Origin of the sequence: Microbacterium sp. Leaf179 (assembly GCF_001423785.1) — a bacterium.
Taxonomy (GTDB): Bacteria; Actinomycetota; Actinomycetes; order Actinomycetales; family Microbacteriaceae; genus Microbacterium.
The window spans coordinates 228,179-336,326 of the sequence record NZ_LMPH01000004.1; the positions used below are offsets into that span (position 1 = coordinate 228,179).

Genomic DNA, 108,148 nt, shown 5'->3' on the forward strand with positions numbered 1-108,148 from the left:
CGTTGAACCGCTTTCGGTCGAGGGCGGCGGCTTCGCGCCGCATGCCGACGTCGTAGACGAGGTACAGCTGCTCGATGTCCACCCATGAGGGTCGCCCCTGCGGGTCCCATTCCCCCGTACCGAGTGCGAGGTACTGCCGGTCGCCCTCGTGCGATTTGCTCGTCAGACGCACGGCATACGCGCTGCGGGCATCCGCTCGGCTGATAATGAGGACCGGCCGATCCTTGCCCCGGCCGTCACGCTCTTCGAAGGGCACCCAGGTCCAGACGATTTCGCCCCCGTCGGGCGCCTTGTCGCGTTCGGGAGCATACGACAGGGTGAGGCGCCGTGGCGGGTCGATCTCGATGGTCCGAGCGCCCGCGGGAGAGGGCGTCGGCGGCACCGGGTCGGGGCGCGGTCCCCGAGGTGGTGCGGCGGTGGATGGCCGCAACATCCCGAGCAGCGCCGACATGAGACGAGACGTGGTTCCCATACCCACACCCTAGGCACGCAGAACGGGGCGCCACCGACGAATCGGTGACGCCCCGTTCGGGGTGAGCCGGTATCAGCCGCGCACGTCCGAGAGCACGTAGCCCTCTTCACCGTGCACGACGGTGTCGATGCCGGCGATCTCGTCTTCGTTCTTCACGCGGAAGCCGATCGTCTTCTCGATCGCGAAGCCGATGACAAAGGCGAGCACGAACGAGTAGATCAGCACCGCGAGGGCGGCGATGGCCTGCACGATGAGCTGGTTGAACGAGCCACTCTCGATGAGGCCCGTTCCTCGAGCGAAGATGCCCAGGTACAGCGTTCCGATCAGACCACCCACGAGGTGGATGCCGACCACGTCGAGCGAGTCGTCGAAGCCGAGCTTGAACTTCAGCTCGATTGCCAGGGCGCAGATCGCACCGGCGACGAAGCCGAGCACGATGGCCCAGATCGGGTCGAGAGCGGCACAGGCGGGGGTGATGGCGACGAGACCCGCGACGGCACCCGAGGCGGCGCCGACCGAGGTGGGCTTGCCGTCCTTGATCTTCTCGACGATCAGCCAGGCGAGAAGAGCGGCGGCGGGGGCGGCGATCGTGTTGACGAAGGCCAGAGCCGCGGTGCCGTCAGCGGCGAGCTCGGAGCCCGCGTTGAAGCCGAACCAGCCGAACCACAGCAGACCCGCGCCCAGCAGCACGAACGGCGGGTTGTGGGGAACGTGGGCGCCCTTCTGGAAGCCGACGCGCTTGCCGAGCACGATCGCCAGGGCGAGGGCTGCGGCACCGGCGTTGATGTGCACCGCGGTTCCACCGGCGAAGTCGATCGCCCCGACGCCGAACACGTCCTGAAGGCCCTTGGTGATCCAGCCGCCGTACGAGAACGAGCCGTCCTCGGCCAGGCCGAAGTTGAAGACCCAGCTGGCGACGGGGAAGTAGACGACCGTGGCCCAGATGCCGGCGAAGATCATCCACGCACCGAACTTGGCACGGTCGGCGATGGCGCCCGACACGAGCGCGACGGTGATGATCGCGAAGGTCGCCTGGAAGGCGACGAAGGCGAGCGGCGGGTAAGCGGCGCCCTCGGGGGTCTCGAGCACGCCCGTGAGGCCGAGTTCGTTGAAGTCGAGCATCCAGGGGAAGTTGGTGACCCCGGAGTCGGTTGCGGGGAACGCGATGGCGTATCCGTAGAGGACCCAGAGGACCCCCATCAGACCCATTGCGCCGAAGCTCATCATCATCATGCTGATGACGCTCTTGGCCTTGACGAGGCCGCCGTAGAAGAACGCGAGTCCTGGCGTCATCAGCAGCACGAGGGCGGCTGCTATCAGGATGAATGCGGTGTTGCCTTGATCCATCTCGGAGGGAACCTCTCTGCAGGGACGCAGGTAAAGCGTCGGGTCCCCTCAGTGTCGTCAGCCCGGGTTACCGTCGTCGTTCGCCTCGTGTTACCGGCGGGTTACAGCAGGCCCGCCCCGGTAAACATCACGTTTCGTCGGGCCGAGAGGCGGTGATGAGAGAGCCTCAGGAGTGCGTGAGCGCGACCAGGCGCGAGACGGCGCGCAGGTACTTCTTGCGGTAGCCGCCCCCGAGCATCTCTTCGCCGAACACCGTGTTCAGCGGCACGCCGGTGGCCCGGATCGGGATCTGCGCGTCGTACGCGCGGTCGATGAAGGCGACCAGTCGCAGCGCGGCCGACTGATCGTGCAGCACCTCGACGTCCCGCAGGCCGATGGTGTCGACACCGTCGATGAGGCGGATGAAGCGCGAGGGGTGCACGCGGGCGAGGTGGGCGACGAGGTCCGAGAACGCGTCGTCGGATGCCACTCCCCCGGCCGCCGCGGCATCGATCGCCGCACGGTAGTCGTCGTCCGACAGCACCTTGGCGGAGCCGTCGATGGCGCGCTGGCGGAAGTCGGTGCCGTCGATGCGGATCGTGCGGAAGCTGTCGGACATCGACTGGATCTCGCGCAAGAAGTCCTGGGCGGCGAACCGGCCCTCGCCCAGGGCGTTGGGCGGGGTGTTCGAGGTGGCGGCCAACCGGGTGCCCGATGCCACGAGCTCGCCGAGCAGTCGCGTCATCACCATCGTGTCGCCCGGGTCGTCGAGCTCGAACTCGTCGATGCACAGCAGGTCGGATCCGCGGAACAGCTCGACGGCCTTGGCGTAGCCGAGCACGCCGACCAGGGCGGTGTACTCGATGAAGGAGCCGAAGTACTTCCGGCGCGCGGGCATGGCGTGGTAGATCGATGCGAGCAGGTGGGTCTTTCCGACGCCGAAGCCGCCGTCGAGATAGACGCCGGGTTTGACGGCCGGAGCCTTCTCGGCGCGGCGGAAGAACCCGCCCTTCTTGGCCGGAGCCGACTGCTTGCCGGCGAACGCCTGCAGCAGTTCCTTCGACTCCTGCTGCGACGGGTACGCGTCGTCTGCCCGGTACGACTCGAACGTCGCGCCGTCGAACTGCGGGGGCGGCACCAGGGCGTTCACCATCTCGGCACCCGTGACCGCGGGCTCGCGGTCGCCGAGGTGGATGAGGCCGGTCGTCGCGGGCGTAGAAGTCATGGTCGTCCTGTGTCCGAGTCTTACGAGAGGGGTGCTGGCCCCGACACAGCCGATCTAGGGTCGGAGGTGCGGTGTCCACCCTATGCCGCCGCATCCGACACCCCGACCGAGGAGACACCTGTGACCGTCGAGTTCGACACCACCTCCCCCAAATTCGCCGACTACGCCGAGCCCGGTCGGCTCGTCACCGGCGATTGGCTTCAGGAACGCCTCGGTCAGCCGGGCCTGGTCGTCGTCGAATCCGATGAAGACGTGCTCCTCTACGAGGTCGGTCACATCCCGGGCGCGGTCAAGGTCGACTGGCACACCGAGCTGAACGACCCCGTCGTGCGCGACTACGTCGACGGAGAGGGCTTCGCGGAGCTGCTGAGCCGCAAGGGCATTTCGCGCGACGACACCGTCATCATCTACGGCGACAAGAACAACTGGTGGGCCGCGTACGCCCTGTGGGTGTTCTCGCTCTTCGGCCATGAAGACGTGCGCCTGCTCGACGGCGGACGCGACAAGTGGATCGGCGAGGGGCGTCCGGTGACGACCGACAAGACGGTCGTCGAGCCCACCGACTACCCCGTGGTCGAGCGCGACGACTCCCTCCTGCGCGCATACAAAGACGACGTGCTCGCGCACCTCGGCAACCCGCTCATCGATGTGCGCTCCCCCGAGGAGTACTCCGGCGAGCGCACCACCGCGCCCGCCTATCCCGAAGAGGGCGCGCTGCGCGCAGGACACATCCCGAGCGCCCAGAGCGTGCCGTGGGGCAAGGCGGTCGCCGAGGACGGCGGGTTCAAGTCGCGCGCGGAGCTGGATGCCATCTATCGCGACGGAGCCGGACTGGCCGACGGCGACAAGATCGTGGCGTACTGCCGCATCGGCGAGCGCTCGAGCCACACCTGGTTCGTGCTGAAGCACCTGCTCGGCTTCGAGGACGTGCGCAACTACGACGGGTCGTGGACCGAGTGGGGCAGCGCCGTGCGCGTGCCGATCGTCGCGGGGTCGGAGCCGGGCGAGGTGCCCGCGCGCTGACCGCGGTCGGCGCGGGCGTGGGAAGATGACGGAGATGTCCGACAACGCCCTCCCCGCCCGCCTCGCCGAGATCCGCGAGGAGTTCCTCGAGCTCGACGAGCCCGACCGGTTGCAGTTGCTGCTGGAGTTCTCGCAGGAGCTGCCGGCGGTGCCGGCCGAGTACGCCGACCACCCCGAGATGCGTGAACGCGTCGTCGAGTGCCAGTCGCCGGTGTACATCATCGTCACGGTCGACGCCGACGACCGCGTCGCGATGCACGCGACCGCGCCCGCCGAGGCGCCGACCACGCGCGGGTTCGCGAGCATCCTGTCGCAGGGGCTCACCGGGCTGAGCGCCGACGAGATGCTGGCCGTGCCCGACGACTTCCCGCAGAGCATCGGGTTGACGCGCGCGGTGAGTCCGCTGCGCATCGCGGGGATGACGGGCATGCTCATGCGCGCGAAGCGTCAGGTGCGCGCGAAGCGCGCCGGCTGAGACCCACCGAACGCGTGCGCTCGGCGAGCGCACGGGGAGGTGTTCAGTCCTCGGGATCGCCGACCGCGAGGCCCTGGGCGCGCACCCACGAGCGGATGGCATCCGTCCACCGCATCTCGTCGTAGTTCCACAGCTTCGTGTGGCGTGCCACCTCGAAGGTCTCCATGGTGACGAGGTCGGGCCGCGCGGCGGCTAGGGCGTGCGAAGCGTCGGCGGGGACGAACCCGTCGTCGTCGCTGTGCAGCAGGAGCACCGGATGCCGCAGCTCGGCCGCCCGGGCGACTCCATCGAGGCGGTCGAGCGGAATGGGTTCGCCGCTGCCGAGCAGGGCGGCGCCCCAGGTCGACCCGATGAGGTGCTGGGCGAGGCCGAACACCGGTGCGGGCAGGCGCATCAGACGCCCCTGATAGGCGAGGACGGTGCGCCAGTCGACGACGGGCGAGTCGAGCACGAGACCGGCGATGATGTCGCCGTGCGGCGAGTCGAACGCCGCCTGCAGGGCCAGGGCTCCGCCCATCGACCAGCCCATCACGATGACGCGGCGCGCGCCGTGCGCGCGGGCGTACCCGATCGCGGCATCCAGGTCGTGCCACTCGGTCGCCCCGAGCGCATACGTGCCGGTGGCGCTCGGCGCGGCCTCGCCGTCGTTGCGGTACGACACGACCAGGCTCGTGATGCCGAGGTCGTGGAAGACGGGGACGGCCCGCAGCGTCTCGGCGCGCGTCGTGCCGCGCCCGTGCACCTGGATGACCCACACGTCGGTGTCGGCGGGCGCCGGGAACTCCCAGGCGGGGCAGGCGCCGACCAGGGTGTCGATCGTCACCGAACGCACGGGGAGGTGAAGGTCTTCCGGCTGGTCGTAGTACCAGCCGCTGAACGCGGCCTCGGGCGCCAGGTCGCCGTCGGCGGGCACGTGCGTCAGCAGCTTGCGGGTGACGGTCGTCGCGTCGCTGCCGACGATGGACCCCACCCGCAGGTAGTCGACGCTCCCCACGGTGAAGAGGCCGTACCGGCCGGGCAACTCGGTGTCGGGGGTGCGGTCGAGGGTGATCGTCTGCGCCGCCGCATCGACCGAGGCGATGCGCACGTTCGGAACCCGACCGGCGGGCGTGACCACGGTGCGGGCGACGCGCAACGACACCGCGGCGAGGGCCGCGGAGGACACCCCGAGAGCGAGGGAGAGGGAGGACAGGGCGAGGCGCACACCGGCGACCGTGCGTCGCGATGCGCGCGGACCCGCGGCGCGCCTGGGAGCGTTCATCGTGGCCTCACTCTAGTCTGTGGCCGTGACTGACCAGCGCCCCGGGGACGCCGCCAGCCCCTTCGTGCGCGCGGGCGACGAGGTGCGCGCGACGATGTTCCGCGACGATCTGGTCGTGCGCGAGATCGCCTCCCCCGCGGGACTGGCGCCCTTCTCACTCGCGCTGGCCGGCGATGTGCGGCCCGAGGAGCACGCGACGGATTCACCCTTCGGCACCGGGCGTTTCATCCTGTTGCACGACCCCGAGGAGCCCGAGCCGTGGGGTGGGGCGTGGCGCATCGTCTGCTTCGCGCAGGCACCGCTCGAGCCCGAGATCGGCATCGACCCGCTGCTCGCCGACGTCGCGTGGTCGTGGCTCATCGACGCCCTCGACTCACGCGGCGCGGAGCGCCACTCGGAGTCGGGCACCGCTACCAAGACCCTCTCGACCGGCTTCGGCGCCCTCGCCGCGCAGGGCGAGGGGTCGCAGATCGAACTTCGCGCGTCATGGACGCCGCGCGGTCCCTTCCGCCCGCACCTCGAGGCGTGGGCGGAGCTTGTGTGCATGCTCGCCGGCCTCCCCCCGGGGTCGGAGGGTGTTGCCGTGTTCGGAGCCCGGAGGCCCACGCGTGGTTGAGTACATCGTCATCGAGGATGCCGCGGGGCTGAGCTCCGCGTGCGAGAGTCTTGCGGCGGGCACGGGTCCCGTGGCCGTCGACGTCGAACGGGCGTCGGGTTTTCGCTACTCGCAGCGGGCCTACCTGATCCAGGTGTTCCGCCGCGGCGCCGGAGTGTTCCTCTTCGACCCGTCCACCATCGACGACTTCGCGCCCCTGCAAGCGGCGATCGGCGATGCGGAGTGGGTGTTCCACGCGGCGAGCCAGGATCTCCCGTCGCTGCGGGAACGGGGTCTCGAACCCCCGCACATCTTCGACACCGAGTTGGGCTCGCGCCTTCTCGGTCACGAGCGCGTCGGCCTCGGGGCCGTGGTGGAGCACACGCTCGGCATCACGCTGGCCAAGGCGCACTCGGCCGCCGACTGGTCGACGCGCCCGCTTCCGGCATCCTGGCTCGAGTACGCCGCTCTCGACGTCGAGCACCTGATCGACGTGCGCGACGTGCTGGTCGCCGAGCTCGAGGAGCAGGAGAAGACCGAGTTCGCCCGCCAGGAGTTCCAGGCGGTGCTCGAGCGTCTGCCCAAGCCCGCGCGTGAAGACCCGTGGCGCCGCCTCAGCGGCCTGCACTCGGTGCGCGGTCGACGATCGCTCGCCATCGCCCGCTCGCTCTGGCAGGCGCGCGAAGACTTCGCGCGGGAGCAGGACATCGCCCCCGGGCGACTCGTACCCGATCGCGCTCTGGTCGCCGCCGTGATGGCCGACCCGGCGACCAAGCAGGCCCTCGCGGGCATCAAGGAGTTCAACGGACGAGCGAGCCGGACGCAGCTCGACCGGTGGTGGAACGCCATCGTCGCCGGGCGCGAGGCGACCGAGCTGCCCGCTGACCGGGTGCCGAGCGATACGCTTCCCCCTCCCCGCGCGTGGGTCGATCGCAACCCCGATGCCGACCGCCGGCTGAAGGCGGCGCGTCCCGCCGTCGAGGAGCGCGCCGAAGCGCTGCACATGCCGACCGAGAACCTGCTCACCCCCGAGACGTTGCGCCGCGTGGCGTGGGCTCCCCCCGCCGAGCTCACGGCCGACGCCGTCGGCGCGGCGCTGGCGGAGTGGGGTGCTCGACCCTGGCAGATTGATCAGACCGCACAGGTGATCGCCGATAGCTTTGTAGCTTCCCTCAACACGGAAGACGACGTCCCCGTCACGGATTCGTAGGTTCGGACAACCGATTCTCGGGCGCCGAACCGCCTTCCTAGGCTGGGGTCATCCCAAACAATGGAGGCAGAGTGGCCGAGATGACGGACGTCTTCTTCGTCGACGGAATGCGTACCCCCTTCGGGCGCGCCGGCGAAAAAGGCATGTACTGGAACACGCGTGCCGACGATCTGGTGGTCAAGGCGATCATCGGGCTGATGGAGCGCAACGGCGACGTGCCGAAGGACCGGATCGACGACGTGGCCATCGCCGCCACCTCGCAGACCGGTGACCAGGGGCTGACCCTGGGACGCACGGCGGCGATCCTCGCGGGTCTGCCGATGACGGTGCCCGGCTTCGCGGTCGAGCGCATGTGTGCGGGAGCCATGACGAGCGTCACCACCATGGGTGCCTCGATCGGCGTCGGCATGTACGACCTCGCCCTCGCGGGCGGCGTGGAGCACATGGGCCGCCACCCCATCGGCGGCAACGTCGACCCCAACCCCCGCTTCGTCGCCGAGAAGCTCGTCGACCCGGGCGCACTCAACATGGGCGTGACGGCCGAGCGCATCCACGACCGCTTCCCGCACCTGACCAAGGACCGCGCCGACCGCTTCGGGGTCGCCAGTCAGCACAAGGTGCAGGCCGCCTACGAGGCCGGCAAGATCCAGCCCGACCTGGTCTCGGTCGCGGTGAAGAACGCCGAGGGCGCGTGGGGACTCGCGACCGAAGACGAGGGCCGCCGACCCGAGACGACCCTCGAGGGACTCGCGACGCTCAAGACACCGTTCCGCCCGCACGGACGGGTCACCGCGGCCACGTCGTCGCCGCTGACCGACGGTGCGACCATCAGCCTGCTCGCCGGTTCCGGTGCCGTGAAAGAGCTCGGTCTCACTCCGAAGATGCGCATGGTCTCGTTCGCCTTCGCCGGCGTCGAGCCCGAGATCATGGGCATCGGACCCATCCCCTCGACCGAGAAGGCGCTCAAGAAGGCCGGGCTCACGATCGACGACATCGGTCTGTTCGAGCTCAACGAAGCCTTCGCCATCCAGGTGATCTCGCTGCTGGATCACTTCGGCATCGCCGACGACGATCCGCGCGTGAACCCGTGGGGCGGCGCCATCGCCCTGGGCCACCCGCTCGCGGCATCCGGAGTCCGTCTCATGATCCAGCTGGCCGCCCAGTTCGCCGAGCGTCCCGACGTGCGCTACGGCCTCACCGCCATGTGCGTGGGACTCGGTCAGGGCGGCTCGGTCATCTGGGAGAACCCGTTCTTCGACGGAAAGAAGAAGCGCAAGTGACCGACTACGCCGCCATCGACTTCTCGCCCCTCGACGCCCTCACCGGCGACGAGGTCGTGACCCACTCCCCCGTCCGCGACGTGCGCCTGCCCTCGGGTAACGTGCTCGCCCTGGTCACGCTCGACAACGGTCGCGACCACACCCGCCCCAACACCCTGGGGCCGGCGACGCTCGCCGAGCTCGGGCGCACGCTCGAGACTCTGAAGAGCCGGGCCGCGGCCGGCGAGATCCACGCCGTCGCCATCACGGGCAAGCAGTACATCCTCGCGGCCGGCGCCGACCTGTCCGACGTGGCGAAGCTGCCCTCGAAAGACGTCGCCCGCCTGATCGCCCAGCGCGGACATCAGGTGATCGGCTCGCTCTCCGAGCTGGGCGTGCCCTCGTTCGCCTTCGTGAACGGCCTCGCACTCGGCGGCGGTCTCGAGATCGCGCTGAACTCGACGTATCGCACGGTCGACGCCTCGGCCGCGGCGGTGGCCCTTCCCGAGGTGTTCCTCGGCATCATCCCCGGCTGGGGCGGCGCCTACCTGCTGCCGAACCTCATCGGCATCGAGAACGCGCTCGAGGTCGTCATCTCGAACCCGCTCAAGCAGAACCGCATGCTCAAGCCGCAGCAGGCTTTCGACCTCGGGATCATGGATGCCATCTTCCCGGCGGCCTCGTACCTCGAGGACTCGCTGCGGTGGGCCGACGGCGTGCTCACCGGCCGGGTGAAGGTCGAGCGCAAGAACGAGCCGGGCAAGCTCGAGCGCCTGACCAAGTGGCCCATCGCGATCAAGATGGCCCGCGGCATGCTCGAGTCCAAGATCGGCACCGTGCCCCGCTCCCCCTACGTCGCGCTCGACCTGCTCGACGAGGCCAAGAGCGGCACGAGGGCCGAGGGCTTCGCCCGCGAAGACGAAGCTCTCGCCGACCTCATCACGGGCGACCAGTTCGCGGCATCCATGTACGCCTTCGACCTCGTGCAGAAGCGCGCGAAGCGTCCGGTCGGGGCCCCCGACAAGGCGCTCGCGAAGAAGGTCACCCAGGTCGGCGTCATCGGCGCCGGTCTCATGGCGTCGCAGTTCGCGCTGCTGTTCGTGCGCAAGCTCCGGGTTCCCGTGATCATCACCGACCTCGACCAGGGGCGCGTCGACAAGGGCGTGGCATCCATCCGCGAAGAGATCGGCAAGCTCGAAGCCAAGGGCCGCCTCGACGGCGACACCGCCAACCAGCTGCGCGCCCTCGTGCACGGCACGACCGACCGCTCGGAGTTCGCCGACTGCGACTTCGTCATCGAGGCGGTGTTCGAAGAGGTCGGGGTCAAGCAGGAGGTGTTCTCGGCCATCGAGAAGATCGTCGCCGACGACGCGATCCTCGCCACGAACACCTCGTCGCTCTCGGTGGCCGAGATCGGTTCGGTGCTGCAGAACCCCGAGCGTCTCGTCGGCTTCCACTTCTTCAACCCCGTCGCGGTGATGCCGCTCATCGAAGTCGTGAAGACGGATGCCACGAGCGACGCCGCCCTGTCGACGGCGTTCGTCGTCGCGAAGGGCCTGGGCAAGAACGCGGTGCTCACGGCCGATGCGCCCGGCTTCGTCGTGAACCGTCTGCTGGCGAAGGTCATGGGCGAGGCGGCACGCGCGGTCTACGAGGGCACCCCGATCGCGACGGTCGAGAAGGCGTTCGCACCTCTCGGCCTGCCGATGGGGCCGTTCCAGCTCATCGACCTCGTGGGATGGAAGGTCGCCGCCCACGTGCAGGACACGATGGCGCACGCGTTCCCCGACCGCTTCTTCTCGTCGGAGAACTTCCACGAGCTCGCCGCGCTCCCGGAGGTCGTCGAGAAGGACAAGGGCGGTCGCGTGACCGGCTGGACGAAGGCCGCGCAGAAGGTTCTCGTCACCGGGAAGACGCCGGTCGCGCCCGAGACGATCCTCGCCCGCGTGCAGGACGGCCTCGCACAGGAGATCAAGATCATGCTCGACGAGGGCGTGGTGCCCGAGGTCGAAGACATCGACCTGTGCCTCATCCTCGGCGCCGGATGGCCCTTCATCGACGGCGGCGCCTCGCCGTACCTCGATCGAGAGGGAGCGTCGAATCGCGCCTTCGGCGACACGTTCCACCACCCGCCCATTCGCGGCATCGGAGCCTGACGCACCACAGCGGCGCCGTCCCCGAGGGGGCGGCGCCGCTGGCGTACCCGCTGATCGGGGCGCCGTGTCGGGGCGCGCAGCGTCGTGGGAACGACCCGCACAACGGGATCAGGCCGGAACCCGTGCAGTCCGGCCTGATCTTCGCGCGTCAGGGCGCGGACGTCACGGGCGCGACTTCTCCCAGTCGAACGTGGGGATCGACCCGGTGGGCGTCTGCCGGGCCATGGGGATGCGGGTGCCGAGCACCTGGGCCACCACGTCGTGGGCGATCTTCGACGCCGTGAGCCCGGCATCCTCGAGGATCTGCTCGCGCGTCGCGTGGTCGATGAAGGCGTCGGGGATGCCGAGTTCGTCGACCGCCGTGTCGACGCCGGCCTCGCGGAGCACCTGACGCACACGGGTGCCGACCCCGCCGACTCGGATGCCGTCCTCGATCGTGATCACCAGACGGTGCGTACGGGCGAGTTCGACGATCGAGGGCTGCACCGGGATGGCCCAGCGGGGATCGATCACCGTCGCGCCGATGCCCTGCGCGCGAAGCCGCTCGGCGACCTCCATCGCCAGGTGCACCATCGGGCCGATGCCGACGAGCAGCACATCTTCTGACGAGCCGCGTGCGAGCACGTCGACGCCGTCGGAGAGACGCTCGATCGCATCGAGGTCGTCGGGGATCTTGCCCTTCGGGTACCGCACGACGGTGGGGGCGTCTTCGACGGCGGTCGCCTCGCGGAACTCCTCTCGCAGACGGCTCGCGTCGCGCGGCGCGGCGATGCGGATGCCCGGGACGAGCTGCAGCATCGCGAGATCCCAGATGCCGTGGTGGCTGGGGCCGTCGGGACCCGTCACGCCGGCGCGGTCGAGAACGAACGTCACCCCCGCCTTGTGCAGGGCGACGTCCATCATGACCTGGTCGAACGCACGGTTCATGAAGGTGGCGTAGATCGCCACGACGGGGTGCAGGCCGCCGAAGGCGAGACCGGCGGCCGAGGCGACGGCGTGCTGTTCGGCGATGCCGACGTCGTAGACGCGCTCGGGGAACCGCTCGGCGAACTGCTGCAGCCCGGTCGGCCGCAGCATCGCGGCCGTCATGGCGATGACGTCGTCGCGCTCGGCACCGACGGCCACGAGTTCCTCGGCGAAGACGTCGGTCCACTGCAGGCCACCGCCCGAGCTGACGGCCTCGCCGGTGATCGGGTCGATCTTGCCCACCGCGTGGAACTGGTCGGCGGTGTCGCTGAGTGCCGGGGCGTATCCGCTGCCCTTGTCGGTGATCGCGTGGACGATGACGGGAGCGCCGTACGACTTGGCCAGCTCGAGCGTCTCGATCAGCACGTCGAAGTCGTGCCCGTCGACCGGGCCCAGGTACTTGATGTCGAGGTTGCTGTACAGCGCCTCGTTGTTCGTGAAGCGCGAGAGGAACCCGTGCGTGCCGCCGCGGACGCCGCGGTACACGGCGCGAGCCGCGGGGCCCAAGCGCCGGAACAGCGTGTCGGAGCCGCGGTGCAGCGTGCGGTAGGCGTCGTTCGTACGGACACGGTTGAGGTAGCGCGCCATGCCGCCGATGGTCGGGGCGTACGAGCGCCCGTTGTCGTTGACGACGATGACGAGGTTGCGGTCGTTGTCGTCGCTGATGTTGTTCAGCGCCTCCCACGTCATGCCGCCCGTGAGCGCGCCGTCTCCGACGACGGCGACCACGTGACGATCGGTGCGTCCGGTGCGCGAGAACGCACGCGAGACCCCGTCGGCCCAGCTCAGCGAGCTCGACGCGTGCGAGGACTCGACGACGTCGTGCTCGCTCTCGGAACGTTGCGGGTACCCGGCCAATCCCCCGCGCGAGCGGAGGTTGGCGAAGTCCTGACGCCCGGTGAGCATCTTGTGGACGTACGACTGGTGACCGGTGTCGAAGATGATGGGATCGGCGGGCGAGTCGAACACCTTGTGCAGGGCGATCGTCAGCTCGACGACGCCCAGGTTCGGACCGAGATGGCCGCCGGTGCGCGAGACGTTCTCGACGAGGAACGACCGGACCTCAGCGGCCAGCTGACGCAGTTGCGCGGGGCCCAGGTCGTCGAGGTCACGGGGACCGTGAATGCCGGGTAGGAGAGCCATGCGACTCCTCTCGTGCGGTAGACGCAGTGGTGCGAATACTTGTCGATTCTAGTCTCGGGGGGCCGGTCGGGCCCGGCAACGCCTTGCGATCACGGTCGTTTCGTGGTCTCCGCAAACGCCGCGTGCCCCGGGAGCGAGGCTCCCGGGGCACGACGGTGCGGGTGTGTCAGACCAGCGAACGCAGCACGTACTGCAGGATGCCGCCGTTGCGGTAGTAGTCCGCCTCACCGGGGGTGTCGATGCGCACGACCGCGTCGAACTCGACCGGCTGCTTGCCCTCGGGAGAGAACTCGCTCGGGGTCGCGATGACCTTGACCGTCTTGGGCGTGACACCCTCGTTGAGCTGTTCGAGGCCCTCGATCGAGACGATCTCGGTGCCGTCGAGACCCAGGGTCTTCCAGCTCTCGCCGGCGGGGAACTGCAGCGGGACGACGCCCATGCCGATGAGGTTCGAGCGGTGGATGCGCTCGAAGCTCTCGGTGATGACGGCCTTCACGCCGAGGAGGTTCGTGCCCTTGGCCGCCCAGTCACGCGACGAGCCGGAGCCGTACTCCTTGCCACCGAAGATGACGAGCGGGGTGCCCTGCTCCTGGTAGTTCATGCAGGCGTCGTAGATGAACGTCTGCGGGCCACCGGCCTGGGTGAAGTCGCGCGTGTAGCTGCCCTCGATGATCTGACCGTCGTTGACGGCGGCGACCAGTTCGTTCTTCAGGCGGATGTTCGCGAACGTGCCACGGATCATGATCTCGTGGTTGCCGCGGCGCGAGCCGTAGGAGTTGAAGTCCTTCTGCGCGACGCCGTGGTCCATCAGGTACTGCGCGGCGGGCGTGCCCGCCTTGATGTTGCCGGCCGGGCTGATGTGGTCGGTGGTGACCGAGTCGCCGAGCGTCGCCATGACGCGCGCGCCACTGATGTCGCGCACGGCGTCGGGCTCCATGGTCATGCCCTCGAAGTACGGAGCCTTGCGCACGTAGGTCGAGTCGGCGTCCCACTCGAAGGTCGGGCCGGTCGGGGTGGGCAGGTTCTTCCAGCGCTCGTCACCCTCGAAGACGGTGGCGTACTGGGTGATGAACTGCTCACGCGAGATCGACGCGTCGATGATCGACTGCACCTGGTCGGGGGCCGGCCAGATGTCCTTCAGGAAGACGTCCTCGCCGTTCTGGTCGGTGCCGAGCGCGTCGGTCTCGAAGTCGAAGTTCATCGAGCCGGCCAGCGCGTAGGCGACCACCAGCGGCGGCGAGGCCAGGTAGTTCATCTTCACGTCGGGGCTGATGCGACCCTCGAAGTTGCGGTTGCCCGAGAGCACCGCGGTGACGGCCAGGTCGTGCTCGTTGACGGCCGTGGAGACCTCTTCGATGAGCGGGCCCGAGTTGCCGATGCAGATCGTGCAGCCGTAGCCGACGGTGTAGAAGCCGAGGCCCTCGAGCGACTTGTCGAGGCCCGACTTCTCGTAGTAGTCGGTGACGACCTTCGAGCCCGGTCCGAGCGTCGTCTTGACCCACGGCTTGCGCTTCAGGCCCTTGTCGACGGCGTTCTTGGCGAGCAGGCCCGCCGCGATCATGACCGAGGGGTTCGAGGTGTTGGTGCACGACGTGATGGCGGCCAGGGTGACGGCGCCGTTGTCGAGCAGGTACGACTGCCCGTCGGGCGTCGTCACGCGCACCGGGTTCGAGGCGTTGACGGGGTGCCCCGACGAGATGAGCACCTCGCTGTCGGTGACGTCTTCCTCTTCTTCGCCGGGGACCGAACCGGGGTCGGAGGCGGGGAAGGTGCCGTCGACCTCGAGGTCGACGATCGAGTCCGAGACCGACGCGTCGGCGTAGTTCAGGATGTCCTTCTCGAACTGCGACTTCGCCTCGGACAGCAGGATGCGGTCCTGCGGGCGCTTCGGGCCCGCGATCGAGGGGACGACGGTCGAGAGGTCGAGCTCGATGAACTCGCTGAACGACAGTTCGCGCGACGGGTCGTGCCACAGCTTCTGCTCTTTGGCGTACGCCTCGACCAGGTCGACGGTCTGCTCGTCGCGGCCGGTGAGGCGCAGGTACTCAAGGGTGACGTCGTCGATGGGGAACATGGCGGCCGTCGAGCCGAACTCGGGGCTCATGTTGCCGATGGTGGCGCGGTTGGCCAGCGGCACCGAGGCGACGCCTTCGCCGTAGAACTCGACGAACTTGCCGACGACGCCGTGCTTGCGCAGCATGTCGGTGATGGTGAGCACGACGTCGGTCGCGGTGACCCCGGCGGGGATCTCACCGGTGAGCTTGAAGCCGACGACGCGCGGGATGAGCATCGAAACGGGCTGGCCGAGCATGGCCGCCTCGGCCTCGATGCCGCCGACGCCCCAGCCCAGCACGCCCAGGCCGTTGACCATCGTGGTGTGCGAGTCGGTGCCGACGCAGGTGTCGGGGTACGCACGCAGCACGCCGTCGACGGTGCGGTCGTAGACGACCTTGGCCAGGTGCTCGATGTTGACCTGGTGCACGATGCCGGTTCCCGGGGGGACGACCTTGAAGTCGTCGAAGGCCGTCTGGCCCCAACGGAGGAACTGGTACCGCTCGCCGTTGCGCTCGTACTCGATCTCGACGTTGCGCTCGAGGGCGTTCTCGCTGCCGAACAGGTCGGCGATGACCGAGTGGTCGATGACCATCTCGGCGGGCGAGAGCGGGTTGATCTTGTTGGGGTCGCCGCCCAGGGCGGTGACGGCCTCGCGCATGGTGGCGAGGTCGACGATGCAGGGCACACCGGTGAAGTCCTGCATGACCACGCGGGCCGGCGTGAACTGGATCTCGGTGTCGGGGTCGGCCGTGGGGACCCACGAACCGAGCGCCTGGATCTGCTCCTTGGTGACGTTCGCGCCATCCTCGGTGCGGAGCAGGTTCTCGAGCAGCACCTTGAGGCTGAACGGGAGCTTCTCGTAACCGGCGACCGTGTCGATGCGGAAGATCTCGTAGTCGGTGCTGCCGACCGTCAGGGTGCTCTTGGCACCGAAGCTGTCAACCGTGGACACGATCGTCTCCTTCGTCGGCGAATGCGCAGGCGTAGACCCGCAGTTTCCCATCTTCCCCGCGCGGAGACGTCGATGCCAGGAAGGTCGACCTAACCGTCTGGGGCGACGGATTTATCTTGATGTCAAGATATTATCAGGACTCGCGGCGAGGAGTGAGAGCGCGCACCACGAGCCACGTCACGGCGAGCATCGGGGCGAACAGCGGCAGGCCCATGACGATCTTCAGCGTGCCGAGCGCGGTCACGTCGCCGGCGAAGTACAGCGGAAGCTGCACGATCAGGCGCGCCGCGAACAGCGCCGCCCAGGCGATCGAGAGCCAGGTGTAGGCCCGACGCTTGCGGCGGTCCGCGCGCCAGGCCGTGCCCTCGCCCAGCAGGTAGCCCGCCGCGAGACCGATGAGCGGCCAGCCGATGAGGGCCGACACCAGGAAGGCCGTGCCGTACGCGCCGTTCGTGAAGAACCCGAGCACGAAATTGTCCTGACCGCGGCCCGTCACCAGGGCCAGGATCGCGGCGCCCGCGGTGGCGAGCAGACCCCCGATGGCGGCGCTGGGCGGAGACTTCGCGATGAGGCGTGCCAGCGTGAAGACCACGGCGAGACCCACCGACACCCCGAGGCTCACCCAGAGGTTGCCCTGGCGCGTCTCGGGATCGATCGTGACCGTGAACAGCACGACGAACGCCAGCGACGGCAGCACCGATTCCAGGATGCCGCGCCACCCGCCCATCGCCGACCACACGGCAGCGCCGGTGGAGCTGTGCTTCGCGGGGTCGAGGCCCGCGCGGCGCGCGGCATTACCCAGCGCGGCTCCGACGCTGTCTGCGGCCGAAGGCGGCTCGAGGGGGACGCGGTCGTCGTCGTGCGCCGGGCGCGGCGAGTCGTCGCTCATGCGGTGCCGGGGGTCGCCGGCATCCGGAGCGGGATCAGGTCGCGCGGCGGCATGGGCGAGGTGCCCCGCACCACGACGATCGAGCGGAAGAGGTCTTCGACGGCGGCGGCGGCCGCGACGTCGGAGGTCGCGGCTCCCCCGATCACCCCGCGCAGGAACCAGCGCGGGCCGTCGACGCCGACGAAGCGGGCCAGACGCTTGGCCGAGCCGTCGGCGCCGGCCATGACCGGCACCTCGGCGAGCAGCTCGGGACCCAGCGGGCCCTCGCGCTCCTCGACGCGGCCGCCCTGCTGCTTGACCTGCTGTCGGATCTGCTCGCGCGTCTCTTCCCACAGGCCGCTGGTGCGCGGGGCCGCGAAGGGCTGCACCTGCAGGGTGGACTCGGAGTAGTCGAGGCCCACGGCCACGATGCGCTTGGTCTGCTCCTCGACCTCGAGGCGCAGGTTGAGTCCCTCGCGCGGGAGGATCTTGATGCCGCCCAGGTCGATGTAGGGGCGTACCGGGTTCGCTTCGGACTCGTCGAAGGGGCCGGCGCTGTCGCGATCGGCCGGGGCGCTCTTGGCCGCCGTGACGACCTCGGTTCCGGGCTGGTCTGTACCGGGCTGGTCGTTGTCGGTCATCGTGTGCTCCCTTGAAGGCTCTGGTATCCGCTCGATCCGAAACCGCCGTCGCCGCGCACGCTGTCGGGAAGTTCGTCGACGGGGACGAAGCGCACGGGCGGGACGGGCATCACGATGAGCTGGGCGATGCGGTCTCCGACCGCGATGTCATAGGCCTCGTCGAGGTCGGTGTTCAGCAGGGCCACCTTGATCTCGCCGCGGTACCCGGCGTCGATCGTGCCCGGGGAATTGAGGACGGTGATGCCGTGCTTCGCAGCGAGCCCGCTGCGGGGCACAACGAAGGCCGCGTGGCCCTCGGGGAGGGCGATGCGCACGCCGGTGGACACCAGCGCGCGGCGCCCGGGTTGCAGGCGCACGGCCTCGGCGGCGATCAGGTCGGCACCGGCGTCGCCGGGGTGGGCGAAGACCGGGGGCTCGGATGCGACAATTGGGACGTCCACCGTTTCGGTCACCCCACGAGGGTAATGCAGAAGAGGGGGTGCGGCATCCGCACCGCAGCCGACTATCGAGAGCGTCTGAGCCCGTCGCTCTGGGCGCTCGTCGCCGCCGCCGTGTGCGGCCCCATGGCCGCCCTGGTGTTCTCGCCGCTCGACACCACGCTGGCCCTGTTCATCGGGCTCCTGGTGTCGGTGGCGATCGTGGTGGGTCTCGTCGCCATCTCCCCCGTCGTCGAGATCCGCGACGGCGAGTTGCGCGCGGGTCGCGGCCACATCCCGGTGGAGTTCTTGGGGACCCCCGTCGGCGTGGCCGCCGAAGAGGCGCGCACGGCCCGCGGGAGTGGTCTCGACCACCGGGCGTGGCACGTCATCCGGGGTGGTGTCGACGGTGTCGTCACGATTCCCGTGACCGATCCCGACGATCCGACCCCGTCGTGGGTGGTGTCCACCCGCACGCCGGATCGCCTGGTGGCGGCGATCCAGCGTGCTCAGGTCAGGCTGCGCACTCCAGGCAGATGAAGCCGGGGCCGCTCTCTTCTGCGATCTGGGAGCGGTGCTTCACGAGGAAGCAGTTCATGCAGGTGAACTCGTCTTCCTGAGCGGGGAGAACGACGACATCGAGCTCGATGTCGGAGAGGTCGGCGCCGGGCAGTTCGAAGCCCGAAGGGTTGTCGGCGTCCTCGTTGTCGATCGACCCCGACGCCTTGTCGGGCACGCGCTCCTTGAGGGCCTCGATCGACTCGCTGTCGTCCTCGGTCTTGCGCGGTGCGTCGTAATCCGTTGCCATGCGTGCAGGTCTCTACTTCCAGTGTTTTGTGGTGCTGTGCCCCATCGGGTGCCCGATCGGGCGGCCATAGTTTGCATGACCCGACCTCGATAAGCAAATGCTCGGGGGACGGGTTGCGTATTGGGCGAGGCGTGAAACTCGCGGCGCGCCCGCGATATTCCCGGAACCACGCGGCGAGCGTGTCAGCATGGGCCTCGACCGCAGATCGGAGGGGTGTTTCGCATGGAACAGCTCAAAGTCATCGGCACCGAGGACGACGTCCTCGTCGTCGCGACTCAGGCGGGCGAGCGCTTCGCGCTGCCGCTCGACGACGTGCTGCGCGCCGAGGCGCGCCGCGCCCGTCGTGATCGCAGCGACGACGACCGTGCCCCGCGCCCCAGCCCCCGCGAGATCCAGGCGCACATCCGCGCAGGGATGTCGGCCCGCGAGGTGGCCACCCTGCTGAACGCCCGCGTCGAAGACGTCGAGCGTTTCGAGCGCCCGGTCCTCGCCGAGCGCGAGCACGTCGTCGGTCAGGCCCTGGCCGTCCCGGTGCTGCTCGGCGGTGCCCTCGAGCACGACGCCCCCATCACCTTCGGTGCGGCCGTGCGCGCCAAGCTCGGCGAGGCCGGTGCCTCAGCCGAGCGCTGGACCAGCTGGAAAGAGGGTTCGAGCTGGCTGGTGAAGCTCGAATTCACGGCCAACGGCATCGACCACGACGCGCGGTGGGGCTTCGACCCGCGCCGCAGCAGCCTGTCGCCGCAGAACGCCGACGCCATCCAGCTCTCGCGGCAGGGGTCGCTCCCCGAGGGGCTCATCCCGCGCCTCCGCGCCCTCGACACCGTCTCGAAGGACGACTCGCGTTTCGACAGCGGGTCCTTCGGCCCCCGTCGCCTCGACATCGAGGACGAGCCGGGAGTCGAAGGCACCGGCCCCATCGCCCCCGCCGTGCAGGCTGCGGCCATCAACCGTGCTCCCGACGCCCCGGTCGCCTCGTCGGAGACGGCCGACCTGCTCGAGGCCCTGCGCCGTCGTCGTGGGCAGCGCGAACCGCTCCCCGGCATGACCGAGAGCGAGCCGTCGCCGGAGCGGCGTCCGTCGGGCCCCCCGGTGTCGCTGTTCGACGCGGTCGAGCCGACGCCGTCCACCGACGCGGACTCCCCCGCCGACCCGGATCGTTCGTCTTCGTCGTCGGCGGATTCCGCGCGGCGCACCAAGGGGCGCCCGTCGATGCCGTCGTGGGACGAGATCGTGTTCGGGGCGCGCACCGACGAGAGCTGACGCTCTCTCCCCGGTCCCGCACGCGGATGGTGCGCGGGCGGATGCCGGGACCCCGCCCGCGCGAGACGGCTCAGGCGAAGGCGCCGAGGCGCAGCAGCGGCACCGTGCGTTCCTCTTCGGTCAGCGAGCCGTGCTGGCCGATCATGCGCTGGGGTCGCTTGTCGGCCTCGCGGTCGTCGTAGTAGGCGAAGCGCCCGCGCGCCGCGACGACGACGTCGCCGATCCGCTCCCGTACCTCGTCGTCGACCCGACCGAACAGGCCCGCCGCGATCGCCTCGTCGCGGGTCAGCACCCAGGCGCGCGACGCCTCGCGGGCCTTCCAGGCCGCAGCCACGGCATCCGCTCGCCCCTCGTCGGCGTAGAGGTGCAGCATGCGGGGTTCGCCCCCGAGCAGGTCGACGCCGTCGAGCATCTCGTCGCCGTCGCGCAGCAGCACGTGCTTGTGCGCGGGGACGTCCACCATGCCGTGGTCGGCGGTCACGAGCACGCCGGTGCCCGCGTCGATCGACTCGCCGAGGCGGCGGGCGGCGGCATCCACCGTCTCGAGCGCGTCGGTCCAGCGATCCGACTCCCAGCCGTCGCGGTGGCCCGCCGTGTCGAGTTCCGGGGCGTAGAGGTACACCAGGGCTCCGGCATGCCGGGCGGCCAAGTCGGCCGCGAGGCGCACGCGTTGGTCGATGTCGTTCGACGAGACGAGCTCGGCGCCACGCAGCGTCGCCTCGGTGAAGCCGGTTCCGGCGTAGGCCGGTCGCGACACGACGAAGCACGGATGCCCCGCGTTGACGCGCTGCTCGAGCAGGGGCCGGCTGCGCTGCCACGTGTGCGGATCGAGGCCGTCGGTCTCCCAGCCGTGCAACTGGTTGGGGGCGGTGCGCGTGCCCGGGACGCGGGCGCGGTAGCCCACGATGCCGTGCACACCGGGGTCGGTGCCGGTCAGCAGACTCGTCAGGGCGGCGGCGGTCGTCGAGGGGAACACCGTGCGCGCGACGTCGCGACGCCCGCCCGCCGACGACAGGAAGCGCGCGTGTCCGCGACGCGCGGCGAGGTTGTGGCTGCCCAGGCCGTCGACGACGAACACGATCGCACTGCGCGCGGGGGCGAGCCAGTCGGACTCCCCCGACAACGCGGCGATGGTCTGCGTCACCACACCGGTGAGGCTCCGGGAGCGCGGCGGGTCCGCCGGTAGGCTGAGTGACATCGGAGCAAGTCTTCCACACGGCTCCGATCCCCGTCCGATCCGGACGCCCGCCCGACCCGAGGCCTCCTCTATGCCCGATTCCCGTTCCTCCGCCCCCGTGACCGAGCGCATCGAAGACGTCGATGTCTCCACCGAGATGCAGGGGTCCTTCCTCGAGTACGCCTACTCGGTCATCTACTCGCGCGCCCTTCCCGACGCGCGTGACGGGTTGAAGCCCGTGCAGCGGCGCATCCTGTACCAGATGGCCGAGATGGGCCTCCGGCCCGACCGCGGGCACGTGAAGAGCGCCCGTGTCGTGGGCGAGGTGATGGGAAAGCTGCACCCCCACGGCGACGCCCCGATCTACGACGCGCTCGTGCGCCTCGCGCAGGCGTTCTCGCTGCGCGTGCCGCTGGTCGACGGTCACGGCAATTTCGGTTCGCTCGACGACGGCCCCGCAGCCCCCCGGTACACCGAGGCCCGTTTGGCCGCGGCCGCCCTGGCGCTGACCGAGAACCTCGACGAGGACGTCGTCGATTTCATCCCCAACTACGACGGTCAGTTCCAGCAGCCCGAGGTGCTCCCCGCCGCCTTCCCGAACCTGCTCGTGAACGGTGCGACCGGTATCGCGGTGGGTATGGCGACCAACATGGCGCCCCACAACCTCATCGAGGTCGTGGGGGCGGCCACGCACCTGCTGCAGAATCCGGATGCCACGGTCGAGGAGCTCATGGAGTTCGTCCCGGGACCCGATCTCCCCTCGGGGGGGATCATCGTGGGCTTGGACGGCATCAAGGACGCCTACACGAACGGCCGAGGCAGCTTCCGCACCCGGGCGAAGGCGTCGATCGAGTCGCTGGGCCCCCGGCGTACGGGCATCGTCTTCACCGAGCTGCCCTACCTGGTCGGACCCGAGCGGGTCATCGAGAAGATCAAAGACGCCGTGCAGGCGAAGAAGCTCACCGGCATCGCCGATGTGACCGACCTCACCGACCGCAACCACGGTCTGCGCCTGGTCGTGGGCATCAAGACCGGTTTCGACCCGAAGGCCGTGCTCGAGCAGCTGTACCGGCTGACCCCCCTCGAGGACTCGTTCGGCATCAACAACGTCGCCCTCGTCGACGGTCAGCCGCAGACGCTGGGGCTGCGCGACATGCTGCGCGTGTACATCGAGCACCGCATCCGGGTGGTCACGCGCCGCAGCGAGTACCGCCTGGCGCGCAAGCGCGAACGCCTGCACCTGGTCGAGGGCCTGCTGATCGCGATCCTCGACATCGACGAGGTCATCCAGGTCATCCGCTCCTCGGACGACGGCGACCAGGCTCGAACCAAGCTGCGGGAGGTCTTCGACCTCTCACATCTGCAGGCCGAGTACATCCTCGAGCTGCGCCTGCGGCGCCTGACGAAGTTCTCGCGCATCGAGCTCGAGGCCGAGCGCGATCAGTTGCACGCCGAGATCGCCGCGCTGGTCGAACTGCTCGGCAGCGAGACGCTCCTGCGACAGTTGGTCGCGACCGAACTCGATGCCGCCGCCGAGGCGTACGGCACGCCCCGGCGCACGATGCTGCTCAACGGCGGGCCGGTGCAACCCCGGTCGGCCCGTGCTGCCGCAGCCGCCGCCGCTGACCTGCAGATCGCCGACGCCCCGTGCCGCGTCTACCTCTCGTCGACCGGTCGCATGGTGCGCGCCGAGCTCATCGCCGACGCGCCCGCCGGCGGGGTCGTGCCCCCGGCCCGTCGGTCCAAGCACGACGCCATCCGCTCGTCGGTCGACACGACCACGCGTGGCGACATCGGTGCCGTGACCTCGGCGGGGCGCCTGGTGCGTTTCTCTCCCGTCGACCTTCCCTCGGTCCCGGCCAACGCCGTGCAGGTGGCCGCCGGCACGAAGGTGGAGCAGTACCTCACCCTCGCCAAGGGTGAGACGGTGGTCGCACTCGTCCCCCTCGTCGGGGGCCCCATGATCGCACTGGGCACCGCGCAGGGCGTGGTCAAGCGCGTCGCCGCGAGCGAGCTGGGCACCAAGCCCGACATCGAGATCATCTCGCTGCGCGACGGTGACCGCGTCGTCGGCGCCGCACCCGCGGGAGACAACGCCGAGCTCGTCTTCGTCGCGAGCGACGCGCAGTTGCTGCGTTTCGAAGCCTCGTCAGTGCGCCCGCAGGGCCGTTCCGCGGGGGGCATGGCCGGCATCCGGCTCGCGGACGGCGCTCACGTCATCGCCTTCGCGGTCGTGGGGGCGTCGGCGTTCGACGCGGTCGTGGTCACCGTCGCGGGTTCTTCGGCCGCCCTCCCCGGCACCGATGCGGGCAGCGCGAAGGTCTCGGCGTTCACTGAGTACCCGGCGAAGGGCCGTGCCACCGGTGGCGTGCGCGCGCAGCGCCTGCTGCGCGGCGAAGACGCCCTCGTTCTGGCCTGGGTCGGTACCGATCCCCGCGCCGTCGGCGCCGATGGTGCCGTGCGGGCTCTGCCCGAGGCGGGCGCGAAGCGCGACGCGTCGGGTCAGCCGCTCGACGCCGTCATCGGTGCGATCGGCACCGCCATCCGCTGACGCGCGCCGACGGCGCCGCGCCGCACGGCGCGCGCCGTCTGGTCCACGACGGGCCGACGAAGCGTCGTCCGAGACTCAGACGTCGATGCGCTCCCGTGCCAGGCGGTCGCTCGACTCGATGATGAACTCCCGGCGCGGAGCGACGTCGCTGCCCATGAGCAGGTCGAAGACCTCGGCTGCCTGCTCGATGTGCTCGGCGTGAACACGGCGCAGCATGCGGCCCGCCCGGTCCATGGTCGTGGTCGCGAGCTGGTCGGCATCCATCTCGCCGAGGCCCTTGTACCGCTGCACGGGCTCCTGCCAGCGCTTGTTGCTGCGCTTGAGCTTCGTCAGCAGGGCGTGGAGCTCCTGCTCGCTGTAGGTGTAGATCGTCTCGTTGGGCTTGGTACCCGGATTCATGACGACGACGCGGTGCAGGGGCGGCACCGCGGCGTAGACGCGGCCCTCTTCGACGAGCGGTCGCATGTACCGGAAGAAGAGCGTCAGCAGCAGGGTGCGGATGTGCGCCCCGTCGACGTCGGCGTCGCTCATGAGGATGATCTTGCCGTAGCGCGCGGCGCTCAGGTCGAACGAGCGCCCGGAGCCCGCGCCGATCACCTGGATGATCGAGGCGCACTCGGCGTTCGACAGCATGTCGCTGATCGATGCCTTCTGCGTGTTCAGGATCTTGCCGCGGATCGGCAGCAGCGCCTGGTATTCGCTGTTGCGGGCGAGCTTCGCCGTTCCCAGGGCCGAGTCGCCCTCGACGATGAACAACTCGGAATCGTTGACGTCGTTCGATCGGCAGTCGACGAGCTTCGCGGGCAGCGACGACGATTCGAGGGCGTTCTTGCGGCGCTGGGTCTCTTTGTGCGTGCGCGCCGAGATGCGGGCCTTCATCTCGGAGACGATCTTCTCGAGCAGCTGGGCCGTCTGCGCCTTGTCGTCGCGCTTGGGCGAGGCGAAAAGCGCCGTGAGCTCCTGGGTGACGACGGATGCCACGATCTGTCGCACCGCGGGGGTGCCGAGCACCTCTTTGGTCTGGCCCTCGAACTGCGGCTCGGGCAGGCGCACCGTGAGCACGGCCGTGAGACCGGCGAGCAGGTCGTCTTTCTCGACCTTGTCGTTGCCCACCTTGAGCTTGCGCGCATTCTGTTCGACCTGCGCGCGCAGCACCTTCATCAGGCCCTGTTCGAAGCCCTGCTGGTGCGTGCCGCCCTTGGGCGTCGAGATGATGTTCACGAAGGACCGGCTGGTGGTGTCGTAACCGGTGCCCCAGCGCACGGCGATGTCGACTTCGCACGCGCGCTCGACCTCGGTGGGGACCATGGAGCCGCCGGGCTGCAGCACGGGGACGGTCTCGGTGAACGACCCGGTCCCCGTCAGCCGCCAGATGTCGGTGACCGCGGCGTCGGGGGCGAGGAACTCGGCGAACTCCGAGATGCCGCCGTCGAAGCGGTAACTGGTCTCGACGCGTTCTTCGGCACGATCGTCGAGCACCACGATCTCGAGGCCCGGCACGAGGAAGGCCGTCTGGCGCACGCGCTGCACGAGATCATCGAGGCCGAAGGCCGCGTCTTTGGTGAAGATCTGCCGATCCGCCCAGTACCGGATGCGGGTTCCGGTCACCCCGCGCGGGGCTTTGCCGATGACCCGCAGCTCGCTGCTGCGCTCGAACGGAGTGAAGGCCGAGTCGGGAGTGTCACCCGCGAACCGGCCCGGTTCGCCGCGGTGGAACGACATCGCGTAGGTCTTGCCGGCGCGGTCGACCTCGACGTCGAGTCGTTCCGACAGCGCGTTCACGACCGAGGCGCCGACGCCGTGGAGTCCCCCCGAGGCCGCGTACGAGCCGCCGCCGAACTTTCCTCCGGCGTGCAGCTTGGTGAAGACCACCTCGACGCCCGTGAGACCGGTACGCGGTTCGACGTCGACGGGGATGCCACGTGCCCGGTCGCGCACCTCGACACTGCCGTCGGCGTGCAGCACGATGTCGATGCGCGAGCCGTGGCCGGCGAGGGCTTCGTCGACGGAGTTGTCGATGATCTCCCACAGGCAGTGCATGAGGCCCCGGGAGTCGGTCGAGCCGATGTACATACCCGGGCGCTTGCGCACGGCTTCGAGGCCCTCGAGGACCTGCAGATGATGGGCGGAGTACTCGGACGTCACGATCTCCCAGCGTAATCGGGGCCGCCGACATCGCTTGCAGACACACAGCGAGGTCGGGTCGTCGTACGCGCACAGCGAAATGTGATCACGCCGCGGCATAGGGGAAACATCCGCGTGGTTGTATATGGGGACTCGCCCAACGACCACTGAGGAGGGCACCCGAGATGACCACTACGACTGCACCCGAAGCGTCAGCCGTCCTCGACCACCGCCTGACGGCGGCTGATCGCTGCGACTCGTGCGGAGCGCAGGCCTACATCGCCGCCGAGGTGAACGGCAGCGAGCTGCTGTTCTGCGCGCACCACGGCCGCAAGTACGAAGAGAAGCTCCGCAGCATCGCCACCTCGTGGCACGACGAGACCGCGCGTCTCACCGCCGCCGACTGAGCCGGTACGTCGAAACGGGCCCCGCACCACTCCTCCGGGAGTGGGACGGGGCCCGTTTCGCGTTCGCGGTCCCTGGCGTCGGTCGCGAGTTCAGCGCCCGTCGGCGTCGTAGACCCGGGGAAGGCTCGGCGAGACGCGGAGGGCGATCTCTTCGCCGATCGTGTCGATGAGCTCGGCGAGGTCGGTCGCGCTGCTGCGGGCTCCCCGACCGAAGATCACGATCTCGTCGCCGGGTGCCGCGTCATCCCACGGCGCGAGGACGGTCTCGGTCGCGCGGATCGCCTCGACCCGGCGGGGGCCCCCGGGGGTGTCGACGTCGAAGCGGGCGGCCAGGGTGCAGGGAAGGCCGTGCAGGCTGCCGACGTCGAGGTGGACGCCCGCCGTGTCGACGGTCGTCACGGTCGCCGTGAGACGGGCGATGGGCTCGATACCGAGGTCCGTCTCGCTCGGGCCGCCGGCGGGACGGATGCCGTACGAGAACGCCCCCACCCGCACGAGGTCTTCGCGGAACTCCCCGCGTGCGAATCCGGCCGCGCTGGCGGCGAGGTGCGAGAAGCGCGGGTCGAGGCCGACGGAGCGCGCCTGATCGCGCGCGGCGAGGAACAGGGCACGGGCGTCGTCGTCGTCGGCATCCGAGGCCTCGGAGATGTGCGACCAGATCCCCTCGAGCACGGCGCGTCCGGAATCGACCAGCGCGGCGGTGCGTGCGAGGGCTCCCTGCCACCGCTCGGGTCGGATGCCGTTGCGATGCAGCCCCGTGTCGATCTTGAGGTGCACGCGCGCCGGGCGGTCCGCCGCAAGACGCGCGAGGTCGTCGAGCAGGGCCTCGTCGCCGAGGCCGAGGTCGAGGTCGGCCGCGATGCCCGCGGCCAGGTCGTCGGCCCCACCGATGAGCCAGACGAAGATGCGCGCGTCCGGGCCTGCGATCGCGCGCACCGCGGCGCCGGTGACGACGTCGAACGCACCGAACCAGCGGACGCCCTCCTCGCCCGCGCGCCGCACGATCCGGTCGAGCCCGTGGGCGTAGGCATCGTCCTTCACGACGAGCATGGGGACGGCGGGGGCGACGGCCTCGCGCACGCGGCGCAGGTTGCGGGCGAAGGCGTCGAGGTCGACGCGGTAGACGGCACTCACGCGGCCACCCTGCGGTCTGCCCGGGCGCCGACGATCGCGACGATCTCCGCGGCGGTGAGGCCGGTGGCGTCCGTCCACTCCGCGAGCGACGGGTGGCCGTCGGCCGGGTCGCCGAAGAAGACCACCTCGGCCCCCCGGGCGACGGGCGCGTCTTCGACGTCGACGACGCAGACGTCCATGGCGACGCGGCCGACGATGCGGTGACGGCGCCCGTCGATGGCGACGGTCACCGCGTTGCCGAGCGAGCGCACGACGCCCTGGGCGTAGCCGCCGGTGACCAGAGCGATGACCGTGTCGTGGGGGGCGCGGTGCGTGTACCCGTACGAGACGCCCTCCCCGCGCAACAGGGGCTTGGAGCCGAGGGATCGTCCGCGCAGCGACAGCACCGGGCGCGCGTGCGAGCCGGGAAGGCCGAACAGGATCGCGGCGTCGAGGGCGGCGGCATCCATGTCGAGATCGGACAGCACGGATGCCACCCACGCCGCGCCATGCCCCCAGCCGTCGGCCGTGAGGACGTCGTCGGCGCCGGAAGCCGCACCGGCCGCGAGAGCGAGGGGCGCGTTGGCGCGCAGAGCGGACTCCGATACGAGGGCCACGGGCGCGACTCCCCCGGCCGCGGGCGTGCGGGCAGGGAGCGTGGAGGTCACACATCTAGACTAACGGGGTCCTTCTCCCCCGATCCCGGAGCGTGCATGCCTACCCAGGGCTTCTCCCCCGTCACCCGCCTCCGCTACCTCGCCGGACGCGCCCGCCGCATCGACGTCGGCTCGGTGGTCGAGCGTGCCAAAGAAGCCGCGGAGCAGCACGGCAAGTCGCTGCCGCTCGTGGTCGCCGACATGCTCTTCCAGGCCGGTGTGAAGAACGTCGGCTTCCAGGACTACATCGATTACGACTTCGCGATCCTGACGCCCGCCGAGCGCGAGACGTACATGACGCACCCCGTGTCGAATCAGATCTCGCAGAAATACGACCACCCCGACTACCGCGGGATCTTCCAGGACAAGGTCGAGTTCGACCGTCGGTTCAGCGATTTTCTGCGCCGTGAGTGGATGGTCGTGGATGCCGACAACGCCGACGCCCTGAAGTCGTTCACCGAGCGACTGGGCACCATCGTCACCAAGGAGCCGGTCGGCCAGGCCGGTACCGGCGTGCACCGCTATCACGCGGCCGAGGTCGAGGACTGGAGCGCCTTTCACCGGGGCCTGCTCGAGCGCGGGGAGATCCTCGTCGAAGAGGTCATCCGCCAGCACGACGATCTCGCCGCGGTCTGCCCCGGCACGGTGAACACCACCCGGGTCACGGCGTTCTTCGACGGCTCGACCACGCACATCCTCGCGATGGCGCAGAAGTTCGGCCGGGGGGCCGTGAGTGACCAGATGACCTTCGGCGGCTTCTACACGATGCTGGACGAGAACGGCCACGCGCTCGGTGCCGGCTACGACTCGCACGGGCACGTGCACGAACTGCACCCCGACTCGGGTGCCCGTATCGCCGACTTCCAGCTGCCGATGATCGACGAGGTGAAGGCGTTCGTCGATCAGGTCGCACGCGTCGTGCCGCAGGTGCAGTACGTGGGCTGGGACATCGTCGTCGGTCCCGACGGTCCCGTGCTCGTCGAGGGCAACTGGGGTGCCGGCGTGTACGAGAACAAGCCGAGCGTCACCGGGATCCGCACCGGGCACAAGCCGCGCTACCGCGCCGCGATCGGTTTCTGACGCAGGACGTCGAGAAGGCCCGCTCCCGTAGGGGGCGGGCCTTCGGCGTGTGATCGCGCCGGTTACGCGCGAGGTGCTGCCCGCACGGACGACGAAAAGCCCGCTCCGAGACCGGAGCGGGCTTTCGACGGGTGGTGTCAGCTGTGGCGCACGATGCCGAGCGGCGTGGACTCGTGTCCCTGACCCAGCGGATTGTCCTTGAGGATCGCGACGAGACGCTTCTCGCCGGCCTTGTCCATCGTCGAGCCGAGGATGTTGCCCCCCAGGTCGTTGATGTCGACCACGGCGACCTGCAGGTCGACGCCGAGCAGCGACTTCAGGTGAGCGGCCACCTCGCGCGGGCGCTCCGGACCGAGGACCACGGCCTGGTTGTACGGCGGAATCGTTCCCTTGGTGGGGCCGTCGATCGCGCGGGCCTTGTCGCCGGCGATGCGGTAGAAATCGCCCTTCCGACCGAACGCCTTGGTCACGGCCGAGACGGCCGCGGCGAACAGGATGCGCGGGGTGCCGCACTCGCGCAGCGCCATCTCCATGGTCTCGGGCATGCCGAGACCGATGCCGTAGGGCGTGCGAGTAACGTACTTCGACAGGAACAGCGCGAGCTTGCGCGGCGTGATCGTGTCGAGCTTGTACGACCGGCCCTGCGTGATCGCGACGATCTTCTCGGTGACGAACAGCAGGTCGCCCGGCTGCACGGCATCCTTCGCGTACTCCAGGACGAAGGCGTCGAGGTCGTCTCCCGGCATGACGACCCGCGTGCGGATCGGGATACGGGCGTACGAGGTGCCCTCGACGGTGACGGTGAGCGCCTTGCCGGCGTTGGCCTCGCCGCTCATTCGAGGTAGTCCCGCAGCGACTGCGAGCGGCTCGGGTGACGCAGCTTGGCCATCGTCTTCGACTCGATCTGGCGGATGCGCTCGCGCGTGACGCCGAACGTGTCGCCGATCTGGTCGAGCGTCTTGGGCTGACCGTCGCCGAGGCCGAAGCGCATGCGGATGACACCCGCTTCACGCTCGCTGAGCGAGTCGAGGAGGGACTCGAGCTGACGCTGCAGCATGGTGAAGCCCACGGCGTCGGCGGGGACGACGGCCTCGGTGTCCTCGATGAGGTCACCGAACTCGCTGTCGCCGTCTTCACCCAGGGGCGTGTGCAGCGAGATCGGCTCGCGGCCGTACTTCTGCACCTCGATGACCTTCTCGGGGGTCATGTCGAGCTCACGGCTGAGTTCTTCGGGCGTGGGTTCGCGACCGAGGTCCTGCAGCATCTGCCGCTGAACACGCGCGAGCTTGTTGATGACCTCGACCATGTGCACCGGGATGCGGATGGTGCGGGCCTGGTCGGCCATGGCGCGCGTGATGGCCTGACGGATCCACCAGGTGGCGTAGGTCGAGAACTTGAAGCCCTTGGTGTAGTCGAACTTCTCGACCGCACGGATCAGGCCCAGGTTGCCCTCCTGGATGAGGTCGAGGAACTGCATGCCGCGACCGGTGTAGCGCTTGGCGAGCGACACGACCAGGCGCAGGTTGGCGCCCAGCAGGTGGCTCTTGGCGCGCTGACCGTCACGAGCGACCCACTGCAGGTCGAGTCCGACCTGGTTGGTCTTCTCGGCGGCCGACATGTTCGACAGCTTCTCTTCGGCGAAGAGACCCGCCTCGATGCGCATCGCGAGCTCGACCTCTTCGGCCGCGTTCAGCAATGGGACTTTACCGATCTGCTTCAGGTAGTCCTTGACGGGGTCGGCGGTGGCGCCGGTGATCTGCGCGGAGTAGACGGGGACGTCGTCTTCGTCGCTCGACGAGATGACGATGGCGCCGGTCGGCAGCGCTTCGGCGGGAGCCTTCGGGCTCTCGTCGTCGTCGTCGGTGTCGTCGTCGGACTTCTTCGTCGCGGTCTTGGCCGCGTCGGTGTCGGTGTCGTCGCTGTCGTCGACCTCGACCTCGACATCGCCCTCGTCTTCGACCTCTTCGTCTTCTTCGAGGTCGTCGTCCTTCTTCGCCTTGGTCTTGGCCTTCGCGGGCGTCGCCTTGGCCTTGGCGGGGGCCTTCTTGGCGGGAGCCTTCTTCGCGGTCGTCGTCGTCGACGCCGTCACGGTCTCCTCGGAGTTCGCGAGCTCGGCGTCCTTCACACTCTTGGAGCGGGTCTTGGTCGTCGTGACTGCCACGTTTCGCCTTTCACCGGGAACGTACGCTGCACGGCCGCCGGTCGTTCTCGGACACTAGTAAGACCCTTGTCAAGTCCCGAACCGAGGAGCGGGGGCTCCTGGTCCGGTTGACAACGGGTCAGGTTCTTCATTGTCTCACATCCCCCGCCCGGGACTTGACGTGGGCCGGGGATCTATGCGTTGACAACGCCACGCACGCGGCGATCATTCCCCGGGTGCCCGGTCGTGGGCGCGTACGGACCGGCGACGCGGCGATCGTCAGGGAACCCAACCGCTGGCCGGAGGCTGCGGCGCCGCCTGGACGACGGCGTCGGCGGGTCAGCCCAGGCGACCCCGGCGGTCGTCGTCTCCGGGGCGGGTGGCCAAGAATCTCTCGAGCTCGGCCGCCAACTCGTCGGCGCTCGGCAGATCGCCGGTGTGGATGATCGGCGTGGCCGACGTCGATCCGGCCATGTAGGCGTCGTAGCGCTCTTCGAGGTTCTCGAGCATGCGGGTGAGCTCGTCGCTCCCCTCGACCTGTTCGGAGACCTTGCCGAGGAACTCGCGGTTCTCTTCGCGCAGCACCTCTCCCGAGAAGACGAGCCCGGTCGCGACCGTCAGGCTGTCGAGGGCCGCGAGGGCTGCCGCGGGGTACTCGGTGTCGCCGAGGTAGTGCGGAACCAGAAGGGCGAAGCCGGCGACCTTGGCGCCGGCCTCGGCGAAGCGGAATTCGAGCAGGTGACCGACGGTCGAGGGAACCTGGGTGTGCGGACGCCAGACCGAGTGCGCCTCGGCCAGGTCTGAGCGGGTGCCGCTGACCGTCGTGCCGATCGGGCGCGTGTGCGGAACCGGCATGGGGATGGCGTGCACCCAGGTGATCGACGAGACCTGGAGCCCGGCGGAGAGCTCGAGGATCGTCTCGGAGAACGACTCCCAGAGGAAGTCGGGCTCGTATCCGGCCAGCAGCAGGAACGGGTGCCCCAGCGAGTCGTGGGCCAGCGACAGCTCGAGCTTCGACGGGCGGTAGTCGGTGAGGTGGTCCTCGACGAAGGTGATGAGGGGGCGCCGCGCACGGTAATCGAGCAGCATGTCGTTGTCGAAGACGTAGAGCGGGTTGGGCTCGAGGTCGGCGCGGAAGTACTCGACGAGCCGGGTCACGGCCCCGCCGGCGTCGGTGAAGCCGGTCAGGGCGATCACCAGCGGCAGGCCCGACGGCACGGGCGGCGCGGCGGGGGCGCGGTCGTACAGCGGGGCGATGTGGGGCATGGATCCACTCTACGAGCCGTCTCGGATGCGCCGGGCGACGGAGCGTCCCGCTGCTAGCGAACACGCGCGAACCTAGGATGGAGCCCATGCCCTTTCCCTCCGTGGCGCATACCGACGCCCCCGTCCGTGACATCCCCTCCGACGCGATTCTGCTGATCGCCGCCACCGTTTCGGAGGGATCCCCCGATCCCGACGGGTGGGACGGCCTCGGTGCCGCTCTCTCGGCCGTGGGTTTCACCGGCGCCGTCGGATCGTTCCAGCGCGTGCACGTCCCCGGTGTGACGACGCCGGTCGCGGTCGTCGGCGCCGGTGCCACGCCGGATGCCGCTGCACTCCGCGACGCGGCCGGCACGGGCCTTCGTCAGCTCACGGGCTTCGAACACGTCGCGGTCGCCTCGCTGGTGCCGGCGCCCTGGCGGGCCCTCGCCGAGGGTGCGGCGCTCGGCGGTTACCGGTTCGCCGCGTACAAGAAGAAGGCGCCGAAGCCCCGCGCCTCGCGCGTGACGGTCTCGACCGCCGAGGCTCCCTCCGAGGTCGACACGGCCGCGGTGTCCGCCATCTCCGGCGCCGTGGCGCTGGTCAAAGACCTGGTCACCACGCCGGCCGAATGGCTCGGGCCCGCCGACTTCGCGGACGCCGCCGTCGAGGCCGTTGCCGGCCTCCCAGTCGAGGTCGAGGTGCTCGACGAGGTGGCCCTGCGCGAGGGCGGCTTCGGCGGCATCCTGGGCGTCGGACAGGGTTCCGACCGGCCGCCGCGCATGGTGCGCCTCGATTACTCCCCCGCCGGCGCCGAGCGTCATGTCGCGCTCGTCGGCAAGGGGATCACCTTCGACACCGGTGGACTGTCGCTGAAGCCCCCGGCCTCGATGGTCGGCATGAAGTACGACATGTGCGGAGCGGCGACCGTTCTGGCCGTCCTCAAGGCCGCGGCCGAGATGCAGCTGCCCGTCCGCGTGAGTGCGTGGCTGTGCATCGCCGACAACATGCCGTCGGGTCGCGCGATCCGCCCCGGTGACGTGCTGCGCACTCTCGACGGCACGACGGTCGAGGTGCTGAACACCGACGCCGAGGGCCGTCTGGTCCTCGCCGACGGTCTGGCTGCTGCCAGCCGCGAGAACCCCGATCTCATCGTCGACGTCGCGACCCTGACGGGGGCCATCACCGTGGCCCTCGGCAACCGGCACACCGGCGTGATGGGCGACGACGAGGCCGTGGCCACGTACCTCGCCGCCGCAGGCCGTGTCGCCGAGCTCGCGTGGCAGCTTCCGCTGCCCGACCACATGGTCGACGACCTGGACTCCCCTATCGCCGATCTGCAGAACGCGAAGATCGGCGATCCCGCCGGTGGATCGCTGTTCGCCGGCCTCTTCTTGCGGCACTTCGTCGGTCGCGTCTCGGACGCCGCCGACGCCGCCCGCATCCCGTGGGTGCACCTCGACATCGCCGGTGTGGGCATGAACAAGTCGGCGCCGTTCGGGTTCACCGACAAGGGCGTCACGGGCGCCACGGTCCGCTCGCTGGTCGAGATGCTCGCCTCGGACGCCGCACGATGACCGAGGTCACCGCCGACGTCGTCGTGCTGGGCGGAGGCAGTGGCGGTTACGCCGCGGCCCTGCGCCTCGCCGAGCTCGGCAAGGACGTCGTGCTCGTCGAGAAGGACAAGCTCGGCGGAACGTGCCTGCACCGCGGGTGCATTCCGACGAAGGCGCTCCTGCACGCCGCCGAGGTCGCCGACGCGGCACGCGGCGCGGCATCCATCGGTGTCGACGTCACCCTCGCGGGCATCGATCCGCTGCGCGTGCGCGCCTATCGCGAGGGCATCGTCGCGAAGAAGTTCAAGGGCCTCGAGGGGCTCATCTCGGCGCGCGGGATCCGGGTCGTCCACGGCGAGGGCACGCTCGTCGAGGGTCCGGCCGTTCGCGTCGGCGACGACGTTTACCACGGAACCGATGTCATTCTCGCAACGGGCTCGTACAGCCGAAGCCTGCCGGGGCTCGAGATCGGCGGACGCGTGCTCACGAGCGAGCAGGCTCTCGACCTCGACGTGATCCCCGAGCGGGTCGTCGTGCTCGGCGGGGGCGTCATCGGCGTCGAGTTCGCGAGCGTGTGGCGCTCGTTCGGCGTCGAGGTGACGATCGTCGAGGCGTTCGATCACCTGCTCCCCGCTGAAGACGTGGCCTCGAGCAAAGCCCTGGAGCGCGCGTTCCGCAAACGCGGCATCGCCTTCCAGCTCGGTCGGCGTTTCACCTCGCTCGCCTCGACCTCCGACGCGGTCACCGTCACGCTCGACGACGGTTCCGACCTCGTTGCGGACTACGTGCTCGTCGCCGTGGGGCGCGGCCCCGTCACGGCGGGCCTCGGCTACGAAGAGGCCGGCGTCGTGCTGGACCGCGGGTTCGTCACGACCGATGAGCGCCTTCGCACGGCGGCTGCGCACGTGTGGGCGGTCGGCGACATCGTCCCCGGCCTCCAGCTGGCCCATCGCGGGTTCCAGCAGGGCATCTTCGTCGCGGAGGAGATCGCGGGCCTCTCGCCGGTTCTCGTCCCCGACGTCGACGTGCCGCGGGTCGCCTATTCGCACCCCGAGGTGGCCTCGGTCGGCCTCACCGAAGCGCAGGCGCAGGATCGTTACGGATCCGAGGCCGTCCGTGCCTACGAGTACAACCTCGCGGGCAACGGGCGCAGTGAGATCATCGGCACGTCGGGCATCGTCAAGATCGTCCGACGCGTGGACGGGCCCGTCGTCGGCGCCCATCTGGTGGGCGACCGCGTCGGTGAATTGATCTCCGAAGCGCAGCTCGCCGTCGGCTGGGAAGCGCATCCCGAAGACATCGCACCGTTCATCCACGCCCACCCCACCCAGAGCGAGGCGCTCGGCGAGGCCTTCCTGGCCCTCGCCGGCAAGCCCCTGCACGCACTCTGACCACAAACCGGTCACTAAGCTAGGTACCGCATCCGGTACGAAGGAGACATATCCATGAGCACTTCCGTCGTCCTCCCCGCTCTCGGCGAGAGCGTCACCGAGGGAACGGTCACCCGCTGGCTCAAGCAGGTCGGTGACACCGTCCAGGAGGACGAGGGTCTGCTGGAGATCTCGACCGACAAGGTCGACACCGAGATCCCGTCGCCCGTCTCGGGCGTCATCGAGGAGATCCTGGTCCAGGAAGACGAGACCGTCGAGGTCGGCGCCATCCTCGCCAAGATCGGCGACGGTTCCGGCTCCGCATCGTCGGACGACGCTCCCGAGGCCGCCCCCGCCGAGCCTGAGCAGGCCCCCGTCGAAGAGGCCGCCCCGGCCGCGGCACCCGCCGCCGAGCAGCCCGCCGCAGAGGCGGCGCCCGCCGCATCCGCAGACTCCACCGAGGTGAAGCTCCCCGAACTGGGTGAGAGCGTCACCGAGGGCACCGTCACCCGTTGGCTGAAGGCGGTCGGCGATGACGTCGCCGTCGACGAGCCGCTGCTCGAGATCTCGACCGACAAGGTCGACACCGAGATCCCCTCCCCCGTCGCCGGCACGCTGCAGGAGATCCTGGTGCAGGAAGACGAGACGGTGAACGTCGGCGCGGCGCTCGCCCGCATCGGCAGCGGCGCCGCCCCGGCCGCGGAGCCCGAGGCCCCCGCGCAGCCCGCTGCCGAAGAGAAGCCCGCCGCCGAAGAGAAGCCCGCCGAGCAGCCGGCTCCCGCCGCGCCCGAGAAACCCGCTCCCGCCGCGGAGAAGCCGGCCGAGAAGCCCGCTCCGGCCGCGGAGAAGCCTGCCCCGCAGGCCTCGGCCTCGTCGAACGACGACGTCACGTACGTGACGCCGCTCGTGCGGCGCCTCGCTCAGCAGCAGGGCGTCGACCTGACCTCGGTCAAGGGCAGCGGTGTCGGTGGACGAATCCGCAAGGAAGACGTCCTCAAGGCTGCCGAGGCAGCCAAGGCCGCTCCCGCGGCAGCTCCCGCCGCCGCGCCTTCTGCCGCTCCGGCTCCCGTCGAGGCCTCGCCGCTGCGTGGAACCACCCAGAAGATGTCGCGTCTGCGCAAGGTCATCGCCGAGCGTGCCGTGGCGTCGATGCAGGCGACCGCGCAGCTCACGACCGTGGTCGAGGTGGACGTCACCAAGCTGTCGTCGCTCCGCGACCGCATGAAGGGCGAGTTCCAGCAGAAGACGGGAGACAAGCTGTCGTTCCTGCCGTTCTTCGCGATCGCTGCGGTCGAGGCGCTCAAGGCGTTCCCGATCATCAATTCCACCGTCGAGGGCGACGAGATCGTCTACCCGGCGCACGAGAACGTGTCGATCGCGGTCGACACCGAGCGCGGACTGCTCACGCCCGTCATCAAGGACGCCGGTGAGAAGAACATCGCCGAGCTCGCTCGCGAGATCGCAGACCTGGCTGCCCGCACGCGCGACAACAAGCTGAAGCCCGACGAGCTCGCCGGCGGCACGTTCACGCTGACCAACACCGGTTCGCGTGGGGCGCTGTTCGACACGCCCATCGTGTTCCTGCCGCAGTCGGCGATCCTCGGCCTCGGTGCCGTCGTGAAGAAGCCCGGCGTGGTGTCGGTCGACGGCAAGGACGCCTTCGCGGTGCGCTCCTACGTCTACCTCGCGCTGTCGTACGACCACCGCATCATCGACGGTGCCGACGCCGCCCGCTTCCTCGGCGCCGTCAAGGCGCGCCTCGAGGCTGCGCAGTTCGAGGGCGACCTCGGCATCTGACACCGCTGAACACCAGCTCATGATGGCTGGTCCGTGATCGTCTTGACGGTCCGGACCAGCCATCTGTCAGTTCTGCGCACGAGGGTGACGTACTGGGCGCTGCTGCTGTCGGAGACGCGCACGACGCTCACCCCTCCGAAGTCGTCCACCATCTGCACGGCGGTCGCGTCCGTCACGGGGATCAGCGCGTCGCCCCGCGGGCTGCCGTGCTCCCACGTCTCGCTCTCGCAGTCCGTGTCGGCCTGACACTGCGCCACTCGCTCAAGGGTGATGCGGGCGTTCTCTGCCACGTCGTCCGACAGGGGTACGCGGGGATCGACGGTGGGCGCAGCGGCCCCGGCGGGTGTCGCGGCGGCGCTGACGGCGGCGCCGGGGACGACGGAGGTCGATCCCGATCCGCCGTCTCCGGAGGGCATCAGCATGGAGACGCCGAGGACCAGCGCCGCGGCGCACACCCCCACGACCGTGAGACGCAGGGGCCGCGAGGCTCTCCAGCGTTGCGCGAGATCGCGTACGGCCGCCCACACGGCATCCGAGAGGTCGGCGTCGACGAGGGCGACAATGCCTCCGGCCTTCGTCGGGAGTGTGGTCACGGCCTCTGCGGGCCGGTCCACGGGAGCCAGAGGGCCCAGGATCAGCGGGAGCGGCGACGCGTGGCGGAATAGTCGTCGTTCCAGCGCCTCCCACTCGCGGGGCGGTCGGGTCAGCACGCTCTCGCGAGCGGACTGCACGAGCCGACGAGTCGGGGCGTCGGGGATCACCGCAGCCAGCTCGGACAGGCTCTCGGCCGTGGCGGCGATCGGGTCGGCTCCGCCGTCGTCGAAGACCGCCGAGGGCCGCCCGGTGGCGCTCAGCCACCACCGCACGAGGTGCGCGGGGGGCTCCACCCGGCGGCATCCGCGGAGAAGTCCCACGGCGGCGGTGACCGCCTCACCCGGCGAGACGTCGACGGAGCTGCGGGCGCGCCGCTGCAGGTAGGCGCCGAACGGTTCGACGAGGACGGATGCGGCGGAGCTGCTCATGCCCCGATGGTGCTCGACCAGGCGGGCGCGGGGAGCAGGAAGAACGCCGAATCGGGGACGATCCGACGAATCAGGCCCCTGGGGAGGAAGGGCGAGCCGAAGGCGAAGATAAGATCGTTCCTATGGCCGCTCGCACTTCCACGCCCGAGAAGCGTCCGGGATTCTTCTCGCAGCTCCGCACCCTGTACACCTTCACGCAGAAGGAGTACCGCTGGCTGCCGTTCCTGCTGGCCGGCATCGTTCTGGTGGGCATCGCCCTCGGCGTCGTCATCGGATTCCTCATCCCGCCGCTCGCGGTGTGGAGTGTCATCCTGTGGGGCTTCACCGGTCTGCTCGCCGGCGTCCTGGCATCCATGATCACGATGACCCGCCTGTCGACGACGGCCATGTACAAGAAGATCGACGGCATGCCCGGTGCCACCGGTCACGTGCTGTCGTCGTCGCTCGGACGCCACTGGCAGGCCTCGGACACCCCGGTCGGCGTGAACCCCCGCACCCAGGAGGCGCTCTACCGCGCCGTGGGACGCGGCGGAGTGGTTCTCATCGGTGAGGGTGCGCGCAGCCGCCTCACGCGCCTGGTCGGCGAGGAGCGCGGCCGTGTGCAGCGCGTCGCCTCCGGCGTTCCCGTGACGGTGTTCTACGTCGGACACGGTGAAGACGAGGTCGAGATCGCCAAGCTCGCCTCCGCCATCAAGGGTCTGCCCAAGAAGGTCGACCGCGCCACGATGGCGGCCGTCATCAAGCGCATCTCGTCGGTCTCGCCGGGACTGACGTCGCTTCCGATCCCGAAGGGTGTCGACCCGACGAAGATGCGCTCCCCGCGTCCGCGCTGACCCTCATGAGAAAGGCCCCCGCCACGGCGGGGGCCTTTCTCATGTCAGCTGCGGACGAGGATCGTGCCGACGGCCTTGTCGTGCAGGCCGCGCTGGTCGGAATCCCACACGACGGCCGGGATGATCAGCGCCAGCAGCACCGTGCGCACGATCGGGCGCCAGAGGCCCACCCATCCCCCGGATGCCAATTCCAGACGCATTCCCAGGAGTCGGTGCCCGGGGCTGCCGCCGATCAGCGGGATGAAGAGGATCTGCGCGACGAAGAAGATGAGGTTCGACGCGACCGGGTTCGCGAACGGGACGCCGGTGACGGCATCGGGCGTCGAGAAGAAGGCGAATCCGATCAGCCCCGCGGTGGCCACATCGATCAGCAGCGCCGCGATCCGGCGCCCCGGACGGGCGATCGAACCGCGACCCTCGCGGGGAAGGCCGAGCCGCTGGCCCGGATAGTCGTTCTCGGCAGGGACGCTCACGGACCCAGCGTAATCGGCACCGCGTAACATGCTCGAAACATGCGAGATATGACCGGGACACCGGTTCTGGGTATGGTCGAGGAGGCTGGGCGAAGCCCGCCGATCCCGAATGTTCTACCTCTGGAGTCTTCATGTTCAAAGATTCGTCCGAGGTGCTCACCTTCATCCAGGACGAGGACGTCAAGTTCCTCGACATCCGTTTCACGGATCTTCCTGGTGTGCAGCAGCACTTCAACATCCCCGCCTCGACCGTCGACGAGGAGTTCTTCACCGTCGGACAGCTGTTCGATGGCTCGTCGATCCGCGGGTTCGCGAACATCCACGAGTCCGACATGCAGCTCATCCCGGACGTGACGACGGCATACCTCGACCCGTTCCGCGAGGCGAAGACCCTCATCATGGTCTTCGACATCTACAACCCGCGTAACGGCGAGATCTACGGCAAGGACCCCCGTCAGGTCGCCAAGAAGGCCGAGAAGTACCTCGCCTCCACCGGCATCGCCGACACCGCGTTCTTCGCCCCCGAGGCCGAGTTCTACATCTTCGACGACGTCCGCTTCGAGGTGAAGCAGAACTCGAGCTTCTACTCGGTGGACTCCGAGGAAGGCGCCTGGAACACCGGTCGCGTCGAAGAGGGCGGCAACCTCGCCAACAAGACCCCGTACAAGGGCGGCTACTTCCCGGTTTCGCCGGTCGACAAGACCGCCGATCTGCGCGATGACATCACCCTCAAGCTGATCGACGCGGGCTTCGTGCTCGAGCGCTCGCACCACGAGGTCGGCACGGGCGGTCAGCAGGAGATCAACTATCGCTTCGACACGATGGTCCACTCCGCCGACGACATCCTGAAGTTCAAGTACATCGTCAAGAACACCGCCGAAGAGTGGGGCAAGGTCGCCACCTTCATGCCGAAGCCGCTGTTCGGCGACAACGGCTCGGGCATGCACACGCACCAGTCGCTCTGGCTCGACGGCAAGCCGCTGTTCTACGACGAGGCCGGCTACGGCGGCCTGTCCGACGTGGCTCGTTGGTACATCGGCGGTCTGCTGGCGCACGCCCCCGCGGTGCTCGCGTTCACCAACCCGACCCTCAACAGCTACCACCGTCTGGTGAAGGGCTTCGAGGCGCCGGTCAACCTGGTGTACTCGGCCGGTAACCGCTCCGCGGCCATCCGCATCCCGATCACGGGCACCAACCCCAAGGCCAAGCGCATCGAGTTCCGTGCGCCCGACGCCTCGGGCAACCCGTACCTCGCCTTCGCGGCGCAGCTCATGGCGGGCCTCGACGGCATCAAGAACCGCATCGAACCGCACGAGCCCGTCGACAAGGACCTGTACGAGCTTCCCGCCGAAGAGGCGAAGAACATCCCGCAGGTTCCGAACTCGCTGCTCGACTCGCTCGAGGCCCTCCGTGCCGACCACGAGTTCCTGCTCGCCGGTGGCGTCTTCACCGAGGAGCTCATCGAGACCTGGATCGAGTACAAGATCGAGAACGAGATCCAGCCGATGGCCCAGCGTCCGCACCCCTTCGAGTACGAGCTGTACTTCGGGGTTTGATCGCCCGCACCGGGATTCCGGGACAGGACGGGCCTCCGGTCCGCGTTTAGTCCGCAGAATCTGACGAAGAGCCCTCCGGGTCCGCACCCGGGGGGCTCTTTCGTGCGTTCGGAACGTCCACTACCGCGGCGCGGGAGGTGTCGTCTGTGTCCGGTCAACGGTGGGCGTAGGTCCGCAGGGTGATCACCGGGGAGGCGTGCCGCATCCGGGTTTGCACGACCTTGAAGTCGAGTCCCGCGGCGATCAGCTGGCTCACAGCACGCGAATGATCAGCCGCTCCCCTTGCTGGAATGGTGGAACGCCCCGGCGCCCTCTCTTCGGAGGTGATGCCGTGGGCGTTTCGTCTTTGTCAGCGTCTCGGTGTCCGACCGCCATGCTGGTGCGGGGCGTGAAAATCACATAGGTCGCCTCAGGGCACCGGTGCGCGCTTCACGCGCTGTTGCGTTCTGCCGGTCGGTTCGGGTAACGGATCAGCGCCCTTGCGCTACAACGTGCGGAGGCGCAGACTCTCTCCCGGGGGGCTAGGAAAGAGCGACATCGTGCCCGATCCAAAGCCCATTACATGGCAGAACATCCCCGGCCTGACGGACCGGGAACGCGAGCTCGGAGAGATGCTGTTCTTCGGCGCCGACCTCCGCACCCTCACGCTGATAGGCGCAACTGTCGGAGATGAACATGTCCCGGACATCCGCGGTGGACAGGTCCACCGCGAGGCCGGCTCACGGGCCCAGCGTCGCGCGGAATGACCCAACACAAAGTGCCCCCGGCGTCCATCACCTACAGGTGGGTGGACGCTGGGGGCATTTCGTCGTCGAGCGGGAGAGGTTTTATCGTCCATCACCTCGGTGACATAGCGGGGCCCCATGTCCGCCTGGGTAGTCCCGGCGCGCTCGTAATCCGCGCCTGATTCACTAATGCCTCCGGAATCCCCCCCACCTCGTTGGGGTGGGATGCCGGGGGCGTTTTGTTTGTTCTCTACGCCAAATCCTGAACCTGAGGACTTCCGCTCCTCTGCGGCGGGACCCCGTCAGGATCCGTGGACGGGAGAGCGGCATCCGCAGGGGAGCGGACTAAGCCCGGAGGAATCGTATTCGGCGACCTGACACTCCGCGGGTCGTGGTCGCACGCGCAGCAGCCACCGAAGCAGGGAAGGCGTGCGCGGTTCGATGACAGCGGGATGCCCGCAGACGCAACAAAGGTGGGTAGTTCGCCACTCGGCCGGAGTGCGCTGTCGAAAGCCCTCTTCCTGCATCACGCGAGCAAGGTAACAACCCACGGGACTCCGCGGATGGGCCTTGTGCGGTGCCCCGGGGCGTGCTGGTAGTGCCGGGAAGGCTGACGACTTGACCGGGACACTCGGCCCCTCGCGCCCGTCGTCGGACAACCATCCATCTCACACGGCGTCCCTCCAACTCGGAGGTGACGCCCGGGGACTTCTCTCCGTGTCAGGCGGAAGCGCGGGCGCGGGCGGGGAGCTTCCCTTCGAGCCGCTTGCGAACACGGCCCAGGGGTTTCTCCACAGCGACGTAAAGGAGTTGCGCCGCGGTGATGGTGATGACGAGGGAGATGAGGTCGACGACGATGGGCACGGGTGTGACAAGCTCGACGAGTCCGAGCGCGAGTCGGTGCAGCAGATAGATCGAGAACGACAGGACGCCGATGTGCGCGATGACCGGGTTGTTCAGGACTCGCCCGGTGATGCCTTCGGGGTGCGAGATGACGAGCCAGAACAGGGGCACGAGGCAGGCGTAGAGGATGCTGTCGCCGATAGTGAGGCCAAAGCTCTGCGGGGCAAACGCGACGACGATGAAGACAACGGCGGCGATCGGTGCGGCGATGTAGCGGAGCGCACGGTCGCGGATACCGAACGGCGCCCGGTCGCCGAGCGCCGGGTTCGCGAGGAGTGCGAGTGCAGCGCCGGCGAGGAGTCCGTCGAAGCGCGTGTCGGTAGACACGTAGAGACGATAGAAGCTCGCATCTCCGGCCATGAGGAACAGTCGCCACAATGGGGCGGCGGCGCACGCGGCGACGAGGATCCACCCGATCTTCCTGTAGCTCAGCTTCCGCCACAGCAGGACGATCAGTAGGGCGGGGAAAATCAGATAGAAATGCTCTTCGACGGCGAGGGACCACAGCATCGACGACTCGGGCGGTAGGCCGGTGTGCGCGGTGCCGGTGACGGCTTCAGCCCACACCATGTAGTAGTTCGTGACCTGCAGCAGCTCAGCCGCGACTCCCCACCCGTTGATCGTGGAGGGGAGGACACCAAGCACGCCGACGAGTCCGGTGAGGGCAATAGCGATGTACGTGGGCGGGAGGATGCGGAGCACCCGGCGGAGGTAGAACTTTCCCAGCGAGATGCGCCCGGCCTTGTCGTACTCCCGACGCAGCAGGGTGGTGATGAGGTAGCCGCTGAGGAAGAAAAAAATCGTCACGCCGACGCTGCCGGGCCATCGGGTGCTCACGGTGAGGCCGTGGCCGATGAACACGACCATCACCGCGATGAAGCGGATGCCGTCGAGCGAGGGAATGGCGAAGGCTCCGTGAATGCTCTTGACCGGGCCGGCAGGCATGTTGTGCTCCTACGAGGTGGGTGACCGATCCACAGTATCGGTGTCGCCGAGAGGTCTCACGCCTCTCCCCGCTCGGCGGCGAGACTGGCCGTGTCGAGGACTCGGGGACGGGTATCTCCTCCGGGCCGAGGCTGGCACGATTCGCTCGACCCGTCGTCAGCCGACCCTCAGGCCGTGCCCCGGCGACGCAACGTGTCGCGGCTGACCCCGGTGACCGCGCTCACCGCGCGCTGACTGAGATCCCCGAGCCGAAGGAGCGCGAGGGCGGCATCGCTCCGCCGCCGGGGCGACCACGTCGAGAACCTCTCCAGCGTCACGGCGCGCAGCGCCTCGGGGACGCTGACCTCGGTCATCGACGAGAAGCGCCGAGCGCGTTCGATTCCGCGCGCGATCGACGCCGGGGTCTCCCCCAGGCTCAGCGCCGCGAGAACGCGAGCCGTCTTCGCATCGACATCGCAGACGTCGGTTCGCAGAAGCGCTTCGATGGCGGCGATGCCGGGGAGCTCGAGCGTGACGACCTGATCGACGAGGTGGGCGGCATCCGGAGCCTCCGAAGCCACCACCGTCACACCGGGCTCGGGGGCAACGCCGACGAGGAGCGAGAGCGCGGCCGGCCCGCGGAGATGGGCGTTGTCGATGAAGAGGGTCATCCCGCCGGTGGTCCCCCGTCGGATCTCATCGGCGAGGGACGCGGCCGAACGGTCCCCCGTGGTCGCGAGGTCGAGCGTCGCGAGCGGCCGACCACGGCGGTGGGCCAGCCACCGCGCGAGCGTCGTCTTGCCCCGACCGGCCCCGCCCACGAGCAGCAGCGAGGTGGTCTGGGCGCCGAGCAGGCGGGCGCGCAGATCGTCGTCCACGACGGGGAGACGATCGATCTCGACGGTCTGCTCGATCCGGATGCCGTGCGGGCGGGCCCGCGCCGGAGCGGCGGTCCGCTCGAGCAGGACCGTGACCACCTCCGCCGCGCCCCCACCGTCGGCGTGGCGTCCGACCGTGACCCGGGCGGCGGGCCCGTGGGCGGGCGCGGCGCGCTCGACGAGGTGGGCGACATCATCGGCGACCGCTCTCACGTGGCGGCGACCCCGCGACGTCGAGCGGGCGCTGCGATGGGTGTGGGCGGCAGCTGACACGGTGAATCTCCCGATCCTGGTTTCCGACACGATCGGTCGTCGGCGGACGACCGCGACCCGCCGGCGAGCGGCGGGGTGTCGGGACTCAGGTGCGGGAGATGGTGTGGAGAAGGAGCGGATGCCGCGGCGGCGGCGGATCGAGAGACGGTTCCGCCCTCGTGTCGGCGTTCACCGTCGAGACCGTCGCGCGGGCGACGGCGTCGACGGCAGCGAGCACGACTGCCGTTGTGCCGTCCACGGCCATGACGCTCGTCGCGTCGGCCTCGACGGGAGGAACGACTCCGGCGGTCGGCGCGTCGTCGACGTTCATCAGGGACCCGACCGTGAAGGCCGTATGAGCGGTGCCCTCGTGAGAGCCGACGCCGTCGTCGACGTGCGTCGTCGCCCACGCGCTGAACACGAGGAACAGCGCGAGCATCAGCCGGATGCCGCGCCCGACGGCGCGTCGGCCGGGGGGAGGCGAGACGGCGATGGTCATCGTGCCCGAGCCTAGGCGGGCGCACCCCTCCGATCGGGGTCGGTGGACGAGTGACTACCGTCTGGACACCTGATCTTCATCTGAGCATGGTGCGGAGGTGTCCTCGCACCGGTGGGCTGAATGCGCGATCGACGACCGCACCGACACGACGAAGGATCCCCCATGCACTCACGTACCTCCCGGCGTCTCCGAACGGCCGTCGCGGCCGTTGCGGTGGCGCTGACCGCCTCGACCTCCGTGGCGCTCGTGGCCGTTCCGGCCCTCGCCTCCACCCCCGGCGACATCACCGAGCACGGCGGCGCCGCTCGGAACGACGGTGACATGACCGAGGCGCTTCGTGCGTCGCTCGTCGACGGGCCGGCCAAGAACGTCATCCTGCTCATCGGCGATGGGATGGGTGATTCCGAGATCACCGTGGCGCGCAACTACGCGGAAGGCGCGGGCGGACGCTTCGCCGGGATCGACGCCCTCCCGCTGACCGGGCAGTACACGACCTACTCGGTCAACGAGGAGGGACAGCCGAACTACGCGTCGGAGTCGGCGTCGACGGCCAGCGCCTGGGCGACCGGGACGAAGACGGTCAACGGTCGGCTGAGCGTCGATTACCAGAATACGGCGCAGTCGACCCTGCTCGAGATCGCGAAGGCGAACGGCCTGAAGACCGGCAACGTCTCGACGGCGGAGATCCAGGATGCCACCCCCGGCGCGCAGATCTCGCACATCTCGGCACGCGGATGCTACGGCCCCGACCAGACCTCGGAGAACTGTGCGACGGAAGCGTTGGAGAACGGCGGGCTCGGCTCGATCAGCGAGCAGCTGCTGAACGTGCGCCCCGATGTCACCCTCGGTGGAGGCTCGGCGAGCTTCGCGCAGACCGCGAAAGCCGGCCCGTGGGAGGGCGAGACGCTCTTCGCCCAGGCGGAGGACCGCGGGTACACGCTCGTCGACGACGCGGCGGCTCTCGACGCCGTCACCGTCGCGGACGCCGACCAGCCGCTGCTGGGCCTGTTCACCGAGGGGAACTTCCCGGTGCGCTGGTCGGGACCGGAGGCGACCGACCTCACCGCGGGTGGAGAGCTGCCCGCCCCGACGTCGTGCGCCGAGAACCCCGAGCGTCTGGCGACCGGCTTGTCGCTGGCATCCCTGACCTCCAAGGCGATCGACCTGCTCGACGGCGACGACGGCTTCTTCCTGCAGGTGGAGGGCGCGAGCATCGACAAGCAGGATCACGCCGCGAACGCGTGCGGTCAGATCGGCGAGACCGTCGACCTCGACGAGGCCGTTCAGGTCGCGCTGGACTTCGCCCGCACCCAGGGTGACACCCTGGTCGTGGTGACCGCCGACCACGCGCACACGAGCCAGATCGTCGGTTCGACGATCCCCGGCCTGAACACCCACCTGCTGACGGCCGACGGCCAGCCGATGATCGTGGCGTACGGCACGTCGGCGCTCGGCGAGTCGCAGCAGCACACCGGCGCTCAGGTGCGCATCGCGGGCTACGGCCCCGGGGCGGCGAACGTCGTGGGCCTGACCGACCAGACCGACCTGTTCTTCACCGCGGCGAACGGTCTCGCCCTCTCGTCCGACCTCGCCTCGCTCAGTGCGAACGCGTCGATCTCGGTCCCGGCCGAGGTGCGCCCCGGAGACACGATCTCGGTGGCCGCCGAGGGCTTCTCGGCTGACTGGCAACTGGTCGGTTCCGCCGGGGACTCCACGGCTCTCGGCCAGCGCGACGCCCTGCGCGGTGCGGCGCGCTTCGAGATGACCGCCCCGACCACCGAGGGCGCGTTCGAGATCGCCGTGCGCGGTGCGCAGACGGGCGTGACGAAGACCGCGACGGTGACCGTCTCGGCCGCTGCCGCCCCGGTTCCCCCGATCGCCCCGAGCCCGACCCCGTCGTCGTCGGCCGGTGCCGGCGGTGGTGGCGGAGCAGCGGGCAACGGTGGTCCGCTCGCGTCGACCGGCGCGGCACTCCCCCTCGGCGCAGCGGTCCTCGCGGTGGGCCTGCTCGCCACCGGTGCGTACCTGCGCGCGCGTCGTCGCCGTCACACCGAATTCGTCTGAGCCCGAGTCGTCGACGCCCGTCCCCACCGCTTCGCGGGGGCGGGCGTCGTCGCGTTCCGCCGACAGGCGGGGGCTCAGCCGGCCCGCTCGCTGCGCTTCTGCGCCTGGAACACCCGGATCGCCTCATAGCGCTCCGCCGAGCGTGCCTGCCGTTTGGCGGCCTCATCCTCGCGCACTTTCGGCGGGGCGTTCGTCACGAGCTCGTCGAGCAGGTGGCGAACGGATGCCGCGACCTCGCCCACCGCGCGATCGAACACGTCCTGATTGGCCCGCGACGGTTTCGTCGTGCCCACGATCTTGCGCACGAACTGCAGCGCGGCGTCGTGGCACTCGTCGTCGGTGGCGGGTGGGGTGAAGTTGTGCAGGGGAACGATGTTGCGGCACATGCCCGAAAGGGTAGGCCGCGATGCCGGTGGGGGGGAAGATTCGCGTCGGTCGAGTTCCCGGCATCCCCCCCAGGTCAAGGTGCGCGGCCATATTGGTGGGGCACGGAAGGATGGAAACATGTCGACCTTCCCCTACGCCTCGCGTCCGTGGTTGAGCTCCTACGCCGAGGGTGTGCCGCACGAGATCGACGAACCGTCGCAGACCCTGTCCGAGATGCTGGCCGCCGCGGTGACGCGGTACGGCGCGCAGACGGCGCTGGAGTTCTTCGGAGCGACGACCACGTACCGAGACCTGGGCGCGCAGGTCGATCGGGCGGCAGAGGGCCTGCGCCGTCTCGGTGTGCGCGCCGGCGACCGGGTGGCCCTGGTCTTGCCGAACTGTCCGCAGCACGTGGTGGCTTTCTACGCCGCGCTGCGGCTGGGGGCCATCGTGATCGAGCACAACCCGATCTACAGCCCGCGCGAGCTGCGTCACCAGTTCGAGGATCATGGTGCGCGCTTCGCGATCGTGTGGGACAAGCTCGTCGACACGGTCGCCGAGTTCCCCTCCGACCTGGCTCTCGAGCACATCGTGAGCGTCGACATCACCTCGGCGTTCCCCCTCGGCAAGCGGGTGGCTCTGCGCCTGCCGGTCGCCAAGGCCCGCGCCGCGCGGGCGCAACTGACCGCCACGCCGCAGTCGAAGCGCGCCGTCGCGTGGGAGAAGGTGCTCACGCACGGCACGCTGTCGCGCAAGCACCGCGGCCCCGTCCTCGACGACATCGCGCTGCTGCAGTACACCAGCGGGACGACCGGTACTCCGAAGGGCGCGGTGCTCACTCACCGCAATCTGCGGGCCAACGCCATGCAGGGTCGGGCGTGGGTGCCCGGTCTGCGCGATGGCGAAGAGACCTTCTACGGCGTCCTCCCCCTCTTCCACGCGTACGGTCTGACGCTCTGCCTGACCTTCGCGATGAGCATCGGCGCGAAGCTGGTGCTGTTCCCGAAGTACGACCTCGAGCTCGTGGCATCCGCGGCGAAGAAGAGCCCGCCGACCTTCCTGCCGGCGGTGCCGCCGATCTACGACCAGCTCGCGCGAGCCGGAGCGCGCGGCACCATCGACCTCTCGACCGTGCGCTTCGCGATCTCGGGGGCGATGAGCCTGCCCGTCGCCACCGTCGACCGCTGGGAGGCGACCACCGGCGGTCTGCTCGTCGAGGGGTACGGGATGACGGAGTCCTCACCGGTCGCGCTCGGCAACCCGATCGGTCCCTCACGGCGGCCGGGAACGGTGGGCGTGCCGTTCCCCAGCACCGACATCCGCGTGGTCGACCCCGAGAACCCGTCGCACGATCTGCCGCTCGGCGAGACGGGCGAACTGCTGCTCCGCGGCCCGCAGGTGTTCCAGGGGTACTGGAACCGCCCCACCGACTCTGCGGCGACGCTGCTCGACGGGGGGTGGCTGCGGACGGGTGACATCGCCTCGGTCTCGCCCGACGGGTTCGTCACGATCGTCGATCGCCTGAAAGAGATCATCATCACCGGTGGCTTCAACGTCGCCCCCAGCGAGGTCGAAGACGTACTCACTTCGCACCCCGACATCGAGGGGGCCGCGGTCGTCGGCCTGCCCAAGGCGCGCGGCGGCGAAGACGTGGCGGCGGCGATCGTCGTGCGCGAGGGAGTCGAGATCGCTCCCGACGCCGTGCGCGACTACTGCAAGACGCGATTGGCCGACTACAAGGTGCCGCGTCGGATCGTCGTCGTCGACGACCTGCCACGTTCGCTCATCGGCAAGGTGCAGCGGCGAGAGGTGCGCGAGCGCCTGATGGCCTGACGGCCGGAGGGATGCCACGGCGTCGAGCCGTCGGCATCCCCCACGCCCCTCGCGTCAGCCGTAGAACAGCTTGTCGAACACGCGGCGGGCGCGTCGCGTGGCGCCGAGGTAGTCCTCTTCGACCTGCGTCGCGGAGCGCGGGGCGTACTCGAGGATGCGTCCGATCCCGTCGAGTCGCAGGCGATCCGTGGGAAGCACATTGCTGGTCTGTCCCGACAGCAGGGTGTTGGCCGAGCGCAGGCGACTGGCGAGATGCCACGCGGCCGCGAGCTTCTCGGCGGCGTCGGGCTCGACGATCCCCGCCTCGACGGCGGCGTCGAGAGCCCCCAGCGTCGAGGTGGTGCGCATTCCCGGAACGGTGCGCGCGTGCTGCAGCTGCAGCAGTTGCACGAGCCACTCGACGTCGCTCAGCGAACCCGGACCGAGCTTGAGATGGCGCGCGGGATCGGCGCCCTGCGGGAGGCGCTCGTTCTCGACGCGGGCTTTGATGCGCCGGATCTCGCGCAGGCCGTTCTCATCGGCGGTGACGGGGTAACGCACCTCATCGGCCAGCTCCATGAACGCGTTGATGAGCTTGACGCTGCCCGCGACGCCGCGGGCCCGCAGCAGTGCTTGGGCCTCCCACGAGAGTGACCAGCGCCGGTAGTACTCGGCGTAGGACTCGATCGAGCGGACCAGCGGTCCGCTCCGCCCCTCGGGACGCAGCTCGGCGTCGAGGTCGAGCGGCAGTCTGTGGTCTTCGGAGTGCTCGCGCAGGCCCGCGACGAGCTTGAGAGCCAGGGTGCCGGCCCGCTGCGGATCGACGCCGTTCGAACGGTAGACGTACATCACGTCGGCGTCGGAGCCGAAGCCGATCTCGCGCCCGCCGAAGCGCCCCATGGCGATGACCGCGAAATCGAGGTCGTCGTCTTCGGGGGGAACGACCACGCGCCGCACGGCCCGCAGGGTCGCCTGGATCGTGACCTCGGTGATCGTCGACAGCGCGTCGGACAATTCCTCGAGCGAGACCGTGCCGAGCACGGCCGCCATCGCCACGCGCAGCATCTCGCGGCGTCGGAGCGCACGCACCGAGCGCATCGCGTCGTCGATGTTCTTCCAGCGCGTCTGAATCGCCCGAGCCTCTTCTTCGAGAGCCTTGCCGGAGCGGGGCCGCAGCAGCGCGTCGTCGTCGAGCCATGCGACCGACTCGGGAATCCACTCCATCAACTCGCCGATGTATCGCGAGCCCGAGAGCACGCGAGTGAGGCTCTCGGCGGCGCCGGCGGAGTCGCGCAGCATGCGCAGGAACCAGGGCGTGTTGCCGAGGCGTTCGCTGATGCGGCGGAAGACGAGGAGGCCGTAGTCGGGATCCACGCCGTCGGCGAACCACCGGATCATGATCGGCATGAGGTGCCGCTGGATGGTCGACTTGCGGCTCAGTCCGCTGGTGAGGGCGGCGATGTGACGCAGGGCGCCGGCCGGGTCGCGGAAGCCGATGGCCGCGAGACGATCACGCGCCTGCTCGGTCGACAGGGTGCGCTCGCCCTCGGGCAGCGCCGCCACCGCCGACAGCAGCGGGCGGTAGAACAGGCGCACGTGGATGTCGCGCACCTCGCGCTTGATGCCCTCCCACACCGTCTGCACCCCGGAGGCCGAGTCGGCCAGCCGAGACGCGCGCGCGAGGACCCGCAGGTCGTCGTCCTTCTCGGGCAGCAGAGCGGTACGGCGCAGGCCGCGCAACTGCAAGCGGTGCTCGAGCAGCCGCAGCAGGCGATAGTCACGGCCGAACGCCTCGGCCTCGGAGCGACCGATGTACCCCTCGGCGACGAGGGCGTCGAGAGCGTCGAGCGTGCCGCGCTGACGGATGCGCTCGTCGGTCAGACCGTGCACGAGCTGCAGCAGCTGCACGGTGAACTCCACGTCGCGGATGCCGCCCGGGCCGAGCTTGAGCTGGCGATTGACCTCGGCGGCGGGGATGTGGTCGGTCACCCGCTCGCGCATGCGCTGCACGCCTTCGACGAAGTTATCGCGCGCGGCGCTGTGCCAGACGAGCGGCTGCACCGCGGCGACGTACTCGGCGCCGAGGGTGGCGTCGCCCGCGAGCGGACGCGCCTTCAGCAGCGCCTGGAACTCCCAGCTCTTGGCCCAGCGGGCGTAGTACTGCTGGTGAGAGGCGAGGCTGCGCACCAGAGCGCCCTGCTTGCCCTCGGGGCGCAGGTTGGGGTCGACCTCCCACAGGGGCGGTTCGATCTCGGGCCCCGAGATACCCCGCATCGTCTGCACGGCGAGGCGCGTGCCGATGTCGATGGCGCGCGCTTCGGTGACGATGTCTTCGTCGGCGGAGCCGCCGACGAAGATCACGTCGACATCGCTGACGTAGTTGAGTTCACGGGCGCCGGTCTTGCCCATCGCGATGATCGCGAACCGGGTGGCCTCGACCTGCGCCCTCGGGAACGCCGCCGGGCCCGTACCGCTCACGCGGCCGCGCGCCACGCTCAACGACGCCTCGAGGGCCGCGCCGGCCAAGTCGGCGAGCGAGGCCGAGACGATGTCGATCGCGCCGGCGGGATCGTCTTGACCGAGGTCGTAGGCGGCGATGCGCGCCAGAAGACGCCGGTATCGCACGCGGAGCGCGACCCAGGCGGCATCCGAGGTATCCGTCGCGAAACCCTCGACGTCGCCGACGGATGCCAGCAGCTCGGCCCGCATGGTCGGCTCGTCGGGCAGGGTCAGACCCGCACCCGAGAGGTGACGCAGTTCGTCGGGGTGACGTAGGTAGAACTCCGCGAACCCGTCGGAGGCGCCGACGATGTCCCAGAGTGCCCGCCACGCGCCCGGATCGCCCGCCGCACCGCGCACCGCGTCGGCGTCGCGGCGCGCCACCTGCACGATCGCCCACAGGGCGCGATCGGGATCGGCCACGCGCTGGGCGAGCTGCATGGCGCCGGCCCGCTCCACGCCCACCAGCTCCGCGAGCTCGCCGAGCAGGGTGTCTGCTTCGGCGAGCTGCGAGAATCCGGTGCGGGCGAGTGCGGTGAGCGCGGTCGTGCGGTCACCTGAGGTCATGGCGGCTTCCGTCAGAGCGCTTCGAGGTTGCTCTCGAGCTCGAACGGCGTGACCTGGGCGCGGTACTGCTGCCACTCGCGTCGCTTGTTGAGCAGCACGTACTTGAAGACCTGCTCCCCCAGCGTCTCGGCCACGAGCTCGGACTCCTCGAGGTACTCGAGAGCGTGGTCGAGGCTCGCCGGCAGCGGCGCGTATCCCAGGGCGCGGCGTTCCGCGTCGGTGAGCGACCACACGTTGTCTTCGGCCTCGGCCGGCAGCTCGTACTCCTGCTCGATGCCCTTGAGCCCGGCCGCGAGCATGAGCGCGTACGACAGGTACGGGTTCGCCGCGGAGTCGAGCGCGCGGTACTCGACGCGCGTGGACTGCCCCTTGTTGGGCTTGTACAGCGGAACGCGCACGAGGGCCGAACGGTTGTTGTGACCCCAGCAGATGAAGCTCGGAGCCTCGTCGCCGCCCCAGAGGCGCTTGTACGAGTTGACGAACTGGTTGGTGACGGCCGAGATCTCGTTGGCGTGGCGCAGCAGGCCGGCGATGAAGTGACGGCCGACCTTCGACAGCTGGTACTGCGAGCCCTCTTCGTAGAAGGCGTTCATGTCGCCCTCGAACAGCGACAGGTGGGTGTGCATGCCGCTGCCGGGCTGGCCGCTGATGGGCTTCGGCATGAAGGTCGCGTACACGCCCTGCTCGATGGCGACCTCTTTCACGACAGTGCGGAACGTCATGATGTTGTCGGCCGTGGTGAGGGCGTCGGCGTACCGCAGATCGATCTCGTTCTGCCCGGGACCACCCTCGTGGTGGCTGAACTCGACCGAGATGCCGAGGTCTTCGAGCATGCGCACCGAGCGACGACGGAAGTCGTGCGCCGTCCCACCCGGGACGTTGTCGAAGTAGCCGGCCGAATCGACCGGCTGCGGGCGCCCATCCGCACCGAGCTGCGACGACTTGAGCAGGTAGAACTCGATCTCGGGGTGCGTGTAGAACGTGAATCCCGCGTCGGCGGCCTTCGCCAGCGTGCGCTTGAGCACGTGGCGGGGGTCGGCGACGGCCGGTTGTCCGTCGGGCGTGGTGATGTCGCAGAACATGCGTGCCGTCGGGTCGATCTCGCCGCGCCACGGCAGGATCTGGAAGGTCGTGGGATCGGGGTGCGCGAGCAGGTCGGACTCGTAGGAACGCGTCAGCCCCTCGATCGCCGATCCGTCGAAGCCCAGGCCCTCGGTGAAGGCCCCCTCCACCTCAGCGGGGGCGATCGCCACCGACTTGAGCGTTCCCACCACGTCGGTGAACCAGAGGCGGACGAACTTCACGCCCCGTTCTTCGATCGTCCGCAGGACGAAATCGCGCTGCTTGTCCATCGTCATCCCTCGTTTCGGTAAGGCTGTCAGGCCTTGACGCCGTCGGAGCCCCAGTCCGCGTCGCGGGCGTCGTCGTCATCCCACTTCTCGGAGCGCTGGCGCAGGATCTCGGGCGCACGTTCGGCTTCTTCGGCGGTGTCGAAGGGGCCGGCACGGTCGGCCATCGGAGAGGCGAAGCCCTGCTCGACCTGCTTGGTCTCGAGGTTGTACCAGTACTTGTTGCTCTCGTCGCTCACGATGGCTCCTTCGATGGGTCTCGCGTCTCGGCGCAGAACCGCCGGTGCTCCCCCGATCCTACTGATCCCGACCGTGCGCCTGGATAGGCTGGGGGGTATGGCAACGAATGCATCGCGTGCGGTCGGAGTGGACATCGGCGGAACCGGCATCAAGGCGGGGATCGTCGACCTCGATGCCGGCGAACTCGTCAGCGATCGGGTGAAGGTCGCCACCCCCGCGGGGGCGGAACCCGCCGACGTGCTGGCCGCGGTGCGCCAGGTGCTCGACACCCTCGAAGCCCCGGCCGATCTGCCCCTCGGCGTCGCCTTCCCGGCGATCGTGAAGAGCGGCAAGACGCTGTCGGCCGCCAACGTGTCGTCGTCGTGGATCGGCTTCGAGGCCGAGAAGTTCTTCGAAGACGGACTGTCGCGTGGCATCCACTTCGCCAACGACGCCGACGTGGCCGGCATCGCCGAGGTGCGCTACGGCGCCGCGAAGGGCGTCGACGGTCTCGTCATCCTCACCACCCTCGGCACGGGCATCGGCTCGGCCATGATCTACGACGGCGTGCTCGTGCCGAACAGCGAGCTGGGCCACCTGCAGCGCGCCGGGCACAAGAAAGACGCGGAGCACTTCGCCGCCTACTCGGCGATGGAGCGCGAGGAGCTGTCGTGGGACAAGTGGGCGAAGCGTCTGCAGTGGTATTACGACTACGTCGAGTTCCTCTTCAGCCCCGACCTGATCGTCGTCGGCGGTGGGGTGTCGAAGCACTCCGAGAACTTCCTGCCGCTGCTGAAGCTGCGCGCCCCGATCGTGCCCGCGAAGCACCGCAACAACGCGGGCATCATCGGTGCGGCCTCGCTCGCGGTGGCCGTGCCCGAGGCGCTGCCCGCGATCAAGTAGCCGTTTCGCGGCTGAGCTCGACGCCCGGTCGATGCACCCAGGTGAATGTCAGGGTCGATAGGGTGACGGCATGAAGCGCCCCCTCGCCCTTGCCGCCGTCTCCTTCGCTCTCGTGTTCCTCGCGGGCTGTACCAGCGAGACGACGTCCGAGACGATCACCATCACCCCCGGCCAGTCGGGAACGTTCACCAACGGGGATTCCACCATCGTCGTCGGCGGAGACGCGACCGACGCCCCGCGGGACGAGACTGCGTACCTGAGCGAGATCCGAGACGGCGGCGCGGCCGACAGCGTCCTCCTCTCCGCCACCGACGCCGACCTGCTCGCCGCCGGGCAGGCCGCCTGCGACCAGCTCGCCCAGGGCATCGACGACGACGACATCGCTCTCACGGTGGCGGGCCGGACGGTGAAGGCGGGTAGCGACGACGCCACCGCCATCGTCGACGCGGCGTCCGTCGCACTCTGCGGGTGACGGCGGCCCGGGCCGCGGGCGCTCGCGTCGGCAGTACGCGGCTGTCGCGAGGCCACATTCGCGCTCTCCGACGAGCGGCACGAATCTCCCTCCGCGGCTGAGACCAGGGTTCGCGCCCGTTCGAGTGGCGGCCCGGTTCGACACGGTGATTCACGCTGCGCCCGAGCGCGACATCGCCTGGGCGCAGTGTGGGGTGCGAGCCGCGTCAACATCCTCTGTCCCTCCCGTCTTCGCCGGTGCGGGCCGCGTCATCGACGAGTTGCATCGCGCGAGGGAACGTGCGGCGATCGTTGGGACGTCGATCGTGGCTCTGTGCGCAGTCGCCGCTGTCGTGCTGATCTGGTCCGTTGCCGTGCCCGCGGGACCGGATGTATGCGTCCTCACCTACCCCGGGCCACGAAACTGCTTCGTCAGCGATCGGCTTGCTGCGGCCATCGCATTGACGGTAGTACTAGCGCTGACGTTTGCAGTTGCGCTTATCGCGTCCGTCACGTTGTTTCGTCGGTGGTTTTGGGCTGTAGGAGCGGGAATTGCGCTGGTGCTTTTGGCTGGTCCCGTTGCGTTCGTAGCGGTCGCGTGGATTCCCGCGTGGGCGTGAAACCATAGCAAAGGGCCAGCCGAGGAACGCGGCTACGCTCTCCGACCGGCCCTCTGTGGGGGTTCTGCGTCTAGTACGCCAGGTACAGCTGCCAGCCCAACTCTTGCGCGATACGCAGCGGCTCCGTTGCGTACACGGAGTACCCGCACACACGTCCCTGAGTTCCTTGGCACGGAACTGAAGGGCTAGCCGCGCCAGCGGAGATGATGGCCGCCGCGTATCGGGTGAGCGTTCCGTTGGTGTTGACCAGTTGATACCCCGGCCCACCGCTGTCGCCCTGTCCAGCTCCACCGACGCCAGTCGCCGACTTCTCCGTGCGGAAGCCGGTTCTCGTGGGGTCGCCGGGGATCGTCCAGGTGTACGGGCGGGTGGTCACGAAGTTTCCGCAGACTAACCCGCTGTATGAGCCTGAGTGGCAGATCTCGCTACCAACTGCCACTGGTGAAGCTCCGTTGAGCTGCGTGTAGTTCCCGCTGTTGTAGGCATTGACGTAAATGAAGGGGTGAACTGTAGTGCGTGTAACGATCGCCCCGTCGTTCGGCTCGTTGGCGGCGATCATCGAGCCGAAAATGTAGGCGGTCGACCCGTCATCGATGACCCATTGGCTTCCGACGTCACCACAGTGATCGGCGGTCATGAGGCCGTACTGCACGGGATTGCTGCTGATCCGACGTACCGGGAAGCCTGTTGAACAAGAGTTCTGCAGGAAGACCCCGTCGTAGCGGGTCATCTTGGAGCCGCCGAGACCGTAGGTATCGAACTGTCGGTTGTTCAGAGGAGTGACGCCCTCATGGGTGATCGCCACGGGGTACTCGGACACACTCTCGAGGCGCGCCTCCGCGATGTTGCTCGAGCGAGCGGCGTCGGAAGGCGCCAGGGTGAGCTCGATTCCGCTGCCGTCCGCAGCCGGTCCGCCTCCCAGGACGCCGGCCGCTGTTGCTTCGTCGCTTCCTAAGACCGTTTGCACGGCTTCGCGAAGGTCGCCAGGAAGGTACGGCGTCTGGCGCACCTTCATGGGAAGCTCTGCCGAAGCGACAATGCTCTCCAACTCAGCGGGTACTTCACCGTGCCACCAAACGATCGTCAGCGAGCGATCTTTCGTGAACTCGACCGCGCTGTAACGCGGATCGTCCTCGTAGAGGCCGTCAATTTTCGTGCTGATGTCGACCATCTCGCCTGTGACGGGAGGAGCGGTGAGCGCGCGCTCATCGGGGCTCGTGGTCGGCGCAACCCGAAAGTGACTGACGGGCGGTTCATCGACGACATTGCTGGTGTCTCCGGTGGCGGCGCCTGTCATCGGAATGGCGAGCGTGAGGGCCCCGATAGCGGCGACAACAGCTGGGGACGTTATTTTCACTGATTCCCCCTCGGATCGGTGGTGTTCTTACAGACAGTAAGAAAACGCTGCCAAACACGAGGAGCCGATCCTTGACCAATGGCCCGTCTTTCACCCCCAGGGGGAGCTGACCTCGCCCTTGTGGAAACCTGATCCGAGCGGCGAGAGTGTCTGTCCAAGGCGAACCGGGCGTGGCTGCGCGAGCGCGAGATCGCCGCGACGATGCCGGAGCGCGACGATCAGATCGCTCACCGCCGCAAGCGCCGCGGGCGACCAATCGACTTCGGTGACCAGCAGCGAGCTCGTTACCGCGGCCGCAACGTCGTCAAGCGGTGCTTCAACAAGCTCAAGCAATGACGCGGGATCGCCGTGCGCTCGGACAAGCTCGCGCGCAACCAACACTCCGGGCTCTACCTCGCCGCGACACTCCATTGGCGCATCGGCCCCAGTGGATGAGTTACTCGCGTTCTCTGCCGGTCGCCGCCCAGTGGATCATCTGCTTCTGAATATGGTCGGGCGTCAGCATGAACAAGGGAGTGAGTTCCTCCCACCCTGGCTGCTTTACCCGCTCGCTGTATGCCGCATGCTCGGCGCTCAGCCCCAAGCTCGCATCGAGCCCCGCAGACTCAGTCCCCATCAAGCTGACGTGATAGATCCAGGTCGATCCGTCTGCCTCGGTGCTCCGGAACGTCGCCTCAAAGAGCTGGCGCTCGTTCGATAGTGCTTCCTGGTGCTCGGGATACCGGTCGTTGATCGTGTCCATCCATTCCTGGAGTTCGGCTTCCTTGCCGGGCACGATCGGTGCGCGGCTGAGTTCCAGTCGCATTCCAGGCGGCACGGAAGAGGGCATCGGGAAACCCTCGAAGTCTCGTGCCACCGGATGAAATGGGATCTTCTCGACGACCATCCGACAAGTCTGACATCACGGGTTGCACTGGTCGGCTGAGGCCACCTCAGATAGCTGGGCACAGGAGAGAACCGTGTTCCACAACACGGCCTAGGGCTACGGCGGGGCGAATGGGCCGGCCTGTACGCCGGGTTCTGTTTCACGTCATATCGTCATTTGATGGTAAATACTGGGGGGTGTTGTTATCCCTGCTCAGGCGGCAAATCGAGTGCAGTCAATTGCGGCGCGAGCTGGGTGGCAATTGGGAGTTCTGCGGACTACCTGCGGACTGCGCCACCCCGGCACGCGAGACAACCACTCAGTCAGGAACCCCTCGCGACACGCCCCGCGCCGAAATTGAGTCCTTCCCGCTGTCCCCATTTGGAGATGGTGGAGGCGGTGACGCCGAGCTCTGCTGCCATGGTGCGGGTGGAGTAGCCGGCGTCGTACAGTTCGCAGGCGCGGGCGGTGTCGAAAGTGGATGCCGCGCGGTTGCGGGTGAGGCCGGATCTTGCGCGCCAGGCGTTCACGGTGCCCACGGCGACGCCGAGCGTGGCCGCGATCTCGGCGGGGGTGCTGCCTGCGTCGTGCAGCTCGCGCGCGCGGGCCCGGTCGAACTTGAGCCGCCCAGCGAACGTCAGCCCCTCGCCCTTGGCCCAGAGGGACACCTGTTCGCGGTGCACGCCGAGATCCGCGGCGATCGCCGTTGCTGTCATGCCGGAGTCGAACAGCGCGCGTGCTCGGTCTGTGTCGAGCTCCTGAGCGCTGCGGCTGCGGCGCCCCATCATCTCGGCGTTCACAGCGTCAACCGCGGAGGCGTGGAAGTACGACGTGACGACACCCTTGTGTCCGCGGGAGGTTGCTGAGGGCGTCAGGTAGCCCTTCTCGACCCACTTCCGCACGCCCCGCTCGCCGAGCCCCACACGCTCAGCGGCCTGCGCGAGCGTCAGAAGCGGGTTGAACCATTCGCGGACCGGTCCTAGCTCCTCCTCGTCGTCATACCGCGCGTAGGAGCCGTGTGGTGCGTTCGGGCGGGCGGCGTTGGGGTGGACGAACCGGTGCCGGTTCTCGAGCCCCCATCGACGCATAGCGTCACGGAGAGACCAGCGCTCCCGCACCCCGTCGTCATCCTCGGGGTGGTCGTCGAGCACGAGGGGGCCGAGCCATCCCATGGCGACGTGATTGTTCTGCAGCTGCTCGAGTCCGGCGGAGAAGTACCGGAGGGTGGTCTCGATCGCGTGGATTGCGTCGGTGACGTCGTCGCGTCCGGTGGCATGGGGGCCGGGCTGTGAGCGTGTGGTGACGACGGCGTCCCAGTTCCATCGGGACTGTCCGCCGTCGGTCATGCCGCGCAGGCGGGTCAGGAGCTCGGGGGCGTCGTCGAGGAGCTTGCTCGCGCGCCCCCAACACTGGTCGCACACGAGAGACCGGTCACGGCATACGCTCGGCGCGCAGCCCTTGCACGGAGGGGTGTATCTCTCGCCGACATCCTCGGCGTGCGCGCGCCGCGCCAACTCGTCGGGCTCGAGGTTCTCGCAGACGGCCCAGTGCTGTCGGGCGCATCCGCGAATGCAATGCCGCTCGTCGCGGGCGTCGGTGTTGCGCTGGCTCGTGTCGCTCGCGAGTAATGACATACCGGGTATTCTCTTCCGTCCTCGTAGCGGGTGGTGACTTCGACACTCAGGTGAGTAGGGTGACGGGCATGAATCGTGCGGTCATCCCCGCGGCCGGCGCCGCCCTTCTGCTCCTGCTGGCGGGTTGCACCGCGACCGAGACGGCGAATGTGACCGCCGCGAGCGATGAGCCCGCCGTGAGCGCTCCTGCGGCGTCAGAAGGTCCGCTGACCGCCGCGACACCCTCCGGAGACGCTGACGGGGCTCCTGACACGCCGGAGGGCGCGTTCCTCGTGAAGATCCGCGACGTTCTGCCGGATGACACGTCGATCCCGAACGCCTCGGACACGCAGCTGCTCGCCGCCGCTCAAAAAGCCTGTGAACAGATGGCCGGAGGGGCCGACTCGACAATGGTTTCCGTTATCGACGGCGAGCAGAAAGACGGGGCGGGGTACTACCAGGACAGCGCCAGAATCGGCGCTATCGCCAAACAGACCATATGCCCCTAGCTCCCGTCCGTCTTGAGGACGTAGCCGTCCGCGCCGAGGATCATCACGCCGGCGGGCAGTCCCATCCCGGATACCGGGGAAACGGCGCCGGGTGACATGCGGATGCCGTTCGCGTCGATCTGGACGACGTTGCCGCCGTACTGGATGCGGGCGTAGCTGCCGCTGACCTGGACAACCGCGTTGCCCTTGAACACCTGGATGGTGTCCGCGTCGGTGAACACCTGGGCGCCGTTGGCGAAGGTGAGCGCACCGCCCGACACTTCGGGGTCCATGGTCATGTCGCCGGCGCTGATCTTGCCCTCCACCTCGAGCTCGCTCAACAGGCGGGTGCGACCCTCGATCGTCGTGTCACCGCGCAGTCGGGTTTCAGCGGTGACATCGAGGGTTCCGGTGATCTCGACGGGGCCGCTGAAGTCCACGTCGCCGGTCCAGTCGATCGTCCCGTCACCGCGCAGCGCACCGGAGATCTGCGCGTACCCGCTGACCTCGAGGCCGCCGTTCTCGATCTTGATGTAGCCGCCGTTGTAGACGCGGATGCCGCCACTGCCGATCGAGGCGCTCTGCAGGGGCGTTGCGACCTGCAGCCGGTCGACATCTTTTCGGAGGCGGCGCAGTTCGGAGTAGTAGTCGGAGAGGTCATCAACCATTTTCATGGTCCTTTCTGTGGTGGTTTCAGACGGCCGCGGATCGGCCGCCCGACCAGGCGGGGCAAGGGAACGCCCGTTCGAACGTCGCCCTCACCCCTCCTGGTGGCATTGTGGAAAAAGACCGGGGAGAGACATCGGCAATACCCGGAGACCTTTCCCGGTGGGGTTCGGGGGGCCTCCCCCCACCGGGTCGAACATATGTTCGAAGGGGTCAGATTCGGGGGACGACGCTGTACTTGCCGCGGGCGCGCTCATCGACGTCGCGCTGCACCCCGTCGCGGGCTGCGCGTTCCTCGTCGAGTCGGTTGAGGCGCGCGCGGATGGTGGATGCGTCGGCTGCGAGGTTGATGGTCACGCCCTTGACCACGAGGTCTGTGGCCTTCTTCGCGTGCGTGGTCTTCTCGTAGGTGGCGAGGTCCATGTCGGCCATGCGTAGGCGCCACTGAATGTCGGGCAGCTTGCGGGTCATCGACTGCATGGCGAGCCACGCTCGATCGATGACCCTCAGTACCCGGTTGCTCTCGATCACATCGTCACGGGCGGTGACGGCTGCGGGCCCCATGCCTGCAATGCGGGCGAGGTCGCCAAGCTCGGCGGTGCCGATGATGTCGTGGGCCTGGGTGAGAGTTTCACCGGCCTGGTCGGCTGTGGCCTTGAGGGAGGCCATGATGCCGTCCAGGTGGTCAGGGATCATCTCGATCAAGGCGTGCTCGTGGACGCTGGTGGCCGCGGTGCTGAGGTCTCCCTGGTTTAGCACGTTCGCGACGATCGCGTTCAGGATGTCGGGGTCGGTGATGGGGTCGCGGTCCTCGATGATCGCGGTTGCCCAGGCGCGGGCGAGGGCGGCGTAGTCGGTGCTGGTGTTGCGCATCGCAAGGGCGGCGTTCTGGATCTTTTCAGTGTCGGCCTCGTGCTCGAGCAGTTCAGGCGGGAGCTTGTACCCGGTGATCTTGATCGCCTCGAAGAGGGCGCGGAGCTGCTGGTTCTGCATGGTGTTCCTGTCTGTCAGTTGTTGGGGTCGTTGAACGCGCGGAGCCATTCGCGCTTGTCGTGCTGGGTGGTGTCGCCCCCGGTGACGGTGCGGCCCTCTTTGGGGGCGCTGAGGCCCTGGCGCGGCTTGGATGCGCTCCCGGTTCCCTCGGCCCCGTCGGTGTCGTCTGCGCCGTCAGAGAGGGCGTCGAGCACGGATCGGGAGAAGGTGGGCGGGCGGTAGGTGTCGTCGTCGTTGTCGGTCATGCGGTGGCCTTCCTGTGGATGCGGATGATGGTGTGGGAGCCGCGGGCTTGGATGTTCACGTCCCACCCGTCGACCAGGAGCCAAGCCAGATCCTGGACGCCCCGGGATGACAGGTGCGTGGTGCGGTAGTTCCACCGGGGTCCGTCGTCACCGACGATTAGGTGCTCGTCCCGCGACCACGGTGGAGTCGGGAACCCCTTCGCGGTCAAATGGGCGATGGGAGAGGGGGCGGTGATGGTGTTCGGATCCGCCATGTTTCTGTCCTTTCATTCGGCGAGTCCCCTCGGCAGGATTCGAACCTGCGACCATCCCGTTAGAAGCGGGCCGCTCTTTCCGCTGAGCCACAAGGGGGAGACACCCCGCGTTCGAAACGCGAGGTGGGGTGCGCCTGGTCAGGATGTGTAGGCCCTTCCCGCCCAGAAGCCCGCCGGCGGGCGAGCGAGACGGGCGTACGCGTCGCACTGCTCCCGGATGAGACACCGGGTGAGGCACGTCTGCTGCATCTCGAGCCGATCGGCTGCAGGGAGCGCCTCGGTGACGTACCTGAGGTCCGTGTCGCACGGGGGCGGCCACGTCGCCATCGCCCTCCCGAGCCGCTCGTACTGCTCGACGGCGGTGGTGTGGCGGTCGTAGTCGTCGGCCGCGGACCGGTCCGCCATGGCCTGCTCTAGCTCGGCGCGGATCATCACCATGCCGGGCTGCCCGGGGACAGGCACCAACTCGACCTCTTCGCCCGTGGTGACGTCGGTGACGCGGGATGGTGTGTCGGTGGTCATTCGGCCTCCTGGGTGAGCATGTCGACGATCTCGGTGACGTCGTCGGGCCAGTCGCGTTCGACCATGCCGAGGGTGATGGGAATGCTGCGGTCGACGTCGACGAGTGCGGTGACCAGGTCGCCGATGGTCGGAACGGGCATCAGTAGCACCCGTTCTCGCAGCGGTCGTCGCGGTCACCGTCGGCGTGGTGGTCACGGCAGGATCCGGGCTCATCGTGGAGGCTGTGGCGGTGCGGGATGCACTGGTCACGGGTGCGGACGTCGGCGAACAGTCGGTCGCGGCGTGCGTGTTCGGCTGCGGTTCGCAGGTGCGCCGGCGTGGGGCGGCGCGAGTCCGTCCGGTAGTGGGTGTTCAGCCCTTCGACGGCGTCGGCGTAGTCCAGGTCGCTGAGGAGTGGTTCCCACGCTTCGAGCGTGAGCACGTCGACATCGCGACCATCGACGACGGCCATGCGGGTGAGCAGCATCGTGAGCTCGTCGGTCTTCAACCTTCCAGCCCCTTCGGTCGCAGGGTCGTCACGGGCGCGATACCACCGCGGGAGGCGATGAGCTGCTGACCGGCGCGCGCGATCGCCGTAGCCCGGTCTGTCGGCGTGGGGCGCCCGTTGCTGCGGGGACCGTCGAGCGGGTCGTCCCAGCCATCGCGGTTGAGCCACGTCGCCGGATGCGGAATGAACTCGGTGGAGGGGCGGTGCGGGTTGTCCCGATACGCGACGGCCGCGGCGTTGATGATTTCGGGGGTCGACCGCTTGACTGCTTTCGCCCACGCCTTGCGAGCGTTTGGCTTCGCGACCTTGCGCGGCCACGCCGCCCAGAAATCGTCGAACGGATCAGTGCTCTCGATGTTCAGATCGCCCGTTGGGGGTATGGGGGATATCTGGGTGTTCATATGGGTTTTCTCCTGGGTTTTAATCGCTAGGACTCTCAGTCCGGTAGGCGAGGACTCAGAGTCCTGTAGGTCGGGACTGAGAGTCCTATAGGAGGGGTCTGACCTACAGGACTGTGAGTCCTGCGGGCCTACCGGACTCTCAGTCCTGCGGGCTGTGGGCCTAGTAGGTACTCCGCCTACTAGGCCCACAGCGGTGTAGGCGGTGTTCACGGTGATGAGGTCGGTGGTGCGGTAGCCCTTCGGGCCGTGGCGCTTGTCGCGCGCGATGACGCCGAGGGCCTCGAGCTCGGCGAGCTTTCGGGTCACCGTCTTGACCGCCGCGCTGAGCATCGCGGCGACGGTCTCTTGACTCACGAACGTCTCGTGGGTGGCGTCGAGCGTCCGGATGCACACAGCGGCCAGAACCGCCTTCTGCGCGAGATCCAGACCCTCGACGGTGTATGCCCACTCGGCATCCTTGAAACCCATGTCAGACGTCGCGCTCCCGGAGCTCTTCGTCCACATCGGGAAGCCGGCGCAGCTTCGGCCTTGCCTCGATCCGATCCCACTCGTCAGCGAGTGCGAGAAGGCGGAGACCGACCGCCCGTGCGCTCCCGCGGTTGAGGTGGGGGTCGTTGAACTCTTCGACGTAGATCGAGGCCGTGTCGCCCGTCTCGACGTCGTGGGAAAGGTGGATGACCTCTTCGGCGAACTCGATGTCGAACGGGTCGACGGCGGGGACCGTTACCGTCGCCCCGGCGTTCAAGACTGCTCTCCGAGCAGGTAGACGTCGCCGGGGCTGACGCCGAGCTCCTTCGCGACGATCTCGAAGATGGAGACGCTGACGTTGCCGCGCCCGTAGAGGATCTGGCCGGCACGGATGAGGTCCATGCCGACGTCCATGATCTCGGTGCCGGCGAAGATGCCGTAGTCCGTGGCGCCGGCGATGACGCGCACCTCGGCGTCGCTGTCGGGTGTGAAGTTGTCGCCGTTCACGTGGAAGGCTTGCTCGATCTTGACGGTGCCGACCGTGCGGACGAACTCGATCGTGTCGCCCTCGTCGGGGTCTACCCACGTCTCGTCGGGACGTGCCCAGGCGGGCTGTACAGCGGCGACGGAGTCCGCCCGGTAGTCGAGCCACTCGGCGCGGCGCCGGTACTCCTCGGCGCGGACGGAGAAGCTCGAGACGAAGCGCCCCATGCCCTCTTCGTCGGGGTGGTCTTCGGTTGTCCACATTCCGCCTGAGACGAACAGGTGTCCCTCGTTGACGACGTAGGTGTTCGGGAACATGCGGCCAAAGTGGGCGTAGTCGTAGTCGCCCATCTGCTGCTTCCACCACTCGATCCCGAGCTTTACTCCGTCGTTGAGCTGCTCGCCGGTGTGCAGGTCGAAGATGCGGATGACGAAGAAGTTGTCGCCGATCGCTTCTGACTTCTCGATGCGGGGGGTGTCCTGGTCGATCCAGAGGGCGTCGCCCTCGGGGAGCAGCGCGGGCACGGTGTCGGCCTGGCGGATGTCGAACTCGCCGTCTGCGTAGAACAGGTGGCGCAGAGACTCGTGAATGTCGGTGATCTGCGGTAGGGTTTCCATGACTGATCCTTCTGCTGTCTGAGTGGTGGTTTGGTTCTTGCCCTCGTCCTGGCCGGCGGGGGCTTTCTTTTTGGTCAAGCTGCACCATCGAGGAATGACGCGATGTCTTCGGCTGAGCTGATCCGACGGCCACCGACGACTCGAGATTTGAGTGCTCCCGTGTGCCAGAGCCATCTCACCGCCGCCTCAGTTCTGCGGATCTTGCCCGCGACTTCGGGACAGAAATAGAACTCCGGGATGTCGGAGAGGGTCGCTGCCATGCTTGCTCCTTGTGTCTGAGAGATGCAATCCCGGACAGAATTGCACTGTGTGGAGTGAGTAAAGCATGCTCGCCTTGAAGACGCAACTACCACCGTTGTTGTGTCTGTATGGTGGAAATCGTGGAGACAGTAGGCGAGCGCATCAAGCGCTACCGGCAGATGAACAAAATGAGCGCCCAGAAGCTGGCTGACGCGACTGGCCTGACGCGGTCGATCATCGCGAACATCGAAAGTGGAAGACGTTCGGACCTGCTGTTCTCGGAGTTGATTGCGCTCAGCGAAGCGCTCAGAGTGGCGCCGGCAGCCATCGTCTTCCCTGTGGAGTCACCATTCTCGCCAGCTCCATTTGGGAGCCTCAAAGAGACAGTCGCTCAAGCGATCGAGAACCTGGTTGGCGCAGGCGGGTCCGACTTCTGGCTTGAAACCCCGGCGGGTGAGCTCACGTCAGACCTTCTGAGTGTGGGGCGGTTGTTAGCTGCGTCCCGCAGTCGTCTCGATAACCTCCGGGCAGACATCCGTCTGCGAGTTGTCAGCGCAAGCGGCGAGGAGGAACTCGGACAGATCGCCGTTCTCCTCGACGCTGGCCGCGCCTCGGAGGGTGAATCTGTGCGGATGCTGACGGTGCGATCGGGCGATGATCGCATGCAGTACCTTGCGCGCCAACACGACTTCGAGTTCGAGCGATGCGCGGAGCTAGAGGCGCAGTTCCGCAAGGTAGGGGGCGACCCAGGACAGACGCCCGGCACCGAGGAAGGCTGGTCGCATTGGGAATTCGGGTGATGGCCTGCTTGGGCGTGATCTAGTTGGCATCCATCAGGCAGCGACCCGACGGGGTGTGGCGCGCGCGCTACCGCGACTCTTCCGGCAAAGAGCACGCCCGCCATTTCAAACTAAAGCGCGACGCTCAACGGTGGCTCGATGAGGTAACGACATCTGTCGTGACGGGTCAGTACGTCGACCCGAAGGCGGGTCGTCTCACGTTTCAGGAGTACGCCGAGACGTGGATGTCCGCGCAGGTGCACCGGCCGACCACGGCCGAGCTCTATCGCAGCCACCTTGAGCGCCACGCTTTTCCCGTCTTAGGACACCTACCCCTGGGTAGCGTCCTCCGCACGACCGTGCAGGGATGGGTGAAGGGGCTCACCGGAACCCTCGCGCCGGCCACCGTGGGCGTCGTGTATACCGTCGTCGCATCCGTCTTCCGTGCTGCCGTACGCGATCGCAAGATCGGGTCCACGCCCTGCGACGGAATCGCGCTCCCCGAGGTCGTGAAGACGCGCCTGCAGCCGCTCACGACGGCGCAGGTTGACGCCCTGAGTGGCGCCGTCCCGCGGGATCTGCGCGCGCTCGTCATCCTGACGGCGGGGACGGGCATGCGTCAGGGCGAGGTGCTGGGCCTCACTCGCGACCGACTCCGTCTACGTGGGCAAAATCCCGAGGTCACCGTCGATCGACAGCTAGTGACCATGCAGGGCGGTGACACGGCATTCGGGCCACTCAAGACAGGCGCGTCCTACCGTTCAATCCCACTCCCCCGTGTCGTCGTCGAGGCGCTGAACGTTCACCTGGCGGAGCGCGATGTCGAGGACGATGGTCTGCTGTTCGCGATCGACGGCAGGGGCATCACCCGGCAGCGCTTCGGGCACCTCTGGCGGCCGGCGGCGAAGGCCGCGGGGCTGACGGCAGCGACGGGGACCGGGATGCACGCGCTGAGGCACTATTACGCGAGCCTGCTCATCCGGTACGGCGAGAGCGTCAAGACCGTGCAGGGGCGTCTCGGGCACAAGTCGGCGACCGAGACGCTCGACACCTACGGGCACATGTGGGCGGACTCGGACGACCGCACGCGGGAGGCTGTCGACACCGTTCTCGGAGCTCCTGCGGACTCCCCGCGGACTGACGAACAATCTACAAGCTAAAACACCTGGTCAGGGGCGGTTGTGCGAATGGGCCGGCCTGTACGCCGGGTTCTGTCCGGGGGCCGAAGCCCCGTGGACGGTCATCTCTCTCGGCGACACGTTGCCGTGCCACTCCAGCGGCCTACCCGGGGACTCGGCGAGCCGCGTCAACATCCCCTGTCTGGCCTTGCTCCGGACGAGGTTTACCTCGCGAGTCGTGTCACCACGACCCCGGTGGTCTCTTACACCACCCTTTCACCCTTACCCGCTCCACGACGAGTGCGGTGCGGGCGGTCTACTCTCTGTGGCACTGTCTCGCGGATTGCTCCGGGTGGGCGTTACCCACCGTCCTGCCCTGTGGAGCCCGGACGTTCCTCGGCACGGGCGAACCCGTGACGCGACCGTCCAGCCGACCCATTCGCATCATCCAGTCTACCGGCGGGTCCGCCGTCGCCCCGCCGCCGCCTCGGTCGGGCCGACCCCGGGCGATCCGGGCTATGGCTCAGCCCTTCTCGGCCGTCTCCGAGATGCGCAGATCGAGCGGGAAGTCGATCGGGAACGCGCCGAAGAGCAGTCGCCCCGCCGACGCGGCGGAGGCACGGACGGCGTCGGCGACCGCGTCGGCGTGCACCGCGGGGGTGTGGACGACGATCTCGTCGTGCAGGAAGAACGCCAGGTGCGGCACCCGGTCGAACACCGGTCCCGACGCGGGCGCCGCGTCGGCGGCATCCACCGCGGGGATCGTCGCCAGGCGCGCGCGCAGGTCGGCGAGCCAGGCCAACGCCCACTCCGCCGCGGTGCCCTGCACGACGTAGTTACGGGTGAAGCGTCCGCGGTCCCGAGCGGAGCGCCGGGCCCGCGTCTCGTCGACCCCCGACGCCTCGGCATCGCTCGCACGGGACTGCACCGCCCGCCAGTCCTCGCCCGCCGTGGGTGACGTGCGCCCGAGCCAGGTGTGCACGAGCCCACCGTCTTCTCCTGTGCGCGCGGCGTCGTCGACGAGGCGCATGGCGCGGGGGAAGGTGCGCCGCAGGCGCGGCAGCAGGCGACCGCTCTCGCCCGTGGTCGCGCCGTACATCGCCCCCAGCATCGCGAGCTTGGCCTCGGGGCGGCTGGCCACGGCCCCAGTGTCGACGATGCCCGCGTATAGATCGCGACCGGATGCCGCCTCGGCCAGCGCCGTGTCGCGCGCCATGGCCGCGAGCACCCGCGGTTCGAGCTGCGCGACGTCGGCCGTCACGAGCGTCCAGCCGGGGTCCGCCCGCACGGCGGTGCGCAGTTGCCGAGGGATCTGCAGAGCACCGCCGCCCGACGACGCCCACCGCCCGGTCACGACACCGCCGGGCACGTAGACGGGGCGGAAGCGGCCGTCGCGCACCCACTCGGCCAGCCAGGCCCAGCCGTTCGCCGTGTAGAGCCGCATCTGCTTCTTGTAGGCGATGAGCGGGGCGACCACCGGATGGTCGTGCTCGCTCAGCTCCCACCGACTTGTCGATTCGACGAGCAGACCGGCGCGGTGCAGCGACCGCAGCAGACGCGGGTGGGAGTCCAGCGACACCGAGGGATCGCCGAGGGCCGCGCGCACCGCCGCCGCGGTCTGCTCGATGCGGGCGGGCAGGCCGCCACCGTGCCGGGGGCCGAGCTCGTCGTGCAGGATCCGCTCGTGCGCCTCGACGCTCCACGGCACACCGACGGCGTGCAACTCGACGGCGATGAGCGCGCCGGCCGATTCGGCGGCGCAGAGCAGCCGGAGCGACCCCGCCCCCGGTGAGCCGTCGAGTGCCGCGCGCTGACGTCGGTACTCCGCCAGCGCCTCGACGGCGGTGTCGGGCAGACCGGATGCCGCGTCGCCGAGGTCGAAGAGCGTGTCGTCGTTCTCGGGGGCCGCGGCGGCGGCATCCCAGTGCCGCGCATCGCGCAGGCCGTGGTCGGCGTCGATCGCCGCGGCGTCGCGGAGCAGGACGTGTACGAGCCGGAGGTCCCACGCGCGTGCGACCCGTACTCCCGCGGTCAGGAGCGGTCCGTACCAGGTGGGCGTGTCGGACCAGATCCATCGGACGTCGCCGGCCGCCTCACGCGCGGCGACGGTCGCGGCCAGAGCGTCTCGGGTGACCTCGGTCGTGCGGACCGGTGCCGCCTCGGCATCGAGGTCGATCAGGGCGATCTTGCCCGAGACCGCGCGTCCGACGACGACCGTGTCAGACGCCACGGACGTCGGCGGGGGTCACCGCGATTCTTCGGTGCGGACGAGGATGGCGCCGCACTCGGGGCAGAACACGACGTCGTCGGTCTGCGCGCGTCGGATCGTCGCGATGTCGCTCGGCGGGATCACCATGCGGCAGGCTTCGCAGGCGCCGGCGCGGAGCAGGCCCGCGCCGTTGCCGCGCGAGGCGAGGCGTTCGTAGAGCGCGAGGAGCGCGGCGGGGACCGAGGCCGCGACGGCGTCACGGTCGCGGCGGGCACCTTCGAGACGCGTCGTGGCGTCGGCGACGACGGTCTTGGCCTCGGCACTGAGCTCGGCGCCGAGGGCGTTGGTCTCGGCGATCACGGTCTCTTGCTCGGCGATCGCGGCATCGGCCGTCTCGAGGCGCTCCATGAGCGCGATCTCCATGTCTTCGAGATCGCCCTTGCGGCGGTTGAGGGAGGTGAGCTCGCTCTCGAAGCCCTGCGCCTGCTTGGGGTTGGTCGCGGCGGCGAGACGCTGGGTGTCGCGGGCGATGCGGGCGTCGACCACGGCGACATCGGACTCGAGCCGCGCGATCTCTGCGGTGATGTCGTCACGCGCGTTGGCCCGCGCCGACAGCTCTTGCGAGAGCGTCGCGCGCTGCGCCAGCAGCTCCCGCACGCGCGGAGCCTGCGGAGGGTTCGCCGACAGGTGCTGATCACGGAGGATGCGGGCATCGAGATCGGCGAGATCGAGCAGTTTGCGCTGGTCGGCGGGGTCGGCATTCACAGGACCCACGCTACCCCGGGGGTCCGACATCCGTAGCCGCGGCCGCCGCCGATGCACATCCGATGCGCGAAGGCTCGTAGACTCATGGCATCCCGGGCCTTTAGCTCAGCTGGTAGAGCGCCACGTTTACACCGTGGATGTCGTCGGTTCGATCCCGGCAGGGCCCACCGCACTCAGTTCAGGATGTTCACGCTGCGCGAGATCACCAGCGCGAGCAGGATGAAGCCCGAGATGGCCTGCACCATCATGAACACCTTCGCGCGGCTGCTCAGCGGCATCACGTCGGTGGGGCTGAAGGCCATGGCGTTGGATGCCGAGAAGTACAGGTAGTCCACGTAGCCGGGCGCCCAGTCCTCGACGTCGGACGAGCGGCGGGCCACCTCGCTCACCGCGTCGCGGTCGGAGTCCTGGGGGAACTGGAAGTCCGCCGCGGGCAGGGCGTCGCGCGCGTCGCGGCGCCGGGCGATGGGACCGCCGCGGTCCATCTCCCAGTAGACGACGGCGTAACCGATGACGTTGATCGCCCACACCTGCGCCGCGCCGAGCAGGGTGGTCGCCCCACTCCCCTCTCCGCGCAGCAGCTGCTGGACGAGCAGAAGGAGCGCCACCTGGTTCGCGAGCAGCAGCACCGCGGTGAAGGCGAGAGCGAAGCCGCGCCCCACGCGTGATTCCCGGGTGAGCCGCGCCGGGTTGGTCACCACCATGGGGATCGCGCACAGCACACCCGCGATCACGACCACGTAGCGCAGGATGCCGGAGGCGTCGCTCGGGAGGACGGCGTAGAGCCCCGTGCCCACCGCCAGGGCGATCAGCACGGGCCACCGGTGCTCGGGGCGTGTGCGGAATCCCGCGCGATCGTGCGTGTTCACGCGCTCAGGGTATTCCTCTGCCCGATCACGGATGCTCGACATCGAGGCATCCGAGCAACCGAGCAACCGAGAGAGTCGACTCGGTCTTCATGAACAGCCGATGTCGTTGAGACTCGCTAGGCTGGACGCTGGTTGATTGTGCGGAGCGAACAAGGGTTGCCGCACTTTTATGGCGATTCTCTGGCATGACCTGCCAGACGACGAAAGGTCTTCCGTGACTGTTCACGACCAGGATCCGTATTCGCAGGGGCCGCAGGACAGCGACCCGGAAGAGACCGGGGAGTGGCAGGAATCCCTGCGACAGCTCGTCCAGGCGAAGGGTCCGGCTCGCGCCCGCGAGATCATGCTGAGCCTGCTCAAGGGCTCCAAGGAACTGCACCTCAATGTGCCGATGGTTCCGACCACCGACTACATCAACACCATCGCGCGCAAGAACGAGCCCGAGTTCCCCGGTGATGAGGAGCTCGAACGCCGCTACCGCAAGTGGATCCGCTGGAACGCCGCGGTCACCGTGCACCGCGCTCAGCGCCCCGGGATCGGTGTCGGCGGGCACATCTCGACCTACGCCTCGTCAGCCGCCCTGTACGAAGTCGGTTTCAACCACTTCTTCCGCGGTCTCGACGACCCCTCGGGCGGCGACCAGATCTTCATCCAGGGCCACGCCTCCCCCGGTGCCTACGCCCGCGCCTACCTCGAGGGCCGCCTCACCGAGGCGCAGCTCGACGGCTTCCGCCAGGAGAAGTCGCAGGCGCCCAACGGCATCCCCTCGTACCCGCACCCCCGTCTCATGCCGGAGTTCTGGCAGTTCCCGACGGTCTCGATGGGTCTCGGCCCGATCAACGCCATCTACCAGGCGATGTCGAACAAGTACATCTCGAACCGCGGCATCAAAGACGTGGGCGACTCGCACGTCTGGGCCTACCTCGGCGACGGCGAGATGGACGAGGTCGAGAGCCGCGGTCAGCTGCAGGTCGCGGCCAACGAGGGCCTCGACAACCTGACGTTCATCGTCAACTGCAACCTCCAGCGCCTCGACGGACCCGTCCGCGGCAACGGCAAGATCATCCAGGAGCTCGAGAGCTTCTTCCGCGGTGCCGGCTGGAACGTCATCAAGGTCGTCTGGGGCCGCGAGTGGGACGACCTGCTCGCCCGCGACACCGAGGGCGCGCTGCTCAACCTCATGAACAGCACCCCCGACGGCGACTACCAGACCTACAAGGCCGAGAACGGCGCCTACGTGCGCGAGAACTTCTTCGGCCGCGACCCTCGCGCCCTCGAGCTGGTCAAGGACTTCACCGACGACCAGGTCTGGAACCTCAAGCGCGGTGGCCACGACTACCGCAAGGTGTTCGCCGCGTTCAAGGCGGCCAAGGAGCACAAGGGCCAGCCGACGGTCATCCTCGCCAAGACCATCAAGGGCTACGGCCTCGGTCCCCACTTCGAGGGCCGCAACGCCACGCACCAGATGAAGAAGCTGACGCTCGACGACCTCAAGTCGTTCCGCGACGCGATGGACATCCCGGTCACCGACGCGCAGCTCGAAGAGAACCCGTACCAGCCGCCGTACTACACCCCCGGTGAGCAGGACGAGACGATCCAGTACATGCTCGAGCGTCGTCGCGCGCTCGGCGGCTTCCTGCCCGAGCGTCGCACGACGCACGTCGGCCTGGAACTGCCCGGCGATGCCGCGTACGCGCTGCCCAAGAAGGGCTCGGGCACGCAGGAGATCGCCACGACCATGGCGTTCGTGCGTCTGCTCAAAGACCTGCTGCGGGTGAAGGACTTCGGTCACCGCATCGTGCCGATCATTCCCGACGAGGCGCGCACGTTCGGTATGGACGCGTACTTCCCGACGGCGAAGATCTACAACCCCAAGGGCCAGCACTACACCTCGGTCGACCGCGAGCTGCTGCTGGCGTACAAGGAGAGCCCGCAGGGGCAGATCATCCACGTCGGCATCAACGAGGCCGGCGCACTCGCGGCGTTCACCGCTGCGGGAACGGCGTACTCCACGCACGGCGAGCCGCTCATCCCGGTCTACGTCTTCTACTCGATGTTCGGCTTCCAGCGCACGGGCGACGCCCAGTGGGCGGCGGGCGACCAGATGGCGCGCGGCTTCATCATCGGCGCGACCGCCGGTCGCACGACGCTGACGGGCGAGGGCCTGCAGCACGCCGACGGACACTCGCAGCTGCTGGCGTCCACCAACCCGGCGACCGTGTCGTACGACCCCGCCTACGGCTACGAGATCTCGCACATCGTGCGTTCGGGTATCGAGCGCATGTACGGCGGCAACCACCCCGACCCGAACGTCATGTATTACATGACGGTCTACAACGAGCCCTACGTGCAGCCGGCCGAGCCCGAGGGCGTTGATGTCGACGGCATCGTCCGCGGCATCCACCACATCTCCTCCGGCGAGGGCGATGGCCCCCGCACGCAGCTCCTCGCGTCGGGTGTCGGTGTGCCGTGGGCGCACGAGGCCCAGCGCCTGCTGAAGGACGACTGGGGCGTGGTCGCCGACGTGTGGTCGGTCACCTCGTGGACCGAGCTGCGCCGCGACGGCCTGGCCGCCGACGAGCACAACTTCCTGCACCCCGAAGAGGAGCCGCGCGTGGCCTACCTCACCGACAAGCTGAAAGAGGCCGAGGGCCCGGTCGTCGCCGTGAGCGACTGGATGCACGCCGTCCAGGACCAGATCCGCCAGTGGGTTCCGCAGAACTACTGGACGCTCGGTGCCGACGGCTTCGGCTTCTCGGACACGCGCGCCGCGGCCCGTCGCTTCTTCAAGATCGACGGCCCCTCGCTCGCCGTTCGCGCCCTGCAGGCGCTGGCCGAAGAGGGCAAGGTCGATCGCGCCGTCGTCGGACAGGCGATCGAGAAGTACCGTCTGCACGACGTCAACGCCGGCACCAGCGGTAACGCGGGTGGCGAGGCCTGATCGCGTGAGCGATCCGGAGATCGGGACCGGCCCCGCCCTTTCGGGTGGGGCCGGTCCCGATCGCGTTTCCTCCGGCGGTGGCGAGACCGGCGCCGCGCCCGCCGGCACCGACCGCGTCGCGCGCGACAAGGCGGAGACCCTCGCGTGGCTCCGCCGCATCTCGGGCGACCTCGCCACGGCGACCATCCAGCGCCTCGAAGACACGCTCCCCTGGTACGCCGGCATGCCCCCGGCGCGCCGCTCGGCCGTCGGGCTCGTCGCCCAGGCCGGCATCACCTCGTTCACCCAGTGGGTCGAAGATCCGGCGCAGACCCCCGCGATCGCGTCCGACATCTTCGCCGCCGCCCCCCGCGAGCTGTTGCGCAGCGTCAGCCTCACCCAGACGCTGCAGCTGGTACGCGTGACCGTCGAGGTCATGGAGGAACGCGTCGCCGGGCGCAGCAAGACCGTGCGCGAGGCCATGCTCCTCTACTCGCGCGAGGTGGCGTTCGCCGCGGCCGACGTGTACGCCCGCGCAGCCGAAGCCCGAGGCCTCTGGGACGCCCGGCTCGAAGCCCTCGTCGTCGACTCGATCCTCACCGGCGAAGCCGATGACGAGCTCCCCAGCCGCATCGCGGCCCTCGGCTGGCATGGCCACGGCGAGGTCGCCGTGCTGGTGGGCACGACTCCCCCGCAGTTCGACGTCGACCAGGTGCGCCGCACCGCGCGCAAGCTCGGCGTCGACGTGCTCATCGGCGTGCAGGGGTCGCGGCTCGTACTGGTGCTCGGACGCGCCGACCTCCCCGCCCGCGGGGGTGACGAGGTCACCGAGCTCGCCTTCACCGAGATCGCCAAGCGCCTCGAGCCCGGCTTCGGCACGGGGCACCTCGTGCTCGGTCCTCCCGTCGCCGCTCTCGTCGACGCGGGACAGAGTGCCCGCGCCGCGCTGGCGGGATTCGCCGTCGCGCGCGCGTGGCGGAACGCCCCCCGCCCCGTCGAGGCCGACGACCTTCTGCCCGAGCGGGCCCTCGCCGGCGACGCCGTGGCGAAGCAGACGCTGGTGGAGCGCGTCTACCGCCCCCTGCAGGCGCACAGTGCCGACCTGGTCGCCACGCTCTGGAGCTACCTCGACAACGGTCGGTCTCTCGAGGCCACCGCGCGCGAGCTCTACGTACACCCCAACACCGTGCGGTACCGCCTCAAGAGGGTGTCGGAGGTCATCGGATGGGATGCCACGGGCCCCCGCGAGGCGCTCATCCTGCAGACCGCGTTGATCCTCGGATCGATCGGAACCGACGCCACGCGTCGACGCGGACCCGCCGGTCGGCGCTCCTCTCTGCCGCGCTGATGCACGGCGCGCACAAAGACACGCCGTATTTCTGTGTCGATATCTCCAGAACCCCGCGCCTGATCCTTGGCAGGATGGAACGGTGATCATCGCCGTCTTCCCCGGGCAGGGCTCGCAGACTCCTGGGTTCCTGTCTCCCTGGCTCGAACTCGACGGAGCGCGGGAGCGCCTTGAGGCCTACTCCGAGCAGGCCGGCGTCGATCTCGTCGCCGCCGGAACCGAGTGGGACGCCGACCGTATCCGCGACACCAGCGTCGCGCAGCCGCTGATCGTCGCGGCGAGCCTGCTGTCGTGGTCGGCCCTGACGGCATCCGACGCCCCTCGACCCGCCGGTGTCGCGGGGCACTCCGTCGGAGAGATCGCCGCCCTCGCGGCATCCGGCGTCCTCGACGAGGCCGACGCCCTGCGCCTGGTCGGACTGCGCGGGCGCGCCATGGCCGAGGCGGCCTCGGCCGTCGAGACGGGCATGAGCGCCGTGGTCGGAGGAGACGAGGCGGCCGTGCTCGAGCGTCTCGAAGCGCTCGGGCTCACCCCGGCCAACTACAACGGCGGCGGTCAGATCGTCGCCGCCGGCGAACTGCCCGCTCTGGCGGAGCTCGCCGCCGACGCCCCGCGCGGCACCCGGGTGATCGCCCTGCAGGTCGCCGGCGCGTTCCACACGCGCTTCATGGAACCCGCCGTCGAGACGCTGCGCTCCGCCGCCGCCGACGTGTCGGTGTCGGACCCCTCGACGACGCTCTGGACCAACTCCGACGGCACGACCGTCCGTGAGGGGCGCCGCGCGCTCGACCTCGTCGTCGCCCAGGTGGCGTCGCCCGTGCGCTGGGACCGCTGCATGGCGTCGTTCGCCGAGCAGGGTGTCACCGGCATCATCGAACTCTCGCCCGCGGGCGCCCTGACCGGGCTCGCCAAGCGCGCCCTGCGCGGCACGCCGACCGTGGCGGTCAAGACCCCCGACGACCTCGACGCGGCCGTCTCACTCCTGAAAGAAGACCAGGCATGAGCACCCCCACCCTCCGTCAGCTGCAGGGCCCCGCCCACACGCGCATCTACGCGTACGGCGCCGCGCGCGGCGAGAACTTCGTGCCGAACGACGACCTCGTCGGCCCCATCGACTCGAGCGACGAGTGGATCCGCCAGCGCACCGGCATCGTCACGCGCGTTCGTGCGAACGCCGAGACCGACGTCATCGACCTCGCCTCGGATGCCGCCCGAGAGGCCGTCGAGAAGTCGGGCGTCGCGCCGGCCGACATCGACGCCGTGATCGTGGCGACCATCAGCAACCCCAAGCAGACGCCCTCGGCCTCGGCGATCGTCGCCGACCGGATCGGCGCCAACCCCGCGGCGGCGTACGACCTCAACGCGGCCTGCGCCGGCTTCGCCTACGGCGTCGCCCAGGCCGACGCCCTCGTGCGCGGCGGTCTCGCGAAGCACGTGGTCGTGGTGGGCGCCGAGAAGCTCAGCGACATCGTCGACCCCACCGACCGCAGCATCTCGTTCCTGCTCGGCGACGGTGCGGGCGCGGTCGTCATCGGCCCGAGCGACACCCCCGGCATCGGCCCCACCGTGTGGGGTTCCGACGGCTCGAAAGCGGATGCCGTGGGCATGAACGCCACGCTGACGCAGTTCCGCGACGGAGTCGCTCCGTGGCCGACCCTGCGCCAAGAGGGTCCCACCGTGTTCCGCTGGGCCGTCTGGGAGATGGTCAAGGTCGCGCGTCAGGCGATCGAGGCGGCCGGCCTCGAGCCGTCGGACCTCGCCGCCTTCGTGCCGCACCAGGCGAACATGCGCATCATCGACGAGTTCGCCAAGCAGCTGGGTCTGCCCGAGACGGTGGTCATCGGCCGCGACATCGAGACCACGGGCAACACCTCCGCGGCATCCATCCCGCTCGCCACCCACCGCCTGCTCGAGGAGCACCCCGAGCTCAGCGGCGGGCTCGCCCTGCAGATCGGCTTCGGAGCCGGTCTCGTGTTCGGCGCGCAGGTCGTCGTCCTTCCCTGACGCAGCGTCGCCGAACTCTAGACTGATCGGGGCCCGTCAGGGTCCACCCCTAACAAACAGGAGACATCATGGCATTCACCAACGACGAGGTTCTCGCCGGCCTTGCCGAGCTCATCACCGACGAGACCGGTATCTCGGCCGACGAGGTCGCCCTCGAGAAGTCGTTCACCGATGACCTCGACATCGACTCCATCTCGATGATGACGATCGTCGTCAACGCCGAGGAGAAGTTCGGCGTCACCATCCCCGACGACGAGGTCAAGAACCTCAAGACCGTCGGCGACGCTGTCACGTTCATCACGTCGAACCAGTCCTGACTCTCCCGGTGGGGGCTTCGGCCCCCACCGGTCATGTCTTTCCGGTCGGACCAAGGATCCTTCACCCATGAGCACATCCCGCATCGTCGTCACCGGCATCGGTGCCACCTCGCCCATCGGCGGTACCGCCCCCGAGAGCTGGTCGGCGCTGCTCGCCGGCACCTCCGGCGCGCGCACCCTCGAGCACGAATGGGTCGAGAAGTACAACCTGCCCGTCACCTTCGCCGCCGAGGCGCTCGTGCGACCTGAGACGGTTCTGGATCGTCCCGTCGCCAAGCGTCTCGACCCCTCGGCGCAGCTGGCCATGGTCGCCGCCAAAGAGGCCTGGGAAGACGCGGGCTCGCCCGACGTCGACCCCGATCGCCTCGGCGTCGACTTCGCCACCGGCATCGGCGGCGTGTGGACGCTGCTGGACGCCTGGGACGTGCTGCGTGAGAAGGGCCCGCGTCGCGTCATGCCGATGACGGTGCCGATGCTCATGCCGAACGCGGCCGCCGGCAACCTCTCGCTGCACTTCAACGCCCGGGCGTTCGCGCGCACCGTGGCCTCGGCCTGCGCCTCGAGCACCGAATCGATCGTGAACGCCGTGCAGCACATCCGCGACGGTCTGGCCGACGTCGTGATCGCGGGCGGAAGCGAGTCGGCGATCCACCCGATCACCATCGCGTCGTTCGCGTCGATGCAGGCGCTGTCGAAGCGCAACGACTCCCCCGAGACGGCCTCGCGTCCGGCGAGCATCGACCGTGACGGTTTCGTCATGGGCGAGGGCGCGGGCGTGCTGATCCTCGAGACCGAGGATCACGCCCTGGCCCGCGGCGCCAAGATCTACGCCTCGATCGTGGGAGGCGGCGTCACCGCCGACTCGTACCACATCACCGCCAACGACCCCGAGGGCACGGGAGCCGCCCGCGCGGTGCGCCTGGCGCTCGAGATGGCGGGAGCGTCGGCCGACGACGTCACCCACATCAACGCCCACGCCACCTCGACCCCCGTGGGCGACCCGAACGAATACAAGGCCCTCCACACGGTGTTCGGCGACCGGATCGACGAGATCCCCGTGTCGGCGACGAAGGCCTCGACGGGTCACCTGCTGGGTGGCACGGGAGCGCTCGAGGCCATCTTCACGGTGCTGGCGCTGAAGAACCGCGTCGCGCCTCCGACCATCAACCTCACCGAGCAGGACCCCGACGTGCCCTTCGCGCTCTCGGGTGCGCCGGTCGAGCTGGGCTCCGGCGACCAGCTCGCGATCAGCAACTCGTTCGGCTTCGGCGGTCACAACGCCGTCGTCGCGATCGCCTCGGTCTGACGCACGAAGAACGCCCCCGGCATCCCGAATCGAATCGGGACGCCGGGGGCGTTCTGCCTTTGTCGGGCGAGGGATACGCGGTCTCGATGCCGGGTGCGATCACCGGCCTCCGGTAGTGGCGCCTCCCCCGCCCGACGTCTTCACCCCACCTTGTGCAGCCAGACGATCTGCTGGTCGTCGCTGGCGTGGCGGAAAGGTTCGAGCTCTTCGTCCCAGGCGGAGCCGAGCGCGATGTCGAGTTCGCGCTGCAGCTCGAGAGCGTCGCCGCCGGCGACGTCCATCGCGTAGCGCACGCGGTCCTCGCCGATGACGACGTTGCCCGCAGCGTCCGTCTGCGCGTAGTGGATGCCGAGACCCGGCGTGTGCATCCAGCGGCCGCCGTCGCTGCGGGGCGTGGGATCTTCGCTCACCTCGAAGCGCAGGTGCTCCCACCCGCGGATGGCACTGGCGAGGGCGGCGCCGGATCCGACCGGGCCCTCCCAGTAGAACTCCGCGCGGCGGCTGCCCGTCAGCACGGGCTGTTCGGCCCAGTCGAAGTTGACGGCGCGGCCGAGAGCGCGTCCGACCGCCCACTCGAGGTGGGGGCACAACGCGCGGGGCGCGGAGTGGATCAGAATCACTCCGCGCGAAGACGTGATCGCCATGGTCTCTCCTTCGTCAGGTACGTCTTCCCCTACGACCTGTGATGGAGTGCCGGCGATTGTTCGGTTGTCCGGCCATTATCGCCCGTTCATAACGAAATCACAACACTGTGATTTCGCTGCAGATGGTGAGGTCGTTCGGCCTGCTCCGCGCGGCGTGAGGGTCGCCGCAGATCAGCCGAACCAGAGGGCCCAGTACAGGGCGAAGTTGCGGTTGCCGTAGGCCGAGCACCCGTCGCCCGTCCCCCAGCGTGCCGCGAGGGCCGCGGCGTTGGGTTGGTAGGGCGTGTAGTTGTACAGCGCCGCGGTGGCCTCGTTGGTGATCGTCACGTCGGAGCCGCCGCACGCGGCATCGGGCGAGTAGGCGATGTAGTGCGTGCCGGGTTGCCGCATGAAGTCGGAGGCGCTGTACGACTTCAGGTCGGTCGCGCCCTGGGCCACCTGGGCGGCGAAACCCTCGGCGCCCGTGTCGCACGCGGCGTCGTCGGGGCAGCGAGCCCCCATCGCCGCCCCGAGCTCGCGCGGTTCGGGGGCTCGGGCGGTGCGACCGGCGACGAGACTCTGTTCTTTCTGCAGCGTGACCAACAGCACCTTCGCCGAGATGCCGCACGCGCGCTGGACGCGGTCGATGATCTCGGCCGCCGTCAGCTCCCCGCCGTCGTAGCCCTCGCAGACCGTCTCTCCCGTGGCATCCGAGACGATCGGCCCTCGAGGGGGAAGGGTGGTACGCAGGACGGCGAGGCAGGAGTCGTTGCGACACTCGCCCACCTGTGCGTCGAGGAAATCCTGGATCTCGCCGGCTGACAGGGCGTTCGCGTCGTAGAAGTCGGCGTCGCTGATGAGGGTGCCGGGATCGAACGTCGTCAGATCGATGGCCTGGCGGCGCGTCTCGGCGTTCCAGGCCGAGACGAGCCCGGCCAGCGGCACGATCGCCAGCACGACGAGGCCCGCGAGCAGGATGCCGACCACACCGACGATGATGCGCCGGCGACGCAGAACACGTGGTGCGGGCCGACGCCGACGAGAAGGGCGAGCGCGGGGGCGTCCGGGGGTCGGGCGGCGGGTCCGCGTGCTGTTCGCCACCCCTCGATCGTGCCCCACCGCGCTGACCGCGCGCTGCACGCCGGTGGGCGTGGCGCGCCGATCAGCGCGGGTGAGGTGTCACGAACCGGGCTGGGCCGGAGGTGTGGCGCCGGTGCCGGGCTCGGTGCCCGGGGCCGGAGGGGTGGGAGCGGTGCCGTCGGTCGGGGGCGTGGGACGCTCCCCGGCGCCCGGCCCGGAGCCCGGGGTCGGCGGGGTGGGGGCGGTGCCGTCGGTGGGCGGGGTCGGGGCCGTGCCGTCGGCGGGCGGGGTCGGCGCGCCGGGACCACCGGGTCCGCACTCGCCCGGCTTGGCTCCGGGACCCGGAGCCGCGGGGGCCGTGCCGTCGGCGGGAGGCGTGGGGGCCGTACCGTCGGCCGGCGCGGTCGGGGCACCGCTCGGGGTCGTTCCCGGGGTGGGCGTGGTCGTGCTCGGCGAGACGCCGTCGGCGCTCGGCGCCGACGTGACCGACGCGACGGGCGTCATGCCGCCCGACGACGCCAGAGCGGCGGTGCCGCCGGTGAGGCCGGCGGCCACGATGACCGCGCCGGCGATGAGGGCGGGACGCTTCCACGACCGACGACGCGGCTCGTGCGCGTCGTCCATGCGGGGCAGCGGGAGGGTGGGGTTGTCGTCGTTCATGATCTCTTTCTGCGGCGGTGTCGGTCACCGTCTCGAGTACCAGCCTTCGAGCGGGGACTGAAGCGAACCTGAAGCCGCCGACCGTGCGGTCAACCCAGGCCGTTCGCATAACAGGCGCGCAGCGATGTGCCCTAGCGTGGGGCGGATGTCCTCCGCTGCCCGCGTGCTCGTGCTCGACGACGACGAGACCATCCGCGTCGCCGTCGCGACCGCCCTGCGCGCCGACGGATTCGTCGCCGAGGCCGCGCCCGACGGCACCGACCTCGCCGAGCGCCTCGAGGCGTTCCGCCCCGACCTGGTGGTGCTCGACTGGATGATGCCCGGGCCCTCCGGCATCCGGTTGCTTCCGCTCGTGCGCTCCCGCAGCGACGCGGCGGTCATCATGCTCACCGCCCGCGACGAGGTCGACGATCGCCTGCGCGGCTTCGCCGAGGGCGCCGACGATTACGTCGTGAAACCGTTCACCATGGCCGAGCTCATCGCGCGCACGAGCGCCGTGCTCCGTCGCCGCGGTCGTCTGCCGCAGACCATCGAGGTGGCCGACCTCGTGGTGGATCCGGATGCCACGACCGCGCGCCGCGCCGGATCGTCGCTCGATCTGACCGCGACGGAGTTCCGCCTGCTGCGGCTGTTCGCCGAGAGTCGTGGTCGCACGCTGTCGAAGGCGCAGATCCTGACGCAGGTGTGGGGGTACGACGACTACGACCCCAACCTGGTCGAGGTGCACCTGAGCGCGCTGCGCCGCAAGATGGAGGCGTACGGTCCCCGACTCATCCACACCGTGCGCGGGCTCGGCTACCGCCTGAGCGTGACGCCGTGAGCGATACCCGACCGCTGCGCGCGGGGTCGCTGCGACGGCGCACCATCGTCGCGGTCGTCGCCCTCGTCGCGCTGCTGCTCATCGTGCTCGCGGTCGTCGTCGACGTCGCCCTCGGCGCCCGCCTGCGCGGCCAGATCGAGGAGCGCCTGCGCGACCGCGCCGCCGCGGCCGCATCGCTCGTCGGCACGGTCGACGACGAGGACCTGGCCGAGCGGCTGTCGGATCAGGGACTGTCGGTGCGCATCGACAGCGCGGGCGGCGACTCGGTGGTCGCGGGGCCGAGCCCCGAGCAGTTGCGCGACGGACCGCCCGGTCCCGGCGGCCCCGGTCCGGCCGAGCGGTCGGTGCCCCTCCCCTCGGCGTCGACCGACGTGAGCGTCGTCGCCTCGGCCGTCACGGGCGACGCCGACCTCGTGACGCTGACTTCCACCCTGAGCGACGGTTCGACACTGAGCCTGACCGCATCCGCCGCCGGGATCGGCGACACGCTCGTCCAGGTGCGGTGGATCATGGCGATCGCCTCGGTCGGCGTGCTCGTGGTGGCCGCCGGAGCGGTGACCCTCGTCGTGCGTCGCACGCTGCAGCCCCTGGACCGGGTCTCGGAGGTGGCCCGCTCGATCGGGGCCGGTGAACGCGGGCGACGCCTGCACCCCACGCGATCCGACACCGAGATCGGTCGGGTCGCGACGGCACTCGACGACATGCTCGACGACGTCACGGGAGCCGAGCAATCCGCGCGCGAGGCCGAGGCCCGCCTGCGCGTGTTCCTCTCGGATGCCGCACACGAGCTGCGGACGCCGGTCGCCGGCATCCGCGCCGCCGCCGACACGCTGGTGCGGGCCGATCTCGACGGACCCGAGCGCGAGATGCTCGCCGCGCACGTCGCCCGCGAGGCCCAGCGCGCCTCCCGTCTGGTCGACGACCTGCTCACGATGGCCCGGGTGGATCAGGGGCTCGAGCTGACGCGGAGCTCTGTCGATCTGCGGACGATCGTGGCGGCCGAGATCGAACGCGCCCAGCTCGTGCACCCGTCGCTGCAGGTGTCGTCGGTGGTTCCGGATGCCGCCGTGCCGGTGCGCATCGACGCGGGGCGCATCGCGCAGGTGCTGTCGAACCTAGTCGAGAACGCCGCGCGCGCGACGAACGGGCGCGGCACGGTCGTCGTCGAGGCCGCGGTGACGGGCGGCGCCGCCACCGTCGCGGTCATCGACGACGGTCCGGGCGTGCCGGCCGAGGAGCGGGAGCGCATCTTCGACCGTCTCGTGCGCCTGGACGCCGCGCGCTCGCCCTCGGGCGGCGTGGGCCTCGGCCTGCCCATCGCGCGCGGGATCGCCCGAGCGCACGGCGGTGAGGTACGAAACGTTCCCCGTGATGCCGGGGCGCGTTTCGAGCTGACGCTGCCGGTCTCGGACTGACCGGGCGCCGTCGCGACCGACCGCACCGGCGGACGCGATGACCACCGGTGCGAAACCGGGTCAGCGTCCGGCGCGCACCCCCGCGGGTTGACGGGTCGCGATCGGCAGCGGGGCGATGCCCGCCGCGGTGAGCGTGAGCCCATCGGCGCCGCTGGCGTCGTGCATCATCTGGTCGACGAGTTCGCGGTCGATGGCGGGTTCGCGTCCCCCGTAGAACTGCATGACGAGCGCGTTGGAGGCGTGGATCCAGAGGCTGGCCTGCCGAACGCCCTCGTTCACCGGCAGCTGGAGCATGAAGCCCTCGTTGCGGCGGAGCTTGTTCATCACGACGATGCGGAGATGGGCGAGGATGCGGTCGTCGATATCGAACGACGCGCGGTCACGGTAGATGAGGCGTCCCACGGCGGGTCCATTTCTGGCGCGACGAAGCGCACCTGTTGAGCAAGGGCGGGACCACGCCGGGAAGCGAGGCAATGCGGGACCTCTATTCTGCCACCCGGATCGAGGGTGGGGCGCGTTCGGGCGAGGCCGTCTTCGGGCCGGGCGTGTCGTTTCGGGGCCGGCGCTTGACACGTGCGCGACCTTCGTTGCATGGTTACTTAGTCAAGTAATTAACCAACAGACGGAGGTCGCATGATCGACGACGGCCGAGCGCTGTTCCTCCAGATCGCCGAGAGCGTCGAGGACGCGATCGTCGACGGTTCGCTGGCCGAGGAGAGCCGTGCGCCCTCCACCAACGAACTGGCGGCATTCCACCGCATCAACCCCGCCACCGCAGCGAAAGGAATCACCATGCTCGTCGACAAAGGCGTGCTGCAGAAGCGACGCGGCATCGGCATGTTCGTCGCGGTCGGAGCACGGGAACAGCTCCTGGGCGAGCGTCGCTCGGCATTCGCCGACCGCTTCGTCGAGCCCCTCCTCACCGAGGCCCGCACGCTGGGCCTCGGCCCCGACGATCTCGCCGACCTCATCCGCGAGCGCGCGGCGCTCGGCTCCTCCCCCGCCCACACCAACGAAGGGATCGCCCGATGACCGCTGTGATCGAGGTCGCCGGCCTCCACAAGCGCTACCGTGACGCCGCCGCCCTGAACGACGTGTCGTTCCGCATCGAGAAAGACGCCATCTACGGCTTGCTGGGGCGTAACGGCGCCGGCAAGACCACCCTGATGTCGATCCTGACCGCGCAGAACTTCGCCACCGAGGGGCGCGTGCGCGTGTTCGGCGAGGACCCGTACGAGAACCCGCGGGTGCTGTCGCGGATGTGCTTCGTGCGCGAGAGCCAGAAGTATCCCGATGACGCCAAGCCCGCCCACGCTTTTGCGGCCGCGAAGATCTTCTTCCCGAACTGGGACGACGACCTCGCCGCCGATCTCATCCGGCAGCTCCAGATCCCCGTGACCCGAACGATCAAGAAGCTCTCGCGTGGTCAGCTCTCGGCCGTGGGAGTGGTCATCGGGTTGGCATCGCGCGCCGAGATCACCTTCTTCGACGAGCCGTACCTCGGACTCGACGCGGTGGCCCGTCAGATCTTCTACGACCGTCTGCTCGAGGACTATTCCTCCCATCCGCGCACGATCATCCTCTCGAGCCACCTCATCGACGAGGTCGCCAACCTGCTCGAACGCGTCATCGTGCTCGACGGCGGCCGCGTGGTGATGGACGAAGACACCGACGCCGTGCGGGAGCGGGCAGCGACCGTCGTCGGAGACGCCGCCGCCGTCGACGCCTTCTGCGCGGGCCGTGAGGTGCTGCACCGGGAAACGCTCGGAGGCGTCGCCTCGGTCACGATCCTGGGCGCCCTGACCCCGGTCGATCGGCGCGCCCTCGCCGAGGCGCGGCTCGAGGTCTCGCCCGTCTCGCTGCAGGAGTTCATCGTCCGAGCCACCCCGCACGCGGCGAGCGCGTCGGCCGCCACTCTTCCGGAAGGAGCGCTGCGATGAACCGCGCGCTGAACGTCGTCCGTCTGCAGCTCATCAACCGCCAGACCTTCGTCTGGATCCCCCTGATCATCCTGTTCGGCTCTCTCGCCATCAGCTTGCTGCTCTACGGCATCATCCAGTCGGCGGGGGCGCGCGGCGTGATGATCAGCGGCGGGGTGCAGGCGCCCCTGTGGTACTTCGGCGTCATCGGCGCCCAGTCCCTGACGCGGACGTTCCCGTTCTCGCAGGCGATGAGCGTCACCCGTCGCGACTTCTTCGCCGGCACCCTCCTGACCGCTGCGCTGACGGCGGCACTGCTGTCGGTGGTCTTCGTCCTCGGCGGCATGATCGAGCGGGCGACCAACGGCTACGGGATGAACGGGTGGTTCTTCTACATCCCCTGGGTCTGGGAGGCCGGTCCGCTCGCCGCGGGGGTCGCCTACTTCGCCCTGGCGATGTTCTTCTTCGTCATCGGCTTCTGGGCCGCCACCGTGTTCAAGCGCTTCGGCGGCCTGGTGACCACGGTCACCCTGGTCGGCGTCGGCCTGCTCCTCGTGCTCGTGGTGTGGCTGATCACGGTGACGCGGTCGTGGCAGGGGGTCGCCGACATCGTTCTCACGCTCGGCGCCCTCGGCCTCGCGGTCTGCGGGATCGTGCTCACCGCGGTGCTCGCAACATCGTCGTTCGCGACGTTGCGCCGCGCCGTCCCCTGACCCGGATGCGAAGGGGCCGGACCGTCTCGGCGGTCCGGCCCCTTCGCGTTCCGGCGCGGGCAGCGAGCCCCGGCGGCGAGGCGAATGCCCAGCTACGCGGGAGCGGTCTCGGTAGCATCGAAGGGATCTGCGATCACCCGACCCACGAGAGAGACAACCCCGTGAGCCCTCACCGCACCTCCACCGACCAGGAGGGCCGATCTTCGAGCCCCCTCTTTCCGAGAGGGGGTGAGATCTGATGCTGGCTGCGGCCCTGACACTCCTGGTGGGCGTCATCGTGACGCTGGCGATCATCGTGGCCTGCGGCTTCTTCGTCGCGCAGGAGTTCGCGTACATGTCGGTCGACCGCTCGCGCATGGCGGCGTTGGCCGAGAAGGGCGACGCCCAGGCGAAGCGCGTCCTCGCCATCACCAAGCGCACGTCGTTCATGTTGTCGGGCGCGCAGCTCGGCATCACCGTCACCGGTCTGCTGATCGGCTACGTCGCCGAACCGCTCATCGGTGAATCACTCGGGACGCTGCTCGGCGGGATCGGGATCGATCCGGCCGTCTCGGTGCTGATCGGCACCGTCGGCGCCCTGTTGCTTGCCACGATCGTGACCATGATCTTCGGTGAGCTGTACCCGAAGAACCTCGCCATCGCCGACCCTGAACCGCTGGCGCGCGCCCTCGCCGTGCCGACGCGCATCTACCTCTTGCTGTTCGGCTGGTTGATCTCGGTCTTCGACGTCGCCGCCAACGCCCTGCTGCGGGTGCTGCGGATCGAGCCGCTCGAAGACGTCGACGACAGCGCGACCGCGCGCGACCTCGAGGCCATCATCGAGGAGTCCCGCGCGAGCGGTGACCTGCCCGACGATCTGTCGATGATCATCGACCGCATCCTCGACTTTCCGCACCGCGACGTCGAGCACGCGATGATCCCGCGTTCCCAGATCGATTCGGTCACCCCCGAGACCACCGTGGGCGAGGTGCGCGCCCTGATGGCCACCGGGCACACCCGCTACCCCGTCATCGGTGACGAGGACTCCCCCGTCGGCGTCGTCGAACTCATCGACGTGCTGCGCGAGAACCCGTCGGACGAGACCCCCGTGGCCGCCGTCATGCGCGCCGCGGTCGTGCTGCCCACCTCGATGCTGCTCCCCGTCGCGTTGGATCGCATGCGCCAGACGCGCAATGAACTGGCGTGCGTCGTCGACGAGTACGGCAACTTCGACGGCATCCTGACCATCGAGGACCTGACCGAAGAGGTCATCGGCGAACTCTCCGACGAACACGACGTCGAGGTCGCCGAGGCCGCCTCGGTCGGCGACGACGCGTGGAGCGTCCCCGGCGATCTGCATCTCGACGAGCTCGAGCGACTCATCGGCCACGACCTCACCCAGGGCGACGTCGAGACGGTCGCCGGTCTCGTCATCGAGACGCACGGCGACCTTCCGACCGTCGGCGTCATCGTGCGCGTGGATCTGCCCGAGCGTGCGTCCGAGACGGTGCAGGGTCTCGACATCGAGCGCTGGCTCGCGATCGAGGTCGTGGAGGTCGACCGGCACGTGCCCTCGCAGCTGAAGGTCGACCTGCACGAGGTGGACCGGGATGCCGAGCCCGCCGACGACGTCGTCGCGATCGACGGGGAGGTGGCCCGATGAACGGCTGGACCGTCGCTCTCATCACCACCGCGCTCATCGTCGCGAGTGCGTTCTTCGTGATCGTCGAGTTCGCGCTGCTCGCCGCTCGACGTCACCGGCTCGAAGAAGAGGCAGCGACCAGCGCCTCGGCGCGCGCCGCCCTGCGCGGCGTCAACGAGCTGACCGTCATGCTCGCCTTCGCGCAGTTGGGCATCACCGCCTGCACGTTCCTGCTCGGCGCGATCACCAAGCCGGCCATCGACTACGCCCTGGCACCCGTGCTCGAGCAATGGGGACTTCCTCCCGTCCTGTCCGGGGTCATCGCGTTCATGCTGGCGCTCATCGTGGTGACGTTCCTGCACCTGGTGATCGGCGAGATGGCGCCGAAGTCGTGGGCGATCGCCCACCCGGAGACGGCGGCGAAGGCCACCGGCATCCTGGCCCGCGCCCTCACCTGGCCGCTGCGCCCGTTCCTGCTGTGGATCAACCACATCGCCAACCGCCTGGTGAAGGCCTCGGGCGTGGAGCCCGTCGACAAGGCCGCCGCCGGTGGGCAGGATGCCGACACGATCCGCGAACTCGTGGCGCACTCGCGTCGGGCGGGCACGCTCGAGAAGCAGTACTCCGAGCCGATCGCGCAGGCGATCGCGCTGGGGACGCTGACGGTCGGCGACATCGTGCGCACCGATCGCACGCCGACGTCGGTCGCCGCGGATGCGACGGTCGCCGACATCCAGGCGGTCGCCGCCTCGTCGACGCACCTGCGCATCCTCGTCGGGGCGGGTGCGACGTCACGCGTCGCCCACGTGCGCGACACGCTCACCGTCGACCCGACGACCCCGGCGCTCGAGATCGCGCGCGAGCCCCTGGTGCTGGAGCCGTCGGCGTCGGCGTACGACGCTCTGGCGCGCATGCGGCGCGGTCGCGTGCAGTTGGCGACGGTCGTCGACGGCGAGCGGTTGATCGGGGTGGTCACCCTCGACGACCTTTTGCGCGAGATCCTGCCCGGCGCGGGGGAACTCGTTCCGCTCGCACGGTAGGTGGTGCGGGTCCCGCTTCGCGTTGGGCGGAGCGGGACCCGCGGCGGCCCTCGTCGTCAGGGGCTGGCTCACGTGCGATCATTTCTCATGTCGAACCCGCCCGAAAGTCTTCCTGCCGCGCCGGACCGTCAGCCAGACCTCGACGACGACTTCAGCGCCGGACTGAGTTCGCAACGATGGATCGCGAGCTACCTTCCGCAGTGGACGACCGCTGAGAGGGCACGAGCGCACTACGAGGTCGTTGCCGACGGAGTCGCGTTGCGGATCGACGCCGACCAGCCCGACTGGCGCGTCGAGGATGCGCCTCTGCGCGTCTCGAACCTGCAGACCGGTGTCTATGCGGGGCCGGTCGGTTCCGCACTCGGGACCCATCGCCACCGGCCCGACCTGCGCGTGCGCACCGAGACACCGCCACGGCTGCTGTTCGCACCCTTTCGCGGGCGAGTCGAGATCACCGTCTCGGCGACCCGAGACGCCGACTGCATGGTCGCGGCGTGGCTCGTCGGAACCGAGCACAGATCCCCGACGGAGTCCGGCGAGATCTGCATCTTCGAGATCGACTCCGACGCCATCGGAGAAACCACCGTGGCGCGCACCGGCGTCAAGGCGCACCACGACCCTCACCTCACGACCGACGTCGCCGAGGTCGCGATCCCCGTGAACGCATCGACACCTCACACGTGGACGGTGATCTGGGGCGAGGGCGAAACCGTGATCGGGTGCGAGGGCCTCGTCCTGCGGAGGATCGCACAGGCCCCCGACTATCCGCTGTTCCTCATGATCGACCTCTTCGAGATCGGACCCCGCGGCGGCAGCTATCCCAAGTCAGCGACGATCCACCGGGTTCGCGCCTGGGACGGCGACGATCGAGGACGACCGTCCTCTCCTGGAGGTCGTTCGGCAGCCCACGTGACGGTGTGAGGGCAGAGGAAACGCCCTCCGACACGCGCGGCCTGACGGAGGGCGAACGTAGGGCGGGTGGGACTTGAACCCACGATCGTCGGGTTATGAGCCCGCTGCCTTGACCAGCTTGGCCACCGCCCCCAGCGACGACGAGCCTACCGGCATCCGTCGTCCGGCGAGAAAGCGGGGCCCGGTATGACGTGCCCGCTCGATCTGCTCAGCGCGGTGCCCTCAGGCGAGGAACCCAGCACCGCACCGCGTGCCGGTAGCGGGCGTACTCGTCGCCGAAGGTCGCGGCGAGGGAGGCTTCTTCGTGCGGGCGGATCGCGTAGTTCCACACGAGAGAGCCGGCGAGGGCGTAGGCGACGACCATCCACGAGGACAGCATCAGCCCGACGCCGACCCCCTGGGCGATACCGGCGACGGCCATCGGATTGCGGATGATCCGGTACGGCCCGACGATCACCAGACGGTTCGGCATCGCTGACGGCAGGGGCGTGCCGTCGCCCCGCGTCGTCAACGACGCGGCAGACCAGAGTCCGAGCGCACTGGCGGCCACCACGACGACCACACCGGCCGCGACCGTGCCCTCCGGCGTCGGAACCCCCAAGCGCCATCGCTGTTCGAGCGCCGAGATAACGAGGGGCAGTACCACGAGGCAGACGCCCCAGAACACGACGATCTGAGCCGCCGTCGCTGCAATGTGCGCCCAGGGTGTACGACGTGTGCGTGCCGGACGAAAGGCGAACGGTCCGATCAGAATCCACGTCGTGGGGATCCGCCCGAGAACGAGCAGGAACCACGCGCCCACCGACCCGGTGGATGCCGCGATCATGAGGACGACTCCCCCGCCCGCGTGAGTGGTGACGGTGGCGTAGGCGAACAGCAGGACGGTCACGACGAGCGTCCACGTCGTCGCAATGCTGGCCGCCCACCGGGATCCTCGACCGGGTATCACCGCGGCGGCGGCGGAGGCGACCACGAAGAGCGGAACGTCGAGGGCCGCCACTGGAACGGGGTCGAGGCCGCCCAGCGTCGCCTCCCGGACGAAAGGCATGGTGAACACGCCCACCCACCAGACTGCACCGCCGGCGGCTTGCAACGCGAAGTACGCGCGAGCCAAGATCGAGACCCGACGGCGGACGTCGTCCGCGCAGACCGCCGACGCAGCCCGGCGAAGGCTCACCATCCCGCTCAGCGCACGCGCGGCTTGGCGGGCTTGCCGTCGCCGGCGATCTGCGGGTGGTGCTTGGTGAGCTGGATGACGCCCCACGTGGCGATCGCGCCGGCGATGACGAAGCCGATCAACGCCCACGCGGGGGCGGTCGACGCCTCGCCCAGCACCAGCAGGCCGATCAGCACGGCCACGATCGGGTCGATCACGGTGAGTCCGGCGATGACCAGGTCGGGCGGGCCGACCGAGTAGGCGGTCTGCACGAAGTAGGCGCCGACGGCGACGGCGGCGACCAGGGCGACGACGCAGAGAAGGGTGAGCCACTCGAAGTTGCCGGCCTGGATGCGGCTGATGATGACCTTGGCGAGGGTGGCCACGAAGCCGTAGATGACGCCGGCGGCCATGATGTAGAACAGGGCCTGCGCGCGGCGGCGCACCAGCATCCAGAAGGCACCGAAGACCACGACGACCACGGCCAGGATGCCGAGGATGATCAGCAGCTCGCGCTCGGTGACCACGTGCTCGGTGGCGAAGAACGCGGCGATGGTCACGAAGATGAAGATGCCGCCGACGCACAGGGCGATCGCGATGAGCGACTGCCGGGTGGGCTTGTGGTGAGAGACCCGGGCGTTCAGCACCGTCGTGATGACGAGCGCGATCGCACCCAGCGGCTGCACCAGGATGAGCGGCGCGACCGAGAGCGCCCCGAGCTGGCAGACGATGGCGAGCGCGAGCATCACGGTGCCCGCGACCCACGACGGACGCGTCAGCAGCGAGGTGAGCTGCTTGCGCGAGAGGCCGCCGGTGGTCTTGCCCGAAAGGCGCTCCACCTTCTGCACGCCCCGGTGCTGGTACTGCGCTCCGAACGACATGAACACCGCGCCGAGAAGGGCGAGCGGGATGCCGAGAAGGATGCGCGGATCGCGGAAGATGCCGACGAGATCGTCGATACCGTCGGTCAGGGAGACATCGAGCGGGATCACCCCTCGACGATAACGGTCCGCCCGCTGGTTAGGCTGGAGACGTGGCCGTACTCCCGATTCGCATCATGGGCGATCCCGTGCTGCACGCCCCCGCTGCCCGCGTCGACGAGATCACCGACGAGGTGCGCACCCTCGTGGCCGACATGTTCGAGACCATGGACGCCGCCCCCGGTGTCGGTCTCGCGGCGCCGCAGGTGGGTGTGGGCCTGCGCATCTTCACCTACACGTACGAGGACGACGAGGGACTCCCCTGGCGCGGCGTGGTCATCAACCCCGAGCTCTGGATCCGCCCGACTGAGCCGGGGTACCCCGATCCCGACGACGAGTCGGAGGGGTGCCTGTCGTTCCCCGGTGAGCGCTTCCCGCTGCGACGGTCCGAGGCCGCGCTGATGACGGGGACCGATCTCGACGGGCATTCGGTGCGCGTCGAGGTCACCGGGTGGCGCGCGCGCATCCTGCAGCACGAGTTCGATCACCTCGACGGCATCCTGTACGTCGACCGACTCGACGACGAAGACAGCCGGGTCGTCGCGAAGATCGCGAAGAAGCGCAAGTGGGGCAAGCCCGGCGTGTCGTGGATGCCGGGCGTCGACGACATCGACGCCTGAGCGATCCGGCCGGTCTCAGCCCTCGATGATGTTGGGGGCGAAGCGGCAGTAGTAGTCGGTGATGGGTCCGTCGGATTCGCGGATGCCGACCCCGTACGCCTCGTCGTCGACCACCCACGACCCGAGCACGGGGTGGTTGCTGCCGTGCGACCCGCGGAAGTCGGGCAGCTCGTGGTACTGCTGCCACACGCGCTCGCGCCCCGTGCCTTCGCGTCGGTATTCCTGACCGTTCGAGGCGACGCTGCCGTCGGCGCGGTGCACCCGGATGCCGTCGCCCTCGCGGCCGAAGACGGGTTTGACCACGAAGTCGGTCATGCCGTTCGGGCCGTCCGCGTAGGCGGGCAGCAGGTTCGGGTGCCCGGGGTACATCCGCCACAGCGCGACCAGCAGCAGCTTGTTCGAGAGGAACATCTTCCACGCCGGTTCGTACCAGCGGCCGAAGAGTCCGCGTCCGGCGATGAGCAGGGCGCCGAACTCCTGGTCGCCGATGACCCGATCCTCACCCGAGACCAGGTCTTCCCACGGGTACAGCTTGAAGAGGTTGCGGATGACGGGGTACTGGGTTCCTGGGGTGTCGCCGGGCAGCGCGGCGATGCTGCGGGATGAGCCCCACGCCTCGGGAACGCCGACGAACTGGCGCGCGCCGTGGTGCCAGCCGATGTCCTTCATCTCGATGCCGGTGTGCTCCCACCCCGCCTCGGCGGCGAGATCGCGCATGTAGGCGACGGTGTCCCAGTCCTCGCCGTAGATGTCGGCATCCGAGTGCGCGACGAACAGGCGACCGCCCTCGCCCTCGTTCAGCGAGCGGTGCAGCAGGGTGCGCCACCGCGCGACGAGCGCTTCGTGCAGGCCGTTCCACTGGTCGGTGTCGGCGGGGAGCGCACCGGTCCTGATGCGGTCCTGCAGCCAAAACCACTGCGTGAGCGAGGCCTCGATGAGTCCGGTCGGGGTGTCGGCGTTGTACTCGAGCATCTTGGCCGGGGTGCCGTCGCCGGCGTACGCCAGGTCGAAGCGGGCGTACACGTCGGGTTCGTCCTGCTCGAGCGACCACTGCGCGAGCTCGAACGCTTTCGGGGTGAGCCCGAGCGAGCCGAGTTCTCCGGATGCCAGGTAGCGGGCCGCCTCGCGGCACATGCGGTGCAGCTCCTCGGTCTGCCGCTCCAGTTCCTCGACCTCGGCAAGGGTGAAGACGTACGCCGCGCCGTCGTTCCAGTACTCGACCGCCGTGCCGTCGTCGCGCAGGGAGCGGGAGTAGATGAGGCCGGACTGCTTGATCGTGCGTTCCCAGTCGGGGCGCGGCTCGAGCTCGATGCGGCGCATCAGCCGCCGTGGCTTCCGTCGGATCCCGAGCCGCCGAACCCACCGCGCGAGACGCTCGCGCCGTCGCCCGAGATGCCCTTGGCCGCGGTCTTTCCGCCCGGCAGGGTGTCGACGCCGCCCGAGACGGGTTGGCCGACGGCCGGGACCGCGCGACTCCCCGACCCGAGGGGCAGGAAGTACCAGTGCGCCCCGCCGCCGTGGTTGTTGCAGTCGTCGTCGGGCAGGCGCTTCTCGGTCGCGTTGTCCTGACAGATCTGGGCGTAGTCCTCGGAGACGTTCGTCCCCTGCCCGCAGCCCGTGAGGGTGGCGGCCAGGGCGGCGACGACGCCGACGGACACGCTACGTGAGGCGCGGCGGCGCGCGACGGGGGGCATCGGTTCTCCTGCGAGATCAGGCGGGGATCGGGGGGGGATGCACGGGGCGCGCCCTCCGGCGTCGGTGGAGAAGCGCGTTCAGACCGAAAAGCTGTGCAGTTGCAGGTCGTCGCTGAGCATCTCGCTCGCCCGGCGGCCGCGCACGCTCGTGCCCTGATCGTCGAGGGGCGGACTGACGACCGCGGCTCCCAGACGCCCCGGCGCCGACAGCACGATCGCCCCCGACACGCTCGACTTCGCGGGCACGCCGACCGCGCGCATCCACCGCCCCGACCCGTCGTACACCCCGCAGGTCGCCATGACCGAGACGACGTCGCGGGCCACGCGTGCGGAGACGACGCGTTCGCCGGTGCAGGGGTTCACGCCGCCGAGCGCGAGGGTCGCGCCCATGACCGCGAGGGTCTCGGCATCGACGAGGGTCGCGCACGCGCGGGCGTATACGGCCACCGCGTCGTCGGCCGAGGGCTGCAGCGCGCCTTCGGCCCGCATGAGGTGGGCGAGGGCGTGGTTGCGGTCGCCGAGCAGATGCTCGTTGTGTGCGACCTGCTCGTCGACGAGCAGGTCGCGGCCGGCGAAGGCCGAGAGGCCCCGGGCGATCCGCGCGCTGCGCTCTTCGGGTCCGTCTCCCTCGACGAGTGAGGCCGTCAGCAGCGCCCCCGCGTTGACCATGGGGTTCGGCGGCCGACCGGTGCCGCTTTCGAGCTTGATCGCGTCGAAGGCCTCACCGGTGGGTTCGATGCCCACGAGATCGAGGGCTTCTCCGTCGGTGTCGACGAGGGCGAGCGCGAAGAGGAAGGGTTTGACCGCCGACTGCACGCTGAACGGCACATCGGCCTGGGCGCTGGTGCGCACGGTGCCGTCGGGCAGCGCCAGGGCGAGAGCACATAGGTCGGGATCGGCGTCGGCCAGCTGCGGGATGCTGTCGTCGACCGTGCCACCGCGCTCCGAGAGCAGGCGCGATCGGAGCGCGTCGAGGTCGAGGGAGCGGGGATCGGGGGGCGAGGTCACTCCCCCAGCCTGTCAGCCGAGCGAGCGCGCGGGGCCGTCAGTACAGTCCGCGGGCCGAGAGCTCGTCGCGCAGGATCGGCGCGAGGCGCTCGGCGAACGCCGGTGTCAGGTGCATGTCGTCGTACCGCACGGGTGTGTCGCCGGCGAACGCGGGGCAGACTCCCTGCCAGCACGAGAACGGCAACGCGTCGATCGCCGCCTCGCCGGTGGCGGCCGCCTGCGCCTCGGTGGCGGCCTGCATCTGCGTCCACACGTCGTCGACGGCGGCGAGGCACGCCGCCGGGCCCGTGAGCGGGGAGTAGCAGCGTCCCAGGTCGGCGCCGTGCGGCGGAGGCGCGAGGAACACGGTGTGCCCGGCCGGCGCCCACCCCGAGACCTCGTTCGCGACCCCGGATGCCAGCTCCGCGGCGTTGAGGTCTCGCCCGTCGACCGTGCGGGCGAGCGTGTAGGCGTTCGACACGACGAGCAGGTCGGCGGGGTCGGCCGCGACCATCGCGGCGATGTCGGACTTGCGCCCGGCGCACCCGGCGGTCACCGCGGGGTCGCGGCTCTCGACGAGGGCGTCGGTGAAACGGCATCCGTACATTCCGACGGTCGTGACGCGCCACGCTCCGCCGCTCGCGTCGGCGAGGGCTCGGAAGGCGGGCGCGTAGGCCATCGCACTGGAATCGCCCACCAGGTACAGGTGCCGCGGAGCGTCGGCGTTCCCCCACGTGCAACGGCCGGCATCGGGAGCGACGTCGGGGGTGAAGCAGTCGTGCGCGGGATCGTCGGCCGAGGTGGCGCGCATCACCTCGTCGAGCGAGGGATGCAGATCGGGCCAACTCGACGCCGTCGTCGCCGCGGCGAGCTCGCTCTGCAAAGCGGCGAGGGCGGCGCCGGCGTCGGCCACCGGAGCGGCGGCGACGGGTGCGGCGGGCGCGACGATGACCGGCGCCCCGTACGCGACGAACACCGCGAGCACGGTCGCTCCGGCCCCGATCGCCAGGGTGGCGCCGGCCAGGGCGATCCGCGGGGCGAAGCGCGTTCTCCACTCGGCCCAGGAGTCACCGGAGCCTCGGGCCGGCGCCGGGGTGGGCACCGGCGCGGGCTGCGGCGGGGTGATCCCTGCAGCGGGGGCCGGTTCCGGAGCGACCGCCTCGGTGGTCGCGCTCTCGGTCGCTCGCCGTCCCGGGTAGTACCGCTGCCCGGGCACCCATCCGGCGGGGCGAGACGCGAGCGCGGCGGCCCGTGGCGTCGGCACCGCGACCTCGGCGAGGGCAGGGGTCGAGGCGGCCGCGACCTCAGCGGGCGGAGCGCCCCCGCTCGGGCGGACCAGCCACGGCGAGCGGTGCAGCGGCTGCTCGACGCCGAGGTAGGTCGCAACGGTGAGCACGACCATCACCAGCACGGTGATGCCGGTGGCCGCGGGCCCGGGCGCCAGCAGGGCCCCGGCGAAGACGATGACGGGGAGGTGCCAGAGGTACAGCGAGTACGACGCGTTGCCGATCGCGACCGCCAGCGGATTCGAGACGGCGAAGAGGGAGCGGTGACGCGGGTCTCCCCCGGTGCCGCCCGCGATCACCAGCGCCGCGCCCGCGACGGGCATCACGGCCCAGGGGGCGGGGAACGGCGCCGTCGGATCGACGACGAAGAACGACGCGACGACGAGCGCCACCCCGGCCCACGAGAGCAGAGCGCGCAGGGGGCTCGGCATCCGGAGCAGGAGCGGCACGAGGGTCGCGACGACGGCGCCGGTCGCGAGTTCGCCTGCGCGGGTTCCGGTCGAGAAGTACGCCACGCTCGGGTCGAGCGGGGTCTGCACCCAGGCGAGAGCAGCGGATGCCAGAACCACGGCGCTCGACAGCAGGCCCACCGCGACGCGCGCCCCCGTGCCCCGCCGACGCGCGACGGGGAGCACCAGCACGAGCAGCATGACGAGGAGGGGCCAGAGCAGCGAGAACTGCTCCTCGATCGACAGCGACCAGAAGTGCTGCAGCGGTGAGACGGCGATGGTGGAGAAGTAGTCGCGTCCCTCGAGGGCGAAGCGCCAGTTCGAGACGAGGCCGACCGCGGCGAGAGCGTCGCCCACGATGCTCTCGGCGCGGGTTCCGGGGAACACCACGAAGGCGGCGCCCACGGTGGCGGCCAGCACGACGAGGGCCGCGGGCAGAAGGCGTCGGAGGCGTCGGGCGAAGAACGCCGACAGGCGCACGGTGCCGGAGGCGTCCAGATCGCGCAGCACGATGCCGGTGAGCAGGAACCCCGAGAGCACGAAGAACACGTCGACGCCGACGAAGCCTCCGCGCGGCCATCCCGTCAGGTGCGTGGCGACCACGGCCACGACGGCGAACGCCCGGAGCCCTTGGAGATCGCGGCGCGCGGGGGCTGCGGGTGCGGTCACGGCGGCGTCCTCTCCGGCGGCCGAGCGACGGCCGGAGCGAGTCTAATGGAACCGCTCCCATACGCCGAGCACAGGTGGCCGCTGTTCAGAGCGCGAGACGTGCGACTCGCCCGTCCCGGGCCCGCGATGACCGCCCGGAAAAGAGGAAAGGCCCGGGGTGGAAGCCCGGGCCTAAGGTGAGAGCCACGTTAGATGACGCGGTACTCTCGCTCCCCGGCTTGGACTCGAACCAAGAACCTGTCGGTTAACAGCCGACTGCTCTGCCAATTGAGCTACCGAGGATCATGCGCACCTTGCGGTGGGCAACCCCACGATACTAACAGCACCCGGGGGCGTGCGAAAAATCAGCCCGCCGAAAGACGTCGCTCGGGCGTGCCGTCGGGTGTCCACTGCAGAGCCTCCACGCTGTGGCCGAACGCGACGGCGTGCCCGGCGTGCAGAACCAGCACGTCGGCGTCGAGGTCGCGGGGGGCATCGGCGTCGTTCGTGACGACCAGTGTCGCCATGCCGCGCTCGTCACGACGGCGCAGGATCGAGGCACGGGCGGCGGCGCGCACCTCGACATCGAGGTTGGCGTACAGGTCGTCGGCGACGAACAGCCGCGGTTCGAGCACGAGGGCGCGGGCGAGCGCCACGCGCTGCCGCATCCCCGCGCTCAGCTCGTACGGATACTTCGGAGCCGTGCCGAGCGGGAGCTCCATCTCGTCGAGCAGAGTCGCGACGCGCACCGCCAGCGCCCGGGTGTTGACCTTGCGATCGCGGCTCGTGATCGGCTCGGCGATGACGTCCTGCACGGTCAGGCGCGACGGGAGCCCCGCGCCGGCGCCCTGCGGCAGGTAGCCGGTGTGGAACGTCCACTCCCGGCGGGCGCGCCCGGGCCGGCGCGCCGAGATCCCGTGCACGCGGGCGTCGCCCCCGACCACGGTGAGCCCGTCGTCGGGATGGCCGGCGAGCAACGACACCAGCGAGGTCTTGCCCGACCCCGTGGCGCCGCGCACGACGAGGGTCTGGCCCGCGCCCAACGAGAACGTGATCCCGTCGATGACGCGGACGCCGCTGCGAGCGAGCGAGAGGTCGTCGGCACGGAGGGCGACGTCGGTGTCGTGGGACCGGGGCATTCCTTCATCCTCGCCCACCGCGGGGGCCGATGCCAGCAGCGCGTCCCTACTGCGCGACGAGTCGTTGGCGGTCGCCGTCCAGTTCGCGCAGTCGGATGCGCAGGCGGCGGCCCTCTTCGGAGTCCGCGGGAACCCGCTGGATGCCGCGCAGCAGCTCGTTCTTCTCCCGCTCCAGTTCGCGCACGAGGAGTCCTCGCGCCAGGTCGTTGGCCGAGGCGACCGCGCCGTCTTCGGTGCGGGCCGGGAACTCGGCCGTCAACAGCTCGGCGGCCAGGGTGCGGAAAGGCTCGCGCACCGCCTCGACGGCGGCCACGGCCCACCCGGGCTGCGACAGATCGGTGGCGGCCAGCGAGCTGCGCACGGCCTCGAGGGCGGGGTGTCCGAACGGCGACTGCAGGGCGCGCAGGAACAGGTCGGGCTCGATGCGATGCCCGTACTGCAGGAAGGCCATCATCGCGCCGCGTTCGAGGGCGACGTCACGCGTGTTGGGCAGCGAAGCCAGGCTCACCGACTGCGCGATCACGGGGCGCTCCGTCTCGCCCGCTCCCCCGCGCTGCGTATCACGCTTCTCGGCACGGTCCGCGCCGCGCGCGGCACGTTCGACGGCGCTCCCGACCTCGGGCAGGTCGAGGCCGAGGCGTCGGGCGAGCACGCGGACGTAGCCGGGGCGCAGCGCCGGGTCGCGGATGTCTGCCACGATCGGGGCCGCGGCGCGCAGGGCACCGGCGCGCCCCTCGACGCTCGACAGGTCGAAGTCCTTGAGCCGCTGGTCGATGACGAACTCGAACATCGGCGCCTTGTTCTCCATGAGCGCGCGCACGGCACCGTCGCCGCGCTGCAGGCGCAGGTCGCACGGATCGAGGCCCTCGGGGGCCACGGCCACGTACGTCTGGGCGGCGAAACGCTTCTCGTCGGCGAAGGCGCGCAGCGCCGCCTTCTGCCCCGCGGCATCCGGGTCGAAGGTGAACACCACCTCGCCCGAGGCGCTGTCGTCTCCCATGACGCGGCGGAGCACCGTGATGTGGTCGCTGCCGAAGGCCGTGCCGCACGAGGCGATCGCGGTGGTGATGCCCGCGAGGTGGCAGGCCATCACGTCGGTGTAGCCCTCGACGACGACCACGCGGTGCGAGCGCGAGATGTCGCGCTTGGCCAGGTCGAGGCCGTACAGCACCTGGGCCTTCTTGTAGACGGGCGTCTCGGGGGTGTTGAGGTACTTCGGGCCCTGGTCGTCGTCGTAGAGCTTGCGCGCCCCGAACCCGATGACCTGACCGGTGATGTCGCGGATCGGCCACACCAGCCGGCCGCGGAAACGGTCGTACACGCCACGCTGCCCCTGCGACACGAGTCCGGATTGCAACAGCTCATCGCGCGTGAACTTCTGGGCGAGCAGGTGGTCCATGAGGTGCGACCAGCCCTTGGGCGCGTACCCCACGCCGAAGTGCGCGGCGGCCCCCGCGTCGAACCCGCGGTCGCCGAGGAAGCGGCGCCCGGTCTCGGCCTCGGGCGTCATGAGCTGGGCGCGGAAGTACTCGGCGGCGGCGGCATTGGCCGCGTACAGGCGCGACCGCCCGGTCGTCTCGGGAGCCGGCCCGCCGCCGTCTTCGTAGTGCAGCGTGTAGCCGACGCGCGCCGCCATGCGCTCGACGGCCTCGGTGAATGAGACGTGGTCCATCGCGCGCAGGAACGAGTAGACGTCGCCCGACTCGCCGCATCCGAAGCAGTGGTAGTAGCCCACCTGCGGCCGCACGTGGAAGCTGGGGCTGCGCTCGTCGTGGAACGGGCACAGGCCCTTCATCGACCCGACGCCCGCGGACTTCAGGGCGACGCGTTCACCGACGACGTCGGCGATGTTGACCCGCCCCTTGACCTCGTCGATGTCGGACTGGCGGATGCGCGCCATCAGGCATCCGCTCCGCGGGGTGCGCGGGTGCCCGGCGCCCACACGCCCAGCTCGGCGGCATCGACGTCGCCCACCAGGCGGTTGTGCCAGGCGATCGCGAGCTGGTCGGTGAGGCTCGCGACCTGGTCGACGACCACCCGGCGACGCGCGGTGTCGTCGGCGGCCGCCTCGAAGTCGGGGGCGTGCAGGGCGTCGAGCGCGCCGGGGTTCTCCCAGAGGGCGGATGCCAGGCGCTTCAGCACGTGGCGCTGCTCGCGGTAGAGCACCTTTCGGCCGTCGATCGACACGACGGTGGCCCCGATGATGCCCTTCAGCACGGCCATCTCGGTCTCGACCTCGGCCGGGACGATCACGTGGGCGCGGTAGCGGGTGAGCTCGTCGGCCGGGTAGGCCTCGCGCGTCGCCGCGGTCGCCGCGCGCGCGAAGCGGCCGATGAGGTCGGAGGTGAGGTTCTTCAGGCGAGCGAGGGCGGGGCGTGTGCCGTCGAACGAGGGGATCCACTCGGGCATCGACATGAGTCGCTCGAGCCCCTCGGCGAGGTCGTCGCGCACGAAGTCGTAGCCGACCCACCGCTGGATCGCGTCGAGCAGACCGTCACGGCCGACCCTGGATGCCAGGCGGGCGGGGTCGATGTAGCGGTTGACCATCGCGTCTTCGAAGTCGTGCACCGAGTACGCGATGTCGTCGGAGAGGTCCATGACCTCGGCCTCGATGCAGCGCTGGCGCGCGGGCGCTCCCCCACGCATCCAGTGGAAGACGGGCTCGTCGTCGGGGTAGACGCCGAACTTGAGCCGCCCGCCCGGATCGGGGACGGGTTCGTCGACCGTCCAGGGGTACTTGCAGGTCGCGTCGAGGCTCGCACGCGTCAGGTTGAGCCCGAACGGCTCGCCGTCGGCGCCGAAGGTCTTGGGCTCCAGGCGCGTGAGGATCCGCAGCGTCTGCGCGTTGCCCTCGAAGCCGCCGATGTCGGCCGCCCAGTCGTTGAGGGCGCGTTCGCCGTTGTGGCCGAAGGGCGGGTGACCGAGGTCGTGACTGAGGCAGGCCGTGTCGACGACGTCGGGCGACAGCTGCAGGGCCGTCGCCAGCTCGCGGCCCACCTGCGCGACCTCGAGCGAGTGCGTGAGCCGGTTGCGGGCGAAGTCGGCGGGGCTGGCGGGGCTCAGCACCTGCGTCTTCGCCGCGAGGCGCCGCAGGGCGGCGGAGTGCAGCACGCGCGCGCGATCTCGGGCGAAGTCGTCGCGCTGCGAACGGTGCTTCTCGACGTGGAAGCGGGCGGCGTCGGCGTCGACGTAGCCGAGCGGACGAGCGGTCGCCGTGCTCAGCTCAGCCACCGCTGTGGTCCAGTTCGGCGTCGGCGAGGGCGCGGCCGGCGGCGTCGCCGATCTCGCGGGAGTCGAGCCATCCGTCGGGCAGGGCCGGGCGCTTGGGCGTGCCCGCCCGCCCGCGCTGACCCTCGGCCGGGGCGCCGGGGTACGGCGCGTCGAGCTCCATCGTCGCCAGCAGCTCGTCGATCTCGTCGAGGGTCGAGGCCGTCGCGAGGCTGGCTCGCAGCTCGCCGCCGACGGGGTAGCCCTTGAAGTACCAGGCGACGTGCTTGCGGATGTCACGGCATCCGCGCCCCTCGTCGTCGAAGAACTCCACGAGCAGCTCGGCGTGACGGCGGAAGGCGCGCGCGACGAACCCGAGGGTGGCGTCGACGGGGGCGCCGTGGGCGGCGTCGGGGCCGCCGAGGGCCCGCGCGAGATCGCCGAACAACCAGGGACGCCCGAGGCAGCCGCGGCCGACGACGACGCCGTCGCACCCGGTCTCGGCCATCATGCGCACCGCGTCCTCGGCCGACCAGATGTCTCCGTTGCCCAGGACGGGCACGCCGGTCACGGTCTCTTTGAGCGTGGTGATCGCGTTCCAGTCGGCGTGACCCGAGTAGAACTCCGATGCCGTGCGGGCGTGCAGGGCGATGGATGCCACTCCCGCGCCCTCGGCGATGCGTCCGGCCTCGAGGTAGGTGAGGTGGTCGGGGTCGATGCCCTTGCGCATCTTGATCGTGAGCGGCTTGTCACCGGCGGCGCGCACGGCGCGCTCGACGATCTCACGGAACAGCGAGAGCTTCCACGGCAAGGCCGCTCCTCCGCCGCGCCGGGTGACCTTGGGGACCGGGCAGCCGAAGTTGAGGTCGATGTGGTCGGCGTGGTCCTCGTCGACGATCATCTGCACCGCCGCTTCGACCGTCGCGGGATCCACGCCGTAGAGCTGGATCGAGCGGGGGGTCTCGGACTCGTGGTGGCGGATGAGGCGCAGGGTGGTCTCGTTGCGCTCCACCAGGGCACGCGTCGTGATCATCTCGCTGACGTACAGACCGGCGCCGTACTCGCGGCACAGTCGACGGAACGCGGTGTTCGTGATGCCGGCCATGGGGGCGAGCACGACGGGGGCGTCGAGTTCGATGTTGCCGATGCGGAGCGTCCGCGTCGGAGCCAGTGCCGTGTTCACTCGTTCATTCTCCCAGACCTCACGAGACAGCGGTGCCCGGTCCGGTCAGACGCCGGGGCGGGCACCGCTGTGAAGGAACCTCACGCGTCGGCGGTCTCCGACGCCTCGCGACGTTCGCCCCAGACCTGGCGGGCGATCTGCGTGAACGCCTCGACCGGCTGCGCACCGCTCACGCCGTACTTGCCGTCGATGACGAAGAACGGCACGCCGGTGATCCCGAACTGCTGCGCCTGCTCCTGGTCGGCGCGCACGGCCGCGCGGTAGCGCTGCGAGGCCAGGGCCTCGCGTGCCGCGTCGGCGTCGAGGCCCGCCTCGACCGCGAGGTCGACGAGGTCGTCGTCGCGGCCGACGTGGCGACCCTCGAGGAAGTACGCCGACATGAGCAGCTCGGCGAGCTCGAGCTGACGCCCGTTCTCTTTCGCGAAGTGCAGGAGCTCGTGCGCCTTCACCGTGTTGGTGTGCTTGAGGATGTCGAAGCGGTAGGTCAGCCCCGCGTCGGCGGCGACGCCGGTGACGCGGTCGAGCATCTCGCGCGCGGACTCGGGCGAGATTCCCTTGTGCTGCGAGAGGTAGTCGACCTCGCCGCCGTCGAAGTCCTCGGGGGTGTCGGGCGAGAGCTCGAACGAGTGGTACTCGATCTCGACAACGGGGGCGTCGTCATCGGCGGCGGTCGCGGCCAACCCGTTCTCGAGGTTGCGCTTGCCGATGTAGCACCAGGGGCAGGCGATGTCACTCCACACGTCGATCTTGATGGCATCCGTCATATCGCGTGCAACCTCTCGAGCTTGTGATCTATTCCGTTGGCGGCATCTTCGCCGGAATCAGGCGGTGGGGGTGTCGATCGCGCCGCCGAAGCGACGGTCGCGCGACAGGTAGAGCCCGATCGCGTCCCACAGGTGCGTGCGTCGGAAGTCGGGCCACAACGTGTCGAGGAAGACCATCTCGGCGTACGCCGACTCCCACAGCAAGAAGTTCGACGTACGCTGCTCGCCGCTCGATCGCACGAACAGATCCACGTCGGGCATGTCGGGCTGGTAGAGGTTCTTGCGGATCAGCTTCTCGGTCACCGCCGAGGGCTTGAGCCGGCCTGCGGCGATGTCGTCGCCGATGCGCCGCATGGCATCCACGATCTCGACGCGCCCGCCGTAGTTCACGCACATGGTGAGCGTCAGCGTGGAGTTGCCCTCGGTGAGGCGTTCGGCGTGCTGCAGCTCCTTGATGACCGAGCCCCACAAGCGCGGCTTGCGGCCCGACCAGCGGATGCGCACCCCCCACTCGTTGAGCTGATCGCGACGGCGGTGCAGCACCTCGCGGTTGAAGCCCATGAGAAAGCGCACCTCGTCCGGAGAGCGCGACCAGTTCTCGGTCGAGAAGGCGTACACCGACAGGTGCTTCACCCCGGCCTGGATCGCGCCGGCGACGACGTCGAGCAGCGCCGCTTCGCCCGCCCGGTGGCCCTCGACGCGGGTGAGACCCTGCCGGTTCGCCCAGCGGCCATTGCCGTCCATGACGATGGCGACGTGCTCCGGCACCGCGCCCTTCGGGTAGGCCGGCGGATATTGCTCCGTCCAGTCGAGGGGACGGTACGGCACGGCGTCGCGGTGGGTGAAGGGCTTCGGGGTCACGGATGCGCCTCCAGGTGCGAGAGGGAACGGATGCCCCGTTCGAGGTGGAACTGGGCGTAGGCGGCGACGAGCCCCGACGCGGCGGCGGTGGTGCGCCCGGCGGCGGCGTCGACGGCATCCCACTCCCCCGCCATGAGCGAGCGCAGCAGATCGACTGTGTCGCGCGCGACCCGAGGAGAGCCGGCCGGCGCGCACGTCGAACAGATGACGCCGCCGAGCTGGGGAAGGAAGTAGTCGTGCTCGCCGACGGTGCCGCAGCGCGCGCACTCACCGAGTCCGGGTGCCCAGCCCGACAGCGCCATGGCCCGCAGCAGGTACGAATCCAGCACGCTCCGTGCCGCGTGGTCGCTGCGGGCGAGCGAGCGCAGCCCACCCACGAGCAGTAGGTACTGCTGCGGGGTCGCCTCGGCCTCGTTCAACCGATCGGCGGTCTCGACCATCGCGCTGGCGGTGGTGTAGCTGTCGTAGTCGGCGACGATGTCGGCACCGTACGAGCCGAGCGACTCGGCCTGCTGCACGATGTCGAGATTGCGGCCGGTCGCCAACTGCACGTCGGCCACCATGAAGGGCTCGAGGCGCGAGCCGAACCGCGACGAGGTGCGCCGCACGCCCTTCGCCACCGCGCGGATCTTGCCGTTGCGGCGGCTGAGCAGGGTGAGGATGCGATCCGCCTCCCCCAACTTCTGGGTACGCAGGACCACGACTTCATCGCGGTAGGTGGGCACAGTCCATTATCGTTCGGCGATCCCGTCAGAGGCCTGCGCGGCGCGCGCGCGGCCGGGTCTGCGGCGTGGAATGGTCCATCTGTCTGACCGCCCCACGCTGCAGTGGCCCACACGCCCCGGGAGGCGTCACCAGCCCCACCGATCCGACAGATGGACCACCCCCGCGGGCGGCGAGACCGGCCGAGCGCGAGCCCATCCGCAGCGCCGAGTGGTCCGTCTGTCGGACCGCCCCACGCTGCAGTGGCCCACGCGCCCCGGGAGGCGTCACCAGCCCCACCGGTCCGACAGATGGACCACCCCCTCGGGCGGCAAGACCGAAGGGGGGAGAATGGATGCCGTGAACTCGGTCTTCGTCATCCCCCTGTGGGCGGATCTCACCGCCGTCGCCCTGGGCGGCGTGCAGGGGGCGCTGTTCGCGTCGGGCTTCCAGGGGCAGCGGCGCCTCGATCTGCTCGGCGTCGCGATCATCGGCATCCTGCTGGGGATGGGCGGCGGTCTGATCCGCGACCTGCTGCTGGGGCTGACGCCCGCGACCCTGCAGAGCAACTGGTATCTCATCACCGCGACGTTGGCGTCGATCGTCGGCATGCTGCTGTCGGGGATCTTCCAACGCCTCAACCGCGCGATCGTCATGCTCGACGCGGTCGTGATCGGTCTGTTCGGCGCGTTCGGCACGTCGAAGGCGCTCGCCCTGGGCATGCCCGCCGTGCCCGCGATCTTCGTCGGTGTGGTCGCCGCCGCGGGCGGCAGCGTGCTGCGCGACGTGCTGATGGGCCTGCCGGTGGCGATCATGCACGTGGGGTCGCTCTACGCCGTCGCCGCGGGTGGCGGCTGCGCGGTGCTCGCCGTCACGGCCGCCTTCGGCGTGCCCCTGCCCCTCGCCGCGGTGATCGGCGTCGTCGTGACGACCGTGATCCGCGTGCTGGCGGTGCTCTTCGACCTCTCGCTCCCGGAGCAGCGCAAGCTCTACCGCCGCAAGGTCGCGGTCGAGACCACCGGCATCCCGATCATCCGGGGCGACGACTGAGACTCCTGAGGGCGACGAGGGAGGGGTGGATGAGATCACCGCGGGTCCGAGGTCTGCCTGACTGACGGGTACGGAACGCGTAATTCTGTCGTGACAGCTGTGTCCGGCAGACCTGCTAATGTGAACATGTATAAATGCCATGAACGGGGCAGACGATTGACCCCGAGACGGTTCCACTCTCGAACGGAAGGTCCTCACCCGTCGATCGCATCACACATGGAGCAACGTTCCCGAACAGCACATCTCGCTGGCACGGGTCGTAGCCGACCGCGGGTGAAAGATCTGGTGAAGTGCTCGAATCCCACCGCCGCTACGACCCGTCGTAGCGGCGGTTGAGGTTGTGAGATCGGAGTGATTTCACCCACCGCCGAGGCCGACCGGGTGGGTCGGGGTGGTGCTTCGGGGTGGCGATGGTTCCGTCGGGAGGTGTACGCCTCTCCGAATGTGCCGTCGTCCCGTCTTGGCGGGCGAGAGTAGAGAGAAAGAGGCTCGTCATGGCCCGCAGCAAAGATTCCGGCTCCCGTTTCGAGCGCGTCGCGTTCACACCCGCCGTGGGGAGTAGTGATGCGGGCGAGGGCCATCTGAGTCGCCGCACGTTGGTGGCGGGGGCAGCGTGGTCGGTGCCAGCGGTGACGTTGCTGGCGGCGGCGCCGGCGTTTGCCGCGGTGTCGGGGGGTTCGTTGAGCGTGTCGGCTCCGAACGGGCGGGTGCCGGCGTCGGGGGCGGTGCCGGTGACGGCGGTGGTGAAGAACTCATCGGGTCAGCCGAACGCGGGGACCGCGGTGACGTTCACGGGGGCGACGGGGACGTCGTTCACTCCGGTGTCGGCGACGACAGATGGTTCCGGCACGGCGGTGACGCAGATGGATCTGGGTACTCCGTGGGCCAAGCCCGGATCGACGGTGACGGTGACGGCAGTGTCGGGATCCGATACGACGTCCGGGTCGTTCTCGGTGTTGGGGTCGAATGTGGTTGTGGCGGGGCTCGGGTATTCGTCGGTGTTGGCGCAGTCGGAGTTGGTGTTTCCGTCTCCGGTTGTTGATGCG

Annotated in this window: 101 protein-coding genes, 4 tRNA genes, 1 other RNA gene and 1 pseudogene (1 of these 107 only partly in view); 42 read left to right on the plus strand and 65 right to left on the minus strand. The window is 69.4% G+C overall.

Annotated elements, in window-relative coordinates; all coding sequences use genetic code 11:
• The 3 genes from ASF96_RS14450 to zapE all read right to left on the minus strand — a co-directional run.
• Window positions 1-472, minus strand: the 5' portion of a protein-coding gene (locus tag ASF96_RS14450) for a type II toxin-antitoxin system PemK/MazF family toxin (protein ID WP_082509720.1). It extends 47 nt beyond the left edge of the window; the window shows 472 of its 519 coding nt (coding positions 1-472); the start codon lies at window positions 470-472; its stop codon lies beyond the left edge, outside the window.
• 72 nt (window positions 473-544) lie between these two features.
• Window positions 545-1,819 carry an ammonium transporter gene (locus ASF96_RS14455; protein ID WP_055940265.1) on the minus strand — a complete coding sequence of 425 codons (1,275 nt, stop codon included), beginning with the start codon at window positions 1,817-1,819 and terminating at the stop codon, window positions 545-547.
• Window positions 1,820-1,985: 166 nt separating this feature from the next.
• The gene (gene zapE, locus ASF96_RS14460; protein ID WP_055837261.1) at window positions 1,986-3,023 is read right to left on the minus strand and encodes a cell division protein ZapE; all 1,038 of its coding nucleotides are present in this window, start codon (window positions 3,021-3,023) and stop codon (window positions 1,986-1,988) included.
• Window positions 3,024-3,143: 120 nt separating this feature from the next.
• Between zapE and ASF96_RS14465 the strand changes: the two genes are divergently transcribed.
• On the plus strand, window positions 3,144-4,046 hold the full coding sequence (locus tag ASF96_RS14465; RefSeq protein WP_055940267.1) for a sulfurtransferase: 903 nt from the start codon (window positions 3,144-3,146) through the stop codon (window positions 4,044-4,046).
• Window positions 4,047-4,080: 34 nt separating this feature from the next.
• Window positions 4,081-4,521, plus strand: a complete 441-nt coding sequence (locus ASF96_RS14470; RefSeq protein ID WP_191925684.1) for a SufE family protein — start codon at window positions 4,081-4,083, stop codon at window positions 4,519-4,521.
• Between the two features lie 43 nt (window positions 4,522-4,564).
• On the opposite strand, the gene ASF96_RS14475 is transcribed toward ASF96_RS14470, so the two are convergent.
• Window positions 4,565-5,782, minus strand: coding sequence for an alpha/beta hydrolase family protein (locus tag ASF96_RS14475; RefSeq protein ID WP_055940271.1), 1,218 nt, complete (start codon window positions 5,780-5,782; stop codon window positions 4,565-4,567).
• Window positions 5,783-5,807: 25 nt separating this feature from the next.
• On the opposite strand from ASF96_RS14475, the gene ASF96_RS14480 reads away from it, so the two are divergent.
• From ASF96_RS14480 to ASF96_RS14495, 4 genes are all read left to right on the plus strand, one after another.
• Window positions 5,808-6,398 (plus strand): DUF3000 domain-containing protein, encoded by a 591-nt coding sequence (locus tag ASF96_RS14480; protein ID WP_055837908.1) that lies wholly within the window; start codon window positions 5,808-5,810, stop codon window positions 6,396-6,398.
• Entirely contained in the window at window positions 6,391-7,587 is a 1,197-nt protein-coding gene (locus ASF96_RS14485; RefSeq protein WP_055940272.1) for a ribonuclease D, read from the plus strand. The genes ASF96_RS14480 and ASF96_RS14485 overlap by 8 nt, the downstream gene beginning before the upstream one ends.
• 71 nt (window positions 7,588-7,658) lie before the next feature.
• Window positions 7,659-8,867, plus strand: a complete 1,209-nt coding sequence (locus tag ASF96_RS14490; RefSeq protein ID WP_055940274.1) for a thiolase family protein — start codon at window positions 7,659-7,661, stop codon at window positions 8,865-8,867.
• Window positions 8,864-11,002, plus strand: coding sequence for a 3-hydroxyacyl-CoA dehydrogenase NAD-binding domain-containing protein (locus tag ASF96_RS14495; RefSeq protein WP_055940276.1), 2,139 nt, complete (start codon window positions 8,864-8,866; stop codon window positions 11,000-11,002). Before ASF96_RS14490 ends, ASF96_RS14495 begins: the two co-directional genes overlap by 4 nt.
• 162 nt (window positions 11,003-11,164) lie before the next feature.
• On the opposite strand, the gene dxs is transcribed toward ASF96_RS14495, so the two are convergent.
• The 5 genes from dxs to dut all read right to left on the minus strand — a co-directional run bounded on the left by dxs (window position 11,165) and on the right by dut (window position 18,079).
• Window positions 11,165-13,111, minus strand: a complete 1,947-nt coding sequence (gene dxs, locus ASF96_RS14500) for a 1-deoxy-D-xylulose-5-phosphate synthase (protein WP_055837240.1) — start codon at window positions 13,109-13,111, stop codon at window positions 11,165-11,167.
• 166 nt (window positions 13,112-13,277) lie between these two features.
• Window positions 13,278-16,118, minus strand: a complete 2,841-nt coding sequence (gene acnA, locus ASF96_RS14505) for an aconitate hydratase AcnA (RefSeq protein WP_055940277.1) — start codon at window positions 16,116-16,118, stop codon at window positions 13,278-13,280.
• Window positions 16,119-16,251: 133 nt separating this feature from the next.
• Entirely contained in the window at window positions 16,252-17,007 is a 756-nt protein-coding gene (locus tag ASF96_RS14510) for a DUF3159 domain-containing protein (protein WP_055940279.1), read from the minus strand.
• Window positions 17,004-17,627 (minus strand): DUF3710 domain-containing protein, encoded by a 624-nt coding sequence (locus tag ASF96_RS14515; protein ID WP_055940281.1) that lies wholly within the window; start codon window positions 17,625-17,627, stop codon window positions 17,004-17,006. The genes ASF96_RS14510 and ASF96_RS14515 overlap by 4 nt, the downstream gene beginning before the upstream one ends.
• On the minus strand, window positions 17,624-18,079 hold the full coding sequence (gene dut, locus ASF96_RS14520) for a dUTP diphosphatase (RefSeq protein WP_055837227.1): 456 nt from the start codon (window positions 18,077-18,079) through the stop codon (window positions 17,624-17,626). Before dut ends, ASF96_RS14515 begins: the two co-directional genes overlap by 4 nt.
• Window positions 18,080-18,091: 12 nt before the next feature.
• On the opposite strand from dut, the gene ASF96_RS14525 reads away from it, so the two are divergent.
• Complete coding sequence (locus tag ASF96_RS14525; protein WP_055837225.1) at window positions 18,092-18,583, plus strand: DUF3093 domain-containing protein; 492 nt, start codon at window positions 18,092-18,094, stop codon at window positions 18,581-18,583.
• On the opposite strand, the gene ASF96_RS14530 is transcribed toward ASF96_RS14525, so the two are convergent.
• Entirely contained in the window at window positions 18,558-18,851 is a 294-nt protein-coding gene (locus tag ASF96_RS14530) for a DUF4193 domain-containing protein (protein WP_055837222.1), read from the minus strand. The two genes, ASF96_RS14525 and ASF96_RS14530, sit on opposite strands and share 26 nt — an antisense overlap.
• A 222-nt stretch (window positions 18,852-19,073) precedes the next feature.
• On the opposite strand from ASF96_RS14530, the gene sepH reads away from it, so the two are divergent.
• On the plus strand, window positions 19,074-20,111 hold the full coding sequence (gene sepH / locus ASF96_RS14535; RefSeq protein WP_055837214.1) for a septation protein SepH: 1,038 nt from the start codon (window positions 19,074-19,076) through the stop codon (window positions 20,109-20,111).
• Window positions 20,112-20,181: 70 nt separating this feature from the next.
• Here sepH and ASF96_RS14540 read toward each other — a convergent pair whose 3' ends face one another.
• Window positions 20,182-21,309: an alkaline phosphatase family protein gene (locus ASF96_RS14540; protein WP_055940283.1), complete on the minus strand. Its 1,128-nt coding sequence runs from the start codon at window positions 21,307-21,309 to the stop codon at window positions 20,182-20,184.
• A 70-nt stretch (window positions 21,310-21,379) separates the two neighbouring features.
• Here ASF96_RS14540 and ASF96_RS14545 point away from each other — a divergent pair, with 70 nt between their 5' ends.
• Entirely contained in the window at window positions 21,380-23,839 is a 2,460-nt protein-coding gene (locus ASF96_RS14545; protein WP_055940284.1) for a DNA gyrase/topoisomerase IV subunit A, read from the plus strand.
• Between the two features lie 75 nt (window positions 23,840-23,914).
• Here the strand turns inward: ASF96_RS14545 and ASF96_RS14550 are convergent, their stop codons facing one another.
• Window positions 23,915-25,987 carry a DNA gyrase/topoisomerase IV subunit B gene (locus ASF96_RS14550; RefSeq protein ID WP_156458891.1) on the minus strand — a complete coding sequence of 691 codons (2,073 nt, stop codon included), beginning with the start codon at window positions 25,985-25,987 and terminating at the stop codon, window positions 23,915-23,917.
• Window positions 25,988-26,148: 161 nt separating this feature from the next.
• Here ASF96_RS14550 and ASF96_RS14555 point away from each other — a divergent pair, with 161 nt between their 5' ends.
• Window positions 26,149-26,370, plus strand: coding sequence for a DUF7455 domain-containing protein (locus tag ASF96_RS14555; protein ID WP_055837203.1), 222 nt, complete (start codon window positions 26,149-26,151; stop codon window positions 26,368-26,370).
• 90 nt (window positions 26,371-26,460) lie between these two features.
• On the opposite strand, the gene ASF96_RS14560 is transcribed toward ASF96_RS14555, so the two are convergent.
• Window positions 26,461-27,504 carry an alanine racemase gene (locus tag ASF96_RS14560; protein WP_055940288.1) on the minus strand — a complete coding sequence of 348 codons (1,044 nt, stop codon included), beginning with the start codon at window positions 27,502-27,504 and terminating at the stop codon, window positions 26,461-26,463.
• Window positions 27,501-28,151 (minus strand): alanine racemase C-terminal domain-containing protein, encoded by a 651-nt coding sequence (locus tag ASF96_RS14565; RefSeq protein WP_055940290.1) that lies wholly within the window; start codon window positions 28,149-28,151, stop codon window positions 27,501-27,503. The genes ASF96_RS14560 and ASF96_RS14565 overlap by 4 nt, the downstream gene beginning before the upstream one ends.
• Before the next feature lie 45 nt (window positions 28,152-28,196).
• Between ASF96_RS14565 and ASF96_RS14570 the strand changes: the two genes are divergently transcribed.
• On the plus strand, window positions 28,197-29,219 hold the full coding sequence (locus tag ASF96_RS14570) for a sugar-transfer associated ATP-grasp domain-containing protein (RefSeq protein WP_055940292.1): 1,023 nt from the start codon (window positions 28,197-28,199) through the stop codon (window positions 29,217-29,219).
• A gap of 137 nt (window positions 29,220-29,356) precedes the next feature.
• Here the strand turns inward: ASF96_RS14570 and ASF96_RS14575 are convergent, their stop codons facing one another.
• The 3 genes from ASF96_RS14575 to ASF96_RS14585 all read right to left on the minus strand — a co-directional run bounded on the left by ASF96_RS14575 (window position 29,357) and on the right by ASF96_RS14585 (window position 32,625).
• Window positions 29,357-30,055 carry a coenzyme F420-0:L-glutamate ligase gene (locus ASF96_RS14575; protein ID WP_055837189.1) on the minus strand — a complete coding sequence of 233 codons (699 nt, stop codon included), beginning with the start codon at window positions 30,053-30,055 and terminating at the stop codon, window positions 29,357-29,359.
• The gene (locus ASF96_RS14580) at window positions 30,052-31,380 is read right to left on the minus strand and encodes an RNA polymerase sigma factor (RefSeq protein ID WP_055940294.1); all 1,329 of its coding nucleotides are present in this window, start codon (window positions 31,378-31,380) and stop codon (window positions 30,052-30,054) included. Before ASF96_RS14580 ends, ASF96_RS14575 begins: the two co-directional genes overlap by 4 nt.
• Window positions 31,381-31,698: 318 nt before the next feature.
• Window positions 31,699-32,625, minus strand: a complete 927-nt coding sequence (locus ASF96_RS14585; RefSeq protein WP_055837183.1) for a PAC2 family protein — start codon at window positions 32,623-32,625, stop codon at window positions 31,699-31,701.
• Between the two features lie 86 nt (window positions 32,626-32,711).
• Here ASF96_RS14585 and ASF96_RS14590 point away from each other — a divergent pair, with 86 nt between their 5' ends.
• Genes ASF96_RS14590 through sucB form a run of 3 tightly spaced genes read left to right on the plus strand, consistent with a single transcriptional unit; the run spans window position 32,712 to window position 37,324 of the window.
• Complete coding sequence (locus tag ASF96_RS14590; protein WP_055940296.1) at window positions 32,712-34,178, plus strand: leucyl aminopeptidase; 1,467 nt, start codon at window positions 32,712-32,714, stop codon at window positions 34,176-34,178.
• Window positions 34,175-35,548, plus strand: coding sequence for a dihydrolipoyl dehydrogenase (gene lpdA, locus ASF96_RS14595; protein ID WP_055940298.1), 1,374 nt, complete (start codon window positions 34,175-34,177; stop codon window positions 35,546-35,548). Before ASF96_RS14590 ends, lpdA begins: the two co-directional genes overlap by 4 nt.
• Window positions 35,549-35,602: 54 nt before the next feature.
• Window positions 35,603-37,324 (plus strand): 2-oxoglutarate dehydrogenase, E2 component, dihydrolipoamide succinyltransferase, encoded by a 1,722-nt coding sequence (gene sucB, locus ASF96_RS14600; protein WP_055940300.1) that lies wholly within the window; start codon window positions 35,603-35,605, stop codon window positions 37,322-37,324.
• A 17-nt stretch (window positions 37,325-37,341) separates the two neighbouring features.
• Here the strand turns inward: sucB and ASF96_RS14605 are convergent, their stop codons facing one another.
• On the minus strand, window positions 37,342-38,346 hold the full coding sequence (locus ASF96_RS14605; RefSeq protein WP_055940302.1) for a hypothetical protein: 1,005 nt from the start codon (window positions 38,344-38,346) through the stop codon (window positions 37,342-37,344).
• A 122-nt stretch (window positions 38,347-38,468) separates the two neighbouring features.
• Between ASF96_RS14605 and ASF96_RS14610 the strand changes: the two genes are divergently transcribed.
• On the plus strand, window positions 38,469-39,179 hold the full coding sequence (locus tag ASF96_RS14610; RefSeq protein WP_055837167.1) for a DUF4191 domain-containing protein: 711 nt from the start codon (window positions 38,469-38,471) through the stop codon (window positions 39,177-39,179).
• 44 nt (window positions 39,180-39,223) lie between these two features.
• Here ASF96_RS14610 and ASF96_RS14615 read toward each other — a convergent pair whose 3' ends face one another.
• Complete coding sequence (locus ASF96_RS14615) at window positions 39,224-39,682, minus strand: RDD family protein (protein WP_055837162.1); 459 nt, start codon at window positions 39,680-39,682, stop codon at window positions 39,224-39,226.
• Between the two features lie 101 nt (window positions 39,683-39,783).
• Between ASF96_RS14615 and glnA (ASF96_RS14620) the strand changes: the two genes are divergently transcribed.
• Together glnA (ASF96_RS14620) and ASF96_RS17050 are read left to right on the plus strand one after the other, a co-directional pair.
• Window positions 39,784-41,208 carry a type I glutamate--ammonia ligase gene (gene glnA, locus ASF96_RS14620; protein ID WP_055837159.1) on the plus strand — a complete coding sequence of 475 codons (1,425 nt, stop codon included), beginning with the start codon at window positions 39,784-39,786 and terminating at the stop codon, window positions 41,206-41,208.
• Between the two features lie 539 nt (window positions 41,209-41,747).
• Entirely contained in the window at window positions 41,748-41,954 is a 207-nt protein-coding gene (locus ASF96_RS17050; protein WP_156458881.1) for a hypothetical protein, read from the plus strand.
• A gap of 699 nt (window positions 41,955-42,653) precedes the next feature.
• Here ASF96_RS17050 and ASF96_RS14630 read toward each other — a convergent pair.
• The 3 genes from ASF96_RS14630 to ASF96_RS14640 all read right to left on the minus strand — a co-directional run bounded on the left by ASF96_RS14630 (window position 42,654) and on the right by ASF96_RS14640 (window position 45,389).
• Window positions 42,654-43,781 carry an acyltransferase family protein gene (locus ASF96_RS14630; protein ID WP_055940306.1) on the minus strand — a complete coding sequence of 376 codons (1,128 nt, stop codon included), beginning with the start codon at window positions 43,779-43,781 and terminating at the stop codon, window positions 42,654-42,656.
• Window positions 43,782-43,948: 167 nt separating this feature from the next.
• Entirely contained in the window at window positions 43,949-44,911 is a 963-nt protein-coding gene (locus ASF96_RS14635) for a hypothetical protein (protein WP_156458882.1), read from the minus strand.
• 85 nt (window positions 44,912-44,996) lie between these two features.
• Window positions 44,997-45,389, minus strand: coding sequence for a hypothetical protein (locus ASF96_RS14640; RefSeq protein WP_055940310.1), 393 nt, complete (start codon window positions 45,387-45,389; stop codon window positions 44,997-44,999).
• 162 nt (window positions 45,390-45,551) lie between these two features.
• Between ASF96_RS14640 and phoA the strand changes: the two genes are divergently transcribed.
• Window positions 45,552-47,453, plus strand: coding sequence for an alkaline phosphatase (gene phoA, locus ASF96_RS14645; RefSeq protein ID WP_055940312.1), 1,902 nt, complete (start codon window positions 45,552-45,554; stop codon window positions 47,451-47,453).
• 74 nt (window positions 47,454-47,527) lie between these two features.
• On the opposite strand, the gene ASF96_RS14650 is transcribed toward phoA, so the two are convergent.
• A complete protein-coding gene (locus ASF96_RS14650; RefSeq protein ID WP_055837149.1) occupies window positions 47,528-47,839 on the minus strand; it encodes a DUF2277 domain-containing protein in 312 nt (103 codons plus the stop codon).
• A gap of 118 nt (window positions 47,840-47,957) precedes the next feature.
• On the opposite strand from ASF96_RS14650, the gene ASF96_RS14655 reads away from it, so the two are divergent.
• Window positions 47,958-49,652, plus strand: coding sequence for a long-chain-fatty-acid--CoA ligase (locus ASF96_RS14655; protein WP_055940314.1), 1,695 nt, complete (start codon window positions 47,958-47,960; stop codon window positions 49,650-49,652).
• 54 nt (window positions 49,653-49,706) lie between these two features.
• Here the strand turns inward: ASF96_RS14655 and ASF96_RS14660 are convergent, their stop codons facing one another.
• The 3 genes from ASF96_RS14660 to ASF96_RS14670 are packed head-to-tail and all read right to left on the minus strand — an operon-like array spanning window position 49,707 to window position 54,285.
• A complete protein-coding gene (locus ASF96_RS14660) occupies window positions 49,707-52,697 on the minus strand; it encodes a bifunctional [glutamine synthetase] adenylyltransferase/[glutamine synthetase]-adenylyl-L-tyrosine phosphorylase (protein ID WP_055940316.1) in 2,991 nt (996 codons plus the stop codon).
• A gap of 11 nt (window positions 52,698-52,708) precedes the next feature.
• Window positions 52,709-54,049 carry a type I glutamate--ammonia ligase gene (gene glnA / locus ASF96_RS14665; protein WP_055837906.1) on the minus strand — a complete coding sequence of 447 codons (1,341 nt, stop codon included), beginning with the start codon at window positions 54,047-54,049 and terminating at the stop codon, window positions 52,709-52,711.
• Window positions 54,050-54,075: 26 nt separating this feature from the next.
• Window positions 54,076-54,285, minus strand: a complete 210-nt coding sequence (locus tag ASF96_RS14670) for a hypothetical protein (protein WP_055837140.1) — start codon at window positions 54,283-54,285, stop codon at window positions 54,076-54,078.
• A gap of 97 nt (window positions 54,286-54,382) precedes the next feature.
• Between ASF96_RS14670 and ppgK the strand changes: the two genes are divergently transcribed.
• A complete protein-coding gene (ppgK, locus tag ASF96_RS14675) occupies window positions 54,383-55,168 on the plus strand; it encodes a polyphosphate--glucose phosphotransferase (RefSeq protein ID WP_055837137.1) in 786 nt (261 codons plus the stop codon).
• Window positions 55,169-55,238: 70 nt separating this feature from the next.
• A complete protein-coding gene (locus ASF96_RS14680) occupies window positions 55,239-55,640 on the plus strand; it encodes a DUF732 domain-containing protein (RefSeq protein WP_055940317.1) in 402 nt (133 codons plus the stop codon).
• A gap of 668 nt (window positions 55,641-56,308) precedes the next feature.
• On the opposite strand, the gene ASF96_RS14685 is transcribed toward ASF96_RS14680, so the two are convergent.
• The 4 genes from ASF96_RS14685 to ASF96_RS14700 all read right to left on the minus strand — a co-directional run bounded on the left by ASF96_RS14685 (window position 56,309) and on the right by ASF96_RS14700 (window position 60,094).
• Window positions 56,309-57,595, minus strand: a complete 1,287-nt coding sequence (locus ASF96_RS14685) for a hypothetical protein (RefSeq protein WP_156458883.1) — start codon at window positions 57,593-57,595, stop codon at window positions 56,309-56,311.
• 90 nt (window positions 57,596-57,685) lie between these two features.
• The gene (locus tag ASF96_RS17455; RefSeq protein ID WP_235560621.1) at window positions 57,686-57,976 is read right to left on the minus strand and encodes a hypothetical protein; all 291 of its coding nucleotides are present in this window, start codon (window positions 57,974-57,976) and stop codon (window positions 57,686-57,688) included.
• A 55-nt stretch (window positions 57,977-58,031) separates the two neighbouring features.
• Window positions 58,032-58,481, minus strand: a complete 450-nt coding sequence (locus ASF96_RS14695) for a DUF6176 family protein (RefSeq protein ID WP_055940321.1) — start codon at window positions 58,479-58,481, stop codon at window positions 58,032-58,034.
• A 302-nt stretch (window positions 58,482-58,783) separates the two neighbouring features.
• Complete coding sequence (locus tag ASF96_RS14700; protein WP_156458884.1) at window positions 58,784-60,094, minus strand: hypothetical protein; 1,311 nt, start codon at window positions 60,092-60,094, stop codon at window positions 58,784-58,786.
• A gap of 68 nt (window positions 60,095-60,162) precedes the next feature.
• Between ASF96_RS14700 and ASF96_RS14705 the strand changes: the two genes are divergently transcribed.
• Window positions 60,163-60,582 carry a DUF732 domain-containing protein gene (locus ASF96_RS14705; RefSeq protein ID WP_156458885.1) on the plus strand — a complete coding sequence of 140 codons (420 nt, stop codon included), beginning with the start codon at window positions 60,163-60,165 and terminating at the stop codon, window positions 60,580-60,582.
• On the opposite strand, the gene ASF96_RS14710 is transcribed toward ASF96_RS14705, so the two are convergent.
• From ASF96_RS14710 to ASF96_RS17070, 12 genes are all read right to left on the minus strand, one after another.
• Window positions 60,579-61,229 carry a polymer-forming cytoskeletal protein gene (locus ASF96_RS14710; RefSeq protein ID WP_055940327.1) on the minus strand — a complete coding sequence of 217 codons (651 nt, stop codon included), beginning with the start codon at window positions 61,227-61,229 and terminating at the stop codon, window positions 60,579-60,581. The two genes, ASF96_RS14705 and ASF96_RS14710, sit on opposite strands and share 4 nt — an antisense overlap.
• 211 nt (window positions 61,230-61,440) lie before the next feature.
• Window positions 61,441-62,220: a hypothetical protein gene (locus tag ASF96_RS14715; RefSeq protein WP_055940329.1), complete on the minus strand. Its 780-nt coding sequence runs from the start codon at window positions 62,218-62,220 to the stop codon at window positions 61,441-61,443.
• A gap of 14 nt (window positions 62,221-62,234) precedes the next feature.
• Window positions 62,235-62,465: a hypothetical protein gene (locus ASF96_RS14720; protein WP_055940330.1), complete on the minus strand. Its 231-nt coding sequence runs from the start codon at window positions 62,463-62,465 to the stop codon at window positions 62,235-62,237.
• Entirely contained in the window at window positions 62,462-62,719 is a 258-nt protein-coding gene (locus ASF96_RS14725) for a hypothetical protein (protein WP_055940333.1), read from the minus strand. Before ASF96_RS14725 ends, ASF96_RS14720 begins: the two co-directional genes overlap by 4 nt.
• A gap of 24 nt (window positions 62,720-62,743) precedes the next feature.
• Window positions 62,744-62,816 (minus strand) — tRNA-Arg (locus ASF96_RS14730).
• Window positions 62,817-62,857: 41 nt separating this feature from the next.
• Window positions 62,858-63,241 (minus strand): hypothetical protein, encoded by a 384-nt coding sequence (locus ASF96_RS17190; protein WP_055940335.1) that lies wholly within the window; start codon window positions 63,239-63,241, stop codon window positions 62,858-62,860.
• Window positions 63,238-63,381 carry a hypothetical protein gene (locus tag ASF96_RS17065; RefSeq protein ID WP_156458886.1) on the minus strand — a complete coding sequence of 48 codons (144 nt, stop codon included), beginning with the start codon at window positions 63,379-63,381 and terminating at the stop codon, window positions 63,238-63,240. The genes ASF96_RS17190 and ASF96_RS17065 overlap by 4 nt, the downstream gene beginning before the upstream one ends.
• Window positions 63,381-63,692 (minus strand): hypothetical protein, encoded by a 312-nt coding sequence (locus ASF96_RS14740; protein ID WP_235560622.1) that lies wholly within the window; start codon window positions 63,690-63,692, stop codon window positions 63,381-63,383. The genes ASF96_RS17065 and ASF96_RS14740 overlap by 1 nt, the downstream gene beginning before the upstream one ends.
• A gap of 32 nt (window positions 63,693-63,724) precedes the next feature.
• Window positions 63,725-64,597 (minus strand): hypothetical protein, encoded by an 873-nt coding sequence (locus ASF96_RS14745; protein ID WP_055940339.1) that lies wholly within the window; start codon window positions 64,595-64,597, stop codon window positions 63,725-63,727.
• 1 nt (window position 64,598) lies between these two features.
• Window positions 64,599-64,874, minus strand: a complete 276-nt coding sequence (locus ASF96_RS14750; RefSeq protein WP_055940341.1) for a hypothetical protein — start codon at window positions 64,872-64,874, stop codon at window positions 64,599-64,601.
• Window positions 64,871-65,698: a hypothetical protein gene (locus tag ASF96_RS14755; RefSeq protein WP_055940343.1), complete on the minus strand. Its 828-nt coding sequence runs from the start codon at window positions 65,696-65,698 to the stop codon at window positions 64,871-64,873. The genes ASF96_RS14750 and ASF96_RS14755 overlap by 4 nt, the downstream gene beginning before the upstream one ends.
• Window positions 65,699-65,772: 74 nt before the next feature.
• Complete coding sequence (locus tag ASF96_RS17070) at window positions 65,773-65,958, minus strand: DNA-binding protein (RefSeq protein WP_156458887.1); 186 nt, start codon at window positions 65,956-65,958, stop codon at window positions 65,773-65,775.
• Between the two features lie 108 nt (window positions 65,959-66,066).
• On the opposite strand from ASF96_RS17070, the gene ASF96_RS14760 reads away from it, so the two are divergent.
• Together ASF96_RS14760 and ASF96_RS14765 are read left to right on the plus strand one after the other, a co-directional pair.
• Window positions 66,067-66,738, plus strand: coding sequence for a helix-turn-helix domain-containing protein (locus ASF96_RS14760; RefSeq protein ID WP_055940345.1), 672 nt, complete (start codon window positions 66,067-66,069; stop codon window positions 66,736-66,738).
• A gap of 158 nt (window positions 66,739-66,896) precedes the next feature.
• Window positions 66,897-67,877, plus strand: coding sequence for a tyrosine-type recombinase/integrase (locus ASF96_RS14765; protein WP_235560623.1), 981 nt, complete (start codon window positions 66,897-66,899; stop codon window positions 67,875-67,877).
• Between the two features lie 24 nt (window positions 67,878-67,901).
• Here the strand turns inward: ASF96_RS14765 and rnpB are convergent.
• The 3 genes from rnpB to ASF96_RS14775 all read right to left on the minus strand — a co-directional run bounded on the left by rnpB (window position 67,902) and on the right by ASF96_RS14775 (window position 70,809).
• Window positions 67,902-68,273: RNase P RNA component class A (gene rnpB, locus ASF96_RS14970), an RNA gene on the minus strand.
• 85 nt (window positions 68,274-68,358) lie between these two features.
• A complete protein-coding gene (locus ASF96_RS14770) occupies window positions 68,359-70,065 on the minus strand; it encodes a bifunctional 3'-5' exonuclease/DNA polymerase (protein ID WP_055940350.1) in 1,707 nt (568 codons plus the stop codon).
• Window positions 70,066-70,080: 15 nt separating this feature from the next.
• A complete protein-coding gene (locus ASF96_RS14775) occupies window positions 70,081-70,809 on the minus strand; it encodes a zinc ribbon domain-containing protein (protein ID WP_055837130.1) in 729 nt (242 codons plus the stop codon).
• Window positions 70,810-70,903: 94 nt separating this feature from the next.
• On the opposite strand from ASF96_RS14775, the gene ASF96_RS14780 reads away from it, so the two are divergent.
• Window positions 70,904-70,976, plus strand: a tRNA-Val gene (locus ASF96_RS14780).
• 6 nt (window positions 70,977-70,982) lie between these two features.
• Here the strand turns inward: ASF96_RS14780 and ASF96_RS14785 are convergent.
• A complete protein-coding gene (locus tag ASF96_RS14785) occupies window positions 70,983-71,678 on the minus strand; it encodes a DUF1345 domain-containing protein (RefSeq protein ID WP_055837129.1) in 696 nt (231 codons plus the stop codon).
• Window positions 71,679-71,892: 214 nt separating this feature from the next.
• Between ASF96_RS14785 and aceE the strand changes: the two genes are divergently transcribed.
• The 6 genes from aceE (at window position 71,893) to ASF96_RS14815 (ending at window position 79,573) form a co-directional block, all read left to right on the plus strand.
• Window positions 71,893-74,619 carry a pyruvate dehydrogenase (acetyl-transferring), homodimeric type gene (aceE, locus tag ASF96_RS14790; protein WP_055940352.1) on the plus strand — a complete coding sequence of 909 codons (2,727 nt, stop codon included), beginning with the start codon at window positions 71,893-71,895 and terminating at the stop codon, window positions 74,617-74,619.
• 157 nt (window positions 74,620-74,776) lie between these two features.
• Window positions 74,777-75,946 carry a PucR family transcriptional regulator gene (locus ASF96_RS14795; RefSeq protein ID WP_055837903.1) on the plus strand — a complete coding sequence of 390 codons (1,170 nt, stop codon included), beginning with the start codon at window positions 74,777-74,779 and terminating at the stop codon, window positions 75,944-75,946.
• Between the two features lie 82 nt (window positions 75,947-76,028).
• A complete protein-coding gene (locus ASF96_RS14800; protein ID WP_055940354.1) occupies window positions 76,029-76,949 on the plus strand; it encodes an ACP S-malonyltransferase in 921 nt (306 codons plus the stop codon).
• Window positions 76,946-77,950, plus strand: a complete 1,005-nt coding sequence (locus ASF96_RS14805; protein ID WP_055940355.1) for a beta-ketoacyl-ACP synthase III — start codon at window positions 76,946-76,948, stop codon at window positions 77,948-77,950. Before ASF96_RS14800 ends, ASF96_RS14805 begins: the two co-directional genes overlap by 4 nt.
• Window positions 77,951-78,018: 68 nt before the next feature.
• Complete coding sequence (locus ASF96_RS14810) at window positions 78,019-78,267, plus strand: acyl carrier protein (RefSeq protein WP_022880558.1); 249 nt, start codon at window positions 78,019-78,021, stop codon at window positions 78,265-78,267.
• A gap of 67 nt (window positions 78,268-78,334) precedes the next feature.
• Window positions 78,335-79,573: a beta-ketoacyl-[acyl-carrier-protein] synthase family protein gene (locus tag ASF96_RS14815; RefSeq protein ID WP_055940361.1), complete on the plus strand. Its 1,239-nt coding sequence runs from the start codon at window positions 78,335-78,337 to the stop codon at window positions 79,571-79,573.
• A gap of 140 nt (window positions 79,574-79,713) precedes the next feature.
• Here ASF96_RS14815 and ASF96_RS14820 read toward each other — a convergent pair whose 3' ends face one another.
• The 3 genes from ASF96_RS14820 to ASF96_RS14830 all read right to left on the minus strand — a co-directional run bounded on the left by ASF96_RS14820 (window position 79,714) and on the right by ASF96_RS14830 (window position 81,936).
• A complete protein-coding gene (locus tag ASF96_RS14820; protein ID WP_055940363.1) occupies window positions 79,714-80,217 on the minus strand; it encodes a DUF3145 domain-containing protein in 504 nt (167 codons plus the stop codon).
• Window positions 80,218-80,388: 171 nt separating this feature from the next.
• Window positions 80,389-81,183 (minus strand): hypothetical protein, encoded by a 795-nt coding sequence (locus tag ASF96_RS14825; protein WP_055940365.1) that lies wholly within the window; start codon window positions 81,181-81,183, stop codon window positions 80,389-80,391.
• 192 nt (window positions 81,184-81,375) lie between these two features.
• The gene (locus ASF96_RS14830) at window positions 81,376-81,936 is read right to left on the minus strand and encodes a hypothetical protein (RefSeq protein WP_055940367.1); all 561 of its coding nucleotides are present in this window, start codon (window positions 81,934-81,936) and stop codon (window positions 81,376-81,378) included.
• Window positions 81,937-82,081: 145 nt separating this feature from the next.
• Between ASF96_RS14830 and ASF96_RS14835 the strand changes: the two genes are divergently transcribed.
• Entirely contained in the window at window positions 82,082-82,756 is a 675-nt protein-coding gene (locus ASF96_RS14835) for a response regulator transcription factor (RefSeq protein WP_055940370.1), read from the plus strand.
• On the plus strand, window positions 82,753-84,171 hold the full coding sequence (locus ASF96_RS14840; RefSeq protein ID WP_055940371.1) for a sensor histidine kinase: 1,419 nt from the start codon (window positions 82,753-82,755) through the stop codon (window positions 84,169-84,171). Before ASF96_RS14835 ends, ASF96_RS14840 begins: the two co-directional genes overlap by 4 nt.
• Window positions 84,172-84,231: 60 nt before the next feature.
• On the opposite strand, the gene ASF96_RS14845 is transcribed toward ASF96_RS14840, so the two are convergent.
• Complete coding sequence (locus ASF96_RS14845) at window positions 84,232-84,573, minus strand: DUF7882 family protein (RefSeq protein WP_070407949.1); 342 nt, start codon at window positions 84,571-84,573, stop codon at window positions 84,232-84,234.
• Between the two features lie 231 nt (window positions 84,574-84,804).
• Between ASF96_RS14845 and ASF96_RS14850 the strand changes: the two genes are divergently transcribed.
• The 6 genes from ASF96_RS14850 (at window position 84,805) to ASF96_RS14875 (ending at window position 90,385) form a co-directional block, all read left to right on the plus strand.
• Window positions 84,805-85,203, plus strand: a complete 399-nt coding sequence (locus tag ASF96_RS14850; RefSeq protein ID WP_055837101.1) for a GntR family transcriptional regulator — start codon at window positions 84,805-84,807, stop codon at window positions 85,201-85,203.
• On the plus strand, window positions 85,200-86,111 hold the full coding sequence (locus tag ASF96_RS14855; RefSeq protein ID WP_055940373.1) for an ATP-binding cassette domain-containing protein: 912 nt from the start codon (window positions 85,200-85,202) through the stop codon (window positions 86,109-86,111). Before ASF96_RS14850 ends, ASF96_RS14855 begins: the two co-directional genes overlap by 4 nt.
• Complete coding sequence (locus ASF96_RS14860; protein ID WP_055837095.1) at window positions 86,108-86,803, plus strand: hypothetical protein; 696 nt, start codon at window positions 86,108-86,110, stop codon at window positions 86,801-86,803. The genes ASF96_RS14855 and ASF96_RS14860 overlap by 4 nt, the downstream gene beginning before the upstream one ends.
• 238 nt (window positions 86,804-87,041) lie before the next feature.
• Window positions 87,042-88,445 (plus strand): hemolysin family protein, encoded by a 1,404-nt coding sequence (locus ASF96_RS14865; protein WP_055837093.1) that lies wholly within the window; start codon window positions 87,042-87,044, stop codon window positions 88,443-88,445.
• Window positions 88,442-89,464, plus strand: a complete 1,023-nt coding sequence (locus ASF96_RS14870; protein WP_055940375.1) for a CNNM domain-containing protein — start codon at window positions 88,442-88,444, stop codon at window positions 89,462-89,464. The genes ASF96_RS14865 and ASF96_RS14870 overlap by 4 nt, the downstream gene beginning before the upstream one ends.
• 87 nt (window positions 89,465-89,551) lie before the next feature.
• Window positions 89,552-90,385, plus strand: coding sequence for a hypothetical protein (locus ASF96_RS14875; protein WP_055940377.1), 834 nt, complete (start codon window positions 89,552-89,554; stop codon window positions 90,383-90,385).
• Between the two features lie 49 nt (window positions 90,386-90,434).
• Here ASF96_RS14875 and ASF96_RS14880 read toward each other — a convergent pair.
• The 3 genes from ASF96_RS14880 to ASF96_RS14890 form a co-directional block, all read right to left on the minus strand.
• A tRNA-Ile gene (locus ASF96_RS14880) sits at window positions 90,435-90,508 on the minus strand.
• Window positions 90,509-90,584: 76 nt separating this feature from the next.
• Window positions 90,585-91,424, minus strand: coding sequence for a methyltransferase family protein (locus ASF96_RS14885; RefSeq protein ID WP_235560624.1), 840 nt, complete (start codon window positions 91,422-91,424; stop codon window positions 90,585-90,587).
• 137 nt (window positions 91,425-91,561) lie between these two features.
• Window positions 91,562-92,524, minus strand: coding sequence for a DMT family transporter (locus ASF96_RS14890; protein ID WP_181015958.1), 963 nt, complete (start codon window positions 92,522-92,524; stop codon window positions 91,562-91,564).
• A gap of 41 nt (window positions 92,525-92,565) precedes the next feature.
• Between ASF96_RS14890 and def the strand changes: the two genes are divergently transcribed.
• The gene (def, locus tag ASF96_RS14895; protein WP_082509726.1) at window positions 92,566-93,132 is read left to right on the plus strand and encodes a peptide deformylase; all 567 of its coding nucleotides are present in this window, start codon (window positions 92,566-92,568) and stop codon (window positions 93,130-93,132) included.
• 15 nt (window positions 93,133-93,147) lie between these two features.
• Here the strand turns inward: def and ASF96_RS14900 are convergent, their stop codons facing one another.
• The 12 genes from ASF96_RS14900 to recO form a co-directional block, all read right to left on the minus strand.
• The gene (locus ASF96_RS14900) at window positions 93,148-94,452 is read right to left on the minus strand and encodes a glutathionylspermidine synthase family protein (RefSeq protein ID WP_055940380.1); all 1,305 of its coding nucleotides are present in this window, start codon (window positions 94,450-94,452) and stop codon (window positions 93,148-93,150) included.
• The gene (locus tag ASF96_RS14905) at window positions 94,452-94,826 is read right to left on the minus strand and encodes a hypothetical protein (RefSeq protein ID WP_055837084.1); all 375 of its coding nucleotides are present in this window, start codon (window positions 94,824-94,826) and stop codon (window positions 94,452-94,454) included. Before ASF96_RS14905 ends, ASF96_RS14900 begins: the two co-directional genes overlap by 1 nt.
• Before the next feature lie 78 nt (window positions 94,827-94,904).
• A complete protein-coding gene (gene glsA / locus ASF96_RS14910; RefSeq protein WP_055940383.1) occupies window positions 94,905-95,834 on the minus strand; it encodes a glutaminase A in 930 nt (309 codons plus the stop codon).
• A 37-nt stretch (window positions 95,835-95,871) separates the two neighbouring features.
• Window positions 95,872-98,217 carry an acyltransferase family protein gene (locus ASF96_RS14915; protein WP_055940388.1) on the minus strand — a complete coding sequence of 782 codons (2,346 nt, stop codon included), beginning with the start codon at window positions 98,215-98,217 and terminating at the stop codon, window positions 95,872-95,874.
• 209 nt (window positions 98,218-98,426) lie between these two features.
• Window positions 98,427-98,499 (minus strand) — tRNA-Asn (locus ASF96_RS14920).
• Window positions 98,500-98,561: 62 nt separating this feature from the next.
• The gene (locus ASF96_RS14925; RefSeq protein WP_055837073.1) at window positions 98,562-99,335 is read right to left on the minus strand and encodes an ATP-binding cassette domain-containing protein; all 774 of its coding nucleotides are present in this window, start codon (window positions 99,333-99,335) and stop codon (window positions 98,562-98,564) included.
• A gap of 46 nt (window positions 99,336-99,381) precedes the next feature.
• Window positions 99,382-101,235, minus strand: coding sequence for a DNA primase (dnaG, locus tag ASF96_RS14930; RefSeq protein WP_055837070.1), 1,854 nt, complete (start codon window positions 101,233-101,235; stop codon window positions 99,382-99,384).
• The gene (locus tag ASF96_RS14935; RefSeq protein ID WP_156458893.1) at window positions 101,235-102,557 is read right to left on the minus strand and encodes a deoxyguanosinetriphosphate triphosphohydrolase; all 1,323 of its coding nucleotides are present in this window, start codon (window positions 102,555-102,557) and stop codon (window positions 101,235-101,237) included. Before ASF96_RS14935 ends, dnaG begins: the two co-directional genes overlap by 1 nt.
• Window position 102,558: 1 nt before the next feature.
• On the minus strand, window positions 102,559-103,725 hold the full coding sequence (gene dusB, locus ASF96_RS14940) for a tRNA dihydrouridine synthase DusB (RefSeq protein WP_055940391.1): 1,167 nt from the start codon (window positions 103,723-103,725) through the stop codon (window positions 102,559-102,561).
• Window positions 103,726-103,805: 80 nt separating this feature from the next.
• Entirely contained in the window at window positions 103,806-104,489 is a 684-nt protein-coding gene (locus tag ASF96_RS14945) for a DsbA family oxidoreductase (protein ID WP_055837060.1), read from the minus strand.
• A gap of 57 nt (window positions 104,490-104,546) precedes the next feature.
• Complete coding sequence (locus tag ASF96_RS14950) at window positions 104,547-105,350, minus strand: isoprenyl transferase (protein ID WP_055837057.1); 804 nt, start codon at window positions 105,348-105,350, stop codon at window positions 104,547-104,549.
• The gene (gene recO, locus ASF96_RS14955) at window positions 105,347-106,075 is read right to left on the minus strand and encodes a DNA repair protein RecO (protein ID WP_055837054.1); all 729 of its coding nucleotides are present in this window, start codon (window positions 106,073-106,075) and stop codon (window positions 105,347-105,349) included. Before recO ends, ASF96_RS14950 begins: the two co-directional genes overlap by 4 nt.
• 328 nt (window positions 106,076-106,403) lie before the next feature.
• Here recO and ASF96_RS14960 point away from each other — a divergent pair, with 328 nt between their 5' ends.
• Both ASF96_RS14960 and ASF96_RS17075 read left to right on the plus strand, forming a co-directional pair.
• Window positions 106,404-107,102 carry a trimeric intracellular cation channel family protein gene (locus tag ASF96_RS14960; protein WP_055940394.1) on the plus strand — a complete coding sequence of 233 codons (699 nt, stop codon included), beginning with the start codon at window positions 106,404-106,406 and terminating at the stop codon, window positions 107,100-107,102.
• A 494-nt stretch (window positions 107,103-107,596) separates the two neighbouring features.
• Window positions 107,597-108,148 (plus strand): annotated as a pseudogene (locus ASF96_RS17075) (Ig-like domain-containing protein); the annotation flags it as partial.

Excerpts from the sequence above, each read along its gene's own strand:
- ASF96_RS14695 (WP_055940321.1), bottom strand. The coding sequence starts at position 58,481 with ATGGTCGTCGAGAAGATCCCATTTCATCCGGTGGCACGAGACTTCGAG.
- ASF96_RS14720 (WP_055940330.1), bottom strand. The coding sequence starts at position 62,465 with ATGACCGACAACGACGACGACACCTACCGCCCGCCCACCTTCTCCCGA.
- sucB (WP_055940300.1), top strand. The coding sequence starts at position 35,603 with ATGAGCACTTCCGTCGTCCTCCCCGCTCTCGGCGAGAGCGTCACCGAG.
- ASF96_RS14945 (WP_055837060.1), bottom strand. The coding sequence starts at position 104,489 with ATGACGGATGCCATCAAGATCGACGTGTGGAGTGACATCGCCTGCCCC.
- ASF96_RS14875 (WP_055940377.1), top strand. The coding sequence starts at position 89,552 with ATGTCGAACCCGCCCGAAAGTCTTCCTGCCGCGCCGGACCGTCAGCCA.
- ASF96_RS14860 (WP_055837095.1), top strand. The coding sequence starts at position 86,108 with ATGAACCGCGCGCTGAACGTCGTCCGTCTGCAGCTCATCAACCGCCAG.
- ASF96_RS14725 (WP_055940333.1), bottom strand. The coding sequence starts at position 62,719 with ATGGCGGATCCGAACACCATCACCGCCCCCTCTCCCATCGCCCATTTG.
- ASF96_RS14865 (WP_055837093.1), top strand. The coding sequence starts at position 87,042 with ATGCTGGCTGCGGCCCTGACACTCCTGGTGGGCGTCATCGTGACGCTG.
- ASF96_RS14755 (WP_055940343.1), bottom strand. The coding sequence starts at position 65,698 with ATGGAAACCCTACCGCAGATCACCGACATTCACGAGTCTCTGCGCCAC.
- ASF96_RS14900 (WP_055940380.1), bottom strand. The coding sequence starts at position 94,452 with ATGCGCCGCATCGAGCTCGAGCCGCGCCCCGACTGGGAACGCACGATC.
- ASF96_RS14830 (WP_055940367.1), bottom strand. The coding sequence starts at position 81,936 with ATGAACGACGACAACCCCACCCTCCCGCTGCCCCGCATGGACGACGCG.
- ASF96_RS14590 (WP_055940296.1), top strand. The coding sequence starts at position 32,712 with ATGCCCTTTCCCTCCGTGGCGCATACCGACGCCCCCGTCCGTGACATC.
- sepH (WP_055837214.1), top strand. The coding sequence starts at position 19,074 with ATGGAACAGCTCAAAGTCATCGGCACCGAGGACGACGTCCTCGTCGTC.
- ASF96_RS14630 (WP_055940306.1), bottom strand. The coding sequence starts at position 43,781 with ATGCCTGCCGGCCCGGTCAAGAGCATTCACGGAGCCTTCGCCATTCCC.
- ASF96_RS14715 (WP_055940329.1), bottom strand. The coding sequence starts at position 62,220 with ATGCAGAACCAGCAGCTCCGCGCCCTCTTCGAGGCGATCAAGATCACC.
- ASF96_RS14870 (WP_055940375.1), top strand. The coding sequence starts at position 88,442 with ATGAACGGCTGGACCGTCGCTCTCATCACCACCGCGCTCATCGTCGCG.
- ASF96_RS14610 (WP_055837167.1), top strand. The coding sequence starts at position 38,469 with ATGGCCGCTCGCACTTCCACGCCCGAGAAGCGTCCGGGATTCTTCTCG.
- dxs (WP_055837240.1), bottom strand. The coding sequence starts at position 13,111 with ATGGCTCTCCTACCCGGCATTCACGGTCCCCGTGACCTCGACGACCTG.
- ASF96_RS14710 (WP_055940327.1), bottom strand. The coding sequence starts at position 61,229 with ATGGTTGATGACCTCTCCGACTACTACTCCGAACTGCGCCGCCTCCGA.
- ASF96_RS14570 (WP_055940292.1), top strand. The coding sequence starts at position 28,197 with ATGCCTACCCAGGGCTTCTCCCCCGTCACCCGCCTCCGCTACCTCGCC.
- ASF96_RS14515 (WP_055940281.1), bottom strand. The coding sequence starts at position 17,627 with ATGACCGACAACGACCAGCCCGGTACAGACCAGCCCGGAACCGAGGTC.
- ASF96_RS14555 (WP_055837203.1), top strand. The coding sequence starts at position 26,149 with ATGACCACTACGACTGCACCCGAAGCGTCAGCCGTCCTCGACCACCGC.
- ASF96_RS14655 (WP_055940314.1), top strand. The coding sequence starts at position 47,958 with ATGTCGACCTTCCCCTACGCCTCGCGTCCGTGGTTGAGCTCCTACGCC.
- ASF96_RS14615 (WP_055837162.1), bottom strand. The coding sequence starts at position 39,682 with ATGTTACGCGGTGCCGATTACGCTGGGTCCGTGAGCGTCCCTGCCGAG.
- ASF96_RS14885 (WP_235560624.1), bottom strand. The coding sequence starts at position 91,424 with ATGCCTTTCGTCCGGGAGGCGACGCTGGGCGGCCTCGACCCCGTTCCA.
- ASF96_RS14540 (WP_055940283.1), bottom strand. The coding sequence starts at position 21,309 with ATGTCACTCAGCCTACCGGCGGACCCGCCGCGCTCCCGGAGCCTCACC.
- phoA (WP_055940312.1), top strand. The coding sequence starts at position 45,552 with ATGCACTCACGTACCTCCCGGCGTCTCCGAACGGCCGTCGCGGCCGTT.
- ASF96_RS14905 (WP_055837084.1), bottom strand. The coding sequence starts at position 94,826 with ATGCCCCCCGTCGCGCGCCGCCGCGCCTCACGTAGCGTGTCCGTCGGC.
- ASF96_RS14530 (WP_055837222.1), bottom strand. The coding sequence starts at position 18,851 with ATGGCAACGGATTACGACGCACCGCGCAAGACCGAGGACGACAGCGAG.
- ASF96_RS17070 (WP_156458887.1), bottom strand. The coding sequence starts at position 65,958 with ATGGCAGCGACCCTCTCCGACATCCCGGAGTTCTATTTCTGTCCCGAA.
- ASF96_RS14640 (WP_055940310.1), bottom strand. The coding sequence starts at position 45,389 with ATGACCATCGCCGTCTCGCCTCCCCCCGGCCGACGCGCCGTCGGGCGC.
- ASF96_RS14705 (WP_156458885.1), top strand. The coding sequence starts at position 60,163 with ATGAATCGTGCGGTCATCCCCGCGGCCGGCGCCGCCCTTCTGCTCCTG.
- ASF96_RS14455 (WP_055940265.1), bottom strand. The coding sequence starts at position 1,819 with ATGGATCAAGGCAACACCGCATTCATCCTGATAGCAGCCGCCCTCGTG.
- ppgK (WP_055837137.1), top strand. The coding sequence starts at position 54,383 with ATGGCAACGAATGCATCGCGTGCGGTCGGAGTGGACATCGGCGGAACC.
- ASF96_RS14740 (WP_235560622.1), bottom strand. The coding sequence starts at position 63,692 with ATGGCCGTCGTCGATGGTCGCGATGTCGACGTGCTCACGCTCGAAGCG.
- ASF96_RS14850 (WP_055837101.1), top strand. The coding sequence starts at position 84,805 with ATGATCGACGACGGCCGAGCGCTGTTCCTCCAGATCGCCGAGAGCGTC.
- ASF96_RS14855 (WP_055940373.1), top strand. The coding sequence starts at position 85,200 with ATGACCGCTGTGATCGAGGTCGCCGGCCTCCACAAGCGCTACCGTGAC.
- glnA (WP_055837906.1), bottom strand. The coding sequence starts at position 54,049 with ATGGACAAGCAGCGCGATTTCGTCCTGCGGACGATCGAAGAACGGGGC.
- ASF96_RS14700 (WP_156458884.1), bottom strand. The coding sequence starts at position 60,094 with ATGTCATTACTCGCGAGCGACACGAGCCAGCGCAACACCGACGCCCGC.
- dnaG (WP_055837070.1), bottom strand. The coding sequence starts at position 101,235 with ATGGCGCGCATCCGCCAGTCCGACATCGACGAGGTCAAGGGGCGGGTC.
- ASF96_RS14805 (WP_055940355.1), top strand. The coding sequence starts at position 76,946 with ATGAGCACCCCCACCCTCCGTCAGCTGCAGGGCCCCGCCCACACGCGC.
- ASF96_RS14545 (WP_055940284.1), top strand. The coding sequence starts at position 21,380 with ATGCCCGATTCCCGTTCCTCCGCCCCCGTGACCGAGCGCATCGAAGAC.
- glnA (WP_055837159.1), top strand. The coding sequence starts at position 39,784 with ATGTTCAAAGATTCGTCCGAGGTGCTCACCTTCATCCAGGACGAGGAC.
- ASF96_RS14815 (WP_055940361.1), top strand. The coding sequence starts at position 78,335 with ATGAGCACATCCCGCATCGTCGTCACCGGCATCGGTGCCACCTCGCCC.
- zapE (WP_055837261.1), bottom strand. The coding sequence starts at position 3,023 with ATGACTTCTACGCCCGCGACGACCGGCCTCATCCACCTCGGCGACCGC.
- ASF96_RS17190 (WP_055940335.1), bottom strand. The coding sequence starts at position 63,241 with ATGACCACCGACACACCATCCCGCGTCACCGACGTCACCACGGGCGAA.
- ASF96_RS14810 (WP_022880558.1), top strand. The coding sequence starts at position 78,019 with ATGGCATTCACCAACGACGAGGTTCTCGCCGGCCTTGCCGAGCTCATC.
- ASF96_RS14475 (WP_055940271.1), bottom strand. The coding sequence starts at position 5,782 with ATGAACGCTCCCAGGCGCGCCGCGGGTCCGCGCGCATCGCGACGCACG.
- ASF96_RS14605 (WP_055940302.1), bottom strand. The coding sequence starts at position 38,346 with ATGAGCAGCTCCGCCGCATCCGTCCTCGTCGAACCGTTCGGCGCCTAC.
- ASF96_RS14925 (WP_055837073.1), bottom strand. The coding sequence starts at position 99,335 with ATGCCCCGGTCCCACGACACCGACGTCGCCCTCCGTGCCGACGACCTC.
- ASF96_RS14660 (WP_055940316.1), bottom strand. The coding sequence starts at position 52,697 with ATGACCTCAGGTGACCGCACGACCGCGCTCACCGCACTCGCCCGCACC.
- ASF96_RS14510 (WP_055940279.1), bottom strand. The coding sequence starts at position 17,007 with ATGAGCGACGACTCGCCGCGCCCGGCGCACGACGACGACCGCGTCCCC.
- ASF96_RS14470 (WP_191925684.1), top strand. The coding sequence starts at position 4,081 with ATGTCCGACAACGCCCTCCCCGCCCGCCTCGCCGAGATCCGCGAGGAG.
- ASF96_RS14585 (WP_055837183.1), bottom strand. The coding sequence starts at position 32,625 with ATGCCCCACATCGCCCCGCTGTACGACCGCGCCCCCGCCGCGCCGCCC.
- ASF96_RS14525 (WP_055837225.1), top strand. The coding sequence starts at position 18,092 with ATGCAGAAGAGGGGGTGCGGCATCCGCACCGCAGCCGACTATCGAGAG.
- ASF96_RS14960 (WP_055940394.1), top strand. The coding sequence starts at position 106,404 with ATGGATGCCGTGAACTCGGTCTTCGTCATCCCCCTGTGGGCGGATCTC.
- ASF96_RS14835 (WP_055940370.1), top strand. The coding sequence starts at position 82,082 with ATGTCCTCCGCTGCCCGCGTGCTCGTGCTCGACGACGACGAGACCATC.
- ASF96_RS14650 (WP_055837149.1), bottom strand. The coding sequence starts at position 47,839 with ATGTGCCGCAACATCGTTCCCCTGCACAACTTCACCCCACCCGCCACC.
- ASF96_RS14820 (WP_055940363.1), bottom strand. The coding sequence starts at position 80,217 with ATGGCGATCACGTCTTCGCGCGGAGTGATTCTGATCCACTCCGCGCCC.
- ASF96_RS14575 (WP_055837189.1), bottom strand. The coding sequence starts at position 30,055 with ATGAGCGGCGAGGCCAACGCCGGCAAGGCGCTCACCGTCACCGTCGAG.
- ASF96_RS14760 (WP_055940345.1), top strand. The coding sequence starts at position 66,067 with ATGGTGGAAATCGTGGAGACAGTAGGCGAGCGCATCAAGCGCTACCGG.
- ASF96_RS14680 (WP_055940317.1), top strand. The coding sequence starts at position 55,239 with ATGAAGCGCCCCCTCGCCCTTGCCGCCGTCTCCTTCGCTCTCGTGTTC.
- lpdA (WP_055940298.1), top strand. The coding sequence starts at position 34,175 with ATGACCGAGGTCACCGCCGACGTCGTCGTGCTGGGCGGAGGCAGTGGC.
- ASF96_RS17065 (WP_156458886.1), bottom strand. The coding sequence starts at position 63,381 with ATGCCCGTTCCGACCATCGGCGACCTGGTCACCGCACTCGTCGACGTC.
- ASF96_RS14745 (WP_055940339.1), bottom strand. The coding sequence starts at position 64,597 with ATGGGTTTCAAGGATGCCGAGTGGGCATACACCGTCGAGGGTCTGGAT.